At 68.6% G+C, this 80,946-nt stretch carries 82 protein-coding genes and 1 tRNA gene; 51 read left to right on the top strand and 32 right to left on the bottom strand.

Annotated features, from left to right (window positions below):
- The first annotated feature begins 170 nt into the window (after positions 1-170).
- From A6A25_RS31670 to A6A25_RS31635, 8 genes are all read left to right on the top strand, one after another.
- Positions 171-1,373, top strand: coding sequence for an acetyl-CoA C-acetyltransferase (locus tag A6A25_RS31670; RefSeq protein WP_073896468.1), 1,203 nt, complete (start codon positions 171-173; stop codon positions 1,371-1,373).
- Positions 1,374-2,135, top strand: coding sequence for an SDR family NAD(P)-dependent oxidoreductase (locus tag A6A25_RS31665; protein ID WP_073896467.1), 762 nt, complete (start codon positions 1,374-1,376; stop codon positions 2,133-2,135).
- A 98-nt stretch (positions 2,136-2,233) separates the two neighbouring features.
- Positions 2,234-3,445, top strand: coding sequence for a hypothetical protein (locus tag A6A25_RS31660; protein WP_083668836.1), 1,212 nt, complete (start codon positions 2,234-2,236; stop codon positions 3,443-3,445).
- Complete coding sequence (locus A6A25_RS31655) at positions 3,442-4,908, top strand: VWA domain-containing protein (protein WP_073896465.1); 1,467 nt, start codon at positions 3,442-3,444, stop codon at positions 4,906-4,908. Before A6A25_RS31660 ends, A6A25_RS31655 begins: the two co-directional genes overlap by 4 nt.
- Positions 4,895-5,641, top strand: a complete 747-nt coding sequence (locus A6A25_RS31650; protein ID WP_073896464.1) for a hypothetical protein — start codon at positions 4,895-4,897, stop codon at positions 5,639-5,641. Before A6A25_RS31655 ends, A6A25_RS31650 begins: the two co-directional genes overlap by 14 nt.
- A 22-nt stretch (positions 5,642-5,663) precedes the next feature.
- The gene (locus tag A6A25_RS31645) at positions 5,664-6,251 is read left to right on the top strand and encodes a TetR/AcrR family transcriptional regulator (protein ID WP_073896462.1); all 588 of its coding nucleotides are present in this window, start codon (positions 5,664-5,666) and stop codon (positions 6,249-6,251) included.
- On the top strand, positions 6,248-6,811 hold the full coding sequence (locus A6A25_RS31640; RefSeq protein ID WP_073896460.1) for a DinB family protein: 564 nt from the start codon (positions 6,248-6,250) through the stop codon (positions 6,809-6,811). The genes A6A25_RS31645 and A6A25_RS31640 overlap by 4 nt, the downstream gene beginning before the upstream one ends.
- A 64-nt stretch (positions 6,812-6,875) precedes the next feature.
- Positions 6,876-7,247 carry a DUF4333 domain-containing protein gene (locus A6A25_RS31635; protein ID WP_073896458.1) on the top strand — a complete coding sequence of 124 codons (372 nt, stop codon included), beginning with the start codon at positions 6,876-6,878 and terminating at the stop codon, positions 7,245-7,247.
- A 66-nt stretch (positions 7,248-7,313) separates the two neighbouring features.
- Here the strand turns inward: A6A25_RS31635 and A6A25_RS31630 are convergent, their stop codons facing one another.
- Positions 7,314-7,772, bottom strand: coding sequence for a MaoC family dehydratase (locus tag A6A25_RS31630; RefSeq protein WP_073896457.1), 459 nt, complete (start codon positions 7,770-7,772; stop codon positions 7,314-7,316).
- Between the two features lie 2 nt (positions 7,773-7,774).
- Positions 7,775-8,536 carry a 3-oxoacyl-ACP reductase FabG gene (gene fabG, locus A6A25_RS31625; RefSeq protein WP_073896490.1) on the bottom strand — a complete coding sequence of 254 codons (762 nt, stop codon included), beginning with the start codon at positions 8,534-8,536 and terminating at the stop codon, positions 7,775-7,777.
- Between the two features lie 147 nt (positions 8,537-8,683).
- On the opposite strand from fabG, the gene A6A25_RS31620 reads away from it, so the two are divergent.
- From A6A25_RS31620 to A6A25_RS31610, 3 genes are all read left to right on the top strand, one after another.
- Positions 8,684-9,478, top strand: coding sequence for an SDR family oxidoreductase (locus A6A25_RS31620; protein ID WP_073896455.1), 795 nt, complete (start codon positions 8,684-8,686; stop codon positions 9,476-9,478).
- 5 nt (positions 9,479-9,483) lie between these two features.
- Positions 9,484-10,437 (top strand): quinone oxidoreductase family protein, encoded by a 954-nt coding sequence (locus tag A6A25_RS31615; protein ID WP_073896453.1) that lies wholly within the window; start codon positions 9,484-9,486, stop codon positions 10,435-10,437.
- A gap of 214 nt (positions 10,438-10,651) precedes the next feature.
- Complete coding sequence (locus A6A25_RS31610; protein WP_158073851.1) at positions 10,652-11,095, top strand: hypothetical protein; 444 nt, start codon at positions 10,652-10,654, stop codon at positions 11,093-11,095.
- Between the two features lie 107 nt (positions 11,096-11,202).
- Here A6A25_RS31610 and A6A25_RS31605 read toward each other — a convergent pair whose 3' ends face one another.
- Entirely contained in the window at positions 11,203-11,703 is a 501-nt protein-coding gene (locus tag A6A25_RS31605; RefSeq protein WP_241829015.1) for a DUF6319 family protein, read from the bottom strand.
- A 49-nt stretch (positions 11,704-11,752) separates the two neighbouring features.
- Here A6A25_RS31605 and A6A25_RS31600 point away from each other — a divergent pair, with 49 nt between their 5' ends.
- Entirely contained in the window at positions 11,753-12,103 is a 351-nt protein-coding gene (locus A6A25_RS31600) for a DUF6401 family natural product biosynthesis protein (protein ID WP_073896449.1), read from the top strand.
- Between the two features lie 176 nt (positions 12,104-12,279).
- Here the strand turns inward: A6A25_RS31600 and A6A25_RS31595 are convergent, their stop codons facing one another.
- The 5 genes from A6A25_RS31595 to A6A25_RS31575 form a co-directional block, all read right to left on the bottom strand.
- Entirely contained in the window at positions 12,280-13,191 is a 912-nt protein-coding gene (locus A6A25_RS31595) for a mechanosensitive ion channel family protein (protein ID WP_083668834.1), read from the bottom strand.
- 99 nt (positions 13,192-13,290) lie between these two features.
- Positions 13,291-13,512, bottom strand: a complete 222-nt coding sequence (locus A6A25_RS31590; RefSeq protein WP_073896448.1) for a hypothetical protein — start codon at positions 13,510-13,512, stop codon at positions 13,291-13,293.
- 18 nt (positions 13,513-13,530) lie between these two features.
- Positions 13,531-14,721, bottom strand: coding sequence for a S8 family serine peptidase (locus A6A25_RS31585; protein WP_073896446.1), 1,191 nt, complete (start codon positions 14,719-14,721; stop codon positions 13,531-13,533).
- Positions 14,722-14,861: 140 nt separating this feature from the next.
- Entirely contained in the window at positions 14,862-16,046 is a 1,185-nt protein-coding gene (locus tag A6A25_RS31580) for a cation:proton antiporter (protein WP_073896445.1), read from the bottom strand.
- Between the two features lie 5 nt (positions 16,047-16,051).
- Positions 16,052-16,534: a cation:proton antiporter regulatory subunit gene (locus tag A6A25_RS31575; RefSeq protein ID WP_073896443.1), complete on the bottom strand. Its 483-nt coding sequence runs from the start codon at positions 16,532-16,534 to the stop codon at positions 16,052-16,054.
- A gap of 19 nt (positions 16,535-16,553) precedes the next feature.
- On the opposite strand from A6A25_RS31575, the gene A6A25_RS31570 reads away from it, so the two are divergent.
- From A6A25_RS31570 to A6A25_RS31535, 8 genes are all read left to right on the top strand, one after another.
- The gene (locus tag A6A25_RS31570; RefSeq protein ID WP_073896442.1) at positions 16,554-17,660 is read left to right on the top strand and encodes a DUF1015 family protein; all 1,107 of its coding nucleotides are present in this window, start codon (positions 16,554-16,556) and stop codon (positions 17,658-17,660) included.
- Positions 17,661-17,738: 78 nt separating this feature from the next.
- On the top strand, positions 17,739-18,368 hold the full coding sequence (locus tag A6A25_RS31565) for an FMN-binding negative transcriptional regulator (RefSeq protein ID WP_073896440.1): 630 nt from the start codon (positions 17,739-17,741) through the stop codon (positions 18,366-18,368).
- A 501-nt stretch (positions 18,369-18,869) separates the two neighbouring features.
- A complete protein-coding gene (gene cmk / locus A6A25_RS31560) occupies positions 18,870-19,598 on the top strand; it encodes a (d)CMP kinase (RefSeq protein WP_073896439.1) in 729 nt (242 codons plus the stop codon).
- On the top strand, positions 19,595-20,239 hold the full coding sequence (locus A6A25_RS31555) for a lysophospholipid acyltransferase family protein (RefSeq protein ID WP_073896437.1): 645 nt from the start codon (positions 19,595-19,597) through the stop codon (positions 20,237-20,239). The genes cmk and A6A25_RS31555 overlap by 4 nt, the downstream gene beginning before the upstream one ends.
- Positions 20,236-21,642 (top strand): ribosome biogenesis GTPase Der, encoded by a 1,407-nt coding sequence (gene der, locus A6A25_RS31550; RefSeq protein ID WP_073896436.1) that lies wholly within the window; start codon positions 20,236-20,238, stop codon positions 21,640-21,642. Before A6A25_RS31555 ends, der begins: the two co-directional genes overlap by 4 nt.
- 37 nt (positions 21,643-21,679) lie before the next feature.
- Positions 21,680-22,336, top strand: coding sequence for a response regulator (locus tag A6A25_RS31545; RefSeq protein WP_073896435.1), 657 nt, complete (start codon positions 21,680-21,682; stop codon positions 22,334-22,336).
- Complete coding sequence (locus tag A6A25_RS31540) at positions 22,330-23,448, top strand: sensor histidine kinase (protein ID WP_241829014.1); 1,119 nt, start codon at positions 22,330-22,332, stop codon at positions 23,446-23,448. The genes A6A25_RS31545 and A6A25_RS31540 overlap by 7 nt, the downstream gene beginning before the upstream one ends.
- 179 nt (positions 23,449-23,627) lie before the next feature.
- Positions 23,628-23,701: transfer RNA gene (locus tag A6A25_RS31535), tRNA-Pro, on the top strand.
- Positions 23,702-23,832: 131 nt separating this feature from the next.
- On the opposite strand, the gene A6A25_RS31530 is transcribed toward A6A25_RS31535, so the two are convergent.
- From A6A25_RS31530 to A6A25_RS31480, 11 genes are all read right to left on the bottom strand, one after another.
- The gene (locus A6A25_RS31530; RefSeq protein WP_073896434.1) at positions 23,833-24,990 is read right to left on the bottom strand and encodes a site-specific integrase; all 1,158 of its coding nucleotides are present in this window, start codon (positions 24,988-24,990) and stop codon (positions 23,833-23,835) included.
- Positions 24,974-25,201, bottom strand: a complete 228-nt coding sequence (locus A6A25_RS31525; protein WP_241829013.1) for a helix-turn-helix domain-containing protein — start codon at positions 25,199-25,201, stop codon at positions 24,974-24,976. Before A6A25_RS31525 ends, A6A25_RS31530 begins: the two co-directional genes overlap by 17 nt.
- Complete coding sequence (locus A6A25_RS31520; protein WP_241829012.1) at positions 25,198-26,238, bottom strand: DUF3631 domain-containing protein; 1,041 nt, start codon at positions 26,236-26,238, stop codon at positions 25,198-25,200. The genes A6A25_RS31525 and A6A25_RS31520 overlap by 4 nt, the downstream gene beginning before the upstream one ends.
- A 116-nt stretch (positions 26,239-26,354) precedes the next feature.
- Complete coding sequence (locus A6A25_RS31515; protein ID WP_073896432.1) at positions 26,355-26,927, bottom strand: DUF2742 domain-containing protein; 573 nt, start codon at positions 26,925-26,927, stop codon at positions 26,355-26,357.
- Positions 26,928-26,953: 26 nt separating this feature from the next.
- Positions 26,954-27,280 carry a hypothetical protein gene (locus A6A25_RS31510; RefSeq protein WP_241829011.1) on the bottom strand — a complete coding sequence of 109 codons (327 nt, stop codon included), beginning with the start codon at positions 27,278-27,280 and terminating at the stop codon, positions 26,954-26,956.
- Positions 27,281-27,432: 152 nt separating this feature from the next.
- A complete protein-coding gene (locus A6A25_RS31505; protein WP_083668833.1) occupies positions 27,433-29,658 on the bottom strand; it encodes an FtsK/SpoIIIE domain-containing protein in 2,226 nt (741 codons plus the stop codon).
- Positions 29,655-30,755 carry a hypothetical protein gene (locus tag A6A25_RS31500; protein ID WP_073896431.1) on the bottom strand — a complete coding sequence of 367 codons (1,101 nt, stop codon included), beginning with the start codon at positions 30,753-30,755 and terminating at the stop codon, positions 29,655-29,657. The genes A6A25_RS31505 and A6A25_RS31500 overlap by 4 nt, the downstream gene beginning before the upstream one ends.
- On the bottom strand, positions 30,752-31,018 hold the full coding sequence (locus tag A6A25_RS31495) for a hypothetical protein (RefSeq protein ID WP_073896430.1): 267 nt from the start codon (positions 31,016-31,018) through the stop codon (positions 30,752-30,754). Before A6A25_RS31495 ends, A6A25_RS31500 begins: the two co-directional genes overlap by 4 nt.
- Positions 31,015-31,590 (bottom strand): RapZ C-terminal domain-containing protein, encoded by a 576-nt coding sequence (locus A6A25_RS31490; RefSeq protein ID WP_198932928.1) that lies wholly within the window; start codon positions 31,588-31,590, stop codon positions 31,015-31,017. The genes A6A25_RS31495 and A6A25_RS31490 overlap by 4 nt, the downstream gene beginning before the upstream one ends.
- Entirely contained in the window at positions 31,590-31,784 is a 195-nt protein-coding gene (locus A6A25_RS31485) for a hypothetical protein (RefSeq protein ID WP_143193538.1), read from the bottom strand. Before A6A25_RS31485 ends, A6A25_RS31490 begins: the two co-directional genes overlap by 1 nt.
- Entirely contained in the window at positions 31,784-32,029 is a 246-nt protein-coding gene (locus A6A25_RS31480; RefSeq protein ID WP_073896428.1) for a hypothetical protein, read from the bottom strand. The genes A6A25_RS31485 and A6A25_RS31480 overlap by 1 nt, the downstream gene beginning before the upstream one ends.
- Before the next feature lie 99 nt (positions 32,030-32,128).
- Here A6A25_RS31480 and A6A25_RS31475 point away from each other — a divergent pair, with 99 nt between their 5' ends.
- From A6A25_RS31475 to A6A25_RS43460, 3 genes are all read left to right on the top strand, one after another.
- Positions 32,129-32,971, top strand: coding sequence for a GntR family transcriptional regulator (locus A6A25_RS31475; RefSeq protein ID WP_143193537.1), 843 nt, complete (start codon positions 32,129-32,131; stop codon positions 32,969-32,971).
- Complete coding sequence (locus A6A25_RS31470; RefSeq protein ID WP_241829010.1) at positions 32,953-33,804, top strand: glycosyltransferase family 2 protein; 852 nt, start codon at positions 32,953-32,955, stop codon at positions 33,802-33,804. The genes A6A25_RS31475 and A6A25_RS31470 overlap by 19 nt, the downstream gene beginning before the upstream one ends.
- 525 nt (positions 33,805-34,329) lie before the next feature.
- Entirely contained in the window at positions 34,330-34,530 is a 201-nt protein-coding gene (locus A6A25_RS43460) for a hypothetical protein (RefSeq protein WP_143193536.1), read from the top strand.
- A 424-nt stretch (positions 34,531-34,954) separates the two neighbouring features.
- On the opposite strand, the gene A6A25_RS31465 is transcribed toward A6A25_RS43460, so the two are convergent.
- Together A6A25_RS31465 and A6A25_RS31460 are read right to left on the bottom strand one after the other, a co-directional pair.
- Positions 34,955-36,124, bottom strand: coding sequence for a tyrosine-type recombinase/integrase (locus A6A25_RS31465; protein ID WP_073896426.1), 1,170 nt, complete (start codon positions 36,122-36,124; stop codon positions 34,955-34,957).
- 19 nt (positions 36,125-36,143) lie between these two features.
- On the bottom strand, positions 36,144-36,695 hold the full coding sequence (locus A6A25_RS31460) for a hypothetical protein (RefSeq protein ID WP_241829009.1): 552 nt from the start codon (positions 36,693-36,695) through the stop codon (positions 36,144-36,146).
- Positions 36,696-36,771: 76 nt separating this feature from the next.
- Between A6A25_RS31460 and A6A25_RS46935 the strand changes: the two genes are divergently transcribed.
- From A6A25_RS46935 to A6A25_RS31430, 6 genes are all read left to right on the top strand, one after another.
- A complete protein-coding gene (locus A6A25_RS46935; RefSeq protein ID WP_083668839.1) occupies positions 36,772-37,098 on the top strand; it encodes a helix-turn-helix domain-containing protein in 327 nt (108 codons plus the stop codon).
- A 91-nt stretch (positions 37,099-37,189) separates the two neighbouring features.
- Positions 37,190-37,315, top strand: coding sequence for a hypothetical protein (locus A6A25_RS46495; protein ID WP_274534356.1), 126 nt, complete (start codon positions 37,190-37,192; stop codon positions 37,313-37,315).
- A 79-nt stretch (positions 37,316-37,394) separates the two neighbouring features.
- Positions 37,395-38,078: a hypothetical protein gene (locus tag A6A25_RS43455; protein ID WP_143193535.1), complete on the top strand. Its 684-nt coding sequence runs from the start codon at positions 37,395-37,397 to the stop codon at positions 38,076-38,078.
- Positions 38,079-38,411: 333 nt separating this feature from the next.
- Positions 38,412-38,813: a hypothetical protein gene (locus A6A25_RS31440; RefSeq protein WP_143193534.1), complete on the top strand. Its 402-nt coding sequence runs from the start codon at positions 38,412-38,414 to the stop codon at positions 38,811-38,813.
- Entirely contained in the window at positions 38,810-40,480 is a 1,671-nt protein-coding gene (locus A6A25_RS31435) for a relaxase/mobilization nuclease domain-containing protein (RefSeq protein ID WP_073896421.1), read from the top strand. Before A6A25_RS31440 ends, A6A25_RS31435 begins: the two co-directional genes overlap by 4 nt.
- A gap of 133 nt (positions 40,481-40,613) precedes the next feature.
- Positions 40,614-41,090, top strand: coding sequence for an NUDIX domain-containing protein (locus tag A6A25_RS31430; RefSeq protein ID WP_073896420.1), 477 nt, complete (start codon positions 40,614-40,616; stop codon positions 41,088-41,090).
- A gap of 7 nt (positions 41,091-41,097) precedes the next feature.
- Here the strand turns inward: A6A25_RS31430 and A6A25_RS31425 are convergent, their stop codons facing one another.
- The 8 genes from A6A25_RS31425 to A6A25_RS31390 are packed head-to-tail and all read right to left on the bottom strand — an operon-like array spanning position 41,098 to position 48,395.
- On the bottom strand, positions 41,098-41,865 hold the full coding sequence (locus A6A25_RS31425; RefSeq protein ID WP_073896477.1) for a TylF/MycF/NovP-related O-methyltransferase: 768 nt from the start codon (positions 41,863-41,865) through the stop codon (positions 41,098-41,100).
- Positions 41,862-42,461, bottom strand: a complete 600-nt coding sequence (locus A6A25_RS31420) for a histidine phosphatase family protein (protein WP_073896419.1) — start codon at positions 42,459-42,461, stop codon at positions 41,862-41,864. Before A6A25_RS31420 ends, A6A25_RS31425 begins: the two co-directional genes overlap by 4 nt.
- Positions 42,458-43,204 carry an SDR family NAD(P)-dependent oxidoreductase gene (locus A6A25_RS31415; protein WP_073896418.1) on the bottom strand — a complete coding sequence of 249 codons (747 nt, stop codon included), beginning with the start codon at positions 43,202-43,204 and terminating at the stop codon, positions 42,458-42,460. Before A6A25_RS31415 ends, A6A25_RS31420 begins: the two co-directional genes overlap by 4 nt.
- 2 nt (positions 43,205-43,206) lie before the next feature.
- Entirely contained in the window at positions 43,207-44,346 is a 1,140-nt protein-coding gene (locus A6A25_RS31410; RefSeq protein WP_241829016.1) for a hypothetical protein, read from the bottom strand.
- Positions 44,346-45,389, bottom strand: a complete 1,044-nt coding sequence (locus A6A25_RS31405; protein ID WP_241829008.1) for a glycosyltransferase family 9 protein — start codon at positions 45,387-45,389, stop codon at positions 44,346-44,348. Before A6A25_RS31405 ends, A6A25_RS31410 begins: the two co-directional genes overlap by 1 nt.
- Before the next feature lie 20 nt (positions 45,390-45,409).
- Entirely contained in the window at positions 45,410-45,967 is a 558-nt protein-coding gene (locus A6A25_RS31400; protein WP_073896417.1) for a phosphoribosyltransferase, read from the bottom strand.
- Complete coding sequence (locus A6A25_RS31395; protein WP_241829007.1) at positions 45,964-47,847, bottom strand: hypothetical protein; 1,884 nt, start codon at positions 47,845-47,847, stop codon at positions 45,964-45,966. Before A6A25_RS31395 ends, A6A25_RS31400 begins: the two co-directional genes overlap by 4 nt.
- On the bottom strand, positions 47,844-48,395 hold the full coding sequence (locus A6A25_RS31390; RefSeq protein WP_073896471.1) for a DUF4254 domain-containing protein: 552 nt from the start codon (positions 48,393-48,395) through the stop codon (positions 47,844-47,846). The genes A6A25_RS31395 and A6A25_RS31390 overlap by 4 nt, the downstream gene beginning before the upstream one ends.
- A gap of 549 nt (positions 48,396-48,944) precedes the next feature.
- Between A6A25_RS31390 and A6A25_RS31385 the strand changes: the two genes are divergently transcribed.
- The 5 genes from A6A25_RS31385 (at position 48,945) to A6A25_RS31365 (ending at position 53,908) form a co-directional block, all read left to right on the top strand.
- Entirely contained in the window at positions 48,945-50,426 is a 1,482-nt protein-coding gene (locus A6A25_RS31385) for a helix-turn-helix domain-containing protein (RefSeq protein WP_241829006.1), read from the top strand.
- Between the two features lie 115 nt (positions 50,427-50,541).
- Positions 50,542-51,549 (top strand): IS481 family transposase, encoded by a 1,008-nt coding sequence (locus tag A6A25_RS31380; protein WP_143193531.1) that lies wholly within the window; start codon positions 50,542-50,544, stop codon positions 51,547-51,549.
- 244 nt (positions 51,550-51,793) lie between these two features.
- Complete coding sequence (locus tag A6A25_RS44940; RefSeq protein WP_073896415.1) at positions 51,794-52,054, top strand: hypothetical protein; 261 nt, start codon at positions 51,794-51,796, stop codon at positions 52,052-52,054.
- A gap of 353 nt (positions 52,055-52,407) precedes the next feature.
- Positions 52,408-53,712 (top strand): methyltransferase, FxLD system, encoded by a 1,305-nt coding sequence (gene fxlM / locus A6A25_RS31370; protein WP_073896414.1) that lies wholly within the window; start codon positions 52,408-52,410, stop codon positions 53,710-53,712.
- Complete coding sequence (locus A6A25_RS31365; RefSeq protein WP_198932927.1) at positions 53,702-53,908, top strand: FxLD family lanthipeptide; 207 nt, start codon at positions 53,702-53,704, stop codon at positions 53,906-53,908. Before fxlM ends, A6A25_RS31365 begins: the two co-directional genes overlap by 11 nt.
- A gap of 59 nt (positions 53,909-53,967) precedes the next feature.
- Here A6A25_RS31365 and A6A25_RS31360 read toward each other — a convergent pair whose 3' ends face one another.
- Together A6A25_RS31360 and A6A25_RS31355 are read right to left on the bottom strand one after the other, a co-directional pair.
- Positions 53,968-54,402, bottom strand: a complete 435-nt coding sequence (locus A6A25_RS31360) for an IS30 family transposase (protein WP_198932926.1) — start codon at positions 54,400-54,402, stop codon at positions 53,968-53,970.
- Between the two features lie 198 nt (positions 54,403-54,600).
- On the bottom strand, positions 54,601-55,860 hold the full coding sequence (locus A6A25_RS31355; RefSeq protein ID WP_380734301.1) for an IS701 family transposase: 1,260 nt from the start codon (positions 55,858-55,860) through the stop codon (positions 54,601-54,603).
- 764 nt (positions 55,861-56,624) lie between these two features.
- Between A6A25_RS31355 and A6A25_RS31350 the strand changes: the two genes are divergently transcribed.
- The 17 genes from A6A25_RS31350 to A6A25_RS31270 are packed head-to-tail and all read left to right on the top strand — an operon-like array spanning position 56,625 to position 80,076.
- Entirely contained in the window at positions 56,625-57,905 is a 1,281-nt protein-coding gene (locus A6A25_RS31350) for an N-6 DNA methylase (protein ID WP_143193530.1), read from the top strand.
- Positions 57,896-59,245, top strand: a complete 1,350-nt coding sequence (locus tag A6A25_RS31345) for a hypothetical protein (protein WP_073896409.1) — start codon at positions 57,896-57,898, stop codon at positions 59,243-59,245. The genes A6A25_RS31350 and A6A25_RS31345 overlap by 10 nt, the downstream gene beginning before the upstream one ends.
- A complete protein-coding gene (locus tag A6A25_RS31340) occupies positions 59,242-59,991 on the top strand; it encodes a hypothetical protein (protein ID WP_143193529.1) in 750 nt (249 codons plus the stop codon). Before A6A25_RS31345 ends, A6A25_RS31340 begins: the two co-directional genes overlap by 4 nt.
- Entirely contained in the window at positions 59,988-60,365 is a 378-nt protein-coding gene (locus tag A6A25_RS31335; RefSeq protein ID WP_073896406.1) for a hypothetical protein, read from the top strand. The genes A6A25_RS31340 and A6A25_RS31335 overlap by 4 nt, the downstream gene beginning before the upstream one ends.
- A 10-nt stretch (positions 60,366-60,375) precedes the next feature.
- The gene (locus A6A25_RS31330; RefSeq protein ID WP_073896404.1) at positions 60,376-62,376 is read left to right on the top strand and encodes an HsdM family class I SAM-dependent methyltransferase; all 2,001 of its coding nucleotides are present in this window, start codon (positions 60,376-60,378) and stop codon (positions 62,374-62,376) included.
- The gene (locus A6A25_RS31325) at positions 62,373-63,833 is read left to right on the top strand and encodes a hypothetical protein (RefSeq protein WP_143193528.1); all 1,461 of its coding nucleotides are present in this window, start codon (positions 62,373-62,375) and stop codon (positions 63,831-63,833) included. The genes A6A25_RS31330 and A6A25_RS31325 overlap by 4 nt, the downstream gene beginning before the upstream one ends.
- Complete coding sequence (locus A6A25_RS31320; protein WP_073896401.1) at positions 63,830-64,288, top strand: hypothetical protein; 459 nt, start codon at positions 63,830-63,832, stop codon at positions 64,286-64,288. Before A6A25_RS31325 ends, A6A25_RS31320 begins: the two co-directional genes overlap by 4 nt.
- Entirely contained in the window at positions 64,285-65,421 is a 1,137-nt protein-coding gene (locus tag A6A25_RS31315) for a serine/threonine-protein kinase (RefSeq protein WP_073896400.1), read from the top strand. The genes A6A25_RS31320 and A6A25_RS31315 overlap by 4 nt, the downstream gene beginning before the upstream one ends.
- On the top strand, positions 65,418-66,644 hold the full coding sequence (locus A6A25_RS31310; protein WP_073896398.1) for a hypothetical protein: 1,227 nt from the start codon (positions 65,418-65,420) through the stop codon (positions 66,642-66,644). The genes A6A25_RS31315 and A6A25_RS31310 overlap by 4 nt, the downstream gene beginning before the upstream one ends.
- Entirely contained in the window at positions 66,641-68,899 is a 2,259-nt protein-coding gene (locus A6A25_RS31305; protein WP_073896397.1) for an EVE domain-containing protein, read from the top strand. Before A6A25_RS31310 ends, A6A25_RS31305 begins: the two co-directional genes overlap by 4 nt.
- A complete protein-coding gene (locus A6A25_RS31300; RefSeq protein ID WP_073896395.1) occupies positions 68,896-70,071 on the top strand; it encodes a hypothetical protein in 1,176 nt (391 codons plus the stop codon). Before A6A25_RS31305 ends, A6A25_RS31300 begins: the two co-directional genes overlap by 4 nt.
- Positions 70,068-74,147, top strand: a complete 4,080-nt coding sequence (locus tag A6A25_RS31295; RefSeq protein ID WP_073896394.1) for a hypothetical protein — start codon at positions 70,068-70,070, stop codon at positions 74,145-74,147. Before A6A25_RS31300 ends, A6A25_RS31295 begins: the two co-directional genes overlap by 4 nt.
- On the top strand, positions 74,144-75,052 hold the full coding sequence (locus A6A25_RS31290) for a hypothetical protein (protein WP_073896392.1): 909 nt from the start codon (positions 74,144-74,146) through the stop codon (positions 75,050-75,052). Before A6A25_RS31295 ends, A6A25_RS31290 begins: the two co-directional genes overlap by 4 nt.
- Positions 75,049-76,188 (top strand): hypothetical protein, encoded by a 1,140-nt coding sequence (locus A6A25_RS31285; RefSeq protein WP_073896391.1) that lies wholly within the window; start codon positions 75,049-75,051, stop codon positions 76,186-76,188. The genes A6A25_RS31290 and A6A25_RS31285 overlap by 4 nt, the downstream gene beginning before the upstream one ends.
- A gap of 2 nt (positions 76,189-76,190) precedes the next feature.
- Entirely contained in the window at positions 76,191-77,885 is a 1,695-nt protein-coding gene (locus tag A6A25_RS31280) for a helicase HerA-like domain-containing protein (protein ID WP_073896389.1), read from the top strand.
- On the top strand, positions 77,882-78,493 hold the full coding sequence (locus A6A25_RS31275) for a hypothetical protein (RefSeq protein ID WP_143193527.1): 612 nt from the start codon (positions 77,882-77,884) through the stop codon (positions 78,491-78,493). Before A6A25_RS31280 ends, A6A25_RS31275 begins: the two co-directional genes overlap by 4 nt.
- 2 nt (positions 78,494-78,495) lie before the next feature.
- Positions 78,496-80,076 carry a serine/threonine-protein kinase gene (locus A6A25_RS31270; RefSeq protein WP_073896386.1) on the top strand — a complete coding sequence of 527 codons (1,581 nt, stop codon included), beginning with the start codon at positions 78,496-78,498 and terminating at the stop codon, positions 80,074-80,076.
- 107 nt (positions 80,077-80,183) lie between these two features.
- Here the strand turns inward: A6A25_RS31270 and A6A25_RS31265 are convergent, their stop codons facing one another.
- Positions 80,184-80,885, bottom strand: a complete 702-nt coding sequence (locus A6A25_RS31265) for an RNAseH domain-containing protein (RefSeq protein WP_274534357.1) — start codon at positions 80,883-80,885, stop codon at positions 80,184-80,186.
- Between the last annotated feature and the right edge of the window lie 61 nt (positions 80,886-80,946).

The raw sequence follows: 80,946 nt of genomic DNA, 5'->3' as shown, positions 1-80,946 counted from the left end.
CGGATCAACTCTTCACGATCCCGCGCCGACAACCTGACCGGCCGCTTCAACTGCGACACCATCACACCAGTCCTTGTCCGGCAGGGAACGGCCCTGCCGGACAACAGCCTCCCAGCCACTGGCATCACAACTAAGCAGCGACACGCTACTAGACCGCAGGAGACACCGCCATGCCCGAGGCTGTCATCGTCGCCACCTCGCGTTCCCCGATCGGTCGGGCGCGCAAGGGTTCCCTGGTCGACCTGCGCCCGGACGACCTGGCCGCGCAGGTCGTCGCCGCCGCGCTGGACCAGGTGCCGGAACTGGACCGCGGCGAGATCACCGACCTGCACCTGGGTTGTGCCGAGCCGCAGGACGAGCACGGCCAGAACGTGGCCCGCCGCATCGCCGTGCAGCTCGGCCTGGACACCCTGCCCGGTACCACGGTCAACCGGTTCTGCGCCTCGTCGGTGCAGACCGCGCGGATGGCGTTCCACGCCATCAAGGCCGGCGAGGGCCACGCGTTCGTCAGTGCCGGCGTGGAGTGCGTTTCCCGCTACCGGCACGGTGACCCGCACTTCAACCCGCTGTTCGACGCCGCGCGCGAACGCACCCAGCGCACCGCCGAGACCAACGAGCCGTGGCACGACCCGCGCGAGGACGGCCTGCTGCCGGACTACTACATCGCGATGGGCCAGACCGCCGAGAACGTCGCCACGGTGCTCGGCATCAGCCGCCGCGACCAGGACGAGTTCGGCGTCCGCTCGCACAACCTCGCCGAGAAGGCCATCGCGGACGGCTTCTTCGCCCGCGAGATCACCCCGGTCACCCTCCCGGACGGCACGGTCGTCTCCACCGACGACGGCCCGCGCAAGGGCGTCACCTACGACGCCGTGTCGGCGCTCAACCCGTCGTTCCGTCCACAAGGGACCGTCACGCCCGGCAACTGCTGCCCCCTCAACGACGGCGCGGCGGCCGTGGTCGTCATGAGCGACACCAGGGCGAAGGAACTGGGCCTGACCCCGTTGGCGCGCATCGTGTCCACCGGCGTGTCCGGCCTCTCGCCGGAGATCATGGGCCTCGGCCCGGTCGATGCCACCAAGCAGGCGCTGGCGCACGCGAACCTCACCATCGGCGACATCGACCTGGTCGAGATCAACGAGGCGTTCGCGGTGCAGGTGCTGGGCAGCCAGCGCGCGCTCGGCATCGACATGGACAAGCTGAACGTGCACGGCGGCGCGATCGCCCTCGGCCACCCGTTCGGCTCCACCGGCGCCCGCATCATGACCACCCTGATCAACGGGATGCGCGCCCGTGACGCGCAGTTCGGCCTGGAGACCATGTGCGTCGGCGGCGGTCAGGGCATGGCGATCATCCTGGAGAGGTTGAGCTGAATGGGAATCCTGGACAAGTTCCGGCTGGACGGGCAGGTCGCGATCGTCACCGGCGCGTCGTCCGGCTTGGGCGTGGCGTTCGCCAAGGGCCTCGCCGAGGCCGGTGCGGACGTGGTGCTCGCCGCACGGCGGGTGGAACGGCTCAAGGACACCGCGCGGCTGGTGGAGAGCACCGGTCGGCGCGCGCTGATCGTGCAGGCGGACGTGGCGCAGCCGGACGACTGCCGTGAGGTGGCCCGTGCGGCGGCGGAGTTCGGCCCGGTTCACGTGCTGGTGAACAACGCCGGTGTGGCGTCGGCCGTGCCCGCGTCCCGGGAGACGCCCGAGCAGTTCCTCGGCGTCATGGACGTCAACCTCAACGGCACGTACTGGATGGCGCAGGCGGCGGCGGCCGTGATGACCGGCGGCGGGTCGATCATCAACATCTCCAGCGTGCTCGGCCTGGTCTCCGGCGGGCTGCCGCAGGCCGCGTACTCGGCGTCGAAGGCGGGCGTGATCGGCCTGACCCGCGACCTGGCGCAGCAGTGGACCGGCCGCAAGGGCATCCGGGTCAACGCGATCGCCCCCGGCTACTTCGCCTCCGAGATGACCGACCAGTACCCCGAGGGCTACCTCGAAGCGCACATCGCGAAGCTGCCGATGGGCCGGGTGGGCGACCCCGAGGAGCTGGCGGCGGCGGTCGTGTTCCTGGCGTCGGCGGCGGGCGGCTACACCACCGGCCAGACGTTCGTGGTGGACGGCGGCGTGACGATCGGCGGCTGATCGTCCGCGGGTGGAATTCCCGATTTGTGACCCACCGCGGCGGCGCGGCGATCTAGCCTGGTGAGGAGGGGAGATCGCCGTCCGCACGGGGGAGTTCCGTGGTCGCGAACCGTTCCACCGCAGAGCCGACCTTCGCCATTCGCAGGCCGAAGACCCGAGCGATCTACCTGCGCAAGCGCTATCTGCTGCCGTTTGGCGTATCGGTGGCGGTCGCGCTCGCCGGTGTGATCGCGATGCTCACGTCCGGCACGATCGCGCTGCCGTTCCGGGGCATCACGGTGGTGCGCGCCATGATGGCGTCCAAGATCGTGTACTTCCAGGATCCCGAGGTCCGCCGGATCCTGATGTCCCGCGGCATCGACGTGCAGGTCACCGACTCGGGCGGCTCGCGGCAGCTCATCAGAGACCGGCAGGACCGGGTTCACGAGTTCGACTTCGTGATGCCGTCCGGTCAGGCCTCGGCCGAGTTGATCCACGAGCGGTTCGGCGGTCGCGCCTACTACCCGTTCGCGAGCCCCCTCGTGCTGGGCGCGTTCAGGGAGTACGCGGAAGCCCTGGTGCGTGCCGGCGCGGCGGTGAAGCAGGACGACGAGAAGAATCTCGGCCTCTACTACACCCTCAAGCTGGACATCTTCGTCAACGAGCTGTCCCTCCCCGGGAACGGTGAGCCGACGAAGACCTGGGCGCAGGTGGACTCGCGCGTCGACAACCGCAACCAGGTCGTCGCGCAGACCCCGAACCCGTGCGACTCCTACTCCGGCTCGGCCTGGCTCGGGCTGGTCGCGTTCGCGGCCAACAACTCCGTCCCGCCCAACGAGCGCAGCGCGCCGGAGGTGGCGGAGAGGATCAAGCCGGTGTTCGAGATCGAGGGCCTGCACGGCTCCGGCATCGGCACTTCGTTCTTCCACCCCGACGGCCGCACCAGCGCCCCGGTCGGCGTCATGTACGAGCACCAGTACATCGCGCACCAGTTCACCGCGGTGGCGCGGACCGGTGCGCCCGACACCGACCGGGTGCTGCTCTACCCCGACGCGCACCACCGCACCGAGCCGCGGCTCATCGCGTTCAGCCCGGCCGGGGAGCTGGTCGGCGACCTGGTGCGCGACGACCCCGGTCTGCGCCGACGTGCCCTGGAACTGGGGTTCCGGCTGGACAACAAGGACCCGACCGCCCTGCCCCACCTGTTGAAGGAACGCGGTCTGCCGGAGCCCGCTTTGAGCAGCACGGAAGGTCTGCTGCCCAGGCCGGACAACCTGGAGGCCATGATCAGGGAGGTCGGCGACTGCCCAGAAATCCGGGTGCCGATATGAGGTTGCCCGTCCTGCTCCTGGTGGCCGCGGCGGTCCTCGGCGGCTGCACCACCGGCACGCCCGAACCGGCCGCGCTGACCGTGCTGGCCAGTTCCGAACTGGCGGACCTGGAGCCGTTGCTGGCCGACCTGCGCCGGGACACCGGGGTGGAGCTGAAGCTCGACCGCAGGGGCACCATCCGGGCCGCCGAGGAGCTGGCGGCGGGCGGCGCGGACCACGACCTGGCGTGGCTGTCCACGAACCGGTACCTGGCGCTGAAGGGCGTGGACCTGCCGCTGTCCACCCCCACGATGCTCTCGCCGCTCGTGCTGGGCGTGAAGGCGGGCAAGGCGGAGGCGTTGCGCGGCGCCTCGTGGGCCGACGTCGCGAGCCGTGCGGCGGCGGGGGAGCTGCGGTTCGGCCTGGCCGACCCGCGGGTGTCCGGCAGCGGGATGGCGGCGTTGATCGGCGTGGCGACGGCCGCGGCGGGCACCGGTGCGGCGCTGCGGCCCGAGGACGTCACCTGCGACAAGCTCCAGGGCTTCCTCACCGGCCAGGCGTTCGGCGCGTCCGGCGCGGCCGAGGTCGGCGACGAGTACGTGCGGCGGCAGGACGACGTGGACGCCGTGGTCGCGTACGAGTCGACCGTGTTGTCGCTGAACGCGTCCGGGCGGCTCCGCGAGCCGTTGGAGGTCGTGTACCCGAAGGACGGCATCGTGCTGTCCGACTACCCGTTGATGCTGCTCAAGCCGGACAAGCGGGCCGCGTACGACCGGGCCGTCGAGTGGCTGCGCTCGCCGTCCGCGCAACGGGCCATCATGGAACGGACCTCGCGCCGGCCCGTGGACCCCCAGGTCCAGCGGACCGAGGAGTTGCGCGAGCCCCTCGGCACCGCGCTGTACTTCCCCGGCACGCAGGAGGTCTTGAACAGCCTGCTGGCCGCCTACGACCGGGCCGGTGAGCCGGGCCGGGTGGTGTTCGTGCTCGACCACTCGACGTCCATGGCGGGCCCGCGGATCGCCGGCCTGCGGGAGGCGTTCGCGACGCTGGGCCGTGCGGGCGGGTTCGACCGGTTCCGGGTGGGGGAGACGGTCGTCCTCGTGCGGTTCGCGGGAACCGTGATGGAGGAACGCACCGTCGTGGTGCGACAGGCAGCGGACCTCGAAGTGCTGGCCGGCGCGTTGGCGTCGGCCGAGTTGGCCGACGACGGCACCGCGATCTGGTCGGCGCTCGACCACGCCTACCGGACCGTCGGCGACGGCACGGTGGTGTTGATGACCGACGGCGAGAACAACGCGGGGATGAGCGCGGACGAGTTCCTGGCCAACTGGCCGGACCCGCCCGCGCGCACGTACGCGATCCGGTTCGGCGAGGCCGACCCGGTGGAACTGGACCGGGTGGCGCGCGCGACCGGCGGGCGGGTGGTGGACGCCACCACCGGGTCGCTGCTGGAGGCGGTGAAGGAGATCCGTGGCTGTCGGTAGGGAACTGTGGTGGTCGGTGTGGTGGCCGTGGCTGCTCGTGTGGATCGTGACCGTCCTGGCGCTCGTCGCGGCGGTCGCGGTGGCGGTGCTCGCCTGGCGCGCCGCGCGCAAGTCCGTTCTGTCACCGACACCGGGCCCGCCCGTCTACGTCGACGGTGAGATGGTGTCGAGCATCATCGCGTTGATCGGCATCCCGCGGTTCCCGGCCAACGTCACCTCCCGGGCGACGCTCACCCAGGACGGCAAGATCGCCATTCCGGGGCTCGGCGACGGCGCCCTGACCTCCACCCGGGAGGAGACCAGGGTCTCCGAGGAGGTCTTCCAGCCGGTCGACCTGGTCGGCGACCTGGTCAAGGGCCTGGAGAACAGGGATGACGTCCTGTACGTGGACCTGAACGAGCGCACCGTGCTGCGGAACACGGCTCTCGAGCGGCTGCTGGCCTCGTGGGGGACGGCGACCGGCCCGCTCAGGCTCCGGCGGGTCACCCGGTACGTGTGGCTGGAGGGCGTGTGCCGGATGACGTCCCAGAGCAACGGCACGACGGTGTTCCTCGCCCCGGTCGGCGACCCGGACGAGGACGGTCCACAAGTGCGGCTGGAGTGCGGCGACCGCTGGCTGCTGGGCGACTCGGTGCCCGGAGGGACCTTCAACGTCCATTGCCTGGGCAAGGTGCAGTCGTGGCAGGAGGACACCCGGGAGCTCGTCATCCTGCCGATCGCGATGTTCCAGTGATCGGGCGTGCGATGCTTGGCCCATGGCATCGGTACCGGAACGGCTGATCGACGCCGCGACGCGGTTGTTCGCCGCCAAGGGCTTCGACCGGGTCGCGGTGCAGGACATCGTGGACCTCGCGGGCGTCACCAAGGGCGCCATGTACCACTACTTCGGGTCCAAGGACGACCTGCTGCACGAGATCTACGGCAGCCTGCTGCGGATGCAGACCGAGCGCCTGGACCACTTCGCGTCCGGGTCCGCGCCGGTGGCCGAGCGGCTGCACGCGGCGGCGGTGGACGTGGTGGTCACGTCGGTGGACAACTTCGACCAGGCCAAGGTGTACTTCCGGTCGGCCGACCACCTGGCCGAGGACAAGCGGCGGGAGATGCGCGCGGAACGGCGGCGCTACCACGAGCGCTTCCGGTCGCTGATCGAGGAGGGGCAGGCCTCGGGCGTGTTCCGGACCGACGTGCCCGCGGACCTGACCGTGCACTACTTCTTCGGCACGGTGCACCACCTGGGCCAGTGGTACAGCGCGGACGGGCCGTTGTCGGCCAAGCAGGTCGGGCGCCACTTCGCGGACCTGCTGCTGGCGTCCCTGCGTCCTGTTCCGGAGGATTCCCCGTGAAGTCCGACCTGCACCGCTACCTGCGGACGGCGCGCGAGGCGCTGCTGTGGAAGCTGGAGGGCTTGTCGCCCTACGACGTGCGCCGCCCGTTGACGCCGACCGGCACGAACCTGCTGGGCCTGGTCAAGCACCTGGCCGCGATGGAGATCGCCTACTTCGCCGACACGTTCGGCCGCCCGTTCCCCGAGCGGTTCGAGTGGATGGGCGAGGACGCCGAGCCCAACGCGGACATGTGGGCGACGGCCGAGGAGTCCTGTGAGGACATCGCCGACCTCTACCGCCGTGCGTGCGCCCACGCGGACGACACGATCGAGGCGCTGGACCTGGACGCGTCGGGCACCGTGCTGTGGTGGTCGGAGGAGCGCAGGTCGGTCACCCTGCACCTGATCCTGATCCACATGATCGCGGAGACCAACCGGCACGCGGGTCACGCCGACATCGTCCGCGAGCTGGTCGACGGCGCCGCCGGCCTGCGCCCCGACAACGACAACCTGCCCTCGGTGGACTGGCAGAACTACCGCGCGAAGCTGGAACGCGTCGCCCGCGAGGCACAGGGCTGATCGTTCGCGCCACAATCCGGCGAAAGCGCACGTGGCGGCCGTCAGCGTCGGCTAGAGAGTCCCCATGCAGATGCTCTTGCGCGCAGTGACGGCCGCGTCGGCCGTGGTGACCGCGGTCTGTGCCGTGGTCGTGGCGGTCGTCGTGGTCTCGGGCAACGCGACTGTGCGGGTGGACAACCTGCGGACGTTCGACCGCATGGAGCTGTCCTCCGCGGTGTACGACCTCGCGCGGGACCGCTACCCCGGCTGGGGGGTCAGCGGCTGGAGCGGTGGCCCGAACAACGCGCCCTGCCCGGGATACGTCGCCATCCGGGAAGGTACGACGTTCACCTGCACGTTCGAGGACGAAGGCAAGCAGTGGACGGTGCCTGGTCACGTCAAGGACAGCTACGGCGGTGGGCTGGAGGTCGGCGAGCCCACGCTCGTCACGTCCTGACCCTCCGCGAAGACGACGGGCACGGCACTCGTCGGGGGAGTGCCGTGCCCGTCGGGTCTGTCGGGGTCAGGCGGCCGGGACCAGCAGCACGACGGTCTCCGCCACGCACGCGGGCTTCGGGTTGCCCTCGATCTCGACGGTCACCCTCACCACGGCCTGCTTGCCCTGCGCCACGTCCGTGACCTCGGCCAGCTCGGCGCCGGCCCGGACCCGCGAGCCGACGGTCACCGGGCTCGGGAAGCGCACCTTGTTCAGCCCGTAGTTCACGCCCATCGCCAGCCCCTGCACCGTGTAGATGTCCCGGACCAGCAGCGGGATCAGCGACAACGTCAGGTAGCCGTGCGCGACCGGCGCGCCGAACGGCCCGGCGGCGGCCTTCTCCAGGTCCACGTGGATCCACTGGTGGTCGCCGGTGGCGTCGGCGAACAGGTTGATCTCGGCCTGCGTGATCTCGTGCCACTCGCCGTGGCCGAGGTGCTCGCCCTTCGCGGCGGCCAGCTCGTCGAGGTTCGCGAATACCCGCATCGTCAGTCCTTCGGTCCGCCGGCGACGTAGACGACCTGACCGGACACGAACCCGGCACCCTCGCTGACCAGGAACGACGCCGTGTGCGCGATGTCCTCGGGCGTGCCGACGCGCTGCACCGGGATCGCTGCCGCCGCGCCCTTCTTGAACTCCTCGAAGTCGACGCCGACGCGGGCCGCCGTCGCGGCGGTCATCTCGGTCGCGATGAACCCCGGCGCGATCGCGTTCACCGTCACGCCGAACTTGCCCAGCTCGATCGCCAGCGTCTTGGTGAACCCCTGCAGGCCCGCCTTGGCCGCCGAGTAGTTCGCCTGACCGCGGTTGCCCAGCGCGGACGTGCTGGACAGGTTGACGATCCGGCCCCACTTGGCCGCCGTCTGGAACTTCTGCACCGCGCGGCTCATCAGGAACGACCCGCGCAGGTGGACGTTGATCACCGCGTCCCAGTCGTCGTCGGTCATCTTGAACAGCAGGTTGTCCCGCAGGATGCCCGCGTTGTTGACCAGGACGGTCGGTGCGCCGAGTTCGTCGGCGACCCGCTGGACGGCCGCGTCGACCGCCGCGCTGTCGCTGACGTCGACACCCACCGCGATCGCGGTCCCGCCGGAGGCCTTGATCTTCTCCATGGCCTCCGCGCAGCTGTCCTCGCTGAGGTCGAGCAGCGCGACGGCCATGCCGTCCTGCGCGAGCCGCGTGGCAACGGCGGCGCCGATGCCACGTGCGGCACCGGTGACGATGGCCACCCGTGCGTCCGTCTCGGCCACGGTCAATCCTCCTTGATCTGCGGGCCTAAGCAACCGCTTAGTAACGTACCTGGCGACGTCGCCTTGACGCCAGGGCGAGTCAGGAGAACCATACCGACTGGTCGGAATGTCCGCCGGCACGCCGGCGCGGAAAGTTCAGGAGGCGCGGTGGAGTTCTCGGGCAAGGTCGCACTGGTCACCGGGGCCGCGAACGGCATCGGCGCGGGGGTGGCGCGCCGACTGGCCGCCGCGGGCGCGTCCGTCGTCGTCGCCGACGTGGACGACGTGCGCGGCAAAGCCGTGGCCGACGAGGTGGGTGGCGTGTTCGCGCACTGCGACGTGCGGGATCCGCGGCACAGCGAGGCGGCGGTCGCGACGGCGGTGGAGCGGTTCGGCGGCCTCGACATCGCCGTGCTGAACGCGGGCATCGCCACCGGGTTCGGGCTGGGTGACGACTTCGACGTGGAGCGGTACCGCACGGTCATGGGCATCAACCTCGACGGTGTCGTGTACGGCGTGCACGCGGCGCTGCCCGAGCTGCGCAAGCGCGGCGGCGGGCACATCGTCGCCACCGCGAGCATGGCAGGCCTGATGGCGATGCCCATGGACCCCCTCTACGGCGCGAACAAGGCCGCCGTCGTCGGCCTGGTCCGCGGCCTCGGCCCGGTGGCCGCCGCGGACGGCATCACCGTCAACGCCGTCTGCCCGTCGTTCGCCGACACCTCGATCATCACCGACATCAAGTCGGCTCTGGAGTCGGCGGGGATGCCGGTGATGAGCGTGGACGACGTGGTCGACGCGTTCGTCTCCGTGTTGCGCGACGGCAAACCGGGGGAATGCTGGTTCGTGCAGTCCGGCCGCCCCAGCGCGCCGTTCACCTTCCCCAACCCGCCCGGCCCGCGCACCGCCACCGGCGAACGCGTCAAGCTCGACCACGACCCGCTGATCACCGAGGAGAACTGACACCCGTGCGCGCCATCCAGATCACCGAGTTCGGCGGACCCGAGGTCCTCACCGAGGTCGAGCTGCCCGATCCCGTCGCGAAGCCGGGCGAACTGCTCGTCGAGGTCAGCCGTGCGGGCCTCAACTACGCCGACACCCACCAGGCCGAGAACTCCTACCTGTCGAAGATGGAGCTGCCCCTGGTGCCCGGCGGCGAGGTCGTCGGCACGGCCGGTGACCGGCGCGTGGTCGGCCTGACCAACTTCGGCGGGTACGCGGAGAAGGCCGTGGTGCCCGAGGCGACCGCGTTCGACGTGCCGGACGGCGTGGACGACCTGACCGCGTTGAGCCTGGTCGTGCAGGGTACGACGGCTTGGCTGCTGCTTCGTCGCAGTGCCCATCTGGAGCCCGGCGAGAGCGTCGTCGTCCACGCCGCCGCCGGCGGGGTCGGTTCGCTGGCCGTGCAGCTGGCGAAGAAGTGGGGCGCCGGCCGCGTCATCGCCACCGCGAGCAGCGAGGACAAGCGCAAGCTCGCGCTCGACCTGGGTGCCGACGTCGCCGTCGACTCGACCGCCGAGAACATGACCGAGGTGCTGCGCGAGGCCAACGGCGGACGTCGCGTCGACATCGTCCTGGACATGACGGGTGGCGCGGTGACCGACCAGAGCATCGCCGCCCTCGCCCCGTTCGGCCGGCTGGCGTTCTACGGAATGGCGAGCCGCGAACAACCGACACCGGTCGCGCCGGGCAAGCTCCTGGTCGGGTCGAAGGCGATCGCGGGCATGTGGCTGCCCCACGCGTTCAAGCTGCCGGGCCGCGTCGTGCACCGGGCGATGGGCGAGCTGTTCGACCTGGTCCTGTCGGGCGACCTGCGCGCCGTCCCGGGCGGCGAGTACGGCCTGTCCGAGGTCCGCCGGGCACATGAAGACCTGCGCTCCCGCCGAACCACCGGAAAACTCATCCTGGACCCGTCACGCTGAATCGCCGGAGCCCTCACCGTTTCCCCGGGGAGGGCTCCGGCGCGTGCGTCGATCAGCTGAGGGTGAACGCCCCGGCCAACCGGCGTAGTTCCGGGATCCTGGTGCCGACGCGTACGAACGAGCATTAGGGGTCGGCGTGTATCGAGCGGACATCAACCACCCGAGACTGCGGAAGATCGAAAGCCCCGAACACTTGCGGCACGTTCAGGAGGCCGTGGAGAGCGGCGATCCGGACATCTTCGCTCAGGGACCGACGTCCAGTTCCATCGACGCGGCCGTGGCTCCCGTGCTGGGGCCGAGTGCGGTCGGGCATTTCCGGCGATGGGCCGTCAGCGGGAAGACGTCGACGCTGCGGGCCAACGCGGTCAGCATCCTGGGTTCCCTGCCGGGCAGGGAGAACGCCGACGTCGTGGTCAGCGTGCTGGAGACCGACGATGTCGTGCGGCGGCTGTGCCTGGCGTCGGAAGTGTCCCGGCTGACTCAGTGCGCCTGGGAGGTCGCCCTGGCGGTCGCGGACGACCCCGCCGGCGCGCCGGAACCCCGGCGGCTCGCGACCAAGTTGGCCAAGGAAGCCGTCGACCCGAAGGACACCGAGGCGCGGTGGTGCGCGGGTTACCTTCTCCAGCGCATGGCGGTCGTTCTCGGCCCGGAAAGCTGACGCGCCTACCCGCTCGGGATCGTGGCTGGTGACACGGCCCGTCACCGGGACGCGTCGCGGAACGGGCGCCGCCGTGATCGTGCACGACGGCCCCCCGCTCCGGTGGTTCAGTCGCTCAGCTCGGCCAGCGCGGCCTTGACCTTCGCGAGCTCGGCCTCCAGCTCCTCCATCCGCGTGCGGTGCTGGGCGCGGGCCGCTTCGATGACCTCGTCGATGCCGCCCGCGATGTCGTCGTGCAGCTCCTTGGCCGCCCGCGACACCGCCGCGGCCGAGATCGGGAGACCCTGCACGACACGCTTGGTGCCGTGCACCAGGTCCGCCTGCCACTCGCCGTCGGCGGTCCCGGTGACGGTCAGCGTCAGCTCGACCGTGCGGGTCTTCTTGGCCGTCGACTTGGGCCGCTTCGCGGGCTTGGCCTCGGCCTCCACGGGCTTGGCCTCGGCTGCTGCGGCCTGCTCTGCCTGTGCCACGGGTGCGACCTCCTGCTGCACGGGTGCGGCGGGCGCCTCGGCGTCCACCGTCTCTTCCTGCTCCACGAGCGTGTCCGCCTGCACGTTCTCGTCGTCCTCTCTGCGCATCCGGCTCGACCCGGCGTGATCATAGAACACGTGTTCGATGGTGGGTCGATTGCCCCGCACAGCGTAGGGTGTCGGCCTTGTGAGCGGTTGGAGGGACTTCTCCGCTCGCCGGTTCTTGGACCGGTTGAGCGACGAACTCGGTATTGCGGCGGTGCTGGCGCCTGGCGTCCTGGCGCCCGGGGTGCTGGCGGCGATCGACCAGCACGGTGCGGCGGTGCGCGACATCCTCGCGTTCGGCGTGCCTGCGGCGGCGGTGGCGGCGGGCGCGGTGTTGCTGGCCGGGTACGCCAAGGGCGTGCTGGACGAGGCCAAGGCGCAAGGCTGGGAACTGCCCGCGATCGTGGACTGGGCGAGCGCGGACTGGCTGACGCTGAGACTCGTCGCCGTCTGCCACCTGGCCCGACGTGACGAACCGGCTCTCGAGGGTTAGCGGGCATTCAAGGGCAAGTCCTCGCCTGACCACCTCCGGCGACGACGCTCTTACCCCCGAGGCCCCGCGCCGGCGAGTTATCCACATGCTGGCGCCGGCGGCTCGTTCTCGTCAGTGCCCGCCGGCAGAATAAAAGCAGGGGTCCCCTGGCGGGGACCCCTGCGCAGCGATCGTGGTCAGCGCTGCTCACCCGGCGGGTACTGGCCCGGGTGCGGCTGGACCGGACGGGTCGGCGGGGCAGGCTGGCCCACCGGCGGGGTCGGCATGCTGGACGCGTGGGCCGGCGTCTCGGTGATCCTGGTCGTCTGCTCGGCAGGCGAAACGCCCTGCGTCGCCGTCGCGGTCCGCTGCACGTCCTCACGGCCGCGCTGGTAGGCCTCGGCCTGCGCCTTGGCCTGCGGCGCCTCGTTCTCCGCCTTCGTCAACCAACCCTCCCAGCGCTGCTGCATGGGCTTGATCAGGCCACCGCCCACGCCCACGACGGCGATACCGCCGACGGTCGCCAGGATGGTGATCAGGATCGGGGTGGTGACGGTGGTGGCGACGCCGATCTGGTTCAGCGCCGCGATCACGCCGAGCGCGATGATGAACCAAGCGGCGATCTTGCCGAGCGTCGGACCGTAGGACAGGCCGCCGAGCGCACGCGAGGTGATGTCCTGCACGGCACGCGCGATGGCGGCGGCGACCACGATGATGATGATCGCGACGATCGCCCGCGGCAGCCAGGCCACGATGTCGGTCAGCAGCGCGCTCACCGGGTTCGGCCCGAACACGCCGAACGCGATCTGCAACGCGATCAGCAGCACCGCGTAGTACACGATCTGCGCGACGAGACCCGAGGCGTCGAATTTCGACCGCGCCAGCGCGTCACCGATCCCACCGCGCTGCACGGCGCGGTCGAAGTGGACGCGTTCCAGCACTTTGTTCACCGCCGTGCGCAGCAACCGGGCGACGATCCACCCGATCAGCAGCACGACGAGGAACCCGACGAGCTTCGGCACGAAGGTCACCACGGAGCGCAGGGCGTCACCGGTGGCGTCACCGATGCCTTGAGCCTGCACCGTCTGCGCGGCGAGCAGGGCTTTCATCGTCTTCGACCTCCTCGGACGACCGGTTCGTCTCAAGCAACCGGTTACCCGAGGTGGCCAAGTCAAACCTCGGTCCGTCGAACGGGTGACGCCAACAGGTCAGACCTCGGGCGGCAACCGCACCGTGCGGTCCACTTCGACGTGCGAGACGCCGGGCACGGCACCGAGCAGGTCGCCCACTCCCGGGGCGACCGACCCGGTGACCACGCCCAACCCCTCCAGCACGTCCTCCACCACCATCCCGGCGTCACACAGCGCCGCCACGACGGTGGGCAGGTCGGCCAGGCTGCCGTCGGCGACCGAGACCACGACCTTGTCCACGGGCGCCTCCGTCAGGCCTCAGGGAGCTTGCACCAATCCTGCACCCACATCGGTGGAAGGCAAGCCCAGCCGACGAGCGGTCTGCGCCAGCCTCGCCCACAGCTCCCACCCGCGCGCGTTGTGCTCCTCCGCGAGGAGCGCCGCGACGCCCGCCACGTGCGGCGTCGCCATGCTGGTGCCCTGGATGCGCTTGTGCATGCCCAGGCCACCGTCCTCGGAGTTCCAGCTGGAGTAGACGTCCACGCCGGGACCGACGATGTCGACCTGGCCGACGGTGTCCACCGTCCCGCAGGAGAAGAACGCGATGGCGCGCTTCACGTCCACCGCGCCCACCGAGAGGATCGACGGGCAGTTCGCCGGGTGGCCGACCGGCGCGACCTTGCCCGGCCGGTTGCTCTCGTTGCCCGCCGCCGCGATGATCAACGTGCCCTTCGCCATCGCGCGCGTGGCGGCCTGCTCGAAGATCTGCGAGTGCGGCGTGCCCGGCCGCACGGCCGCGCCCAGCGACATCGAGACGACCGCGCAGCCGTTGGCGATGGCCCACTCGATACCGGCCAGGATGCCGCTGTCGGTGCCGCTGCCCTGGTTCGACAGCACCTTGCCCGCGTAGATCTCCGCCTCGAACGCGACCCCGTAGCCCGGCCCGCCGCTGGCGGCCTGGCGCGGACCCGCCGCGGAACCGATGCAGTGCGTGCCGTGGCCGTGCGCGTCGTCCACCGTCTCACCCTTGATGAACGACTGCGTGATCACGGCGCGGCCCGCGAAGTCCGGGTGCGCGACCGTGAAACCGGTGTCGAGCACGGCGACGCGCACGCCCTTGCCGGTGGCCGAGCTGATGTTCGCGCCCACGGCCTGCAGGCCCCAGGTGAACACGGACTCGTCCACCGCGGCGGCCTCGTCGGTGTCCGGTGGCGCGGTGTAGGCGTGCACGACGCGTTCGGCCTCGACCACGGAGATCGGGCCCGGCGCCTCGGCGGCCCGGGTGAGCTGCTGGACCTGGTCCGGCGTCGCGTTGACGACGGCCACGCCGAGGTCTTGGAAGATGACGCCGTCGGCCGCGGCGAGCTCCGCTCTGGTCGCGGAGTCCGCGGTGCTCGCGGCGCTGATCCCGGCGACCCGGTTCATCTCCCGCGCACCGGCCGCGACCGACTTGTCGTCGAGGAGCACGAGGTAGCGACCAGTGGTCTCGACGTCCGTTGGCTGTGACATTGACGACCCCCTTCGGGGTGGGACGGCAGTCAGGTGTAACGCGAACGCACGCGCGTGCTCAATCGACCGGAAGTGTTGGCCGTCGGCGCGAACGTGGTCGTATGCCGTAGTGGAGCCGTCGGGACCGGAAGAGATACAGGTCAGGCGGTTGCCGGAGCGCTACCACGCTTTCGGGTGAACTTCTTGGCCAACGGCTCCACCACGCGTGCCGCGACCGGTCCCAGGACCGCCATCAACAGCACGTAGGCCGTCGCCAGCGCCGCCAGCTCACCGTCCACCGCGCCGGACGCCACCGTCAGCGACGCGATCACGATCGAGAACTCGCCGCGCGCCACCAGCGCCGCGCCCGCCCGGGCCCGGCCCATCCGCCCGATGCCCTGCCGCCGCGCGGCCCACCACCCGGTGGCCACCTTCGTCGCCGTCGTCACCGCGGCCAGCGCCACCGCCAGCCCCAGCACCGGCGGGATCGACGCCGGATCGGTGTTCAGGCCGAACACCACGAAGAACATCGCCGCGAACAGGTCGCGCAACGGCTCCAGCATCCGGGTCGCGTTCTCCGCCGTCGACCCGGAGATCGCGATGCCCAGCAGGAACGCGCCCACCGCCGCCGACACCTGCAGCTGCGACGCCACGCCCGCGACCAGCAGCGCCGCGCCCAGCACCTTGAGCAGGAACACCTCCGGGTCGGGGCTGTCCACCACCGCCGACACGTACCGGCCGAACTTCAGCGCGATGACCAGGACCACGGTGATGGCGGCCAGCGAGATGCCCACCGCGCTCAACCCGCCGAGGAAGCTCACGCCCGCCAGCACGGCGGTCAGGATCGGCAGGTAGACCGCCATCGCCAGGTCCTCGAACACCAGCACCGACAGCACCACCGGTGTCTCCCGGTTGCCCAGCCGGCCCAGGTCACCGAGCACCTTGGCGATGATCCCGGACGACGAGATGTAGGTGACGCCGCCCATCGCCAGCGCGCCCACCGGGCCCCAGCCCAGGATCAACGCCGCGAGCACGCCCGGCGTCGCGTTCAGCACGATGTCCATCAGACCCGCGGTCCACGACCGCTTGAGCCCGGTCATCAGCTCGGCGGCCGAGTACTCCAGGCCGAGCAGGAGCAGCAGGAGGATGACGCCGATCTCGCTGGACAGGTGCGTGAAGTCCTCGATGCCGTGCAGCGGCACCAGGCCGCCCTGCCCGAAGGCCAGGCCGCCGATCAGGTAGAGCGGGATGGGGGAGATGCCGACCCGCCACGCCATCTTGCCGAGCAGGCCCAGCCCGAAGAAAACCGCGCCGAGTTGGATCAGTGCGACTGCGGTGCTGTGCAAGGTGCTCAGCCACCGCCCAGCAACTCGGCCGCGGCGCTCAGGCCGTCCGCCGTGCCGACCACGACGACGAGGTCGCCGCCCGCGAAGACGAAGTCCGGGCGCGGCGACGGGTGCACCGAACCCGCGCGCACGACGGCCACGATGGACGCGCCGGTGCGGGTGCGCAGCTCCGTCTCGGCCAGCGGGCTGCCGTCGAACCGGGAGCCGGGCGGGATCGGGAACTGCTTGGTGGAGATGCCCGCGACCTCGCGCTGCTGCTCCTGCAGGTGCGCGACCAGCTGCGGCGAGCCGAGCAGCCCGGCCAGCGTGCTCGCCTCGGCGGCCGTGAGGGCTATCGACGCCGTGCAATCGTCGGGGTCGTCCAGGGACGAGACGATCAGCTCGAACTTGCCGTCACGGTGGGTGATCACCCCGATCCGTCGGCCCGCGCGGATCATGAAGTCCTGACGGGTGCCGATCCCCGGAAGCGGCGTCACCTCGACGTTCACACCATGTGATCCTAGACGAGTGAGTACACGTGTTCGGGCGATCAGCCGGGGATGGGTGGTCCGCGACCGGGTGCCCGGACCGGACGTGGACGAGTTCGCCGAGCCGGAGCGGATCGTCGCCGCCCTGGCCCGCGCCCGTCCCGGCACGTTGCTCGCCGTGCAGCACCCGCACCGCACACCCGCCGCGCTGGCCGCCGGGTCGTCGCTGCTCGACGCCCTGCCGCACGCCGTCGCCGAACTCGCCCACCTGCGCCGCAACGCCTACCGCGAGGTGCGGGACGTCGTCGCGCCGTACCGGGTGGACGGCCCGGACGGCACCGCGTACGGGCTGCTGTGCCTGGTCGACCCGGCGGCGGTCGGGCACACCGAGGAGGTGTACCCCGACGTGGTCGCCGAACGGGCGCGTGTGCTGTCCGGCCTGGGCTGCGTGACCAGTGCGGCGATGCTGGTGCCGGTGGCCCGCGAGGTGCGGTTGACCCGGCTGGTGGCGGAGGTCGACGACGAGCCCGCGGTGTCCGTGGTCGATCCGGGTGGGCGGCGGCACTGGCTGTGGCTCGTGGGTCCGGGCTCTCGCCAGGACGCTCTGCTCTCCGCCGCCGGCGAACACCCCCTGATGGTGGCCGACGGCAACCACCGGGTAGCGGCATCGGCCGGGCTGTCCGGCCTGTTGGCGCTGGTCACGGCCGGCCCTGACCTGCGGATCGGGCCGATCAACCGCGCCGTGGCCGGCTCCGGGCTGTCGTTGGCGGACATGGTGACCGCGTGGCGTGCGCTCGGGCTGGTCGTGACACCGGTGGGCGCCGCGACCCGGCCGTCACCCGGTGTGGTGGTCGCGGTGGCGGGGTCGACCGCAGTGCGGGTCGAGCTGCCGTCGGCCGGCGTGGACCACGCGTTCGTCGAGGCCGTGCTGTTGGACAAGGCGCTCGGACTGGACCCGGAGAGCCCGCACGTGCGGCCGGTGACCGGTGACCTGCCCGCCGAGGGGGTCGACGCCGTGCTGCTGATCGCGCCCGTGCCGCTGGCGGACGTGCTGGCCGTGCACGAGGCGGGTGGTCGGATGCCGCGCAAGAGCACCTACTTCACGCCGAAGCCGCGCAGCGGGCTGCTGCTCGCGGACCTGGGCTGACGACGGGTGCAAGTGGCACTCTCAGTTTGACTGTGAGTGGCCATTCTCTGATGCCACTTCGAGGATCACGCTGGTGGCGTGTACGTGCCCGCTCATTTCGCGCCCGACGACGACTCCGTCCGTGACCTGCTCCGGCGGCACGGCGCGGCCGACCTGATCACCGCAACCGATCAGGGGTTGGTCGCCACGTTCCTGCCGTTCGTCCACGACGACGAGGCCAGGGTGCTGCGAGGGCACCTGGCCCGCAACAACGAGCAGTGGCGGCTTCCCGTGGTGGGGGAGGGGATGGTCATCGTGCGCGGGCCGGACGCCTACGTCTCGCCGTCCTGGTACGCGGGCAAGGCCGAGCACGGGCGGGTCGTGCCGACGTGGAACTACATCACCGCGCACGTCTACGGGCAGGTCACCTTCCACGACGATCCCGACTGGGTCGGGCGGGTGGTGCGGGAGTTGACCGCGAAGCACGAAGCCGGTCGGGAGCGGCCCTGGGCGGTGGACGACGCGCCGGGGAAGTTCATCGACGGCCAGTTGCGCGCCGTGGTGGGGGTCGAGGTGGCCATCACCAGGGTCGAGGCCAAGTGGAAGCTCAGCCAGAACCGGCCCGCCGCCGACGTCGACGGCGTGGTCGCCGGGTTGCGCGCCGAGGGCGACAACGCCTCCGCCGACGCAGTCGACCGGGCTCGCCGTCAACCGGACGCCGCCGAGTAGTCCACAGCCTCCCGACCCGTTCGCGAGTAGTCCACAGCCGACCTCGCGAGCGCCCACACCGTCAGACCGTCGTGGCAGGATAAAAGCAGGGGTCCCCTTGGCGAGGACCCCTGCGCAGCGTGGCGCATCGATGACACGCGGGGTCAGAGGCACGGCCACGGCCGCCTGGTACAGCGCGCGGACCCGCCCAGGACATCGGCCTGTCCGGCGTCACGGTCAACCCCGTCCGGTGTCATGGTCGACGTGGTGCTGCCGAGCCTGATCGCGGTACCGAGCCTGACGGCTGCGCCAAGCCGTGGCCCGCACGCCGCAGCGTCGCCTGATCACGCCGGAAGACGCGGGCGCGGCCGTGATCTTTCCCGCCCGACCGGCGGCGCCGCCGTGACCGGGCGGGAGTTGCTCGTCGACGGGGGCGAAGACTGGCCCTGATGCGGGTGTGACGGGCCGCACCAGGCACAATTGGAGGTTGACGACCGTCGTCGCGTTGAGGAGGAAAACCCCGTGGGACACGGTGAGCTGCGTGGCGTGGTGGCCCTCGACGGCCCCTCCGGCACCGGCAAGTCCTCCGCAGCCCGCCGCCTCGCGGCCACTCTGGGCGCGCGCTACCTCGACACCGGGGCGATGTACCGCGCGGTCACGCTCGCTGTGCTGCGCGCGGGCGTCGACCTCGCCGACGCGGCCAAGGTCGCCGAGGTCGCGGGCAGCGCACTGGTCGTCCAGGGCACCGACCCGGACCGCTCGACCACCTTCCTCGACGGCGACGACGTCGGGACGGAGATCCGCGGCCCGGAGGTGACGCTGGCCGTGTCACCGGTGTCGGCCGTGCCCGCGGTCCGCGAACTGCTGGTCGCCGAGCAGCGCCGGATCATCGCGGAGGCGTTGGACGAGGCGGGTGGCATCGTGGTGGAAGGCCGGGACATCGGCACCGCCGTCGTGCCCGACGCGCCGCTCAAGGTCTACCTGACCGCCGACGCCGAAGCCCGCGCCCAGCGCCGCGCCAAGCAGGACAGCGCGTCCGGCCGCAAGGCCACGCTGGACGCCACGCTCGCCGACGTGCAGCGGCGCGACGCCTACGACTCGTCACGGGCGGTGTCGCCGTTGCGGGCCGCCGAGGACGCGGTCGTGCTCGACACGACCACGCTCGACCTGCCGGGCACGCTGGCCGCGTTGCTCGAACTCGTGGACGCCCACGGGCTGCTGGCCCAGCCGAGCGGACGGGTGCGCGGGTGACCGACCAGCTCCCCGAGGGGTCGGCGCCCTGGCTGCACGACGTCGGCCGGTGGATCTCGCGCGGACCGCTCCGGGCGGGGTTCCGCGTCCGGGCGCGCGGCGTCTCGCGCATCCCGCTCGAAGGCCCCGTGGTCGTCGTGGCCAACCACAGCTCGATGGCGGACGGGCCGATCCTGTTCGGCGTCCTGCCCCGGCGTGTGGTCTTCTTGATCAAGCAGGAGATGTTCAAGGGCGTGGTGGGCACGCTGCTGCGCAAGATCGGCCAACTGGCCGTGCGGCGCGGCGCGCCCGACCGGGCGCCACTGCTCGCCGCGCAGCGGGTGCTGCGGGCCGGTGGCGTGGTCGGGGTGTTCCCCGAGGGCACCCGCGGCACGGGTGACGTGGCCGAGGCGCAGGCGGGCGCGGCGTGGCTCGCCCGCTCGACCGGCGCGGTCGTCGTGCCCGTCGCGTGCCGGGGCACCTTGCGCCCGGCCGGAACCCGACGGCGGTTCCGGCCCGTGGTGGACGTGCTCGTGGGTGAGCCGTTCGAGCTGCCGAACGACAGGGGTCGTCAGGCGCTCGTGAAGGCCACCGAGCAGGTCCGCGACCGCTTGGCCACGCTGGTGGCCGAGCTCGACAGCCAGCGAGGAGAAGTGAAGTGACGGACTTGGACGGCACCTGGGCGGACGAGTCCGACTGGACCGCGTTCGACGAGACGGTGGAGGGCGAGGAGGCGGGCACGCCGCCGATGCCCGTGCTGGCCGTCGTCGGCCGGCCGAACGTCGGCAAGTCGACGCTGGTCAACCGCATCATCGGCCGCCGCGAAGCGGTCGTGCAGGACGTGCCGGGCGTGACCCGCGACCGGGTCGCCTACGACGCGCTGTGGAACGGCCGCAAGTTCACCGTGGTCGACACCGGCGGCTGGGAGCCCGACGCCACCGGCATGATGGCGTCGGTCGCCGCGCAGGCCGAACTGGCCATGGCCACCGCCGACGCGATCCTGTTCGTGGTCGACGCCGCGGTCGGCGCGACCACCACCGACGAGGCCGCGGTCAAGCTGCTGCGCCGGTCCAAGCGGCCCGTGCTGCTGGTCGCGAACAAGGTCGACGACGAGCGGCTGATGTCCGAGGTCGCGTCCCTGTGGTCATTGGGCCTGGGCGAGCCGATCCCGGTGTCCGGCCTGCACGGGCGCGGTTCCGGCGACATGCTCGACGCGATCCTCAAGGCCCTGCCCGAGACACCCCGCGAGACCTACGAGGCGGTGCGCGGCGGGCCGCGCCGGGTTGCCCTGGTCGGCCGGCCGAACGTCGGCAAGTCGTCCCTGCTCAACCGCCTGACCGGGGAGAACCGGTCGGTCGTGCACGACGTCGCGGGCACCACCGTCGACCCGGTCGACTCACTGGTCGAGCTGGACGACGAGCTGTGGCGGTTCGTCGACACCGCCGGCCTGCGCAAGCGGGTCAACTTCGCGTCCGGCGCGGAGTACTACGCGTCGCTGCGCACCAAGGCCGCGATCGAGTCCGCCGAGGTCGCGATCGTGCTGCTGGACGCGTCCGAGCCGATCAGCGAGCAGGACCTGCGGGTGCTGACCATGGTCGTGGACTCCGGGCGGGCGTGCGTGCTGGCGTTCAACAAGTGGGACCTCGTGGACGAGGACCGGCGCCACGCGATGGTGCGCGAGCTGGAGCGCGGGCTGGTCCGGGTGCCGTGGGCCGAGAAGGTGAACATCTCGGCGTTGACGGGACGTGCGGTGCGCAAGCTCGCGCCCGCGCTGCGGACGGCGCTGAAGTCGTGGGACACCCGCGTGTCGACCGGTCAGCTGAACTCGTGGCTGACCGACCTGATCGCCGCCACCCCGCCGCCGGTGCGCAGCGGCAAGCAGCCGAAGGTGCTGTTCGCCACCCAGGCCAGTACCCGACCGCCGACGTTCGTGCTGTTCACGACCGGTTTCCTGGAGGCGGGCTACCGGCGGTTCATCGAACGCAAGCTGCGTGAGGAGTTCGGCTTCCAGGGCAGCCCGGTGCGCATCTCGGTGCGGGTGCGGGAGAAGCGCCCGAAGAAGTGACCCCGGTTCGTCGTGACCGGTTGCTCCGGCAGGCGGAATGCGGTTGCCTGGCGTCGTGCCGGTGCGATTGGTCCTCGCCGACGACGAAGCGCTGCTCCGTCGAGGGCTGAAGGTGCTGCTCGAAGCGGACGGCCGGGTCGAGGTCGTGGCGGAAGCCGCGGACGGCGCCGGCCTGCTGGAGGTCGTCCGCCGGTTCCGGCCGGACGTGGCGCTGGTCGACGTGCAGATGCCCGGCATGGACGGGCTGTCCGCGCTGCGGGCGGTGCTGGCCTGGCCCGACCCGCCCGCACTGGCCGTGCTGACGACGTTCGACCTGGACGACTACGTGGCCACGGCGTTGGAGCTCGGCGCCCAGGGCTTCCTGCTCAAGGACGCCGAGCCCGACGCCCTGGTGCGCGCCGTGCTCGACCTGGCCGCCGGGGGAGCCGTCCTCGACCCGCGCATCACCGCCCGGCTGCTGCCGAAGATGCGTGCCGCCCGGTTGCGGCGCAGCCCGCAGCTCGACGGCCTGAGCGCGCGGGAACGCCAAGTGCTCGAACTGCTGGCCGGCGGTCAGCCGAACAGCGCCATCGCCGCGTCCCTCGGCCTCAGCGAGGCGACGGTGAAGAGCTACGTGTCCACGGTGCTCACCAAGCTCGGCGTGGAGAACCGCGTCCAAGCGGCCCTCGTCGCGCACCAGGTGGGCACGTGGTGATCTTCCTGGAGCTCCTGGCCGTCGTGGTGCCCGCCGCGATGGTCCTGCTGGCCGACCACGTCCCGTACTCGTGGTCGATCCCGACGGCACTGGCGGCGTGCGCGCTGCTGCCGGTGCGCCGCTGGCGGCCCTCGATCGCCGCGCTGGTGTGCCTGCCGGGCCTGATCGGCGGCCTGGGCTGGCCACCGACCGTCGTCGCGCTGTACCGGGTGGGCCGCAAGTGCACCGTGCCGGTGATGATCACGTGGGTCGCGCTGGCGACCGCGCTGCCGTCCACGCTGGTGGTCGTCAGCCAGGGCCTGGCGCCGGGTGCCGCGCTGCTGACGTTCGCGTTCAGCCTGTTCATGGCCGGTGCCCCCGCCGCGCTCGGCGCTTTGATCACGACGAGACGCGAACTGACCGCGAGCCTCGCCGAAGCGTCCCGGGCGAGGACGGCCGAGGTGGAGGCGCGTGAGGACGGCGCGCGTGCCGCGGAACGTGCCCGAATCGCCCGCGAGATCCACGACGCGGTGGGCCATCACGCCACCCTCATCGCCGTGGAGTCGGCCGCGCTGGCCGCCACCACCGAGGACGCCAGGACCCGCGACACCGCGCTGCGCCTGCGCGCGTTGGCCAAGGAAGCCCTAGCGGAGATGCGCGCGGCCCTCGGCCTGCTCAACACCGAGCCGACCCCGGGTTTCGAAGGCCTCCCGTCCCTGGTCGACCGAGCGAGATCAGCCGGCCTGACCGTCCACTACGAAGACCAAAGCGGAACCCCACCACCACCACCCGCCACCGGCCGAGCCGCGTACCGCGTAGTCCAGGAAGCCCTGACCAACGTCACCAAACACGCCCGCGACTCCACCGTCCACGTGCGACTGTCGAAACAGGACGGAAGGCTGCGCGTGACGATCACCAACAGCCGACCCACCACCACCCCACCGCCCGACCAAGGCGGCCACGGCCTCCACGGCCTGAGGGAACGCGTGGCCCAAGCCGGCGGCACCCTGACCGCCACCGCAAACCCCGACGGCGGCTTCACCGTCGACGCGACCCTACCGGCGGGTCCGTCGAAAGTTGACACAGATGACTCGACTTTCGGCGGTAGTGCACGAAACCCGGCGAACGCATAGTTACCCCCGAGGCCTGACCCGGGGGGATCCGGTCACGACCGAGGGGACCAGGGGCCCGCCACCTGCGGGCCCCTGCCATATTCGCAGGTAGACGCCGTGATCTCCCAACCCGGGGGGCCGTGTCGGGGGCCTGTTGCGAGTGCGCTAAGCTATCCGCGCACCCCACAACGGGATGCGGCCGGGACGTGGCGCAGTTTGGTAGCGCACTTGACTGGGGGTCAAGGGGTCGCAGGTTCAAATCCTGTCGTCCCGACGGCCGAAAGAGCCCGCTGATTCAGGTGAAACACCTGGTCAGCGGGCTCTTTCCGTTCAGAGGTTCGATCTTCGGTTTGATCTTGCTGTCGTCTCACGCGGCGGGTGAGTGTCTAACTGAGCGACTACGGTCTAACTGGCCTTGGGGAAGATCCGGTCCATCGCGGTCGCCCCCTCGACCATCACGGGCACGATCTGGTGCCGGTAGACCGCTTCGGTGACGGCCGTGCCGCTGTGGCCCACCAGGCGCGCGATGTCCTCCAGTCGCACGCCGGACGCGGACAGGACGGACACGAAGCTGTGCCGCATCTCCCGAGGCGTCCAGTCCTTCGGGTTGAGCCCAGCGGCCTTGACCACCCGCCGGAACGCGCGCCGGACGTTGTGGGAGTCCAGCTCGGTCCCGACCTGCGAGGCGAACACCAGTCCGTGTTCCTGCCAGCGCTTGCCTGCCAGTTCGCGCCGGGCCTCCTGGTAGACGCGGTGCGCCTTGAGCGCGTCCACGCACCGCGTCGGCATGGCCAGCGTCCGCCGTGACTTGCGGGTCTTGGTGTCGCCGTCCTGGCGAACCGACCGCCACACGGAGATGGACGGCAAGACGACTGGATCGGCGTTCGGCTTGCCCTCAAGGTCCACGTGTCCCCACGTCAACGCGCGCAGTTCCTCGGTGCGCGCGCCGATGAGCAGGGACAGCACCACGTAGGCGTACAGCGGCGTGTTCTCCGACGCGTCCAGCACCGTGGCCACCTGGTCGAGCGTGAGCGCTTTCGACGGACGTCCGGCCTGCCCGGTCGGTACCTCGCACAGCGGCACCACGTTGCGCTTGACCTTGTCTCGCGCCTGCGCCATCCGTACCGACCGGTTGAGGATCGAGTACACCAGTCGCAGCGTCCGCGTGGACAGCGTCAACGACAGTTCGGCCAAGAACTCGTCCACATCGTCGGCGGTCAATTCGCGTAGCTTCCGGGCTCCCAAGTTCGGGATGATGTGCCCTTCGGCCTGATAGCGGTAGTTCTTCACCGTTTCCGGATCGCGTCCGCGCAACCCGTAGTCCAACCACGTGGTGACGGCATCCTTGACGGTGTAGCCGTGCGGCGTGATGGCCAACCCGTCGTCCAGGTCGCGCAGGATTTCCTTGAGCTTGTCCTTGGCTTCGGTCTTGGTCTTGCCGCTGGCCTTGCGGGTGATCCGCTTGCCCTTGGCGTTGTACCCGATGGTGGCGGTGGCGATCCACCGTTGCCGCTTCTCGTCCCAGTGCAGGCCACCATCCCCGCGACTACGCCGTTTCGCCATACTGCACCCCCGATTCCTGCTCCAACAGCGCGACGTAGGCCCGGATCGCGGACGACGGGATGAGCGTGGCGCTGCCCTGCTTGACGAACTTGATCCGTCCGGCCCGCATCTGCTCGTAAAAGGTGCTGCGGCTGAGGGACAGCAGCTTCATTGCTTCCGGCACCCGGTAGAGATACTTGGCCAATCCCGTACCCGTGGTTGTGTCGTTCACCGCTCCCCCTCGTCGGATCGGTTGTCGGCGGCTGGCAGGTATCGAGCCCAGGCGTCCGCCAAGCCCACTTGCTCGACCTGGGTGTTGGTGGGGTGGATGACGTAGCCCTTGGCGTTGGTGTTGTTGTGCTTGAACGTCATCGGAGCGACGTGGTAGACGCTCAGTTCCTTCGCGAGTCGTTGCGCGTCGAGCGGTTTTCCGTTCACGTCGGACCACGGGGCGTCGTCGATCGCGCGGAGACGTGCCACGATTTCGGCGCTGTGCATCCGGTCGGTGCGTTCGGCGGTGAACAGTGCGCGGAGATCGGCCAGCAGTCGGACACCGAGTGACGGGGTGGTCTTCTGGCCGAACACGAAGTGACTGCACGCGGCACGCGCGGTGGTCGGCCAGTGTCCGCCCGCTTCCTCGGCAATGGCCAGTAGCGGTTCCCAGATTTCGGCCGGTCGGTCATCCACACCGGGCGGCATGTCGGGTTCCGCTTCGACCAGCCGTTCCCCGATGCTGGTGGCCCAGGTGCTCAGCGCTTCACGGATCGGATCGACCTGCCGGATGACCTTCGCTTCCCGGTAAGGCTCCACGTGCTCGTCATGACGGCGGCGGCGCAGGTGGATCGTGATGGCGCGGGTGGTGATGGTGTCGGGCATCCTTCCGGCGAGTCCGGCCAAGGCGGTGGGTGCGAAGATCGGAAGGCGTTCCACCGTGAATCCGGTTGCCGGGTCGCCCTTGGTCTTGGGCACGGTGGCGGTTCGTTTGTAGCCGAGGTTGAGCATCTGTCGGACCTCTTCGTTGCCCGCTCCGCCCGTGCCGAAGATGGTGTCTACCTCGTCCATCAGGATGGTGATCGGTCCGGCCGCGACCATGCGCACGAGCGAGGCAGCCGAACCGCCTGCGGTCATCTCCGGTTCCCTGGTCAGGTGTTGCGCGATCTCCAGCACGCGCGTCTTTCCCGATCCGGGTTCGGGTGAGGACAGGATGAGTCGGGGTGTGCTGTAGAAGGCGTCGGCGACCCAGGTGTGGGCGTACCAGAGCGCGAGCATCGGTGCGCAGTGCTCGTGCGGGAACGCGGAGAATCGCGCGACGAAGTCACGGACCTGGTCGAGTACGACGTGACCGGGCAACGGCGAAGTTGCCGGGACGACGCGGAGCGCGGCGGTCATGCGGCCACCGCCAACGACGTGGTGCTGTCGTGACGGGTGCAGCGGACCCATGACGTGTCGGGCAGACGCGCGGCCAACTCGTCGGCCATCGGGTGCACGAACCGCACGAGCGTTCCGCAACCGGGATGTGCGCACGGCAGGTCGCTGACGAGCTTCCGCTTGGCGGTCAAGCAGAACGGCTGGTGTCCAGCGATGTGGGGGAGTTGGTCGGGCGCGGTGGCGGCGGCCCGTGCGCGTTCGCGGTGGCCGATCTGGGCGTCGGCCCAGTCGGCGGCGACCTGGCGGGCGATGGCGTGCGGGGTGGACTCCTCCAGCCGTGCCAGCGCGGCCAGTACCACGGCGGCGGGCTTGCGCGGGTCGCGGTCGTCCAGCGCGATCCACTCAGGGCTACCGGCGAGCGGGATGAGGCTGTGCGGGCCGGTGAGGGGTCGGCGGGGCGCGGCGGCGTAGGCGCGGTGCAACAGCGGTTCGGCCCACTGTCGGACGGCGGCCGGGTCGAACCGGGGTGCGCGGTTCCACGGGCGGGTGCCGTCCGGGTCGCAGAACGGGCGACGTGTCCTAGTGCTCATGTTCTGTCTCCTGTGGACGGTGGCGGTCAGTTGCCGAGGTGGCGGCGGTTGTTGGCGGCGGCGCGGCGGTTGCGGCGGGTGCGGGTGAACGCGTTCCACGCCCTGCGGCCGGTGCGCAGCCGCAGTCCGCTGCCGCCGCAGCGGCGGCACGGCCGGTAGGCCAGTGCGAGCGGGGCGCGGTGCTTGCCCGCTCCCTTACAGGTGCGGCAGGGCTTGAACGGGTAGGCGGCGTAGAGGCCGATGTGGACGACGGCCAGCAGGACCAGGCCAACGATGCCGATCGGCTTGACGGACGGGTTGTCACTGAGGGTGAACAGCAGGAGGGTGGCGAACGCGACGCGTGAGGGGGTCACGAGGTGGCCTTTCAGGCTGTTTTCGGGTGTGCGGCACCGACGCCGCTAGGAGCTAGGGCGCTGATCAGGTGGGAGATGTGGTGCTAGCGGGGGCGCTAGGTCTAGCGGGGCTTGCCGCTAGGCCCAGCGCTCCGCGCGGCTAGGCCGGTGGCCTACTTGCTGTCACGTTCGGTGATGGCGTCCGTGATGGCGGCGTAGGTGACGCCGCGCCGGTTGGCTCCCTTGCCGGTGCCGGGGTCGGTGCCCCAGACCTGCTCGGTGAGCACCCGGTAGGGCTTGAGGGCGGCGGCGAGGGTCTTGGCCTTGTCCTTGCCGTCACGGTCGTCGCCGTCCGGGGTCACGGCCCAGGCGCGGTACCGGTCCGGACGCAGCTCTGCGAGCTTGTCCACGATGGACTCCGACCACATCTTGTCGGCCTCGCCCATGACGGCGGCGATGTCGGGCAACAGGGTGTCGGTGGCGTCCACGTCGGCGGCGGTCACGTCGAGTCCGGCCGCGTAGCCGGACAGCAGACCGGCGGCGGCGCGGTGCGCACGCGCCTGGGCGGTGATGGCCTCGGCGGTGGGGCCGTCGATGTAGACGGAGCGGACGGTGGTGGTCTGGTCGACCACGCCCTTGAGCAGCCCGATGCCCTTGTCGGAGAACGCGAACTGGTTGGTGCGCTCGCCGTTCTGGTAGGACGAGGTGCCCAACACCATGTCGTTGGCCACCTGGCCGGTGGTGCGCAGGCAGTAGCGCAGGGTGGCGTTGTCGCTGATCTGGGTGGGGATCGACTTGGAGTCGGGCCGCTGGGTGGCCAGCAGCAGCACGATGCCGGTGGCGGGGCCGCGCTTGACCAGGTCGGTGCAGATCTCCTCAAGCTCCTTGCCGTGTTCGGGGTGCTCGAACCACACCTGGCACTCGTCCACCCCGACCACGATCGGGTGCAGCCCCAACGACTTGCGCGACGCCAACTCGGTGGTGACCTTGCTTTCCGGGCACAGGTCGCGGGGAAGCTCCCGGATCACCTTCGTGCGGCGCCGCATCTCCTCGCGCAGCTCCCGCAGCGCGGCCAGGGCGTAGCCGATGTCTTCGGGGTCGTCACCGGCGCGGTAGCGGTGCGAGACGACGGCCAGCGGGGACAGGTCGCCAGTGCCCTTGAGGTCGTAGGCGTGGATCTGGGAGCGCGGGTCGAGCGCGGCGATGAGCAGCAGCTCGCGCAACGCGAACGTCTTGCCCATGCGCGGGATGGCACCGATGATCCCGGCGACGAACATCAGCGCGAACGACACCCACCGGCCGCGCGGGTCGGTGCCGAACGGCTGAGGGTCGAACAGGTCGATCGGCTTGCCGGACCGCAACGGCCATGCAGGCTGCTTGGCCTTGGCCATGTCCCGCATGCCCACCCACAGCAGCAACTGACCGGGGTGGCCATCGGGCATCTGTTCGGGCCACACGCAGCCCAGCGGACGGCCCAGGCCCGACGCGAGACGTTCCCGCCTGGCGACCACGTCGGCGGCGGTGACCCCGCCGGGAAGCTCGATCTCGGCACGCCAGCCGGGGCCGTCGTGCTGGATCGGGGCCAGGAACCCGATCGCGTCCGGGTTCTTCGACAACGGCCCGTTGATCCCGGAGATACCCAGACTGGCCAGCGCCCGCACCACGCTGTCGCTGGTCAGCTTGGCCACGTGCGCACCCACCACGGCGCGGCTGGCGATCGGCTTGTCGGCAGGGGAGCCCAGCGTACCGAGGATGCCCAGCGCGACCGTGCCGCACAGCCACATCACCCAGGCCGGGGCCAACGACGGCAACAGCATCAGCAGCGTCACACCCACCACGGACCCGACCAGCAACAGGATGGTGCGCAGCCGGACCCGGGCGTTGCGTTCGGCGGTGAGCTTGAGGTACTTCTCCGCTTCCGCCTGCCGCGCCATCTCCCGCCGCAGCGGACGCCCTTCCGCGTCGGACACCCACCGGCCGGTGGCGGCCATGAGCAGCAGCGCGCCGCGCGGGGAGCGGGCGGCCAACCGCCACGCGTACAGCGGCACCCGTGCCGCGTGGTAGCCGGTGGCGTGAGCGTAGTGCTTGAGCACCCACCCGGCGGTCTGGCGGATCTCGGCGGCGCTGGACAGGTAGTGCGGGACGATCGGCTGCCTGGTCTGGTGACGCAGCCGGGTCACCCAGTCCGAGTCGTCGGCAGGCTCGTCGGAGTCCACCAGCGTGACCGGCCGACCCTCCCCGCCGATGTCGTCGTGGTCGTCGTCCACGATCTCCGCGTCGAGCACCACCGGGGTGGGCTCGACCTCCGCACCGGTCGTGCCGGTGGGGCGCAGCGGGCGGACGTTGTCCGGCACCTCGTCCGGGGAGGCGGGGCCGTTGAAGTCGGTCGTGGTGCTCACCGGGTCACCTCGCTCTCGTGCCGGGCGGCCAGGTACTCACGGATCTCACGGGCGTACTCACTGCCGCACCGCAGGTGGGCGCGAATCGCACTGCCGGACGGCACCGGGGGCAGCGTCCCAGCGGTGACCGCAGCCAGCACGCGGGGCAGCAGCTCACCCGCCCGCTTGGACAGCACGGGCAGCGGTTGTGCCTGAACGATCGGGGTGTCAGGCATCCTCGGGTCGATCTCGTCGTTCTCCGGGGAGTGGGGCGGGTCCGCCAGTGACGCAACCGTCCCGGTCGCTTCCGTCACCTCGGCCGGTGACGCCGCGACGGAGTCGGCGGTGGGGGTGGTGTCACCGTGGTCGAGTCCGGCGAACTCGGCCCAGATGACCGGCATCACGGTCACGGCGGCTACCGCCACCAGAGGGCCGATCGAGTGCGCGAGCAACGTCATCGGCTCGAACGTCTCGGCCACGAACGGCAGGTACGGCCAGACGTTGAGCGTCAGCGTCACCGCCAGCGCGCCGCGCTCCACGCGGTTGAGGTGCGGGTGGTTGAGCACCCGTCCACGGGTGGCGAGGTAGGCGCGGGCAGCCACCACGACCAGCAGCACGGCGGAAATTACCGGCTCCACCGCCCACGCGCCCCACCACGCCGCGCTGTAGGCCGGGGTGTTCAGGGTCAGGGTGTGGTGAACCCCAGTGGTCGACCAGGCCAGCGCGCCGACCAGGGCCGTCATGGCCACCAGCGTCAGCACCGCCCGCACCCGCGACGCCTGCCACGCTCGCGCCGCCGCGTCCTGCGCCAACGCGTGCAACCTCGCGGCCTGCATGGCGCGCTTGCGGCTGCGCCGGACCTTGCGGGAATCCACCGCCAACGGCGCGGTGTCGCCCTGCAAGCTCAGCAGCGCGTGCGCCTCGTCCACCTCCGCCCGCAGCCGCCGCACCCGCCGCGTGCGCACGAGCACCTCGTGACGTTTCCCTGCCGGCTGTGTTTCGTCTTCCGGCTGCGCCGGGGCCTGAGCGGCGACGTAGCGGACCACCTCGGCCACCGCCTGGCCCACCTCGTCGCGGTGGTCGTCGGGACCGGGTACGGGCAGCGTCGTGACGCTCACCGGGTCACCTCCTGGCGGCGCATCCGCATCGAGCGACGCGGGGCGGACTGGGGACGGGCCACCAGCACGGCGGCAGCGATCAGCAGACACAGCGCGGTGAACGCGGCGGTGGTGTGCTCGCCGTGCGCGACCAGGGTGTAGAGACCGCACGCGCCCATCGCGGCCGACACGACCAGCCGCCACAACAGCACCGCCACCACGAGGACGACGACGGCCAGCAGCGCGAACGGCAACGGGTAGGTGGTGACGAGTTCGGCGGTCATCGCCCCGCCTCCCGGTTGTCGTCGCCGTCGCGCAGCACGCGGGGCAGATGGACGTGCAGGTGCTCAACCTGCGCCGGAACGGGGTTTCCGCCGTTGCCCATCGGGTCGGTGGCCAGCAGGTGCGCGAGGTGTTCGGCCAGCGCCACGGAGCGGTGCCGACCACCCGCGCACCCGAACGCGACGGTCACCGGCTTGAACGCGATCACGCAGAGGTGGAACACCCCGTGGTAGAGGCCGTGGACCAGTTCCACCGCGCCGGGGGTCGTCATCACGGCGTCGCGGACCATCCAGTTGCGGCCGTCGAGGTCCAGCAACCCACCGTTGCGGGCGCGGGCGGGGTCGCGCAGCAACTGCCGCACGTCCACCACCAGGTCAGCGGCGGGCGGTTCGCCGTGCAGGTAGCCGAACGACACGATCCGCACGGGCGGCGGTTGGTGTACGGAGGCTAGGTCCGACATGCTTGTGCTCTCCTGCCTGCTCTCATGGGTGCTGGAGACCAGGACCGGCGGTGTCTTCTTGGCCGGAGTCGGCCGCCGGTCCAGGGTGTTCGGGAAGTGGAGTCGGACGCTCATCAGGCGGCCTCCGACCCGGTGGACGCGGTGAAGTCGTCCCGACGCTCCCCGTCGGCCAGTGCCGCCATCACCTCGCGCTGCACGATCTCTCGCACCACGTCGGTCAACCCGGCGAAGTCCACCCGCAGACGGTGGCCGTCCATCACCACGAACCGGCTCGACTGGCTACCCAGGTCGTTCTGCGTCACCGCCATCACGCGGCCTCCGTCCGGACGACGTCGGACGTCGGCGGGTACACACGCAGCGCTCGCACCGTGCCGGTCAGCACCCGGTGCGCCTTGCGGCGCGTCCGGCGCTTGTGCGTCGTGCCGTCCACCAGCGCCAACATGGCGGCGGACAGCTCGGCAGACTCGTCCGCCAGTTCGGCGGCCACCTCCACGATCAGCGCGTCGATCGCGTCTTCGGTCAACCCGTCCGGGCTGAACCTGTGCTCGTCCATCTCGACTCCGGTTCGCTAGTTTGCTATCAAACCTGCAAACCGGACGCTACACACAGTTCCGCGAGGCACGCAAGAGGGTTTGCCAGCAAACTGGCAAAGATGCACTACGATGACGGTATGGAGCCTCAGAGGACGACGGCGCGGCAACCGTTGGCGCTCAAGATCGCGGACGATCTCCGCATCCGCATCGAGACCGGCAAGCTGCGGTCGGGGGACTCGCTGCCTCCCCTGCACGAGCTGGTCAGCGAGTACGGGTGTTCGACGGGAACCGCCCGCGCCGCGATGGGGCTACTCAGGCAGCAAGGCTTGGTTGTCGGGGGAAGGGGCAAGCCTCTCACGGTTCGGCCGCGTCCCAAGCGCGTTGAGCGCAGCTCCGCACGTCACCAGGTCGAGAAGAACCTTGTCTTGCAGTCGGAAGATGTCCGACGCAATAATGGGCTTGCCGAAAACGACATGGGCTCGTCGTTCGATGACTTCGACTTCGAGGCAAAGTATTCGATAGTGCCTGCTGACGCTGACCTGTCCGATGCGTTCGGCGTGCCGGACGGAACGTCATTGCTGCGACGTGAATTCACGCACAGTGAGAAGAAGACTGGCGTTTTGGCTGCCTGGTCCGTGTCGTGGCTTCCGGTGGACCTTATCCGTAGCAACCCGGACATCTCCGATCCTGCCAATGCGAAGTGGCCGGGGGGGACGATGCATCAGCTCTATACTGTCGGTATCGAGGTGGAGCAAGTTATAGACCATGTGACAGCCGCGATGCCTACCACCGTGCAAATGGACGTTTGGAACCTGGCGGAAGGTACGCCACTCCTCTGGGTGCGCAGAATCTCGATCGACACAAGCGGTCGCGTGGTGGAAGTTTCTGACGCGCAATTTCCGTCCGATCGGACGATGCTTACCTTCAATACTCAGCTTGAGCGATGGGACGCCACGAAGTGACTCGCCGTATCTCCATCATCACTGCCGCGTACGCGCCTCTTGCCGACTACTTCTCCGAGACTGTGGAGAGCGTTCAGCAGCAGCGTCTGCCCGATGGGTGGGAGCTAGAATGGCTTATCCAAGAGGACGGCGAAGTACCGGGCTTGGAAGCGCGAGTCGCTGGTATTCCTGGCATTAAGTACGCCTCGAACAGGGCTCATACCGGAATCGCGGCCACGCGCAATCTCGCGCTGACGCGTGCAACCGGAGACGTCGTGCAGGTCCTTGACCACGATGACGTCTTGTTGCCTGGGGCGTTCGAGAAACTTCTTCCGTACTTCGATGACGCGTCGGTGCACTGGGTCGTTGGTCAGGCCGATGACTACCTCAGTGACGGTTCTCGCCGAACGTATGAGTCCGCGCTTCCTTTCGGTCCCGTTCCCGCTGGTGTGGTCAACACGTGGGCCATGAAGCATGACGGCAACTGGCCGATCCATTGTGCTGGTCTCTTGATGCGGGCCCAGTTGGTCCGCGCGTTCGGCGGATGGGGAGGCACGCCCGTTGACGACGATATTATGATGTTCAGTGCCATGTCCGAGTGTGTGGACGGCTATAACTCGCCGGAAACGACGTGGCTCTATCGGATTCACGACCGACAAACTCACAAGAGTGCGCAATGGCGGGAACGTAGCAGCGATGGACGTCGGATCGCGCTACAGCGGATCGAGGCGATTCGGAGTGTCGGCCTCAAGGTGGTGGGCGATCCGTCATCCGCGCCTCCGCCTGCGCCCGTTCGCGTTGGCCCGGCGGCGAAGGAAGGTGCCGACGGGCAGCCGTGGTGGAAGACGACCTGACCGGACGTGGTTGGCCAAGCGGCACATGTGCGGGTGCCCTGTGCCTGTGACGCTTCCTCGCTGGCTGGGTTTCGTCTCCACGCGCGCTGGTCACTTGATCCTGTGTCAGGTGCGCGCGTTGAGTGCTGCTTGGTTGGCAGGCCCGGCAGGACGGCTGTAGCCGAAGCGGGCATTGGTCTGGCGTGAGGGCTGGTTGTTCTCCAAGGGCCGTAACAGCCGTAACGGCCGTAACCGCGCTGGTCAGGCGGTTACGGGTGGCTGGTGACGGGGGCAACCGGGTCTGGTCGAGCCGTAACTAGTTACAGGTGTGGGAGGCGAGCCGTAACCGCCTGACCTGCATGGTTACGGCGGTTACGGCTGTTACGGCTCTGAGGAACAGGCGGCCGGATGCCACCGATCGACCAGCATTGGTCTGCCCGCTGGGATCGGCCGGTGACGCAAGCGACCGGGACGCAAACGTCACCCCGCGCCCCCTGCGGCTACAGCTCGCCCTTGCCTGCCCGCAGGCGGCTAGGCTTGCCTGCTATGACGAGTCCGGCGGAGCTTGAGCGCAAGGTGCGGCAGCTCGACAACGACGTTCAGTCGATCTACGAGATGCTGGCGACGATCGAGGCCACGCAGAAGCGGCAGGGCAACCGGCTTGCTGAGATCGCGAACGCCCAAGTGGAGCACGGGGCGAAGCTGGACGCCATCTTGGAGCTGTTGCGAGGCAAGCGGCCCGAGTAGGGCCGGTGAGCGGGAGAACGGCGCTCAGCGTGCCCTGAGACGGTCGTAGCCGCGCCGTCGCGCGACGGCCCTTGTTTTGGGTACCGGCGGACACACTACGCACCGCTTAAGGCTTGTCCATAGTGGACTATGGGTGCGAGTGTCTGAGTGACTAAGTGAGTGACAACCTGGCGGCATCGTGTCGGACGGCTGTGGACGTTGCAGGACAATCGATGCAGGTCGCGGTGACTGTCCAGGCTGGACTATCGGCCCTGAGAAGTGCCTGGGGGTCAAGGGGTCGCAGGTTCAAATCCTGTCGTCCCGACGGTCGAAGTACGGCGAAAGCCCAGGTCAGGGCCTTGGATCACTACGGTGAGACAAGGCCCTGATTCTGTCTGAGGGCGCGTCGTCTCACAATTTCTCACGAACGCTCGTACTGCTTCTTTCAGCCCAGCAGCTCATCGAGCTGGTCGGCTGCTTGGCGCAGGTGCTCGACGTTCGGGTGGATATACACCCGCTTGGTGAAGCTGAGGTCCGCGTGGCCCGCCCAGGCGCTGACGATCACGTCGGGCACGCCCGAGGTCGCCAGGTAGGTCAGGCAGGCGTGCCGAGCGTCGTAGGGCCGGACCTTCCGCACCTTGGCCTGCTCCATCAGCTTGTGGATCGCCCGCCGGAACCGGTCGGTCTTCCAGGCCACACCCAGCTCATCGACCAGCACGAACCCGGACCGCTCGTACAGCTCGCCAGCCCTGATCGCCTCCGTCGCCTGCCGGGCTTTGAACGCCCTGAGTGCCGCATGCAGGGGCTTGGGCAGGGGCAGCTTGCGCTTGCCCTTCTCCGACTTCGGCCCTTTCTCCTCCACCTCACCCTCGACCAGCGTGCGCGTCAGCTCGACCGACAATGTCCCTGCGTCGAGGTCAACGGCGCTCCACCTGAGTCCACAGACCTCGGCGGGCCGCATCCCGATCAGCGCCAGGAGCACGGGCGCGTGGAGCCGATGGCCGCGGATCGAGGCGAGGAACTGTCTCACCTCCGTCTCACTCCAGGGCACCCGTAGGGCCGCCATAGCTGCCGCCTTGCGTCGCGCTTCGCGCGGGATCTGCGTGTACTGGGCGACGTTGCGGACCACCAGCCTGCGCCGCATCGCCACGTTCAAGGACGACCTGAAGCGCCCCAGCGTGAGCTGCACCGACCTGACACTGAGCCCGCTGCCGACCTTCCCACCGCGCTTCCGGCCGGAAGTGAGCATCCAGCTGACCAACTCGTCCACGTCCTCTTCGGTGACGTCCTGAAGCCGCTTCCCGCCGAGTCGCTCGCGCACCGGCAGCAACGCGTCGGCGTAATTCGCGGCGGTCGCCTTCTCGACGTCGACCGTCGTGGACTTCAACCAGGTGTCCAGCCAGGCCGACACGGTGGTCTTGTCCGGCCCGACGAACATCCCCTCGTCAGTCTGATGCTTGACCTTGGCGTACTCGGCGCGTGCTTCCTTCTTGGTGTCGTAGGTCTTGGTCAACTGCCTACGCTTGCCGGTCGCCGGGTCACGCCCGATGTCGATCACAAACCGGTACCTCGTCGTACCGTCCTTCAACTCGATCTTCTTGATCGGGTCCCCCACGAGCTTGTAGCTCCTTCGATCAGGCCCCCTCCGATGAGCCCAGAGGGGGCAGCAATCCGAGTTCACGGGCCCTGCGGATGTACCGCGCCGCCTGCGTCCGAGACCTGTTCATCACGTTGGCCACGGCCACCGCGGGTGCCCTGTTGCCAGCTGCCACGGCGTCGGAGTAGATCCGCGCCGCACGCCGGGCATCGTCATCGGCCTGGTTGCGGATGCGTTCATCCGCGTTCGGCAACGAGGCTTCACGCTGCTCGACCGGCTGGATCCCGGGCGGCAGGGTCGCCAGCCACTCATCCCGCACGGATGCGGGCACCGTGGCCTTTTCGACCGCCGCACGTGCCATCTGGTCGATGAGGATCTGCCTCATGACTCCCGTCGTGACGGGTGCCGCCGCCTTGCCCTTCACCGTCACCGACAGCACGACCGGCCGGAGGTCGGGACCGACGAACAGCTCCATCGTTGCCGCGACGTCCGGCTCCTCCAGCACGAAGTTGGCTTGGAAGCGAACCGGGATAGCGCTGTCAGGCGTCAGCGGCAGGTAGCCGTCGGGCGGCAACACGTCGACCGACACCCAGGCGATCCGGAAATTCTTCGGTAGGCGAGGCACGGCAGAACGATACGCACCCCCTTCACCGTCAGTGCCTTGGATGACCAACAAGGTATGCCATGGCTACGGCATGAGTAAAGACCGTTCGAGTAACGTGGTCGGTATGACTAACGGGGGGAAGACTCTGGCGGACCGCTCCGCCGAGCTTCAGAACTGGATTCGCACTGGTAGAGCACGACGGCTCCGCGTCGATGCCGGGCTCAGCCAAGCGCTGGTCGCGCAGGACTGCGAAGTCACGGCGTCCACTGTGCACCGCTGGGAGATGGGGAATCGGCTGCCTCGTGGTCGCAACATCACCGCGTACCACGGCTTCCTTGCTCGCCTGGTCGAGCGGGAGCGGCAAGGGGGTGAGTCCGATGGGGAGTAGGCAGGAGGCCAAGCGGCGTCCGACTCTGGCGGAGATCAAGGCGACGTGGCCGCCATCCGTGGACGTTCCGACCGCGGCTACAGCGTTCGGGATGAGCCGCAGTAAGGCTTACGACCTGGTCGCCCGCGACGAGTTCCCTGCCAAGGTGGCCAAGTACGGCGGCCGGATCATGGTGATCACCGAGTCGCTCGTCCGCGCACTGTCCGCAGGGGACTGACGTCATGGCTGAGTTCGGGGGACAAACTCCGCCTGGAGTGCACGACGAACCACCGACCCGGCGCCTGCGGGTGAGGCCGGTGCACGAGGTCGACATCAGGCAGACGCGGTTCGCTTGGCGGGCTACCTACCCGTCGGCGAGGTCGCGTTGCTGGTCGGCAAAACCGGCGTTGGCAAAGAGCACGATTGTCGTGGACCTGGCCGCGAAGCTCACCACGGGACAGCTCAACGGCAACTCCATCGTGCGCCCGCAGTTGGAGAAGTTGAGGCTTCTGGCGCAGCAGACGGGCACGACCATGCTGGGCATCGGCAACTTCCGGAAGGCGACAGCGGGGGTCATCAAGTCGAACGCGGTGTCGGTGTCGGGCGTCTCATCGCTGTCCTGCAGGACCGACTTCGCCACCGTCATGGCCGACGACGGAGGCGAGACCGCGGTCGGTCGGATCGTCTGGCAAGGGCACTCGGCGACCTCGGTCGTCGACCTCCTCCAGCGCTCCGCGTACGACGACGGGGACGAGTTGGCGGATGCTGCCGCATGGCTCACCGACTACCTGATGGAGCGCGGCGGTGAGGCCCCGGTGCTGGATTTGCTGGCCGAAGGGCACCGGGCCGGCTTCTCCAAAGACACCCTGAAGCGGGCCGGACCAGAGCCGAAGTCCGCTCCGAGAAGGCCGACTTCGATGGCAGTTGGGTGCGGCGGATCAATCCGACGAGGCGCGCTCTTCGCAGGACGAAGACCATCATCCACAGCCGTAGCAAGCTAGAGATCAGGACACCCGAAGGGCGTCCTGACCAACTCGACCACCAGCCCACCGCATGGCCCACGCCGCGCTGACCGCGACACCTCCGTGTCGCCGCCGGCGTGCGTGGGCTGCGCAGTGGCCGGTGTGGTGACGGACCCGGCCGGGCGCCGGACGTGAGGTCGGTGTCCCGACCGGGTGGGCTCGTGCGCGGGCTCGCAACCACGAGTGCTGCACCGGACGGTGTCGGCTTCGAGACCGCGGATCGGCGAAGCACCGGCTGGCCACTTCCTGGCCGGCCGTTCGGTACGGGAAGGAGCGGGCTCAGACGGAGCCCGCCCGTCGTTCGGGGGGACGATGAGCACGAGGAAGCAGGGTGTGCGTCGGCAGCGGCGTGTGCTCGGAGGCGCCGAGACCCGGATCAACGTCCGCACCACCATCGAGGTGCGGGCCGCGTTGGCAGCGCGGGCGGCGGTGGCCGGGTTGTCGGTGCCGCTGTACCTGGTCGAGTGCGGGCTGCGTGAGCCCGACGGCTGGTCGCTGCACCAGCAACGGCACTGGATGGCGGAGTGGGAAGCCGCTGCGGTGAAGCTGTCCCGGTCGGGCAGCTCGCTCAACCAACTCGCCCGTCAAGCCAACAGCGGCCACGTCGTCGGCCAGCAGCAGTTGCAGGCGGCGCTGAACTACCACCAGCAGGTTCTGGACGAGCTACACCAGGCGCTCGACGCGGTGGACCCACATCGACGGGGCGGGCGGTGATCGCAGAGGTCGCAGGCCGCGGCAAGCGTGGCTCGAACACGCTGGGACTGCTGCGCTACCTGTTCGGCAGGGGACGTGCCAACGAGCACCGCGACCCGCACATCGTGGCGGCGTGGGACGCAGACTGGGAACGCGGCGGGACCTGGGGCGAGGACGGGACCACCGCCCCTGGACGTGCGCGACTGGCACAGCAACTGGACGCACTGATGACCGGGCACCAGGTGGCGCTGCCCGACGGGCACGTCTACCACGTGATCCTGTCCATCCCGCCCGCCGACGTCGCCACCGCCGGCCACCCGCCCCAGCCGGAGGTGCACGCCGACGCGCAAGGCGAGCGCGGCGCACAGCGGCGGCTGCCGGATGCGGTGTGGCGGGAGTTGGTCAAGTCCGGCATCGCCGCCCTGGGCCTGGGCGCCGACGACGACGGAAAGGGCGGCTGCCGGTGGGTCGCGGTCCACCACGGCCTCTCCACCGCCGGCAACGACCACGTCCACGTCGTGGTCAACGTGGTGCGCGGTGACGGTCGGGTGGCGAACCTGCATCGCGACTTCCTGCGGTGGCGGGACTGGTGCCGACGGGTGGAGGACGAACGCGGCTGGATGCGCACCGCCCCGGCCGGTGAGGGTCGGGCCAAGGCCACCTCGCGCGCCGAACTCGTGCGCGCGGCCGCCGACGGGCAGCGCACAGGGCGGGATCGGCTGCGCGACCTCGTCACGGCCGAGGCCGCAGAGGCCGCCAACGAGGTTGGGTTTGTGCTGGGACTGCGCGGCCGTGGCGTGGTGGTCGCCGCCCGCCCTGACACCGGGCCGGTCACCGGCTACAAGGTCGCCCTGCCACCCACAGAGAATTCCGAGCCGCTGTGGTTCGCCGGGTCGACGCTGCGCCGTGACCTGTCGCTGCCCCGGCTACGCGCCCGCTGGACCGACGCCAGGCCGCTGCCCGCGGACAGGCAGCAGGTGCTGTGGCGCGACACCGCCAACCAGCCCTTCGGCCCGCAGGACCATACCGGCGGGCCGACTTGGAAGATGCTGCGACGGGAACTGGACCGAGCCCGCGCCGCTGTGGAAGCCGCGGCGGGCACCGCCCCTGCACCGGACCTGGACCAGCGCACCTGGCACCTGCTCGTCGAACGCACCGCCGATCTGGTCGCCGTAGTCATGCCCCACGACCCGCACCGGCTTCTAAACCAAGTCCACGACCAGCTGACCCGCGCCGCCCAAATCCCCTACCGTGTCCCAACGTCCAGCCCCGCTACGTCGCCGGGCGCCAAGCAGTCGTCGGTCCCGGTCATCACCGCGCAGGAGGCGCTGCGGCTGCTGGGCGACGCCGCCCGCATCGCCGCCCGCACCCGCGATGCCACCCCGGTCATCCTGGCCTTGGTCGTGGTCGCTGTCCTGGGCATCATCACGGTCCTGCACGCGGTCGCCGAGCATCGCGCCATCCGCGAGGCCGCCCGCCACCAGCTCGGCACCGCAATCACCGATCTGCAACAGCACCCGGCCCGCGATGACGTCCCATCCGAGCATCCAAGACCTCGCCGGCCAACTACCACGACCCCTCGGCCTGCGGCTCAACCAGGACCGGCACCGCTTTCCCACACCACACTGGCACGACCGCACCAAACCACCCTGCCCGACCCGACCAGACACGCAGGACTCTCCCGGTGAGCAGGACAGATCAAGATCGACGCGTGAAGTCATCGGGCGGCCGTGGAATGGCGGACCTGCTCACTGTGACGGACGGTCTTCGATCACGTGGGCTGCGTAATCGGGTCAAGCTGCCAGTCGTAAGCTGGGGCACGTGACGAAGCAGTTGACGGTGGCAGTGGGGCGGCGTGCGGCTCGGGCGATCTTGATCGATGATCTGGGCCGACTGGTGTTGATCAAGCGGACCAAGCCGGGGCAGGCGCCGTACTGGACCGCGCCGGGTGGCGGTGTTGAGGACACGGACGCCTCGGCGGAGGCAGCACTGTACCGGGAGCTGGCGGAGGAACTGGGTGCCGAGGCGGCGGACGCCTCGCAGGTATTCCTGTTCAGCTCGCCGTCGGACGCGGGCGTTGCGGTGCAGCACTTCTTCGTGGCGCGGCTGGCGAGCCTGGACGAGTCCGCCCGTAGTGGCCCGGAGTTCAGTGACCCGTCGCGGGGCGGGTACGAGCTGGACCGCGTTGACCTTCGGGGAGACGATCTGGTCGGGATCGACTTGAAGCCGACCGCGTTGAAGGAGTTCATCCTGGCCAACCGCGAGGCGCTGCTGGTCGAGGCGGGCGCAGCCGCCTGAGCTGCGGCTACGTGCCCCACCGCAGGTACGTGGGGGTGGCGCGGCCGGGCAGCGTGCGCAGGGTGCCGTGGTCGGTGCCGAGGGTGTCGCGCAGCGCTGCTGTTTCTCCCGGCCACTTGGCGTGGGCGAGTTCGTCGAAGGCGAGCACGCTGCCCTTGGTGAGGTATGGCCGGATGGCGTCGATGGTGTCCCGGGTCGGCTCGTAGAGGTCGAGGTCGAAGTAGGCCAGGGCGATGACGGTGTGCGGGTTGTCCGCCAGGTAGCGCGGGAGCGTTTCGCGCACGTCGCCTTGGACGATCAGGGTTCGCCGGATGTGGCCGAGGTGTTCTCCCAGCTCGTGTGCGTCCAGCACGTCACGCAGATGGCGTGGGTAGCTGTCGGCGAGCGCGAACCGGCCTGCGACGGCGCTGGGACTGGTCGTGTCGATGTCGGTCACGTCCGGGAAGCCGGTGAAGGTGTCGAAGCCGACGATCCGGCGGTGCGGGTTGTACGGCTCGTAGACGCCCCGCAGGGCGGTGACGGCGGCGAGGTGGCGTCCGCGGTGCACGCCGAACTCCATGATCACGCCGGGTACGTCGAGGATCATCCGATAGAGCGCGTCCAGCGAGAGCAGGTCGGTCAAGGGCTGCCTGCGCAGGTACAGGGCCAGGTTGTTGACCAGTTCCTCGGGCGGGATGGGCGTGCCTGCCAGCAGGTGGGCAAGGTGGTGGCGGACGGTCCGCTCGTGGTCCGACTCGTGCGGCAGGATTCGGCCGTTGGTCTGATCGTTGATCACGTCGTCTCCCTGGGTGGTGCCGCCCACAGGTGAGCGGGGGCGAGGCGGAAGTCGCTGGCGTAGCCGAAGATGTCGGCCGGGTGGCGGTGGCCGCGGTGGATGGCGGCGACGGCACCGATGAGCAGCCGGTGGGACACGATCAGCACCGGACCATGCTCGGTAACGAGGTCATGTGCGAAGGTCGCGGCTTCGAGAGCACGTTCGGCGAACGCCCGGAGGCTTTCCCCTCCGGGCAGGGCGCTGTCCGGGTTGCGAGCGCGCTGTTCGCGCCAGGCGATGTAGTCGGGTGGGTACTGGCTGGGGGCGAGGCCGAGGACGCAGTACGGGGCTTGCCATTCGGCGAAAGCGCTGGTCGGTTCGGCGAGGCGGGTGTCCAGCGCGTCGGCGACGATGGAGGCGGTCTGCCGGGCGCGGCGCAGTGGGCTGGACGCGATGAGCGCCGGTTGCCAGCGGCGCTTGTGCAGCTCGCCAGCGGTTAGCTCGGCTTCGACGGTGCCCGCGATGGTGAGAGGGCTGCTTGGTCGGGCGTGGGCGTCAGGGCGGCAGAGCCCGTCGTCGCAGGTGCCGTGGCGCATCCAGAGCGCGGCCGGTGTCATGTCATGCACCAGCCCCCGTCGATGGTGAGGCATTGGCCGGTGATGAACCCGGCGTCGGGCGAGGCGAGGAAGTCCACGGCGGCGGCGATGTCGTCGGGCCGGCCACGGTGTTTGACGCACTGCCGGTCGAGTTGCCGGACGACCATCGCGGCGTGGTCGGGGACAACTGTGCGTTCAGCGGGCACTTCGATGGAGCCCGCGCGGACGCAGTTGACGGTGACGCCGTGTGGTCCGAGTTCTCGGGCCAGTGCGCGGACGAGTCCTTCCAGGCCGCTCTTGGCGGCGATGTAGGCGGCGAGGTCCACGCGACCGAGTTGGGTGAGCACCGAGGACACGGTGACGATGCGGCCGTGTCCGCGTGCGGTGAGCGCGGGGGTGACGAGTTGGGCGCAGGCCGCGTGGGTGACGAGGTTGATCTCGATCTGCTGGCGGAAGGTGTCGAGGTCGAGGGTGTTCCACGGGATGCGTGGGTAGGCACCGGCGTTGGACACGAGGACTTTCAGCCGGTCGGTGGCGTGCTCGACTTCGCGTGCGAGCGCCTCGATCGTCAGGGGGTCGGTGAGATCGCCCGTGACTGACACCGAGGCAGCGCCGTGTCGTTCGACCGTGGCGAGCACGTTGTGCAGGTCTGGATCGTCGTGGAGGTGAGTGAGGATCAGGTCGTAGCGGTCGGCGAGGCGTGCGGCAACGGCCGCGCCGATGCCGGAACCGGCTCCGGTGACGATGGCGACGGGACGGGCCACGGTCAGTTGACCTCCGTTCGAGATGTGAGGGCGAGGAAGTCCGGAAGCGCTGTGGCTGGGTCCAGTACTTGGGCCAGCAGTGCCAGGGAGAGCGCCGTGTCGCGGGATTCGAGGTCGGTGAGGTTGTAGACGGCGAGCAGCCTCATCACCAGGTAGGGCCGCAGCCAGGCCATCAGGTCGTCGATACCGAGATAGCGAGCAATGGGCTGGACGATCTCGTCGAGGTAGCGGCGTAGGACATGTCGGCGGCCGGGGCTTGGCGTGTGCTGATAGTCGATCACCAGCGACGACCCGCTGTGCTCGACGTGGACCACGGGCTCGGCGAGACTGGCCGGGGCGAGCGCTGACGGGTGATCACCGAACGCGGCGCGGTTGTAGTGCGGGGTGAGCCACGCGCCGTGCAGGCGTTGGTAGAGCAGGAAACACGCGAACTCGCCGGGTAGCGCGTTGAGTCCGCCCGTGTCGTAGTCGAACCACACCGGTCCACCCGCTGGCGACCAGCCGATGTTGATGTCGGTGGGGTCGCCCTGGGTGATCGCTGCCCACACCGGACTGTGCTGGGCGAAGTGGATCCGTAATCGGATCACCAGGTCGGCGAAGTCCACGGCGCGCTGTCGCCCGTTGACGACGAGCCGCAGGTCCGCCAGATCCTGCGGGCGGATTCTCCGGGTGCCGCTGGTGATTGGCCACGGTGCGTTGGGCCGGTAGTACCGGTCGAGGCGGCCATCAGGCGCGGCCCGGTCACCGTAGAGCTTGCTGATCGTCTCCACGTTGGTCGTGTGCCGCAGCGTGCTGCCGATGACGTGTTGGTAGTGGCCAAATACGGCGGTCAGGCAGGCGTCGAGGCGGCGCGTGTCACCTGTGAGGTCGGCGTGGGTGATCTCGTCGAGCAGCAGGCCGCTGTCGCGGCCGAGGTGCGGCCACCGGTCGTAGAGGAGCACGGTCCAGCGGGTGACCCGTCGCGCGCCCCGCAGTCTCGGCACCGGGTAGAAGCCACGGAGGCGGGTGTGTCCGGCGCATTCGGCGCGAGCCTCATCGTGGTGCGGGTTGGCCTTGACGAACAGAGTGCGTCCGGCCCAGTCGACGTGCCAGGTGTGGTTGGCAGTGAAGCGTCGGTGGTTGGTAATCCGCAGCATGAGCATCACCACCAGCCAGCGAGTTCACTCGCGAAGTCGGCGATGATCTGGGTGGGGATGTCGGCGAGGCTCGCCGACTGCGACCACAGCGCGTCGTCCAGGTGATCACGCACAGGGCAGCGGTCGCCGAGCGCCAGCATCTGGGAAAACGAGGTTGCGACGGCGTGGTGGCGTGCGGTCCCGGTGGTCCACTTGGTGTGCGCGTGGCGACCGTAGAGCCCGATGACGTGCGGGCCGGTCCCGTCCGGCCGTTCGGTGAGGGCGGCCAGGTGAGTCAATCCCGTGTCGTTGCCGATCACAACCTCGGCCGATGCGAAGACATCCAGGCAGTCCACGGCATCCAGACCGGCCAGAACCTCGATGCTGTCGAACACCATCGACTCGGCGTCGGTGCTGGTTATCAGGGTGAACGTCCACGGCGCGGGGAAACTCTCAGCGAGCAGGGCCGCGATACGGGCGAAACCGCTTGCGCCGTAGTCCTTCCGGCTCGGCCAGCTGGTCGCCGAGATGAACACGACGTGGAACGGCCGTACCCGTTCGCTCGACCCGAACGTCGGGAGCGGCGCACGGTCGGCGGGCAGTCGGACGCCGAGGGTTTGCTCCGCGGCGAGGTAGTACCGCATCGGCAGAGCCGCGTGGACCTCGACGAGCTCGTCGTCCAGGATGTCGAGCCACGCCTGGGGTCTTTCGGGGACAGCGTAGAAGGTGAACCCAGTGGCGTGTCTCGCGTGGACGGTGTGCGGGCCGTCGGCGAAGCTTGTGCCCAGGGGCAGTCGGCAGCGTTGCATTAGGCGCGGGCGCGGTCCCTGGTAGTGCAATTCGGTGTCGCTTCCAGTCCCGTCGGCGAGGGCTTGGACGAGTCCGAGTGCGAGCAGAACATCACCGAGCCCACGGTCACCCAGAACCACCGACCAGCCGCGTTGGCCGATCACGTCCACGCCGCTGGTGTAGGAGGGGAGTTCCCCGGCCGCGCGCCGGAAGGGCAGCGCGCGGGCCAGGGGTGCGTGCTGGCGCGGGACGATGACCGGTCCGCCGCGTTGCAGCGTCACCGGCTCGATCGTCCACGGGCTCACAGTTGCGTGAGGGTGCACAGCGGTACTCCCAGCGACTCCAACAGCGGACGCGCGTTGCCGGTGGTGTCCTCGATCAAGCACGCGATGCCGGTCACCTCGACGGCCGAGTCACGAAGCACTGTGACCAGGTTGGCCAGCGTGTTTCCGGTGGTGATCTCGTCATCGACGATGAGCACGCGGGCGCCCGCGAGGTCGCCGTAGGTGAAGACCTCGGTGCGGCGGGCGTGGGGTTCGGTGAAGCGCCGCTTCTGGGGCAGGTCGAGGTCGAGCTTCCATGCCAGGCGGTACGGGAGGTCGCTGGCCAGGGCGACGGCGACGGCGGGCAGGATGCCACCCGCGTCCAAGCCGAGCAGCACGTCCGGAGCCGTGAACTCCGCGTGGCGTGACCACGTCTCCCACAGGGCGCTGCCGGTCCGCAGCAGCGTCGACGGGTGTACCTGATCGAGGATGCCGTCCAGTTCGTGCACGATACGGACATCCCGAGTCTGCGAGGGCACGCCGAGACGGCGGACACGCTGGGCCTGGTAGGTGAGGTCTTCCGGAACAGTGGTCATTCGCTGGTCCTCACGGTGTGGTCGAGTCGGTCGAAGTAGGTCAACAGCCGGTCCGTCGCGTCGACGAGTTGTTCGCACAGGGCGGGGTCGCGGGGGCGACGGATGAGGTCGGCAAGATCGGGAGGTGTGGATCCGGCTGCTGGGTGCAGCTCGTGAAACGCCGTGAGCACGTCGTCGGTGTCGTGGAAGTCATGCCCGTCGGCCCGCAGCAGGATCTTCGCCAGTAGCACCAAGTGCTTGTGCACAGCGCGCACGTCCGGTCGGTCGGCGGCGATGAGGCGTCGGGTGGTCATCAGCACCAGTCCCAGTTCGCCCCTGCTGGTGCGATCGCCGTGGGCGGTGACTGGCACCGGCAGCAGGTAGCCCGCTCGCCGGTAGAGCACACCGACCCCCTGCGCGGCGCGGCGCAGCGACTGCACGACGCGTGGTGGCATCCGCAGCGCGTCGATATCGGCGGTTGTGAAGACGCTGAGACCGACCTTGATGCCATCAGGCGCGGCGAGCGTCCCGGCCACGTTGCGCAACCACGTCGCGGGTGCGGTGTCGCGAACGACGAGCACGTCCAGATCGCTCCACCCGTCCCGCCAGGTTGCGGTCCCCGTGCTGCCGGTCGCGAGCACGAGCGCGACCTGGTCGTCGCGCAGGTGGTCGGTAGCCTGGCCCAGCCAGGCGCTCTGCGTCACCGGCCCGGTCGGGTGCAGCGCTACTCTCGGCAGCTCCACTGTGGCCACGATTCGGTTGATTGCGAGCTTGAGAGCGCTCAGATGCCCGGAGTTGTCGATGATGTGATCGGCGATCTCGGCGATGCGGTCCGCTCCACGTTCGCGCTTGGTCTCGTCCCGGCCGCGTAACCGCGTCTCGGTTTCCGCCGCGCGGCTCATGCGGACGGTCGCGTCCGCGTCGACGTACACGACCTGGCAACGGTCACCCCAGACCCGCTTGAGGTGTGTGGTCGCCTCGAGGCGGTGGGCACTTTCCAGACTGATCGTGCGTGCCTTGGTCGTCTCGGTGAACCGCAGGATCTCCTCGGTGAGCCGTTCCGCCTGTTCCCGTTCCGACCAGCGCTCGTACAGGTCGACGGTCCCCGCCCGCATGGCGGCGACCTCCAGCAGGTAGCCGATCTTCAACCGGGTTACGCCGTGCTCGTCGCGCAACAGTTCGCCGACGGTGCTCTTGCCGCTCTCGGACATGCCGCCCAGCACCCACAGCCGGTCCAGCACGTCGTCCGGCAGTGGTTGCACGTCGACACTCAAGTCAGACAGGCAGCCCCGCAGCTTTCGCTGGACGTCCAGGATCGGGGCGTCGCCAAGGTCGAGCACCGCGTGGTACTCCCCGCGGTCGACTTGGAGGGACAGGATCTCCGCGAGCATGCGCTGGTAGGTGGCGTACCGCTCGTTGACGGGTTGCGGCTCGCGCCGCAGCGCCTCGGCAGCCTCCCGAGCGTGGTTGACGGACCGGCGTAACAGCACGTGCACCTCGCGCCGAGGCACGGCGGCCGGGAGTTCCACCGCCAAGTGGTCCACCAACCGCAGCGCCTTCGCTGGTGACAGACCGTCCTTGAGCGCGGCCGTGGCGGCGCACGCGGCCCGGAGCATGGGTAAGCCCCGGTCTTCCAGTGCCAGCGGCCCGCTGGCGGCGCGGCGGGCGACGTGGCTGCCTAGCATCAGGCCGACGTGCTCGGCGGTGGTGGAGCCGACGAACCACCAGTGGGCGAAGTCGCCCGCGGCGACGTCGCGCCACCGGTTATCCCATGCATCCACGGTGCCCACGAGGTGGGCGTCTCGCATCCCGCGGTGCAGCCAGGCGAGCTGCGTTGTCTTTCCCACGTTGTCCACGCCGTTGAGCGACACCGACAGGTGCTGGTTCGTGCTCGCGGTCACGATGCGCTCCGGTAGGTCTTCAGCGGGTGCCACGCCGGAAGCCGGCGGTGGCCGGTGGCGACATCACGAATCAGATCGTCGTAGGCGTCGGCCAGTTCGGCGAGCTGCCGCAGTGCCAAGCGGGCTCGATCTCGGGCGTCGTTGGTGTTGATCAGACTGTTCGCGCGTACCCAAGCGATCGCCAGGCGGTCGATCACCGAGCCGAGGGTTTCGGTGTGCAGAGAGGCGTCCGCGCGGCTGTGGATCTGACTCGCCACCCACTCGTCGATCTGTTCAACCAGGGCGACACGCCGGGCGTTGAGTTCGTCGATGAGCCGCTTGCTGGCTGCGATATCCCCGGCGGACGCGCCGGGAGTACGGCTGGCATCCTCGGCGTCCCACTGCTGCTGATGGTGGTTCGCCAGCTCGTTCGCCGTGTCCAGGACGAGTTGGCCCGGATGATCTTTGCTGGTGGTGTCGCGGAACGCCTCGATGATCGAGGCGGACCGCGGCAGGATCTCGCGCACGTGCGTCACGTGCTGCGTGACGGGCTTATGGCCGTCAGCCATGATCGGCACCCCCTTTGGTCGATTTGGGCGTGGGTGCGCCTGCGCCGAGGGCGGTCGGGGCATCCTCGGCGCAGGCGCGGCTTACTCAGGTGAGGCTCGGTCGTGCGCCGCTGGCCGGACGGCTCAACGACGCGACCAGCACTGGCTGAACGGCGGCCGAGGCAGGAACCAACCAGTCGACGTCGGTTGGGCGTACCTGCCAGCGGTACGGCAGGCCGTCATGTGCGGTTGGAGGGAGGGGTAACCATGCCCCGACCGAGGGCAGCACCGGCCAGCCATGCCTCGCCAGGTCGACGGCGGCGGCGCGGAGCGCAGTCCACACCGGGCCCGGAATCTCCAGTACGAGGGCCGCGAGCGTCGAGCATTTGTCCGTCCGGCGTTGATCACCCATTGGCGCTATCCCCCGTCTGACCTGGCGTGACGACGCTACGAGTTCACCAGTCGGCAAGGGGGGAGAACGACCACCATCAGTGCCCAGTGTTGGGCCAGATCGGGGACATTGAGGGGACATTCCCGGTCCGCTGGGATGGCAGGGCCTACCGTGAACCTGTGCCAACCGTCGAGCCGCGCGTACCGAACACCGTGTTGATCGACCTTCGCGAGCGGGCCGGGCTGTCCCAGCAAGACCTGGCCGACGAGCTGACCAACCTCGCGGCCTCCCGCCACGACAAGTACCCGCAGATCACACCCAAAACGGTCGGACGGTGGGAACGCGGCGAAGTCCTGTGGCCGCAGCCCTTCTATCGTCGGCTGCTCGCCGAATTCTTCGGCTGCGCGGGTGACGAACTCGGGTTTCGCAGGCCGGGGCCTGTCCGATCGAAGCAGGACCAGCCCGAGGCCCTCCCGGTGCCGCTCACGTTCGCCACCTCGCCAGCGGCTGCCGAACCGCATGTCGAGCACGGCCAGGACGAGTGGCGCCAGATCCGTTCGGCCTTGGGTAGGCGCCGCCGCGACCTCGCGGTGCTCGCTGAATCCCTGTACCGGGACCACCGCATCCCAGGGCTGAAGAACACAGGTGCCATCAGCTTGCCCGCCTGGATACCCGCCGAGCCCGTACCCCTGGACAAGATCACGCTGACGTTGGACTCCGTGGTCGCCGAGCCCACGGTCACTGGTGAAGAGCCCGAAAGCGCCCCGGTTCGCCCCTTGGCCACCATCGACGCCCGCTACCGGCGCTACCACGACGCGATCCGCGACCTCGCCGCGCCACGCCTGTTCGAAAACCGGCTTTGCTTCCGCCTGCTCGGGCTCGACTGGACCCAGCCGCGGATGAGCTTCGGCCAGATGGGCTTCTTCGATGCTGTGGACACCAATGAGGCACTGGCTCACGAATTCGCCGCCCGCCACCTCGCCATCGACGGCGACAGCGAAGCTGTCATGCCACGCGCCTCCATGCGACGGCTGACGTTCCGCAAGTTGATCGCAGACCCGTTCGACCTGAGCCGTCGACCGCTCATGGGAGCGATCGGCACCCTGACCATCCGGGCTGGCGACAGTCCCAGCGTCGTCCTGCACCAACGCGACTCCGCCCGCGTTGCGGGCGGCGGTGGGATGGTGCATCTCCTGCCCGCAGGCATCTTTCAGCCCTCGTCCGTGATCCCGGCCGCCGTAGCGGCCGACTTCTCGCTCTGGCGCAACATCCAGCGCGAGTACGCCGAAGAGTTGCTGGGCCATGACGAATACGACGGCTCCGGTAGGCCGATCCAATACGACAAGCTGGAACCGTTCACCAGAATGGACGAGGCGCTGCACGATGGCCGCATCCGGGTGTTCTGTCTCGGCGTCACACTCGACGCGCTTACTCTCGCCGGAGACATTCTCACTGTCGCGATCATCGCACCAGACACCTACGACGAGCTGTTCGCCAACGCCGTCGAGACCAACCCGGAGGGCTCGATGCCCGCGCGAGCGTTCCCGTTCGAGGAGAACACGCTGACGTGGCTCGCCGAGTCCAGGCGCCTGTCTCCCGGCGCAGCGGCTGCCCTGCATCTCGCCTGGTCAAACCGCAAACTGCTGGGAGTGGTCCGCTAGCTGTTGTGGGTCATGACGTTGGTGACAGCTGGTAGGGCCTGAGACGGGGGACGGGTCTTTCGGCGGCAGGATGAGAAGTGCGACCAACACATCCGCCGAGCAGAAAGACCCGTCCGTGCTCCACCGTAACGCCCCGCTGTCCGCCGAAGGCCGTCACCGCTTGGTCCAACGCTGCCGCACCCGCCCGATCGCCCATGTCGCGGCCGAGATGGGCATCTCCCGGCAGTGCGCCTCGAAATGGGTCAACCGCTATCGCCGCTTCGGCGAGGCCGGTTCGGCCGACCGTCCCAGCGCTCCGCGCCGGCAGCCCACCGCCACCCCGGCCGAGGTGGTCGTCCGGATCGAACGGCTGCGGCGGGAGCGCAAGTGGTCGGCCCGCCGCATCGCTCTGGAACTCGCCACCGAGGGCACGTCCGTGTCGGTGCGCACGGTCGGCCGGCACCTGGCCCACCTCGGGCTCAACCGCCGCCGGTTCCTCGACCCCACCGGGGAGAACAACCGCGTGCCCCGCCGGATCGTCGCCCGATGGCCCGGTCACATGGTCCACCTGGACGTGAAGAAGGTCGGCGTGATCCCCGACGGCGGCGGGTGGCGGATCCACGGCCGGGGCAGCGAGCGAGCCAAACAGGTCGAACGCGCCAAGAACACCGGCCCCGGCAAGCAGCGGAGCTACACCTACCTGCACTCCGCGGTCGACGGGTTCCCCCGCCTGGCCTACACCGAAGCCCTGCCCGACGAGAAAGCCGTCACCGCGATCGGTTTCACCCACCGCGCACGGGCCTTCTTCGCCGCCCACGGCATCGACCACATCCACCGCGTCGTCACCGACAACGGCTCCTGCTACCGCGCCCACGACTTCGCCACCGTCCTGCGCGGCGCCCGCCACCAGCGCATCACGCCCTACACCCCACGGCACAACGGCAAGGTCGAGCGCTACCAGCGCATCCTGGGCGAGGAATTCCTCTACGCCCACGTCTGGACCAGCGAACAACAACGCACCGACGCCCTCGCGGTCTGGAACGTGCACTACAACTACCATCGCCCCCACACCGCCGCCGGAAACCGGCCACCAGCCACACGGCTCCACACCGGCGTCACCAACGTCCTGGCCTCATACAGCTAGCCCTCGGCGGTGATCACGGGTGAGATCAAGAGCAGGATCGATCGTGCCTGGGTGCCTTCTGATCGAGCAGGATCCTCGAACCGCTGGAGGCGATCGAGTAGATCGCATACATGTTGTTCATTAGCTTCCTGGACGATCTTCAGATGGCCGAGGAGAACAAGTCGAAACTGCGCTAGCGGGCGAGCCGATCGGTCCTTGCTAATCATGCCTTGATCGAGTCCGATACTATCGCCTGATAGGGATCTTGGAACGCACCCGCCACACCCAACGGTTGCGGCACGCGCTGCGGGACTACTTTCCCGCCGCGCTGGAGGCGTTCGAGGACCTGGACGCCGCCGACACGCTGAAGCTGTTGGCCAAGGCTCCCGATCCCGAGTCCGCGGCGAAGCTGACCGTCGTGCGAATCCGCGTGGCGCTCAAGCGTGCCCGTCGGCGTGACGTCGATGCCAAGGCCGCGGCGATCCGGGCCGCGCTGCGTGCCGGTCACCTGGGGAAGCTGCGGTGATCACCGCAGCCTACGCGGCCACCACACGTGCGGCCGTAGCGGTGTTGACCACCCTGAAGGAGCAGGTCAAGGCCCTGTAAGGGCAGGTCATGACCTATTTTGGCTGGCACCCGGACGCTGAGATCGTCCTGTCCCAATCCGGACTGGGACAGGTTCTCGGAGCCGGGTGCTCGCCGAGTTCGGAGACGACCCCGGCCGCTACGCCGACGCCACGTGCCGCAAGAACTACATCGGGATCAGCCCGATCACTGACCGGAGGGACGCGCCGCCCCCGATGCGGCGCGTTCCTCCGGTCGCATGACCACGTCCGCGAGCCGTGCCCGCACAGCGGAATCCACTGAAAAGGTAATCAGGTGAACACACTGCGAGACCACAACACCGGTCCGTCCGCCGACTCCGACCGGGCGGATGAGATCCGCAACGCCCTGACGGACAAGCTCCTCTCGGACGGCATGATTACCTCGCCGGTCGTGGAGCGGGCCTTCCGCACGGTGCCGCGGCACCTGTTCGTTGCCGAGGGCACGCCGCTGGAGGTCGCCTACAACGCCGCCGACTCGGTGGCTATCAAGACCGACCAGGACGGAGTGATCATCTCCTCGACCAGCGCGCCGTTCATCCAGGCACGGATGATCGAGCAGGCCGGACTCGGCCCCGACATGAGCGTGCTGGAGATCGGGTCCGGCGGCTACAACGCCGCGCTGCTGGCCGAGGTCGTCGGTTCGCAGGGGTGTGTCGTCAGTGTGGACATCGACCCGGAGGTGACCGACCGGGCCCGCGCTCTGCTGGACGCCACCGGGTACGGCAGCCGGGTCACGGTCGTGCAGGCCGACGCCGAGAATCCGTTGCCCGAGTTGCACGAGCCGGTCGACGCGATCCTCGTGACGGTCGGGGCGTGGGACCTCTCGCCGACCTGGCTTGAGCAGTTGTCCGAGGACGGCACGATCGTCGTCCCGCTGCGGATGAACGGCATCACCCGCTCGATCGCGTTCCGTCGTGAAGGCGACCACCTGATGAGCACCTCGGCCGAGGTGTGCGGATTCGTGGCGATGCAGGGATCGGGCGCGCACGACGAGCGGATCTTCCTGCTGCCTGACGTGCACGGCCACAACGTCAAGCTCCGCTTCGACGGCGACGTGCCGGAGGACATGAGCCTGCTCGACGGTGTCCTGGCCACCGAGCGCACCGAGGTCTGGTCCGGTGTCACGGTCAGGCACGGCGTGTCGTTCGCCGACCTGTGCCTGTGGTTCGCAGGCTTCCTGCCCGGTTTCTGCAAGCTGGACGTGGACGAGGGAACCGTCTTGGCCGCCGAACGCAAGAGCTGGTTCCCCTTCGGCGTCGTGCGCGGTGACTCCTTCGCCTACCTGGCGGTGCGCCGGGCGTTGGACGGTGCCGGAGTCGAGTTCGGGGCGCGGGCGTACGGAGCACACGGCGAGGCCGCCGCCACCGCGATGGTCGAACAGATCCAGGCGTGGGACCGCCAAGCCCGCGACGCGGCTCCCACATTCGTCTACTGGCCGTCCGGGAGTGACCGCACCCGGATCGGCGAGGGCGCGGCGGTGCTGGAGAAGACGCACGGCCTGGTCGCGATCTCCTGGCCGCAGGCGGCGAACACCGCAGCCGGCCCGGATGCCCTGCACAACCCCGAAAGTGAGGAGTGAAACCGATGTCGTCAACGCTGACCGTCGACAGCCGGAGCTTGAGGATTCCGCCGTCGACGACACGGAATTCGAGCTCGACATGCGTGTGGTGGAGTCCACCACCCAGCTCGTGATCATGATGTGTGACACGAGCGACGGCTGCGGCAACACCTGCGGCACCAGCGCGTGCAGCACCGGCTCCAACGACCCGTTCTGACCCAGCCCTCTGCTGTCGGCGCCCGGGCGGATTCGAGTGATCATCGCAACGTTCTTGGATCATGATGCCAGTACGTCCTGGAGGACATCCGAGGGTGTGCGCCAGCCGAGGCTCTTGCGCGGGCGGCTGTTGAGGCGGTCCTGGACGGTCCGGAGGTCGGCCGGTGTGTGGACCGAGAGGTCGGTGCGTTTCGGAAAGTACTGACGCAGCAACCCGTTCGTGTTCTCATTCGTGCCGCGCTGCCACGGGCTTCCCGGATGAGCGAAGAACACCCCTTCGCGCAGGAGCGGTGCGATCTGGTCGTGGCAGGCCATCTCCGAGCCCTGGTCCCAGGTCAGTGTGAGTCGCAACGGCTCGGGCAATCGGCCGAGCACCGCCATGAGGGCGTCGCGGACGGCCTCCGCGGTGCGGTCGGCGGGTAGGTGGACCAGCAGGAGGTAGTGGCTGGCGCGGTCGACCAGGGTGCCGATCGCCGAGCGGCCTGCGGCGCCCACGATGAGACATCCCGCCACGGCGCCTCCGACCACGCTGCGGTCTGGATCGATATCGACATCTAGTAGGACTTTGTTAGGTGCTGTTGAGCTGCGGTTTCTGTTGGCTGGTCGTGACCCGGACGGGTTGTCGGCAGGTGTGGCAGATCCCGGCCCAGGCCGCGAGTAATCGTTGGAGTCGGCGCAGGACGGCGTAGAGGGTCAGGCCTGCGCAGGGGCTTTTGGGGTGCGGCGCAGCTTCGTGCAGACGGCCTGGGCGACCGAGGCCAGCGTGACGTGGCGGTGCCAGCCGATCCAGGAACGGCCTTCGAAGTGGTCCAGCCCCAGGCCGTCCTTGAGTTCGCGGTAGTCGTGGTCGATCCGCCAGCGGATCTTGGCCAGTTTCACCAGGTCGCGCAGCCGGATGTCGATGGGCAGGGTGGACAACCAGTAGTCGGTGGGCTCGGGCGCGCCGGGCGGCCATTCGGCCAGCAGCCAGCATTCGGGGAGGCTGCCGTCCGCGGCTTTGGGGATGGTGCGGTTGGCCGGACGGACCCGCAACGCCAGGAACCGGGACCGCATCCGCCCGGTCGGGTTGCCGGCGGTCTTGTGGGATCCGTGGCGCCAGACCACGAATCGGCCAGCAGACCGGCCCGCGGTCATCACCAGGGTCTTCAGATCGGTCGGCGGATCCGGGTAGTGGGGCGTCGGCGGGCGGCCCACGCCGCCGTAGGCCGCGGTGACCGGTTCCGCGGCGGCGGGGTGGGCGCTGGCGGTCGGCCTGACCGCCAGCACGTAGGTCAGCCCGCGATCGGTGAGCCCCTGCCGGAACCGGGCGGCGTCGCCGTAGCCAGCGTCCGCGACGACCGGCCGCGCGGGCAGTCCCCAATCACCGGTGATCTCGTCGAGCATGTCCAGCGCCAGCCGCCACTGCTCCCGATGCCGCACCGCGTCCGGGATCGCGCACCGCTCGCGCCGACGCCGGACCCCGGCGGCCTCGGCGGGATCACCGACCAGTCGGTCGTCCCAGGACTCGGGCAGGAACAACCGCCAGTCCACCGCCGCCGACGCCCAGTCGGTCACTGCGTGCACGCTCACCCCGACCTGGCAGTTCGCCGTCTTGCCCAGCGCGCCGCAGTACATCCGCGCCACCGCCGGCGACGCGTTGCCGTCCTTGGGGAACGCGGTGTCGTCGACCACCCACGCGTCCGGGTCCACGAACCCGCCGGCCCACACCGCCAACCGGCGCCGCACCTCGACGTGATCCCAGGTCGAGGTCGTGACGAACTGCTGCAACTGCTGGTGATCGATCCCGAGGCGTTCGGCCATCGGCTGCATCGACTTGCGTTTGCCGTCCGACAACAGCCCACGCAGATACAGCCCGCCCTTCGCCTGCTGGTCACGACGGGCGAACCCGTCGAACATGTCGGCGGCGAACTCCTCGATCACCGGGCGAACCAGCGCCATCTCCTCCGGAGTCACCATCACAGAAGATCACACCGCCGACACGTCCCATCATTCGACCTAACAAAGTCCTACTAGTCATGTACCACGACGAGCACCTCGGTACTTCTGATGGCGCACCTCGCCGCTGGTGGCGGTGTATTCCGGCCGCACCTGCCCAGGGAACGACCCGACCCGCGGCCGCGTTCAGCGCAATCCCAGCCATCCCGGCGCCAGGCCGACTCCCGCCCTGCTGGCTCTGGCCGTGGGCACTGTGCTCGTGTTCGTCGCGCCGGACGCGCGGATCCGGGTGCGCCGCCGAACACCACGCCCTGCGGGGTAACGGACGATTGCGGACGCCGACCGCCACGACAACTCCGGCCCAGCTCGGCTGGACCGCACCGGTCACCGCGCCCAGGTCTTTGTGCTGGACACGGTGCGGGCATTGGGCGCCTTCCACTGACGTACCAGGCATTGATTCGGTGCATCGGCCAGCGTGCTGCGCTAGCGCCAGTCCCCAGCGGCCCGGGTTGCCACCGCGTGGTGGAGGTCGTCGGCGGCGTGGACGACGCCTCGCCGGCGCGACGAGTTCCAGAAACTCACCGATGGCTGGTCCGAGTGTCCGGGTGCCGGTCGTGCGCAGCCGCAGACTGGAACTATTGATGCGCCCCCGCTACGGCGAGGCGGGGCCGCCTCTGGAGTCATTGGGAGTGTGAGCGCGTGATGGCTCTTGACTGCACTTCTCGTCCTGACTACTCTGTCGAAACCCAATGGGCGCGTGAGCGCGTGATGGAGAGATGGTCTTGGACGCGAGAACCTACCTCAGCAGCCTCGGGGTCCAGGTAACCGACGCCGCGCAGCCGGTCATCGGGCGGCTGGCGCTCGCTGGGGAGTTCATGCTCGGCGGCGAGCGCGGTGTGCTCCTTCGCCCCAAGCGCGGTGATGTGTCCGACCGCTACCTCGAGCTCCTCGCGGGCGAGGGCTACGCACTCGTGATCGTCGACGGCGGCAGCTATCCGTCGTTCTACGCTCGCGAGCAGGAGGGGCTCGTCCCCGTGCGGGCACTGCCCGTCGCCGACCGCAGCCACTTCCCGTCGGCAGGTGTCCTCGGCGCCTGGGGGCAGTTGATTCGCGCGGCCGCCCGTCACGGTGATGCGGCGAAGCTGGGCGTCGCGCAGATAGTCGCACGCCTGGATGGCGATGAGGTGTTCGGGCCGGACCTCGTCCGCCCCACGGGCGGCGTGCCCGTCTCGCGTCTCGGTGGTGACGAGTCGGTCGCAGTAGAACCGCTCCGCATGGCGGCTGCGCTCCTGGCCGGCTTTCGACTCCGCCCGAACGCGCCCGATGAGTTGGTCCGTCTCGTCGTCGCGCTGTCCTCACTGCTTCCAGACAAGGGCCAGTTCTCCGGGCTGACTGAGAGCGTGGCGCCCTTGGTGCGCGCACATCAGCTCGGCGCTCGTCGTCTCCTGGTCTCGGGCGGAGCGGGGGCGGAGATCGCCGCGCTCCTCGGCGCGGAGGGCACGATCTTTCTTCCGGCCGAGCTTCGCCTACTCGAGCCGCTGCTGGAGCGCCTGCTTCCGAGCGTCGAGCGCGTGTTCGCTGACTTCCTGCAGTCGAACCTCGATGGGTCCTACGACGGCGTGATCGTCGTTCCGCCGTTCGGCCTCCAGCTGAGCGGAGCCCAGCTGGGCCGGTTCGAGCTGTCGAAGCGCGGAGGCAAGGCGCGCAGCCGCGTGCCTGCAGAGCTGCTGTTCATCGAGCACGCGCTTGCGGCGATGGCCCATGGCGCTCTCCTCGTCACCGTCTTGCCCGAAGGCCTGCTCTCGAGCGCCGGGCAGGCGGACTTCCGCGAGTGGCTGCTCGAACACGCACGTCTGCTGGCGGTCGTCAGCCTGCCTGCCGGAACCTGCTTCCGCGGCACGGGGGTGAAGTGCTCCGTCGTGATGCTCCGCAAGCCGGCGCCCGCCGACGACTACCCGATCCTCATGGTCGACGTGGAGGCGCACGACCTCCGCGGCGACATCGGCGCGGCGCGGTCGAAGCTCGACGACTTCCTCGAACGGGAGGTGTCCGCATGCGCGTAGCCACGCTCTCCCGCGCCGACCTCGGCAAGCGGCACGTTCGCCTCGACCCGGCCTTCTACCTCGGGCGCGAGTTGGTGCGGTCGACGATGAGCTCGGAGGGCAGTCGACACGTTAGCCTCGAGGATATCGTCGAGTCCATCCACGACGGGGCTCGACTGCCTTCGGCTGCATCGGGGATCCCGATGCTCCGCTTGAACAACGTGCGGCCCTGCGAGCTGGACTTGAGCGGCATGACCCACGTCGACGGCACCGCCGCCAAGTGGATCAATGTCCAGGAGAACGACGTCCTGTTCACGCGGGCAGCCCAGCCGTTTCGTGCGGCTGCGGTCCAGTCGGGGATGCCTGCAGAGCTCGCCGTGTCGTCGGAGCTAACCATCATCCGGCCCCGGCCGGCGGTCTTGCCCGAGTACCTGGCCGCCGTGTTCTGCACGCCGACGCTGAACCGGATCCTGCGTGACCTCGCGTACCGCGGTGGCTCGTCGGCGCTGCCGCGCCTTCGCCTCTCGGACATCGCGCGCCTCCCGGTCCCGCTGCCCCCGCTCAGCCTGCAGGAGTCGCTCGGGCTGCAGTACCAGCAGGCCGTCGACCTGACCGCGAGCGCCCGCACCGAGTTCAACGCGGTGGTGACGGCGATCCACACCGAGATAGACCACCGCGTCTCCGGGGTCAGGCCCCCAAGCAGCGCCATCAAGGTTCTCCGATCGCAGCTGGCAGACCGATGGGATGTCCCATTCAACCGCGGGCGCGTGTTCCGCCATTCTTCGGCAGCATCGTCGGCCATGCGGTCGTTGCTCCAGCTTGCGAAGCCCGCCGGCACGAGCCTTCGTGGCCTCGCCGATGACGAGGAGGTCTTCGCCGTTCAGGCCGACGACGTGAACGAGAGCACCTTCCTCGTCGAGGGCGGCGAGGTTCGGCCCCTGTCCGACCTGTCCTCTCGCATGCGGCAGCGGCTCGAGGTGGGCGATGTCCTGCTGTGCACGACGGGCTCGGGCGACCAGGTCGCTTACCTCGACGAGGAGCTCGGACCCGAGGAGCAGCCGCTCCTCGGGAGCGCCACCTTCACCGCCCTCCGCTTCCACGAGACGCCCCGCGTCTTCGCCGTCGCGCTCGCCCATCCCCTCGTTCGCACGCAGCTCCGGCTGCTCTCCTCCGGGTCCGTGCAGCGATTTGTCAACAAGCGCGACCTCGACGAGTTGCTCGTCCCGGTGCTGGGTCAAGTCTGGCGAGAGGACTTCGAGACCCGGCTCACCCGAGCGATGCAGCGTCGCCGCGAGGCGTTGCTGGCGCGGACCGCGCTCATCGAAGCTGCCGACGACTACCTCCGGAAGGCGACGCCGTGAACGCCGTGGCGACGAGCATGAGCTCTCCTGGGGGCTGGAGTCGCCTTGTGCGGCGTGATGTGCTCACGCGGGCACTCGGGTCGGCACCCCGCTTTGCCGTCGTGCCGGGGGGCAACCTGTCGTCACTCGATCGGGTCGTACGACAAGCCACGCAACTGGCCCCGCTGAACCGCATAGTCGAGATGGTCGTGTTCGGCGAGGACGACCCGACGTGGCTCCAGCACAAGATCGGATTCAAGAACCTCCGCAACGTCCACTACTACCTGGCGGCCGCGCGCTGGGCCCGGCTGATCGAGGAGGATGCGACCCGCCCGACCAGCCTGGGGCGCCGCTACGTCAGCTCTCGCTTCGAGCCTCGCGTGATCCTCGAAGGGGTTCGCGGCCGCGCGATCTTTGAGGAGGTCATGCGCGTGACTGGCGACGACGTGCCGACCCCGGACGTCGTCGCTAGCGTTCTGCGGCGTTGGAGCTTCCGTTACAGCAAGGGCACGGTCACGCGACGCGCCCGCGACTTCTACGCGATCTTCGGCCGCATCATCGACGAGGCCGCGAACCGGAAGGAGCGCAAGCTCGTTGGTCACTCGGCGTGGTTGGAGCCGCAGGACCCGCTGGCCATCGACGGCGTCGCCGCGATCTGGCCGGCCCTGCAGCTCACGCCGGTCAAGGGCATCCGGCGTTCGAAGAATACTTCGCGGGGCGAGGCGACCGACCCCCAGCTGCGCCTCCCGCTCAAGGAAGAAGTATGACCGGCCCAATCACCTCGAAGATCCGCGACTTCCTGATCGGCCGCGGTCCCGCGACGCCCGAGCGCGTTGCGGAGGCCGTCCCCGAGCTCACGGAGGTGGGAGGTGCCGAGCGGGCCCTCTTGTTGATGAGACTCGACCCGACGCTCGAGCGGACAGGCAACGAGATGTGGGCGGCGCGGGGAGCGGCGATCACCGACGACAGCCGCGTACGAAAGGCCGTCGAGAAGTTCTTCGACGGCCGCCCCGGTGCTCCGCTGGCAAGCGCGGTGCGGGCGGTAGCGAACGAAACCAGCTTGCCAGGGCACAAGGTGCGCGAACTCCTCACCGAGCAGTTCGTCGTGGCGGGCACCAACATTTTCAACCGGCGACGGTAGCGAGAGGACCATGGCCAAGAGGAAGAACACCACAGACGCGCTCCGCGATGGCGCGCGGGAGAAGCTCTCGCAGCTCGGCTACCAGCAGATCAAGGACGACTTCGCGCTCTTCGATCCGCTCGGCGACGGATCCATGTCGGCGACCGCCGACCTCGTCGCGCTCGACGAGGACGAGCCCGTCATCCTCTTCGCCAGCGGCGAGCCCGGCGATGCCTCGCGGCCTGCCGTGCAGGACGACGCGAAGTTCAAGGCCGGCCTCGGCGCCGCCGCGGGTAAGCCGTTTCGCTTCGTCTGGGTATGGGACGGCGAGAACGACTTCATCTTCGACGTCGAGAAGGACGCGCAGGTCTCGGCGCTGCCGGCCCGGGGCGATTGGAAGACCGTCGCCCGGCCGATCTCCGAGTCCCGCACCCGGCTCGTGCAGGAGGTCTCGGCCGAGTACCACCGTGGCGACTTCCGGGCGATTCAGCGCAAGTTCGATCAGCTGCACGAGGCCATCTACTCGCGCGGCGGCGTCAAGCCCACCAATGCCGCCATCGACGAGCTTGGCAAGCTGCTCTTCCTCAAGGTCCACCTCGAGAACGAGCCCGGCTACGTGCTCACGAGCGGCGCCGCAAAGGGCAAGCGATTCGCCGAAATCTACTCGGCCGACCACGTGCGGGAGCACAAGAAGGACGCGGTCATCCAGCTCAAGGACGCCTTCCGTGAGATCAACAACCTCTCGCAGTACAAGGCGACCGACATCACCGGCGAGGCGCACACGATCTTCTCGTACGACGAGCCGCTGCGTCTCGAGAACCCGGAGGTCCTCGCCCTCGCCATTGAGGCCCTCGAGCTCCGCGATCGTGAAGGCAAGCCCATCCGGCTCTCCGTGCCCGACCGCGAGCTCCTCGGCAACGGCGAGAAGGCCCGCGAGATGCGGGCGCATCTCATCCACGAGGACCTGCTCGGCTGGGCCTTCGACGTGTTCCTTCGCGGCAAGTACGCGAGCGACGAAGGGCTCGCGACCTACCTGACGCCTAGCCAGGTCGTGGAGTGCATGGCCCGCATGGTCTTCCACGACATCCCCGACGCGGACCTCTGGGCCCGACGGGGCGACGACGGGCAACGCGAGCGCTGGAACCCCCAAAACGCCGAGGAAGCCGCGCTCCCCGCCTTCCTCGTCGGCGACATCTGTTGCGGTACTGGGCGCTTCCCCATCGGCGCGCTGCGCGAGGTGAAGCGGCGCGTGCTCGACGACCGCCACGTCGGCCACTCCGACGACGACAAGCTGCAGTGGCTCGGCCACATGAAGCGTCACAGCTTCTTCGGCGCCGACCAGGCTGCGGGCTCGATCCAGAAGGCTCGCATTAACATGCTGTTGTACGGCGAGGACCACAGCCAGCTGCTGAAGGTCGACGACTCGCTCACGGACCCGCACCTCGACCGGCTCATCGGGAAGTTCGACGTCATCCTGACCAACCCGCCGTTCGGCTCCGGCAAGTACGACGATCCTCGCGGGCTGGCGCGCATGCGCGACGAGGCGCGCGGACTCGAGCTCGGCTGGTCGTGGGCGCCCGGAAACCGGGGGAAGCGGAAGGAGCTCGCCAAGGCGGACCCCGCCTCGCTGTTCATCGACCGGAACCTTCAGCTCCTGAAGCCGGGCGGGCGGCTCTTGATTGTCGTGCCAGACGGCATTCTCTGCAATTCGGGAGACGCCTACATCCGCGAGTACTTCATGGGGACGCAGGATGAGGAGACGGGTGAGTTCCTGGGCGGTAAGGCGATCGTGCGCGCCGTCGTGAGCTTGCCCACCGAGACGTTCTCCATCGCTGGCACCGGCGCCAAAACCAGTTTCCTTTACCTGCAGAAGAAGCGGCATCCGGCCGAGAAGCAGGGCCCGATCTTCATGGCCGTGGCGGAGCACGTTGGGTACCTGAAGAAGGGCAAGACCGAGGTTCCCGATCCTAGCGGGAACGACCTCGTCTCGATCTCGTCGACGTACGTGACGACCGCGGGAAGGGCGGGATGACAGCGAACCCCTCCGCTGTTTGGGTCGGATCCGCGCGGGTTCGTCCGTCTCGACTTGCCGCCGAGTTCTATCGTCAGGAGTACATCGACCTCGAAGACCAGCTCGATCGCTCCGGTCACAGGCTCGTCGTACTCGGAAAATTGGGGCGGCTCTTCACGGGCCCGTTTGGCTCAAAGCTACCCGCGTCCCTCTATGACACTCCCAACGGTGTGCCGCTCCTCCGAGTGCAGAACATCGGGAACATCTTTCTGAATGAGACGGATATCGCGCGGATCCCGCTCGAAGTTCACGAAGACATCCACCGCTCGAAACTCGAGCCGGGAGATCTGGCCCTCGCGAAAGCCGGCCGCCTGGGAGCGCTGTCCAAAATCCCCGCTCACATCCAGGAATGCAACATCACGCAGCACATCGTTGGCGTGAAGGTGCGGGCCGACAAGGTGCGGGGAAGCTACCTGGCGGCATTCTTCCTCTCTCGCTTCGGAAGCTTCCAGCTCAAGCGGCAGGGCATCGGAACTCTGATCAAGTACCTCGGGATCGAAGAGACACGAGCCGCAAAGGTGGCCGTTCCTGATCGTCGTATCCAGGACTACATCGGTGCGAAGGTCGAGTTGGCGGAGCTCTGTCGGGCGCGTTCCGGAAGCCTTCGTGCGGAGGCCATCGGCCACTTCGACGAGCTTCTCCGAACGTCCAAGTTCGGCCCGGGTGCGGATCTCACCAACGTCGTCGACGCCCGAGCCCTCACCGGTCGCCTGACAGGCCAGTTCTACCTCCCTCGCTACTTTGCACTCGAAGCGCATCTGGCGGGCCTTGGGGTTCCGGTCAAGCCGCTCCGCTCGCTGCTTCGCAGCGACATCACTCGATCCTCCACCCCCGAGCGAGATGAAGCCGCACCCATCCCATGCATTCTCACCTCGGACATCGACCCTCAGGAGATTCGCTGGCGCAACCCGAGCTTGCGCATCACACAGTCGGTGCATGACAGCCACGGCGGTCGGCTCGGTGCGCGAGACGTCGTCTACACCTCCGTCGGCCCGCCCGTAGGGGAAGCGGCTGTCGTGCTGCCGCAGTTCCTTCCGATGGCTGTCGGTGGCGATGTGTCCATCCTTCGCCACGGCGAGGATCTTCATCCCGGCTTCCTCGCTCTGTATCTCAACTCGGTGTTCGGGCAGATGCAGAACGATCGGTACTCACGCGGAATCCGACAGCGGCGCGTGTACCCCGAGGACATCGGCGCGTTTTTGATCCCGGTGTTCGGCGCCAAGGATCAGGCCTACGTCGGGGAGCGGATCGTTCGGCATCAAGTGCTCAACGAGCTAGCCGTCGACCTGGTCAACGAGGCCAAGGCCGACGTCGAAGCGCTGATCGAGGGCACCCTCGACGTGCAGGCGATTCTCTCGGGGACAGTCAAGGCGCCGGCCGCAGACGACATCCCGGAGCTGGCGGAGGACGGCGTATGAAGGTTCTCGGCATCGCTCCCAGCTCGACCGATTTCAAGTGGGCGCTCCTCGATGGCAGCCGGGCTCAACCCCGCGTTCTGCCGCTCCCGTCCACGTCGCAGAAGCTGCCCGCCGACGCGTGTGAGGGGCACGTGCTGATGAGCCTTCGAAGGCTGCTCTCAACCTTCCTGGCGGAGCAGGGAGTAGAGCGAATCTGCGTCCTGCAGGCCGGCTCCTCGCAGTTCCGGGGGCCGTCGGCCTCGCGCGTCAAGGCAGAGGGGATCGTCCAGCTGGTGGGCGCTGAGCTCGAGCTGACCGTCGACCTTGTCGCGCCGCAATCTCTCCGCGCACAGGAGAAGAGCTTCGCGTCCATCGCGTCTGCTTCTCCCGAGGACGTTTTGAACGGCGGCGCGGATTTCAAGCCGAAGGCCTGGCGAGACGCGGTCCTCGTCGCGTGGTGGGGGCTCGGCGAATGAGCACGACCCTTCAGGACATCCAGCAGCTCATCGCTGCGACCGGGAAGTACAGGCTCGAGGCGGAGAACACCGAGGGCGCGAATGCGTACGCCTTTCGTGCGCATCACGTACCCCTCGACCTGCCGGTGTTCCTGAAGGTCCTCTACCCCGATCCGAGCGGCGACCTCTTCGCGGAGCCGCGCCTGCTCGTGGAGGCGACCAGGACCGAGGGCAACGAGAGCAACCTCGTGCGGGTCTACGACGCGCAGCGCCTCGGCGACGACTTCGTCCTCGTCGCCATGGAGTATGTCAGCGGCGGCAGCATCCTCTCGCGCCTGAGCGGTGGCCCGCTCCCGATGATGGAGGCCGTTTGCGCGGCGATTGGACTCCTCCACGGGCTCGCGCAGCTTCACCGGGCGCTCCTCGTTCATCGGGACATCAAGCCGGCGAACGTGCTGATCTCGCAGCGTCACGGGCGCATCTGGCCGAAGATCACCGACTTCGGCTCGGTCGCACGACTCGCTCATGCGAGTGCGAGTGTGACCGCCTCGCGCCACAGCGCGCTCTACGCGCCGGCCGAGGGATGGGCGACGCCGAGCCGCTACGACGTGCGTTCGGACCTCTACCAGGTGGGTCTGATGCTCTTCGAGATGGTGCACGGCGCTCTGCCGTACAACGACGACGCCTACCTGGACCGCGAGGCGAGGAAGGAGCTTCGCGAGTTAGCAGAGGCGTCGGGCGGCGTCGTCGACGATTTCGACAGGCAGAAGGTGGTCGACCGTGCGCTGGTCCGGGCCGCGTCCGGCAAAGGCGTGATCTCCTTCGGGCGGATGCAGCCATACGTGCCCAAGAGCCTGGCGCGCATCATCAACAAGGCGGTCGCGCCCGACCCCGCCGCCCGATACCAGACGCCGTCCGAGATGATCGGCGATCTCGAGGCGCTCCGGCTGCCCGACTGGAGGCTGGCTCCCGGCGGTGAGCAGTACGCCGCCAACGGATGGTCGGGCTGGGACTGGAGCGTCGGGAAGGATCCGAAGAAGCCGGAGCAGTGGATCGTCCTGCGCTCCCGTAAGGCGGCGACGAACTTCCGCCGGTGGGCTGCGGCCGAGAGCGCGCGAGCGGCCTGTGGACTCGTCATGGAGGCTACGGCATGAGCCTCCCTGCCCACCCGAGCGACGCGGTCGCGCTCTTCGAGCATCTTGCCCAGTGGGGCGAGGTGTCGGCCTACGAGGCCGCGGACCTCGGCGCTGGGCCGTGGGTCTCGGTATTCGAGAACGCAGGCGCCCTCGATGCGGTCCACGACGAGCACGGTCGTCAGGTGGCCTGGCACCTGACGCCACCCTTCGTGCACCTCCTCGAGTGCGACGCGCAACAGGTCGGGCGTCGTCTGTGCTTCGCGGTGCCCGAGTACCGCGCCTACCTGCTCAGCATCCTCGTCCAGGGGCTGGTCGATGCTGGCCGCGCGGGCATGACCGTGGAGCTCGAGGAGTGGACGAAAGGCGACCTAGCGCCACTGCTGGCGGAGCTCAACGCCTTCCTTGAGCCCCTGGAGGGCGACAAGCGTCTGGTCGATTTCGCGCCGGCGGAGCTTGAGGCTCGCATGGCCGACCTTCCCGAGCGCTCGCGGCCGTTCGCCGAATGGGACAGCTACGCACTCGGACACTCCGCGCGTCCCAACGGGCTCTTCGAGTTCGTGCTGCGGCGCTTCGGCCCCGCCTGCGTGGCGTTGCCCGTCGCCGTCGAGACCGCTGCGGTGCTGCGCCCGCTGCCGTTCAATCGAGAGGACGGCTTCGGCCTTGGCAGCGCCTCTGTTCCCCAGCCGTGGAACATGCAGCGCTTCGGCGTGCTGAGTGGCGCCCCGATCGTCGATGCGCGTGGCCAGCGCATGTTCGACGAGGACACGCCGCTGAACGAAGTGCTCGTCGAACATCTCCGCGATGCCGTGGTAAAGCACCCGTTCTACGCCGCGGTGATCAACCTGGGGATCTGCGCCTGGCGTTCGCAGGCGTCGACGATGCCCACCGTGGAGCTCTACATGACCGCGTCTAGCGGCCTGCACGACGTCTCGGTGCTCGTGGGCTCCCGCGGGGTCGGCCGCGTGGCCGAGCTGCTCGGCGACCTCGTTCGCGCGCAGGGCTACGCACCCTTCGGCCTCGTCGACGGCCGAGTCTCCGACGAGCTCATGGGCAACCTGCTCCGGAACCTCCTCGAGCTTCGAATCCTGCGTCACCAGGACGAGCTCCTGGTGCTCGACGACGACTACCAGTCGTCACTGATGGCGGCGCGCCTGCGCACCGTGTTCCGCCCCGGCAAGGAGCTGCAGAAGCGAATGGTCGAGGAGCTCGCGCTGCGGGCGTCCGAGGGAGGTGCCGAATGAGGCCTCGCAAGGTTGACCTGGCATTCGACTGGATGCGCGGCCAACCGCGGCGGGCCTTCCACTACCGGGACGAGGTGTGGGTGGCGCTGGCGGAGCTCCATCCGGACGAGTTCGCGGTGAGCGACGACCGCAAGACGCCGTGGTTCTCGCTGCACCGAGACATGACGCAGGACGCCCGTTTCCTTCGAGGTGACAAGGGGATGTTCGAGCTCGTCGACGGCGCCCTCGATGATTCCCCCCCGGCCGAGGTCGTTGCCGTGCCCGACGTGAAGGAACCACGGGTCTGGATCTTCCAGGCCAATCCCAAGCTCTACCGGATCCTCGAGGCGCTCCAGCAACTCGACCGGATGCAGTTCCTGACCAACCGATACAAGGACCGCGTCCAGGTCGGCGACCTCGTCCTGCTCTGGATGTCCGGCAACCACGCGGGCATCTACGCCCAGGCTCGTGTCGTGGAGGGCGTCGCGGACCGGAAGCCCGATGGCGACGATGTGGCGTTCTGGGCGGACCCGAGCAGTGCAGCCACGACCAAGCCTCGCGTTGTGCTCGCGATCGAGAAGCGGTTCCTCGGCAACCCGCTCCTCAAGACCACCATCGCGGCCACGGAGGGGCTGGGCAACCTGATGATCCTCCGGCAGCCGAACGGCACCAACTTCCCCGTCTACGCTGACGCGTGGGAGCTGTTGCGACCGCTCCTGCCTACCGAGGAGACCCACGAGCCGGCGCGTGAGGTCCTCACGTGGGCGATGAAGCGGGCCAGGGCCGGCAAGATATACGACGAGAGCTGCAACGAGCTGCTCGAGCGCTTCGTCGCCGAGACGTTCGCCGATGGAGAGGAGCACTCCCGGGACGAGATTACAAGCTGGTTCGCAGCGAACTACCCGCTCTTCAAACCGATCACCGTTCAGTGCCACATCGAGAAGTACACGACTAACTTCCGCAGTCGCGTCCACTACAACGCGACGCCAGAGCACGACCTCCTCTTCCGCGTCGACGACGACTGGGCGCGCCTCCGCCTCTACCGACCGGGCGACGATCCCCCGCCGATCCACGACAAGCCTGACGCGCCGAAGGGCTCGAAGGCCAAGACGTCGAAGCATGTCTCACCCCTCGACCGCAATCGCTGGCTGCTCGCGCATCTCGCCACCCTCGGCGAGCTCACGCCGGGTGATCTGGAAGACCTCGGGCTGCATGAGGCGCACCTGAGCGACTGGCTCGACTCGCTGCTGGCGCGTCGTCCCGAGGCACACGTGGTCACCCCGCTCTTCCTTCACCTCATCGACGGAGACGCGGGCCCGTCCGCATTCACCACCCGGCTCGCGGTGCGCTTCATGGGCGAGCACCTCCGGCGACACGCCCCGGAGCCGATTCCGGAGCTCGAGGGGCACGTCTGGGCGCGGTTCGGACGTTGGCACCTGACGCAGCCTCACGGCGGCGATCAGAAGACGCACGCCTACCTGAGCGTACCCATTCGCGAGCCGCGCGACGTGGCGGCCTCGGAGCGACTCGACCTGTTCGCTCAGCTTCCGCCGAAGGTGATCGGGGACCTGATTCGAGAGCCCGAGTTCCTCTCGGAGCAGCAGTCCTGGAGCGCCGACGCGGCGTCGAAGTCGTCGGAGGGGCCGCTCAGCACGCAGCTCCGTCGAAGCTGGAAGCGCCCGTTGCTCCTCAGCACCGTGGAGCTGCTCGTGGCCGACGACGGCCAGGTGCTGATCGGCGAGATGGAGCGCACCGACGTGATGGCCCGGAGCTACGTCGTCGCTGGCCTACCGCTCTGTCGCCACGGCGAGTGGGAGCCTGCCGCCACGCTCGGTCGTGAGGCCGCCGCAGAGCGACTCTTCCAACACCCCGTCGCGGCGGCGCTCCTTCAGTTCGAGGTTCACCGCCTGTTTGCCGGCCTGGCGGGCGATGTGGCGGCGCTGATCCACGTCGGTGGGGGTGTGGCGCATCTCGAGCTCGCCGGCGCCGGGCGGGGCCCTCTGTGGCGCCACGTCCGCTCGATGCTCGAGCAGGTCGGCTACTGGCCGGTGGGGGCCAGCACCCAGGATTCGCTCTGGGCGAGCGCCGTCCACGTGATGCTGAAGAACCTCGAGCTGCTCGATGTGTTCGAGCGCGACGGCGACGTGCTGCGTCTGACCGACGACTACCAATCCAAGATCAAGGCTCATCCGGGACACCTGCAGAACCGGGGCGAAAAGCCCTACCGCGTTCGCCTGTCGCAGTTCCTGGCGGCTCTCCACGGAGGACAGGCATGAACACGCCGTTGGTGCGCATCGCGCTCCCCAAGCTGTTTCTATGGAGCGAGGCGGCTCGCATCCAGGAGTACCCGGAGGCGGCGGCCCGTGCCGAGCCAGGCCGCGTCTATTCACGAGTCGATCTCGAGCGCGTGGTCTTCGACATCGCTCCCACAATGGAGTTCCAGGGCGGGGCGCCGCGCGGCAAGGGCACCGACGGCGTCATCAACACGTACGGGATGGAGCGCAGCGGCGCCCGCTACCGCATCAACGGGATCAGCCTCTTCGAGCGGGTCGACAAGGGCCTCCGAGTCACTGCGGAAGGCGTCGCGTTGGGGAGGGCGTTTCGCGAGGCGGACGCTGACGTCGACTGGGCTCGCGCCCTCGCGAAGCAGCTGCTTCGACGTGACCCTCGCACGCGCTTGGTGATCGGGCTTTGCCTTGCGGGCTGGCGGCTGGGAGTCGAGGCGCCGGGCGGTATCCCCACGGGCGCGTTGTCGCTCACGTCGCCCAAGGGCGATGTCCTCGAGATCGCACAGCGCAACTGCGACGGCTTCAACACGCTGCTGCGCGACAACGCCGAGCTCGCCCTCGGGCCATGTTGGCGCGCTGACCTTTCGGCTCTGGGCGAAACCGCGGCGGTCGTGTGGGAGGGCGTCCAGGGTGGAACACCTTCGACGAACGATCTCCCGACCGCGCTCAAGAAGGCCCTGGCTGTGGTCTTCCACATTCGAGCCTTCGATGGTGGTCCCTCGACCTGGGGCCTGGACGCCGGTGGACTCGCTGGTGCGCTGGCGGTGGAGAACCTCGTCGAGCTGGGATTCGAGGGAGCAGCGCCTGTGCGGCTGACCGACGACGAGGCGTTCGCGCGGGCGCTTCGCGATTGCGCGGACGCCGAGGGCTTTCTCATCGTGAGTCAGCTCGGCGAGCGCTTCGGCGAGCTTCTTCAGGTGCCGGACGAGGATCGAGCCGTCGTCCTCGACAGTTACATCCGGACGGTGATGTACCACGAGCAGCTGCGATTGCTCGACCGCCACCCAGGACAGCCCCGCATGGGACGAGGGCTGTTCGGCGAGCCCGGCGCACGTCGCGTCCGCATCGAGTTCACGCCCGTCCACAAGACCATGAACGTCGAGACTGCGGAGCAGACCCCCGCGGGTTCCTCCAAGGAGATGCAGGGAGAAGACCGATGACCATCACCAAGCCGTGGGCCGCCAAGGGAGTCGCGCTCTATCCGCCTTCCTTCTCCATGGTGGGTCAGAACCAGGTGTTCAACGCACTCCACCAGTTCCGCCGGTCCTTCTGGGACGGTGCCGCGAACGACATCGCCGGCTTCTTCATCGCGTTCGGCGACTGGGGTCTGGGCAAGACGCGGCTTGGCTACGAGCTCATTGCGGAAGCGACGGGTCGCGCTGACCGGTGGCTACTCAACAAGAACGAGTACGTCATCCCGCCCTTCCATCAGGCCGACAAGAAGCCGCGTGTGCTCGAGCCGGCGCTGCAGGATGGGGTCCTGCCGCTCTACATCCGCTACAGCACCGTGTGCGACGACGAGCTCGACGCTGCGACGTGGGTTGCTCGCCTGGCGGTCGAAGCCCTGCGGCACACGTTGCACGCCGACCCTGCCGCTGGCGGGCCGCGGGACCTCTACGAGGACCTCAAGGCTGCGATGCAGGCCAAGGGCGTGAACCTTAAGGCGCTCTCGCTCGTCGACGACGACACGCGATCGGTCGAGGACCGGCTTCGCGATGCGAAGAAGGTCTTGCATGATGCTGGTCTGAAGCACCTCTGGATCATCGTCGACGAGGTCGAGACGCCCGGTGACCTGAAGCGGGGACTTCGCGAGGACACACAGACCAAGGTCGACGACGAGTATCTCTTGATGGTCTCAGAGGTCATCAAGCACGAGAACTGGCGGAACCAGCATCCGGACGTGAACTTTCTGCTGCTGTGCAGCGCGGGCATGCGCGACCAGATCCATATCGGTCCGAACCTGCGCCGAGCGAGCTCGGTCACGATCGAGCCGAACCAACTGACCGACGTGCAGAGCTACGTTGACCATATCAAGGACAGCCTGGTCGACCCGCACGCCGTCGACTACCCGGTGGGGACGCTCGAGGGCGCATTCCTTTCGGCCAACCGGAACTTCGGCTGGCTGAACGTGATCATGGCGTCCATCCACGAGACGTACGCCCGGCACATGGAGCGCGGCGACGACTCGAGCGCGTGGGAGCTCCTGAAGGACTTCGCCAAAACGGATGCCCGTGCCAAGCATATCTTCAACGACGACGCCGTCCTGCCCCTGCTCGGCAAGGTGATCGGGGTTCCCAAGCAGGAGCTGGAGCGGCTCGTGTACGGCCAGCTGCCGGCTCCGGTCGGCGGGGCGGCGAAGGCGGCGTTGACCGAGGAGATGGCCGATGCGCTGCTCGCCCACGAGGTCGCGGGCCGCGGACACGCCTTCGCGGAGCTCTTTCAGGTTCACATCGACGAGCGCGCGCTCGCGAACGAGCTGACCCGTCCCGAGTTCGGCTTCAAGGCGAAGGAAGGGAAGACGGACACGTACTTCACCCCGAACTGCGAGGTGTCCGTCGTCGGACTGCTCGAGGCCTTGCGCGCGTTCTCCGTTGCGGTCGGGGGAGCCCCGGGCGCCGCTGGTGACTTCGTCGTCTACGCCGACCTCGAGCAATGGGGCGAGCAGCTGGCGGCGCTCTACCCGCGAGAGGGCATCGAGTTCGCGGCCGAGTCGCTCCACCGCATCTTCTCGAAGCCGGAGTACCGGGTCGACGGGACCCGCTTCATCGGGATGTCGTTCCGGCTCTGGCGCGAGTTCAACAAGCTCCTGATCTCGGCGGCTGAGAGCGTTCGCTTCTTCAGGGACGGCAAGTACGAGGCTTCGCTCGACGAGTACGTCAGCGGCGTCAGCCAGACGAAGGCGAAGCGCGGGACGGCGATCTGCCTCGGCCTCGCGAAGCTCCTCGACGACCACCTCAAGGATGAGGATACCAAGCAGATCTCGGGGCTCAAGGACGTTCCGCACAAGGCGCTCACCTCCGCGTTCGGTTCGCCGTCGCTCGACGGGCTTCGGGTCACGCCGGATGGTCGGTGCACGGTCGTGTACTGCCTGGACGCGCAGGAGACCCTCGACAAGCTACGCGCCTACATCGGCCTCGAGCGGGTCCACCCGATCCTCGTCCTGTTCCCGGCAGGCGCGGACGTGGCCTCGTTCGAGCAGCAGCTCGATGCGTCGCCGGCCCTTCGCCGCTGCGTACTGACGCGGCGCCTCGTGTCGCAGGAGGAGGAGTTCCTTCTCAAGTACTCGGGCCGGGGCTCCGCCTACAACGCCCACGAGGCACGCCTGAGCAAAGTCGCGAAGGGGCTCGAGGGTTCCTACCGCGACGAGTGGCAAGCGAAGAGCCGGGAGTGGGCGAACAACCTCCGCAGGACCGGCTACCTCCTCGCTCCCATCTGGAGCCGCAAGACCGGCAACAACACGGCCGATTTCGCGAAGGGCTACCGCTACATGTTGGCGAACGACTGCTCGCTCGATGCAGCCGTCGACACGGCCGGCGGACCCCTGAACAACGTGGAGTTCGAAAACTGCCGGCAGGTGGCGAAGAGAAACATCGATGCACCCGCCGCGTGGAAGTACGGCGACCTCCTCGGCGTGCTGACGACCGACGGCAGCCTGCTTCCGAAGGTACCCCGGTGCTTCTTCGCGCTCCTCCAAGAGCTCAAGACGCAGTCGGCGGTGAGCAAGCTCGCCAACAGCTTCTTTTTCGCGGTGCCCGACAGCGAGATGAAGGCACCGCAGCAGCTCGAGCAGATCCTCGAGGTGCTCATCGGCATCGGGCTCGTCCGCAAGAAGAACGACCTCTACAAGGCCGTCGACCGGACGATGCTCGAGAGCCGCCGCCAGTCGGCGTCGACCTGGCTCGAGGGGGAGTGCAAGGACTCGGTCAAGACGCTCACCGACCTGTTCCCCACGCAAGCCAACATTCTGCTGAGCAACAACTACCCCACGGCCAAGCAGCGGCTGGTGACGGCGGAAGAGCAGATCCAGCAGGTGAGCTCGGACCACCTGACCGCCGACATCGACAGCCTGACCGAGGGATCGCTCAAGACGGTCGTCGCTCAGGTCCTCGACATCGAGGAGCACATCCTCGGTGTGTGCCCGCTTGAGATAGGCGAGACGACGCTCCACTTCGACTGCTCGCCGGCGCGAATCCTGTCCTACGAGACCCGGTATTCGACGCTCTCGCTGTGGGAGCGCGTCGCCTTCCTGGCGTGGCTGAAGAAGACATTCCTGGAGACTCGGGACGAGATGATCGAGGAGATCAACCATCTGCTAAACGAGGCGACGACGCTCGATGAGGCCGAGGGCCACCCGTTCCCCATCGCCCCGGTCACGTTGCCGCTCAAGGCCATCAAGTCCGAGCTCGAGAACGCGGTGAAAAGGCCCGCCGCGGCAGGCACGCAGACGCGGATGGCGACGATCCCGGTCGCGTCGTACACGCTGATGATCGACCAGTACCTGGTCAACTCGCAGTACGAACACGCGTGGAAGCGCATGGACGCGCTGAAGGACCTGATCAGCAAGGATCGGCTCGGTAGCTTCTTCGCGCGGTTCAAGAAGCTCCATGAGCAGTGGGCGAAGGCGGTCAAGGACTATAAGGCCGCCGCCTCCGCGTGGCAGTCGCTGGGCGACTTCACGGCCGACGCTCCGCAACCGGTGCAGGACTCGCTCAACCCGCTCAAGCTCGAGGTCCAGAAGTTCCGCGGCCTCGTGGAGGGAGGCCTGAAGCAGCAGGTGCAATCGCTGATCGATCAAGTGGCGGAGGCCGAGCTCTTGAGGAGCCTGGAGACCGAGGTCGTCGCGACCGCGCAAGCGGTCCAGGGGCTGCCGCAGCAGGTCACAGAGAAGCTCGACGAGCTCAAGACGGGACTCCGGCCGGTGATCCGGCAGAAGGACCTGCGCGCGCTCAACCGGGTCCTGAAGTCGAACGGGAAGCCGGCCAAGGCGGAGCCGACGCCGGCTGCGACCTTCGGGACCACGAAGGCGAGCTACGAGGCGTTCAACAGCCAGGTCTCCCATGAGGGCGCAGGCTTCTTTGAGGGCGCTGGCAAGGACGTCCACTTCGGTCTATGGGTCGACATCTCCGGCGACCTGGAGGCCGGCTCCTACGACGAAGACCAGCATCCGGACCACGCCGACGCGATTCGCGAGCTCAAGGAGATGAAGCTCATCCGCTCGAAGCTGGAGCTCCGATGAAAGCGCGCATCGTCGAAGCACAGGCTGACCTGTTCGAGGTCGGCGTCCTCTCGCAGACGGCAGAGGTCGAGAGCGTTCCCATGGATCGGCTCCTGGCTGATCCGTCGGGGCCTCCGCTCGTCGTCGTCGGTGGGCTGCTGGGTGCCGAGCGCCTCGTGGACATGCGCAAGCTGTCGTCCGCGCTCGCGCGGACGCGGGTTGCCGTCATCGTCGTGCCGCCGTTCACGGATCTGGACCTCGGCCGCTACTTCGAGGCGCCGGTCCAGCTGGGGGTCCGACGCCGCGCCGCGGATTCGGCTGCTCGCATCACGGACGGTGCGCTCGAGGAGGTCCTCGGCGGAGGGGTGAAGGTCCGGTCGGACCACTTCTTCGACACGGCGCTCGGCGCAGGCGTGCTCGCTGTGGATGCCCAGAACAAGCCCGTGCTCCTCCGGTACCAGGCGACCAACACCGCGGGTCCGGTGTTCTTCTCCGCGCTCCAGCTGCTTACCTACACGGCGCTGACCAACGAGGCGCATCGCCAGAGCCTGCTTGGGCACCTCTTGTCGTGGACTCCGTCGGTCACGGCGGAGGCTAGGGAGATCGCGCGGCAGCCGTCGAGCCCGCCGAAGGCCGAGGCAGTCGGCGAAGGGGTGCTCGTCCCCGTTGCGCTGCTCCTTGCGGCCAGCGGCCCACAGACAGCGGAGCTCCTGCGATCTCGAGCCGGGGCGCTCCTTGGCGTGGACCTGAGCGCCAACGACGTCGGTCGAGCTCTCGAGGAGCTCACGCGTCAGGGGCTCGCGGCCTTTGACGCGTCGGCACCGAGCGATCGCGGGGCTCTCGTCCGGTTCCTCGAGCAGCGCGGGATGCACCCGTACCTGCGTGAACTTGGGGCCCTGCTCGCCTCAGAGGAGACGACGACATGAAGAGCATCGAGCTGGCTCGCGCACTCGCCGCAGCAATGAGCCTGCGGCTTCCCGGCACCGTCGGGAAGATTGCCAACAAGATGCGGTACATCGACTCGAAGGCCCCGCTCTTCGTGCGTGGCGGCATCATCCGCAGCGTCGAGTCGCGCCGGTTCGATCGCATCTACGCCGTCGGAGTTTCCTCCAAGAGCCGGAGCATGCCCGCCCTGGGCGGCATTCTCTATGGAGCCGCTGCGCTCCGCCACGACATCGTCGTGGCTGACAACCAGGTGACGGAGGGCTTCCAGGACAGCCGCGTCGACATCAACGACATGAACTTCCTGGACGCGTCCGAGCGACTTGTATGGAAGGAGTACATCCTCGTCTACCAGCTCCTGACGGACCTGCTGGATTCGGATACGAAACCGGATGTCATCTTCGTTGACATCCCGCTCCTTGTCCCGCGTGCCGAGCAGAGTCTCAGCCTTGCCGAGCCCGACGTCGAGGAGGAGTGGCGCGAGCTGATCGAGGTGATGGAGGCGTTCTGGCAGCGGTTCCTGCCATCCATCTACCCGAACGACCCGAAGGGTCCGTTCCTCGTCTCGCTTCAGTCGCGCCGCGACCTCAACGCCGCCGTCTTGAACGCGCTCCGTGAGAAGGGACTGGCGGGTTCCCCCGAGGCGATCGGCAGCGAAGCGCTGGACCTCGTGCAAAGCGAGTGGGTGCAGCTGCGGCGAGTCGGTGTTCTCCGCTTCCTCCGTGGTGCCCTGCGCGCAGGGCATCGGACGGCCGCCTACTACTACGAAGCGCTGGGGCGCCAGATGAAGCGCTTCGAGCCTCGGACGGTCGCGAACCACGGGCTCATCGGCTTCCACATCCAGGTCGGCCTCCGAACGTCGATCTGGAAGATCGAGACCGTCGGTGCTCCGGGGCAGTGGGACTCCGAGGCCCTCGACAGGCTGGCCAGCATCACCGCCTTCCTGACGCTGAACGACAACCTTCGGATGAAGCCGCTGCCGCTCTGGTACGCCGAACAGCTCGTGATGATGCCGCGCGAAGTCCTGTCCAACTACCTTCGTTCGACCCTGGGCATGCTCAAGGACCGTGCCGTTGATCGAGCCTGGCTCGAGGGCGTCGACACCATGGATGAGGAGTGAGCATGTTCCGAGACGACGACAACTACATTGGCAAGCTGGTCGGCAACACCGGGGAGCCCAACAAGCTGACGATCGCGCTGCGTACGAGCTTCTCGGCGCGGCGTGGGGAGTTCGTGCGGGTCGCGCACCAGGAGCGCGAGTCGGAATCGCAGCTCGACGTGCTGGGCCGCATCGTGGGGCTCTCGCGGTCGAACATTCTGTTCAGCCCAGCGCTCGGCGAAGGGATCAGTGAAGTCGAGCTGCTGCCGCAGTCGCGGCTCTCGGGCGAGACCGTGTACGCGACGCTCGAGCTGGTCGGCTACAAGGATCCGTTCACCGGCGAGATCCGGATACCCCGACGTCCCCTGACGCCGGGGGCGAAGGTCTACGGAGTGGACTACGCGTTCCTCACGAGCTTCTACGAGTTTTCCGAGGACACCAGCATCCATCTCGGCAACCTCGTCGGCTACGAGAAGGGCGAGAACATCGTCCCGGTCTTCCTCGACGCGAACACCTTGGTGACCGAGCACCTCGCCGTGCTTGCGATGACCGGCTCGGGGAAGAGCTACACCGTCGGGCGCGTCGTCGAGCGGCTGGTCTCGCAGCTCAACGCGTCGGTCGTGGTCTTCGACCCGCACGGCGAGTACGGCAAGGCCTTCCGAGCCGGCAAGCTCAACTTCAACGACCGGCTCGACAAGGTCGAGGATCCTCGGGACCGGCAGAAGCTCGCGGAGATCCAAGATGCCCTCCAGCAGCTGCAGGACCGCGGGGGTGGCATCAAGGTCTACACGCCGCAGCTGCGGAGCTTCGACGAGAAGTACGCGGGGAAGAACATGCGCCTCGCTCTTCAGCTCGACCACTTCGACGTGGACGAGTTCTCCGGTGTGCTCCCTGGACTGACGGAGCCGCAGCAGCGCGTGCTCGACGTCGCGCTCCGCTACTGGAAGGAGAACATCGACGAACCTCGCGACATCCAGGAGCTCTTCGCGGTCCTCGATGATCTCGACCGCTTGAAGGAGTGGGTGACGGAGTCCGGCAGCCAGGGCGAGGCCAACGCGCTCCGCGGAGGAAGCGCCAACATCGCCGCCATCCGCCTTCGGCGCATGATCAACGAGGCCCAGAGCTTCTACTCGCGCGCGGCCGGTGAGCCGTTCGACGTCTACGAGATGGTCGGCGACGACAATGCCGAGGCAGGACGGCTCTGCATCATCGACCTCCAAGGGCTTTCGAACACGGCGCGGCAGGCCATCGTCGCGCTCATCTCGAGCGAGCTGATGAAGGCAGCGGCCGACAAGCAGCGCCCGACCCGACCGGTGTTCATTGTCTACGAGGAGGGGCACAACTTCGCGCCCGCCGGCGAGGCTGCGATCTCGAAGAACATCATCAAGCGCATCGCGGCCGAGGGCCGGAAGTTCGGCGTGGGCTTCGCCATCGTCAGCCAGCGCCCGAGCAAGCTCGACTCCGACGTGACGAGTCAGTGCAACACCATCGTCGCGATGCGCATCAAGAACCCGGACGACCAGCGGTTCATCCAGAAGACCTCCGACTACTTCTCTGCAGCGGACCTGGCGGAGCTCCCGACGCTGTCGACCGGTGAGGCGCTGATCTGCGGACGGGCGATCATCGCGCCGCTCGTCGTGAAGGTCGGCACCAAGGCGCTCGTCCACGGCGGTGAGTCACCGCGCGTGTGCGAGCGCTGGGGGAGGTCGGGAGGATGATGGGTGACCGCTCGACATCACCGGCGGACCTGGTGTTCGACGGGCTCACCAACCGCGAACTAATGGTCGAGCACTTCCCGATGCTGCTGTCGGGGATCCCGGACATCGGGCTCACGGTGCACTCGCACTTCCTCACGGTCCTGGCCACCGCGGGGCAGTCGCAGGGCTACTCCGCGGTGGCGGAGTGCCCGATCTGGTGGGCCCGCGACAACGGCCTCGGGGACGTGCGCGCGGACTCCGTGTGGTTCGAGAAGCACTCGGGCGAAGCCTCGCTCGCGTTCGAATTCGAGAGGTTCGAGCGCGGTGACGAGGGGAAGCTGCGGGGCAAGGTCGAGAACCTCGCGATCGCGTCGACCGCGTCCCCGAGCTTGAAGCTGTGTGTCCTGATCTACTGGGTGCGCAGCGGCTCGGCTCCACGCAGCATGGACGCCATCATCGCAACTTACCGCGAAGGGTTCAGGCGCCGTGGCAGTGACGTGGGTCCGGCACGGACACCGTTGATGATCATCAAGTGCGTGATGCGCCCCGCTCCCGATTCCGAACGTCTCGTGTTCGGCGAGTTCCTGCGCGACGAGCGCAATGAGCGGCTCGCCTTGGGGAGGGCGTAGTCATGGCGCTGATCGTGTTCCGCGGCAAACCCGGCGAGGAGCTGGGCGATCGGTTTCGCTTGCTAGCCGAGCTCGGCAAAGGGAGCTTCGGCGAGGTGTGGCAGGCGCGGAGACTAAAGGATGGTGCCACGGTCGCGATCAAGATTCCGAAAGACCAGGAGAAGGGCGAGGAGGTGCTTCGCAAGGAGTCAGACATCATCAGGGACATCCATCACCCGAACATCGTTCGCGTCCACGGCTTCCACAACATCAGCGAGCTCTTCGTGATCGAGATGGAGTTCGTCGATGGCTACGACCTGGCGAAGGTCCTCGACAGCGTCAGTACGCGGGCGCCGTTCACCTTCGAACAGATGCTGGAGTGGACGATACAGATCCTCGACGGTCTTGCTGCCGTCCACGCCGCGAACATCTCGCACAACGACCTGAAGCCGCAGAACATCCTCGTCGACAAGGCGTCCGGGGCAGCGAAGATCACCGACTTCGGGTCGAGCCGCCGGCTCGAGGATGTGTGGGTCTGGACCAAGCGCCACGGCACGGAGGCGTACATGGCCCCGGAGGTGGCGCTCGAGGGGAAGCGCGCCCGGGACGTCAGCGACATCTACTCGATCGGCGTTCTCCTCTACGAGATGGCTACGGGACGGTTGCCCTACTCAAGCCCGCATCAGCTGCTGACCGGCGTGCAGATCGCCAAGCCTCGTGAGGTCAACCGCGATGTGCCCGCCGATCTCGAGGACGTGATCCTTCGCGCGATGGCGTGGCGGCCCGAGAACCGTTTTCAGAACTGCGGGTCGGTGCGCGCCGCCGTGCAGGCATGCCTTGACCGGTTGCGCGCTGAGACGGCGACGGCAGCCATGCCGGCTCGCTCGGAGCCCAGCCAGCTCGGCTTCCGGCCGCCCTCGTCGAGTCCGCTCTACTACCTCGAACTGGCCAAGCAGCGGCTCGCCGAGGGCGACGCTCAAGGTGCCCTGGAGGCGGCGGAGGCCGCTGTCGATCGGAGCGACGGCCATCCTCAGTACCTGCGGATGCTCGGCGGCATCTGTACGCGACTGGGGTACGACCGCAAAGCGGCCGAAGCGTACGAGCAGCTGCTCGCTGCCTTCGATCGTGGCTACCCGGTCGAGGGTCATCAGCGACGCGACGTGCTCGAGCGACTCGGTCAGCTGTACACCAGCCTCCAGCGGTACGGCGACGCGGTGGCGATCTACGAGCGCCTTGTGGACGCCGTCGACCGGCCGTACTCGCGGTTCCGGCTCGCCGTCGCGGCGGGACTTGATGGCGATTACGGGCGCGCGATCCAGTTGCTCGAGACCGTTCGAGCGGAGCGGCCGGATGCCGTCGTCGTCTACTCCAAGCTGGGGTGGGCGCACGCCCTCAACGGGAACGATCGCCTTGCTCTCAGCTTCTACAACCAGGCCCTGGCGCTCGACGCCTTCGACCTGTTTAGCCTCTTCGAGCTCGGGAAGTACTACTTCATGGTCGGTGATCGGCGACGCGCCCGGGAGTACTTTGAGCGAGTCATAGACGCGGACAAGCAGGGCTTCTACGGCGACCGCGTCCGCGAGCTCACGAGCCCGACAGCCTGAGCTCCGCCCACAGCGCATGTCTCCCTCTTCCGTTCTTCGCTGTGCTGAGATCGGGGTGCTGAACGGAAGAGGGAGGGACTGCTCTGGTTCTTTATATGACCGGACGGTCAGGGCGTCTCTTCGCTGTTATCGTCTTCCGGTGTCTCCTCTTCGCCTGCGGAAGTCGCTGTTTCTTCGCCGTGTGGCAGCGCGTACTGTGTGGTCAATTCAGCAAGATGCAAGATGAGGGGGAGTGCCAGTCCGTCTCGGTAGTCTTCGGAGAACCGCTGCTGATGGAGGAACATTGCCCAAGCCTCGGCTTGATCACCTTCTTGCAGGCCTGCGACTGAGAATTCCAAGAGGTCTGGATTCCATGCGTTCTTGCCAGGTTTGATGTCGGGCTTAGTGTTGTCCTTAACAGGAACGCGAGGGGTGAGTTTGGTGATCTCTACGCTGACGGTGTGAGTGCTGGCCTTGTCGGTGGTGCTGTAGAAGATGCGGTTGTCCTCAACTGCTGGTTGAGGTCGCCAGAGTCCTTTCGCGATACCGGCACCGTTGGACTTGGGAGCCCACCACTCCGGTGTCTCGTCCCGCTCACCGGTTGCCACACGCACGATGCGCAACTGCTTGCCGTAACTGGCGATGCGTTGAGGAGACACAGCCCCGACCTGGACGCGGTCGGCGATCAGGTTGCCGTTCTTCAGCCACGGCCAGCGGCCACGGGTGTTCTGCGCGTGGATGACGACCAGGGTCGGTGTGCTCCGCATCTGGTACAGGGTGTTCTTGACGAACGCGGCGGTGGCCGAAGTTTGCTCCGCCTCCGTGGCCAGCGCATCGGGGCGGACTAGGGCGTGTCTCCAAATCTTCGGCCTGGTAGTAGGTCATGATTGG

The sequence above is a fragment of the Saccharothrix sp. CB00851 genome, assembly GCF_001905065.1.
GTDB lineage: Bacteria > Actinomycetota > Actinomycetes > Mycobacteriales > Pseudonocardiaceae > Actinosynnema.
The sequence above is the reverse complement of the archived record's forward strand: the minus strand, read 5'-3'. Positions and strand labels throughout refer to the sequence as shown.

Bases quoted from the DNA above. Each gene is read 5' to 3' on its own strand.
- A6A25_RS31670 (WP_073896468.1), top strand. From the start codon at position 171: ATGCCCGAGGCTGTCATCGTCGCCACCTCGCGTTCCCCGATCGGTCGG.
- A6A25_RS31665 (WP_073896467.1), top strand. From the start codon at position 1,374: ATGGGAATCCTGGACAAGTTCCGGCTGGACGGGCAGGTCGCGATCGTC.
- A6A25_RS31655 (WP_073896465.1), top strand. From the start codon at position 3,442: ATGAGGTTGCCCGTCCTGCTCCTGGTGGCCGCGGCGGTCCTCGGCGGC.
- A6A25_RS31645 (WP_073896462.1), top strand. From the start codon at position 5,664: ATGGCATCGGTACCGGAACGGCTGATCGACGCCGCGACGCGGTTGTTC.
- A6A25_RS31635 (WP_073896458.1), top strand. From the start codon at position 6,876: ATGCAGATGCTCTTGCGCGCAGTGACGGCCGCGTCGGCCGTGGTGACC.
- A6A25_RS31630 (WP_073896457.1), bottom strand. From the start codon at position 7,772: ATGCGGGTATTCGCGAACCTCGACGAGCTGGCCGCCGCGAAGGGCGAG.
- A6A25_RS31595 (WP_083668834.1), bottom strand. From the start codon at position 13,191: ATGAAAGCCCTGCTCGCCGCGCAGACGGTGCAGGCTCAAGGCATCGGT.
- A6A25_RS31585 (WP_073896446.1), bottom strand. From the start codon at position 14,721: ATGTCACAGCCAACGGACGTCGAGACCACTGGTCGCTACCTCGTGCTC.
- A6A25_RS31545 (WP_073896435.1), top strand. From the start codon at position 21,680: ATGCGGTTGCCTGGCGTCGTGCCGGTGCGATTGGTCCTCGCCGACGAC.
- A6A25_RS31530 (WP_073896434.1), bottom strand. From the start codon at position 24,990: ATGGCGAAACGGCGTAGTCGCGGGGATGGTGGCCTGCACTGGGACGAG.
- A6A25_RS31520 (WP_241829012.1), bottom strand. From the start codon at position 26,238: ATGCTCGCGCTCTGGTACGCCCACACCTGGGTCGCCGACGCCTTCTAC.
- A6A25_RS31515 (WP_073896432.1), bottom strand. From the start codon at position 26,927: ATGAGCACTAGGACACGTCGCCCGTTCTGCGACCCGGACGGCACCCGC.
- A6A25_RS31495 (WP_073896430.1), bottom strand. From the start codon at position 31,018: ATGACCGCCGAACTCGTCACCACCTACCCGTTGCCGTTCGCGCTGCTG.
- A6A25_RS31490 (WP_198932928.1), bottom strand. From the start codon at position 31,590: ATGAGCGTCCGACTCCACTTCCCGAACACCCTGGACCGGCGGCCGACT.
- A6A25_RS31485 (WP_143193538.1), bottom strand. From the start codon at position 31,784: ATGGCGGTGACGCAGAACGACCTGGGTAGCCAGTCGAGCCGGTTCGTG.
- A6A25_RS31480 (WP_073896428.1), bottom strand. From the start codon at position 32,029: ATGGACGAGCACAGGTTCAGCCCGGACGGGTTGACCGAAGACGCGATC.
- A6A25_RS31475 (WP_143193537.1), top strand. From the start codon at position 32,129: ATGCACTACGATGACGGTATGGAGCCTCAGAGGACGACGGCGCGGCAA.
- A6A25_RS31470 (WP_241829010.1), top strand. From the start codon at position 32,953: ATGGGACGCCACGAAGTGACTCGCCGTATCTCCATCATCACTGCCGCG.
- A6A25_RS43460 (WP_143193536.1), top strand. From the start codon at position 34,330: ATGACGAGTCCGGCGGAGCTTGAGCGCAAGGTGCGGCAGCTCGACAAC.
- A6A25_RS46935 (WP_083668839.1), top strand. From the start codon at position 36,772: ATGACCAACAAGGTATGCCATGGCTACGGCATGAGTAAAGACCGTTCG.
- A6A25_RS46495 (WP_274534356.1), top strand. From the start codon at position 37,190: ATGAGCCGCAGTAAGGCTTACGACCTGGTCGCCCGCGACGAGTTCCCT.
- A6A25_RS31440 (WP_143193534.1), top strand. From the start codon at position 38,412: ATGAGCACGAGGAAGCAGGGTGTGCGTCGGCAGCGGCGTGTGCTCGGA.
- A6A25_RS31420 (WP_073896419.1), bottom strand. From the start codon at position 42,461: ATGACACCGGCCGCGCTCTGGATGCGCCACGGCACCTGCGACGACGGG.
- A6A25_RS31410 (WP_241829016.1), bottom strand. From the start codon at position 44,346: ATGCTCATGCTGCGGATTACCAACCACCGACGCTTCACTGCCAACCAC.
- A6A25_RS31400 (WP_073896417.1), bottom strand. From the start codon at position 45,967: ATGACCACTGTTCCGGAAGACCTCACCTACCAGGCCCAGCGTGTCCGC.
- A6A25_RS31390 (WP_073896471.1), bottom strand. From the start codon at position 48,395: ATGGCTGACGGCCATAAGCCCGTCACGCAGCACGTGACGCACGTGCGC.
- A6A25_RS31345 (WP_073896409.1), top strand. From the start codon at position 57,896: ATGCGCGTAGCCACGCTCTCCCGCGCCGACCTCGGCAAGCGGCACGTT.
- A6A25_RS31335 (WP_073896406.1), top strand. From the start codon at position 59,988: ATGACCGGCCCAATCACCTCGAAGATCCGCGACTTCCTGATCGGCCGC.
- A6A25_RS31330 (WP_073896404.1), top strand. From the start codon at position 60,376: ATGGCCAAGAGGAAGAACACCACAGACGCGCTCCGCGATGGCGCGCGG.
- A6A25_RS31325 (WP_143193528.1), top strand. From the start codon at position 62,373: ATGACAGCGAACCCCTCCGCTGTTTGGGTCGGATCCGCGCGGGTTCGT.
- A6A25_RS31320 (WP_073896401.1), top strand. From the start codon at position 63,830: ATGAAGGTTCTCGGCATCGCTCCCAGCTCGACCGATTTCAAGTGGGCG.
- A6A25_RS31315 (WP_073896400.1), top strand. From the start codon at position 64,285: ATGAGCACGACCCTTCAGGACATCCAGCAGCTCATCGCTGCGACCGGG.
- A6A25_RS31310 (WP_073896398.1), top strand. From the start codon at position 65,418: ATGAGCCTCCCTGCCCACCCGAGCGACGCGGTCGCGCTCTTCGAGCAT.
- A6A25_RS31305 (WP_073896397.1), top strand. From the start codon at position 66,641: ATGAGGCCTCGCAAGGTTGACCTGGCATTCGACTGGATGCGCGGCCAA.
- A6A25_RS31300 (WP_073896395.1), top strand. From the start codon at position 68,896: ATGAACACGCCGTTGGTGCGCATCGCGCTCCCCAAGCTGTTTCTATGG.
- A6A25_RS31295 (WP_073896394.1), top strand. From the start codon at position 70,068: ATGACCATCACCAAGCCGTGGGCCGCCAAGGGAGTCGCGCTCTATCCG.
- A6A25_RS31290 (WP_073896392.1), top strand. From the start codon at position 74,144: ATGAAAGCGCGCATCGTCGAAGCACAGGCTGACCTGTTCGAGGTCGGC.
- A6A25_RS31285 (WP_073896391.1), top strand. From the start codon at position 75,049: ATGAAGAGCATCGAGCTGGCTCGCGCACTCGCCGCAGCAATGAGCCTG.
- A6A25_RS31280 (WP_073896389.1), top strand. From the start codon at position 76,191: ATGTTCCGAGACGACGACAACTACATTGGCAAGCTGGTCGGCAACACC.
- A6A25_RS31275 (WP_143193527.1), top strand. From the start codon at position 77,882: ATGATGGGTGACCGCTCGACATCACCGGCGGACCTGGTGTTCGACGGG.
- A6A25_RS31270 (WP_073896386.1), top strand. From the start codon at position 78,496: ATGGCGCTGATCGTGTTCCGCGGCAAACCCGGCGAGGAGCTGGGCGAT.